Here is a 97,664-nt window from a genome sequence, read left to right on the forward strand (position 1 = left end):
CCGCCGTGTACACCCCGGCGGGTCCGGCACCGATGATGGCGATGCGCAACGGGCGATCGGGCCTCGAGGACGAGGGGGTCAGGGTCATGCTCGTGCTCCTTCGGAGGTCGGGTTCAGGGTCAAGATCGGGGCAGGGGCGGCGGCCGCAGGCGCGCCGGTGGCGTAGGGGCTCAAGCGCACGACGTCGCCCACGACGATCACGGCGGGGTTCTCCACACCGACGGCGGCCGCCTGCGCGGCGATGGTCTCCACCGTGCCCACGGTGACCCGCTGGTCCGGCATCCAGCCGCGCTCGATGATCGCCACGGGCGTCGCACCGTCGAGGCCGCGCTCCGTCAGTCGGCGCGCGGTGTCCGCGAGCCGGCGCACACCCATCAGCAGGACGAGCGTGTGGTCGGCCCGGGTGGGCACTTCGGACAGCTCTTCGTGGCCGGTCACCAGCGTGAAGCCGGTGGCGACGCCGCGATGCGTGACCGGGATCCCCGCGGCGGCGGGCACCGAGACGGCGCTCGTGACACCGGGCACCACCTCGACGTCGACGCCGTGGGCGCGGCAGTGCGCTGCCTCCTCGCCGCCGCGGCCGAGCACGTACGGGTCGCCGCCCTTGAGCCGGACGACGAGGCGGCCGGCCCGGGCCTCCCGGACCAGGACGGCGTTGATCTCGTCCTGCGTGGCCAGGTGGTTCCCGGGGGCCTTGCCGACCTCGATCACGGGCACCGCCGGGTCCAGCTCGGCCAGGAGGGCGCGCGGGCCCAGCCGGTCGGCGACCACCACGTCGGCCTCCGCGAGCAGCTGTCGGCCGCGCACGGTGATGAGCCCGGAGTCGCCGGGGCCGCCGCCGACGAGGGCCACGCGGCCGGGCTCGGAGGACGCGCGCCGCCGGCGCAGCGGCAGCCGCCCCGTGGACAGGGCGAGGGTGATCGCGTCCTTCAGGGCGCGGGCGCGGCGAGGGTCTCCCCCGGCGTTGACGGCCACGGTCACGTCCCCGGCCCGGACGACGGCGGGCGTCCAGGCGGCGGAGGACTCGGCATCGGAGGCGTCGACGCACCAGACGCGGCGGGCCTCGGCGTCGGAGGCCACGGCCCCGTCCACGGCCCGGTCGCCGGTGGCGGTCTGGGCGAACCAGACCCCGTCGAGGTCGGACGGGCGGTAGGGGCGGCGATGCAGGGTGAGCAGGCCGGCCGCCGCGAGCCGCTCCACCTCCTCCCCCGGCTTCGGGGCCACCACGGTGACGAGCGCGCCGGCGTCGAGGAGGGAACCCACGCGGCGGCCGGCCACGCGCCCGCCGCCCACGATCAGGACGGGCCGGCCGAGCAGACGCAGGGAGGTGGGGTACAGATCGGACGCGGTCATCGCGTGCTCCCTTCCAGCAGCCCGCGGCGGCGCAGCATGCGCCGCTCGACGGGGCCGAATGCGGCCAGTTCGACGAGGACGCCGACGGCCAGGATGGTCAGGACGGCGCAGAGGACGACGGCGAGGTCGGACGCGGCACGTCCCTCGTGGAGCAGGGTCCCGAGTCCCACGCCCATGGGCCCGCCGACGGCGATGATCTCGGCGGCCATGAGGCCTCGCCACGCGAAGGCCCAGCCCTGGCGCAGGCCGGAGACGAAGGCGGGCAGGGCGGCCGGGAGGACCACCAGCAGGGCGGTCTCGAGACGCGAGGCGCCCAGCACCCGGGCCGCGCGACGCAGCTGCGGCGGCACCTGGTCCGTGCCGGTGGTGAGGCCGGCGACCACGGCGGGGACGGCGCCGGTGAGCATCACGAAGTACGCGGTGGCGTCGCTGAGGCCGAACCACAGCACCGCGAGCGGCACCCAGGCCACGTTGGGCAGCACCATCAGGGCCGTGAGCAGCGGGCCGAACGCCCGCCGCAGGACGCTGACCTGTCCGAGCAGCAGGCCCAGCCCGACGCCGACGACCACGGCGAGTGCGAAGCCGACGACGGCGCGGCCCACCGACGTCGCCACTGCCTGCTGGACGAGACCCTGGGCCCACAGCGTCCCGAAGGCCCCGAGGACGTCGCCGGGACCGGTGATCGGCTCGCCGCGCGCACCGGCCAGCCACGCGAAGGCCTGCCAGATCGCCACGAGCAGGACGACGGCGGCCACCGGGAGCAGGACCCGGCTCCAGTCCCACCCGGCCAGACCCGTCCGACGGGTCGAGTCGACGGCCTGGAGCGCGTCGAGGCCGCTGTCGAGCTCGCGCAGCTCGTCGTCGGTGGCGGCCCCCGGCGCGCGGCCGGGGGCGTCGAGGGTGGGGGTGTCAGTGCGCATGGCGACGGATCTCCTGACCGAGTCGGGCGGTGATGGCGGCCGTGAGGGCGGCCGCGGCGGGCGCGTCGTGGCGGGCGGCTGCGGGCACGTCCCATTCGGCGACGACGCGACCCGGACGTGAGGACAGCAGCAGCACCCGCTGGCCGAGGCGGACGGCCTCGGCCACGTTGTGGGTGACGAACACGACCGTCCGGCCGGTCTGCCGCCACACGCGCTCGAGCTCCCCATGCAGCAGGTCGCGGGTGATCGCGTCCAAGGCCGCGAACGGCTCGTCCATGAGCAGCAGGGGGCGGTCCTGGGCGAGGGCCCGGGCCAGGGCGACGCGCTGGCGCATGCCGCCGGAGAGCTGGTGGGGTCGCAGGTCGGCGGCGTCGTCCAGGTGGACGAGGCGCAGCAGCTCCCCGGCACGCTCCCGACGCTCCCCCGCGGCCACACCGGCGAAGCGGAGGGCGAGCTCGATGTTGCCGCGGGCGGTGAGCCACGGGAAGAGGGCGGCGTCCTGGAACATGAACGCGGCCCCCTCCCGGGGGGTCTTGACGACGCCCGCGGTGGGCGCCTCGAGCCGGGCGATGATGTTCAGCAGGGTGGACTTGCCGCATCCGGACGCGCCGAGCAGGCAGACGAACTCGCCCGGCTCGATCCGCACGGAGACGTCCTCCAGCACGGGCGTGGGCCCGCCGAAGCTCTTGCCCACGTCCTCCATCACCACCGTCATGACCGCTCCCGTCGCCCCGTCGTCATCCGTCTCAGGCCTCGTCGCGGCCGCGCACCATGCCGGCGGCGAGCGTGGCCCCGTCGTGGGGGTCGATCACGAGGAACGCCCCGGTGCGCCGATGCACGGCGTAGGGCTCCACGGGCAGCGGCGCGGCCAGGTGCAGGCGCACCTGTCCGATGTCGTTGAGCCCGAGGGTCTCGGCCGGGTCGAGCCGCAGGGTGTCGAGGTCGAGCCGGCCGGCCACCTCCTGGACGAGCGCCCGGACGACGGCGGTGCCGTGCTTGACGAGGACCTGCTGCCCGACGCGCAGCGGTGCGGCGGAGAGCCAGCACAGCGCGGCGGCCACCTCCGTGGTGGGGCGCGGGGCGGTGTCCGCGGCGGCGATCGTGTCCCCGCGGGCCACGTCCACCTCGTCGGCCAGGCGCAGGACCACCGACTGCGGGGAGGAGGCCTCCTCGAGGGACTCGCCGGCGGCGTCCACGCCCACCACGGTGGTGGTGCGCACCGGCTGCCCCGGGGTGAGGACGGCGACGGCGTCCCCGGGCCGGACGGTGCCCGCCACCACCTGCCCGGCGTAGCCGCGGTAGTCGCGGAAGACCTCGGGGTCGAGGCCGGGGGCCAGGGCGCCCTGGGGGCGCACCACGAGCTGCACCGGGAAGCGGAAGGAGGCCGCGGCGTCGTCCTCGGCGTCCGCCCCGGGCAGGGACTCGAGCAGCTCCATGAGCGTGGGGCCGGTGTACCAGTCCGTCCGCTCGGAGCGGGTGACCACGTTGTCGCCCTGCAGGGCGGACACCGGGACGCTCACCGCGTCGGAGAGGCCGAGCTCCCGGGCCACGCGCCGCACGTCCTCGGCGATCGCGGTGAAGACCTCCTCGGCGTAGTCCACGAGATCGATCTTGTTGACCGCGACGATCACGTGCGGCACCCGCAGCAGGGCCACCACGCTGAGGTGGCGTCGGGTCTGCTCCACCACGCCCTTGCGGGCGTCCACGAGCAGCACGACGGCGTCGGCCGTCGAGGCGCCCGTGACGGTGTTCCGGGTGTACTGCACGTGCCCGGGGCAGTCGGCCAGCACGAAGGTGCGCCGGTCCGTGGCGAAGTACCGGTACGCGACGTCGATCGTGATCCCCTGCTCCCGCTCGGCGCGCAGGCCGTCGGTCAGCAGCGCCAGGTCCAGCCCGCCCTCGGCGCCGCCGAAGCCCCGCTCGGCGGAAGTGCGGGCCACGGCCTCGAGCTGGTCGGCCAGGACGGCCTTGGAGTCGTGCAGGAGGCGGCCCACGAGGGTGGACTTGCCGTCGTCGACCGAGCCGGCCGTGGCCAGGCGGAACAGGGTCCCGGCGGGGGCGCGCCGGTCCAGCAGTGCGGTGCTCATCAGAAGTACCCGTCCTTCTTGCGATCTTCCATGGCCGCCTCGGAGATGCGGTCGTCGGCGCGGGTGGCCCCGCGTTCGGTCAGGGTGGAGGCGGCGACCTCGAGCACGACGTCCTCGACGGTGGCGGCCTCCGAGAGGACGGCGCCGGTGCAGGACATGTCGCCCACCGTGCGGTAGCGCACCGTCCGCGTGGTGACCTCCTCGTTCTCGGCCGGGCGGGAGTGCTCCCCCACGGCGCGCCACATTCCGTCGCGGCGGAAGACCTCCCGCTCGTGCGCGTAGTAGATGGAGGGCAGCTCGATGCCCTCGCGGGCGATGTACCGCCACACGTCCAGCTCGGTCCAGTTGCTGATGGGGAACGCGCGGACGTGCTGGCCGGGGGTGTGACGGCCGTTGTAGAGGTTCCACAGCTCGGGGCGCTGGTTGCGCGGGTCCCACTGGCCGAACGCGTCCCGCAGGCTGATGATCCGCTCCTTGGCCCGCGCCTTGTCCTCGTCACGGCGGCCTCCCCCGAAGACGGCGTCGAACCGGTTGGTCCGGATCGTGTCCAGCAGGGGGGTGGTCTGCAGGGTGTTGCGGGTGCCGTCGGCGCGCTCACGCAGCTCGCCGCGGTCGATGTACTCCTGCACGGAGCCCACCACGAGCCGCAGGCCGAGCCGCTCCACCGTGCGGTCGCGGAACTCGAGGACCTCGGGGAAGTTGTGGCCGGTGTCCACGTGGACCACCGGGAAGGGGATCCTGCCCGGCCAGAAGGCCTTCGCGGCCAGGTGGAGCATCACCACCGAGTCCTTGCCGCCCGAGAAGAGCATGGCGGGGCGCTCGAACTCGGCCACCACCTCGCGGACGATGTGGATCGCCTCGGCCTCCAGGGCGTCCTGGACGTCGGGCCCGGCGGGGCTCACGGTCCCCGGGTCGGGGGCATGGGTGAGGGTCATCGTGTCTCCTTGGTCTGTCTCGGGTGCGGCGCTCAGACGTGGATGCCGCACTCGGTCTTCGCGGTCCCGGCCCAGCGCCCGGCTCGGGGGTCCTCCCCGGGGGCGACGGGGCGGGTGCAGGGACGGCAGCCGATCGACGGGTAGCCGTTCTGCAGGAGCAGGTTCACGGGCACGTCGTGGTCCGTGGCGTAGCCGACCAGGTCGTCGAAGCTCCACGGGGCGACGGGGTTGACCTTGACCATGCCGTGGGCCTCGTCCCAGCCCACCAGCGGGGTGTTCGTGCGCGTCGGCGCCTCGTCCCGGCGGACGCCGGTGAACCACAGGTCGTATCCGGCCAGCGCCCGGTTGAGGGGCTCGACCTTGCGCATCGCGCAGCACAGCCCCGGGTCACGGGCGAACAGGTCCTTGCCGTGGCGCTCGTCCTGCTCGGCCACGGTCAGCTCCGGCAGCACGTCCACCACGGTGACGTCGAGGCGGCGGGCCACCTCGTCGCGCGTCGCGAGGGTCTCGGTGAAGTGATAGCCGGTCTCCAGGAAGAGGACGTCCACGCCGGGCATTCGCTGCGCCACCAGGTGCGGCAGGACGGCGTCGGCCATGGAGCAGGCGACGGCGGCCCGGCGGAGGTCCACATGGCGGGCGGCCCAGTCGACCACCGCCTCGGCGGGGGCGTCCCAGCCGAGCTCGGCGGCGCCGGACTCCGCGAGCGCCTGCAGGCGCTCGAGGTCCTCGGTCGGACGGGTGGGGGGAATGGTGCTCATCGGAGGGCCTCCTCGTCGACTCGGTGCGCCCACCGGGCGAAGGTCTCGCCCGGCTCGCGCTGCTCGTCGTACCGGCGGACGAGGCGCTCGACGTAGTCGACCAGCCCGTCCGCGCGGACCTTCAGGCCGCGGACGCTGCGTCCGAGGCCGGCCTCGGCGCGGTCCACGGAGGCCAGGCCGCCGCCCAGGTGGACCTGGAAGCCGGGCGTCTGGCCGCCGTCGTCGTCCGGGAGCAGCTGGCCCTTCAGGCCGATGTCCGCGGTCTGGATGCGGGCGCAGGAGTTGGGGCAGCCGTTCACATGCAGGCTCAGCCGCTCGGGGAGGCGGTCGGCGAGGTCGGCCAGGCGCTCCTCGAGCTGGGCGATCGCGGCGGTGGCGGTGTCCTTCGTGTCCACGATGGCGAGCTTGCAGAACTCCAGGCCCGTGCAGGCGATGGTGGAGCGGCGGAACACGGACGGCTCCGGGTCCAGTCCCAGCTCCTTCAAGCCGGCCACGACGGCGTCCACACGGTCCCGCTCCACGTCCAGCACCACGATCTTCTGGTGCGGGGTGGTCCGCAGCCGGGTGGAACCGTGGGCCTCGAGCAGGTCCGCGAGGGCGGTGAGGGTGGTGCCGCTGGAGCGGCCGACGACGGGGGCGGCACCGATGTAGAAGCGGCCGTCCTTCTGCTCGTGGACCCCCACGTGGTCGCCGGGGCGGGTGGGCGGGGCCGGGGCGGGTCCGTCGGGCAGGGCGTAGCCGAGGTACTCCTCCTCCAGCACGGTGCGGAACCTCTCCGGCCCCCAGTCCTCGAGCAGGTACTTCATGCGGGCCTTGTTGCGCAGGCGCCGGTAGCCGTAGTCACGGAAGATGCTCACGACGGCGTGCCACACCTCGGGGGCGCGCTCGGCCGAGACGAAGGCGCCGATCCGGTCGGCCAGGCGGGCCTTCGTGGACAGGCCGCCGCCGACCCACAGGTCGTAGCCGGGGCCCAGCTCGGGGTGCACCACGCCGATCAGGGAGACGTCGTTGATCTCGTGGACCACGTCCTGGGAGGGATGTCCGGTGATGGCGGTCTTGAACTTGCGGGGCAGGTTGGAGACCTCGAGGTCGCCGATCCAGCGGTCCGCGATCTCCCGGATCACGGGCGTGGGGTCGATGATCTCGTCCGCGGCGATCCCGGCCACCGGTGAGCCGAGGATCACGCGCGGCACGTCGCCGCAGGCCTCGGTGGTGGACAGGCCCACGGACTCCAGGCGCCGCCAGATCTCGGGGACGTCCTCGACACGGATCCAGTGCAGCTGGACGTTCTGCCGGTCGGTGATGTCCGCGGTGTCACGGCCGAAGTCGGTGGAGATCCCGCCGATCACGCGCAGCTGCTCGGTGGTGAGGTCGCCGCCGTCGATGCGCACGCGCAGCATGAAGTAGCGGTCCTCGAGTTCGTGGGGCTCCAGGGTGGCGGTCTTGCCGCCGTCGATCCCCTGCCGGCGCTGGGTGTACAGGCCCCACCAGCGGAAGCGGCCGTGCAGGTCGTCCGAGGGGATCGAGTCGAAGCCCTCCCGGGCGTAGACCTGCTCGATGCGCTCGCGGACGTTCAGGCCGTCGTCCTGCTGCTTGAACTCCTCGTTGTGGTTCAGGGGGGTGGTCCCGTCCACCTTCCACTGGCCGTGCGGCTTGGCGGAGGGACGGCGCGGAGTGCGCGCCGGCCTCGACGTCTCGTTCACCTGGGTCATGGCCGCCACGCTAGGAACCCGGCATGCCGGCCCCAAGATCGTCGACGCGGTTCGTCACGTTCCCGGGGCCGGGCCGCGGCGGGGACCCGGTCCGGCCCCGGTCGTGTGACGGACGGCTCAGCGGCCTCCGGCGGCTCCCCTCGGGGCCTCTACGAGGGCGGACCGCAGCCGGTCCAGGGCGATCCGCGCCACCAGCGGATGCGGCAGCAGGGGGTCGGTGACCGCGTCCGCGCCGGCCTCGCCGAGCCGGTCGTGGAAGTACCCGGGGGCCAGCAGGTGGGCGGCCACCACGGCGCGACGGCCGGCGGCGTGCACCCGGGCGACGGCGTCGGGCACACGGGGGGTCGCCGCCGCCCCGAACGCAGCGGTCACGGGCAGTCCCGTGGCCCGGGCCAGGGCCCCGGCCAGGGCGTGCACCTGGGCCTGGCCGTCCGCGGCGCGGGTGCCGGCCGCCGCCAGGATGACGTCCGATGTCGCGGCCTCACCGGCCGGCACCGCCCGGGCCACCCGCTCGGCCAGAACGGTCACCAGGCGCGGCTCGACGTCGTCCCCGGCCCCGGCCAGCGGTGCGGCGGCGATCGTGCCGGGTCGGGCGGCTGCGGCGTGGTGGATGTCGTGGTGGACGTGATGGCCCAGGGACAGCAGCAGCGGCACGATCACGGCCGGCTCCCCCGGGGGCAGGGCCGCCACGACCTCGTCGAGGGAGGGGCTCTGCACGTCCACGTAGGCCTCGTGGACCTGGGCGCCCGGCCCCTCGGCGGCCAGGAGGGCCGCCAGGTCGGCACGGAGGCCGTCGATCACGTCGCGGCCGGCCGCGTCGTGCGTGCCGTGGGCGCAGGCGATCACGTGCAGCACGGGCGCGCTCATGCCGAGCCCACCGCGTCGGCCCACACGTTCTGCGGCCCGCCGCTCACCGGCGGATCACCTTGTGCTGGGCGGCCTGGGCGACCGGCCGCATCACGATCTGATCCAGGTTCACGTGGTGGGGCAGCTCGACGGCGTGGACGCACACCTCGGCGACGTCCTCGGCGGTGAGCGGCTTCTCCACGCCCGCATACACGGCGTCCGCGGCGGACTGGTCGCCGCCCAGGCGGTTGCGGGAGAACTCCTCGGTGTGGACCATGCCCGGGAGCACCTCGATCACCCGCACGTTGTGCTCGGCCTCCTCCAGGCGCAGCGCGCCGGTGAGCCCGTGCTGGCCCATCTTCGCGGCGTTGTAGCCGGCGCCGCCCTCGTAGGCGGTGACGGCGGCGGTCGAGGTCAGGTTGAGCACGGTGCCCTCGCCGTGGGCGCGGAGCATGGGCAGGAACGCCTGGCACATCGTCAGGGTGCCGAGCACGTTGACGCGGTACATCCACTCCCAGTCGGCGCGGTCGCCCACGCCCACCGCGTCCGTGCCGAGCGCTCCGCCGGCGATGTTGACGAGGGTGTCGGCGCCGCCGTCGGCCTCGACGCGCGAGGCCAGCGCGGCGACGGCGGCCTCGTCCGTGACGTCCAGGGCGGCGGGGACGACGTCGCCGCTCACGCCCTCGGCCCGGGCGTCGGCAGCGAGGGTCTCGAGGCGCTCGGCCCGGCGGCCGACGGCGTACACGCGCCAGCCGCGGCGGGCGAGCTCGAGGGCCGTGGCGCGGCCGATGCCGCTCGTGGCCCCCGTCACGACGGCGGCGCGGGCGGGGTTCTTCGCAGGTTCATGGGTGTGGCTCACGCCTCCGACCGTAGCCGAGCCGTGCCGTTCGGAGCACCGCCCGGATCACCTCCGCCAGGTCGAGCGGCTGAAAGGGCGGGACGTCCCGGGCGTCGTCGCAGGCCCGGCCCGCCGCCCCGGTCATGGGAGGATGGCGGGCATGGCTGAGAACACGCAGGGCACAGACACGCCCATCGACGCATCGACCCCGTCCACCCCCGCCGCCGGCGCCGTGGCCGTGCCGGACAAGCCGGCCCTCGAGGGCCTCGAGGAGAAGCTGACCGCCCGCTGGGCCGACGAGCGCACGTACGCGTTCGACACGCAGACCACCCGCGAGCAGGTCTACTCGATCGACACTCCCCCGCCGACCGCCTCCGGCTCCCTGCATGTGGGCCACGTCTTCTCCTACACGCAGACCGACGTGCTCGCCCGGTACCAGCGCATGAACGGCAAGAACGTGTTCTACCCGATGGGCTGGGACGACAACGGCCTGCCCACCGAGCGCCGTGTGCAGAACTACTACGGCGTCCGCTGCGACCCCGCCAAGCCGTACGTGGAGGGCTACCGCCCGCCGGAGAAGCCGGCGAAGAACCAGCGCGACTGGGACGTGATCTCCCGCAAGAACTTCATCGAGCTCTGCGAGGAGCTCGCCGTCGAGGACGAGAAGGTCTTCGAGGACCTCTTCACCCGCCTCGGCCTGTCCGTCGACTGGGACATGACCTACCGGACCATCGACGACGTCTCCCGCGCCGTCTCCCAGCGCGCCTTCCTGGCCGGCATCGCCTCGGGCGACGCCTACCTGGCCGAGGCCCCCACCATGTGGGACGTGACCTTCCGCACCGCCGTGGCCCAGGCCGAGCTCGAGGACCGCGAGGTCCCCGGCGCCTACCACCGCTACGCCTTCACCGCTGCGGACGGCGAGCAGGTCTTCATCGAGACCACCCGCCCCGAGCTGCTGGCCTCCTGCTCCGGCCTGGTCGCCCACCCGGACGACGAGCGCTACCAGCACCTGTTCGGCACGACCGTCACCTCCCCGCTGTACGGCGTGGAGGTCGAGGTCTTCCCGCACCCGCTGGCCAAGCCGGACAAGGGCTCCGGCATCGCCATGGTCTGCACCTTCGGCGACCTCAACGACGTCACCTGGTGGCGCGAGCTGCAGCTGCCGACCCGCACCCTGATCGGCCGTGACGGCCGCTTCGCCGCCGACACCCCCGAGTGGATCACCACGGACGCCGGCCGACAGGCCTATGCGGACACCGTGGCCGGCAAGACCGTGTTCTCCGCCAAGCAGGGTGTGGTGGACGCCCTCACCGCGGCCGGCCTGCTGGACGGAGAGCCGAAGAAGATCATGCACGCCGTGAACTTCTACGAGAAGGGCGACAAGCCGCTCGAGGTCGTCACCTCCCGCCAGTGGTACATCCGCAACGGCGGCCGCGACGCCGACCGCCGCGCGGAGCTGATCGAGCGCGGCCGCGAGCTCTCCTGGCACCCGGAGCACATGCGCCACCGCTACGAGAACTGGGTCGAGGGCCTCAACGGTGACTGGCTCGTCTCCCGCCAGCGCTTCTTCGGGGTGCCGATCCCGGTCTGGTACCCGCTGGACGCGGAGGGTGAGCCCGACTATGAGAACCCGATCCTCCCGGCCGACGAGCAGCTCCCCGTGGACCCGGCCGCCGAGGCCGCCCCGGGCTACTCCGAGGACCAGCGCGACGTCCCCGGCGGCTTCACCGGCGACCCGGACGTCCTGGACACCTGGGCCACCTCCTCGCTGACCCCGCAGATCGTGGGCCGCTGGTCCCGTGACGAGGCGTTCTTCAACAACGTCTTCCCGTTCGATCTGCGCCCGCAGGGCCACGACATCATCCGCACCTGGCTGTTCTCCACCGTGGTGCGCGCCCACGCCCTCAACGGCTCCGTGCCGTGGACGGACACCGCGCTCTCCGGCTGGATCCTCGACCCGGACCGCAAGAAGATGTCCAAGTCCAAGGGCAACGTGGTGGTCCCGACCGACATCCTGGACCAGTTCGGCTCGGACGCCGTCCGCTACTGGGCCGCCTCGGCCCGCCTCGGCGCGGACACCGCCTACGAGGTGGCGCAGATGAAGATCGGCCGCCGCCTGGCCATCAAGCTGCTCAACGCCGCCAAGTTCGTGCTGAACCTGGGCGCCACGCAGGACGCCGTCATCCGCACGGCCGACGACGCCGCGGCCGTCACCAACCCGCTGGACGCCTCCCTGCTGACGCGCCTCGCGGCCACCGTGGAGCAGGCGACCCGCGCGTTCGAGGCCTACGACTACGCACGCGCCCTCAACGTGACCGAGCAGTTCTTCTGGGCCTTCACGGACGACTACGTGGAGCTCGTGAAGGACCGTGCCTACGGTGGCCACGGCGAGGCCGAGCAGGCCTCGGTGGTGACCACGCTGGCCACCACCCTGGACGCCCTGCTGCGTCTGCTGGCCCCGTTCCAGCCGTTCGCCACCGAGGAGGTGTGGAGCTGGTGGCGCGCCGGCTCCGTGCACACCGCCGCGTGGCCGGGCGCCGCGGACGAGGTGGCGTCCCTGTCCTTCGCCGCCTCCGCCGGCGACGCCGAGGTCCTGCCCACCGTGGCGCAGGTCCTGGGCGGCATCCGCAAGGCGAAGTCCGAGGCCAAGGTGAAGCAGCGCACCGAGGTGCGCTCCGCCGTGGTGACCGGACCGGCCGACTGGCTCGAGAAGCTGCGCGGCGGCCTGGCGGACCTCAAGGCGGCCGGCAACATCGCGGACCTGTCCCTCACGCAGGGCGAGGCCGGCGAGTCCGCGCCCCTGACCGTCTCCGACGTGCAGCTCGCACCGGTCGACGACGACTGACCCGCGCCGCGCGTTCCCGGACGGTGTCTCGGGAGCGCACGCGGCACGACGACGGCCCCGTCGCCCATCACGGGCGGCGGGGCCGTCGTCGCGCCCGTGCTGCAAACCCGAGTCTGCCGTCAGCGTGGGATGTTCGTGGCCCGGATCCGGTAGGGCACAGCACGCGTCGGACAGTCCGCCGCCGGATCGGAGTTCGTCGGGAGGCGGCCCTCCCGGGGGTGTCGTGGTGCACCTCCCGGTCGTGCTCCTGCCGCATGTCGCAGTGCGGTCACCGCGGCAGGGGTGGACACTGAGAGGATGAGACCGACACCCGATCCCGCCCCGGCCGGCCGCCGCGCCTGCGACTCCTCCGCCCGGCGGATGTCCGCCGCCCTCGCCGCCATGGGCGTGCTCCACTTCGTCCGACCTGAGCCCTTCGACGGGCTGATCCCGCCGTTCCTGCCCGGCTCGGCCCGCGCGTGGACCCACGGCTCCGGCGTGGCCGAGCTGGCCGTGGCGGGTCTGCTGGCCGTCCCGCGCACCCGGCGCGCGGGCGGACGCGCCGCGCAGGCGCTCTTCCTCGGCGTGTGGCCCGGCAATGCGTGGATGGCCTGGCGGTGGCGACGCCGGCCCTGGCCGGCGCAACTGGTCTCCCTCGGGCGGCTGCCCCTGCAGGTCCCCCTGATCCGCGCGGCCGGCAGAGTGGCGCGCAGCTGACCCCCGCCGCCCCGCACCCCGACGACGCCGGCCCCACACCTTCGCGCTGAAGGTGTGGGGCCGGTCTCGTGCGAGCCGGGGGCTCAGTCGAACTGCGGATCCGTGGTGCGGGCCCGCTTGATCTCGTAGAAGTACGGGAAGTCGGCCAGGGCGACGGCGCCGTCGAAGATGCGGCCCGCCTCCTCGCCGCGCGGGATGCGGGTCATCACGGGACCGAAGAAGGCCGTGCCGTTGAACGCCACGACGGGCGTGCCGACGTCGTTGCCCACGAGGTCCTCCGCCTCCTTCTGGCTGGCGCGCAGCTGCTCGTCGGCCACGTCGGTGCGGGCGGCGTCCAGGATGTCCGCGTCGTGGCCCAGCTCCTCGAGGGCCTCGGCCACCACGGCCTCGTAGTCCGTGCGGCCCTGCTCGTGGATGCGGGTGCCGACCGCGGTGTACCACGGGCCGAGCGCCTCGGCACCGTGCCGCTCGCGCACCTGCACGGCGGCGCGGGCCGGCAGCCAGGCCTTCTCGAGGCGGGCCAGGTAGTCGGGGTCCAGGTCGCGGCCCTCGTTCAGGACGGCGAGCGACATGATCTTGAAGACCACCCGCACGTCGCGCACCTTCTGGACCTCCAGGATCCACCGGGAGGTGATCCAGGCGAACGGGCACGTGGCGTCGAAGTAGAAGTCGACGGTGGGCTGCTGCGTGGTGTCGGTCATGCTGTGCTCCTTGCGGTCAGGGAGCCGTCTCGGCTCCGGTCGGTCCTGCTGGGCGACGGCGGTCAGGCGCTCCGGCCGCGTCGACGTCGTTCCACCTCGGCCGGGATGAGCGTGGGCTCGGCCTCGCCGCGCACCACGTCCCCGGAGATGACGACCGTGCCCACATCCGAACGGGAGGGCAGCTCGAACATCACGGGCTTGAGGACGTTCTCCATGATGGAGCGCAGGCCGCGGGCGCCGGTGCCGCGGGCCTCGGCCTGGGCGACGACGGCGTCCAGGGCGTCCTGCTCGAACTCGAGCTCCACGCCGTCCATGAGGAACATCTTCTGGTACTGCTTGAGCAGGGCGTTCCTCGGTTCGGTCAGCACCCGCACGAGCTGTTCGTGCGTGAGGTCCTCGACAGTGGTGATCACGGGCAGGCGGCCGATGAACTCGGGGATGAGGCCGAACTTCAGCAGGTCCTCCGGCCGCACGTCCGCGTAGGTGACGTCCCCCGCGCCCAGGTGGTTCAGGGGCGCGCCGAACCCGATGCCCTTGCGTCCGGCACGGGAACCGATGATCTCGTCCAGGCCCGCGAACGCGCCCGCCACGATGAACAGCACGTTGGACGTGTCGATCTGCAGGAACTCCTGGTGGGGGTGCTTGCGCCCGCCCTGCGGCGGCACCGACGCCACCGTGCCCTCGAGGATCTTCAGCAGGGCCTGCTGCACCCCCTCGCCGGAGACGTCCCGGGTGATGGAGGGGTTCTCGGACTTCCGCGAGATCTTGTCGATCTCGTCGATGTAGATGATGCCCTGCTCGGCCTTCTTCACGTCGTAGTCCGCGGCCTGGATGAGCTTGAGGAGGATGTTCTCCACGTCCTCGCCCACATAGCCGGCCTCGGTGAGGCTGGTGGCGTCCGCGACCGCGAACGGGACGTTGAGCCGCCGGGCGAGGGTCTGCGCGAGATACGTCTTGCCGGAGCCGGTGGGGCCGACCATGAGGATGTTCGACTTGCCGACCTCGACGTCCGCGAGGTCGTCCCGCTCGGTGAGGCGGTCGGCCAGGTCACCGCCCCGCGCCTGCGGCCCACGCACGCGCTTGTAGTGGTTGTACACGGCGACGGCGAGGGAACGCTTGGCCGCCTCCTGACCGATCACGAAGCTCTCGAGGTGGTCGAAGATCTCCTGCGGGGTGGGCAGGACGGTCTCGTCCGCCTCCGCCGCCTCGCCGAGCTCCTCCTCGATGATCTCGTTGCACAGCTCGATGCACTCGTCGCAGATGTAGACACCCGGGCCGGCGATGAGCTTGCGCACCTGCTTCTGGCTCTTCCCGCAGAACGAGCATTTCAGCAGGTCAGCGCTCTCTCCGATACGCGCCATGGTGGTACTCCTCGAAGGCCGGGCGGAGACGTCCGCCCCGCGCGGGCGTCGTCGCTGTCAGATTCCGTCCAGCATACGGCCGTGGACGGACACGTTAAGGGACCGGGTCCCCGGTCGGCGCCGAGGGGCCCGGCCGCGCGGCCGGACCCCTCGGCGGGCGTCGTCGGTCAGGCAGACGGGCGGGTGATCTTGCGGGAGGCGAGGACCTCGTCCACGAGGCCGTACTCGAGGGCCTGCTCGGCCGAGAGGAACTTGTCCCGGTCGATGTCCTGCGAGACCTCCTCGGGCGTGCGGTTGGTGAGGGAGGCCAGCGTCTCCTCCATCCACACGCGCATCCGGTTGATCTCCTGGGCGTGGATCTGCAGGTCCGTGGCGGTGCCGCGGTCGCCCTGCATCGCCGGCTGGTGGATCAGCACGCGCGCGTTGGGCAGCGCCAGACGCTTGCCGGGGGCGCCCGCGGCCAGCAGCACGGCCGCGGCGGAGGCGGCCTGGCCCAGGCACACGGTCTGCACCTCGGGGCGGATGAACTGCATGGTGTCGTAGATCGCCGTCATGGCCGTGAACGAGCCGCCCGGCGAGTTGATGTACAGGGTGATGTCACGTTCGGAGTCCATCGCCTCGAGCACGAGCAGCTGGGCCATCACGTCGTCGGCCGACGCGTCGTCCACCTGCGCGCCGAGGAAGACGATGCGGTCCTCGAAGAGCTTGGCGTAGGGGTCCTGACGCTTGAAGCCGTAGGGGGTGCGCTCCTCGAACTGCGGGAGGATGTAGCGCGCGTCCGGCGTGGGCAGGGAGGGCATCCCGGTGGGGAGCCCGGCGGGGAACTGGGTCATTCTTGGTCTCCTGGAGAGGGTCGGGACGGTCCGGGCCGGGCTCAGCCCCGGACGCCGCCGCCGCCGGTCACGGACGCGGCACGGTCGGCGATGTGGTCGATGAAGCCGTACTCGAGGGCCTCCTGCGCGGTGAACCACTTGTCACGCGCGTTGTCCTCGAGGATGGTCTCCACGGACTGGCCGGTCTGCTCGGCGGTCAGCTCCGCCATCACCTGCTTCATGTGCAGGATCAGCTGGGCCTGGATGCGGATGTCCGACTCGGTGCCGCCGATGCCGCCGGAGGGCTGGTGCATCAGCACGCGGGCGTGGGGGGTGGCGTAGCGCTTGCCCTTGGTGCCGGAGGCGAGCAGGAACTGGCCCATGGACGCGGCGAGGCCGGTGGCCACCGTCACGACGTCGTTGGGGATGTACTGCATCGTGTCGTAGATCGCCATGCCCGCGGTGACGGAGCCGCCCGGGGAGTTGATGTACAGGTAGATGTCCTTCTCCGGGTCCTCGGCCGAGAGCAGGAGCAGCTGGGAGCAGATCGCGTTGGCGTTGTCGTCACGGACGTCCTCGCCCAGCCAGACGATGCGCGACTTCAGCAGCTGGGTGTAGAGGAAATCCTCGCGCTGCGCCGGGTCCACCGAACGCATGCTGGGGGTGATGTCGGTCATCACTTCCGCCTTCCTGTCGAGATGTCCACGGGCCTCCCGAACGGCGGCCGCTCGCGCGGACGGACGGGTCCCTGATCGAGTCCGACACTAGCCGGGCGTCCGGGCCAGCGCGCGGGACGCCGTCGGCGTTTCGCTGTTGGCGCAGGTTGTCGCGGACCCCGCCCGGGGCCGCCCACCGGGGCCCCGGGACGACGACGGCGCCCCCACCGGCGTGGGCGGGGGCGCCGTCGTCGTGGCTCGGCGGGGGTGCGTCCCCACCGGCCGGGATCAGGCCTGCTCGGCCGCCTCGGCGTCGTCGGCCTGCTCGGCCGGGGCCTTCTTGGCCGTCGACTTCTTCTTGGCCGGGGCCTTCTCGGCGGGCTTCTCCTCCGCCTCGTCGGCGCCCTCGGCCTCGGCGCCCTCGGCCTCAGCGTCGAGGGCCTCCTGGCCGCCCGGGGTCACGAACGCCGTCAGGTCCACGGCCTTGCCGTCGGTGTCGGTGACCTCGGCGTACTCGAGGACCTTGGCCAGGGCCTTGCGGCGGCGGACCTCGCCCATGATCATCGGGATCTGCCCGCCCTGGTCGAGCATCATGGCGAACTGGTTCGGGTCCATGCCGTACTCGGAGGAGGTGGCGATGATGTACTCGATCAGCTCACCCTGGTCGACCGTGACCTCCTCGGCCTCGGCGACCTCGTCCAGGATGACCTCGTTGGCGAACGCCTCGCGGGTGTTCTGCTCGAGCTCGGCACGGTGCTCGGCGGTGTCGTGGTCGTCGCCCGCGGTGTGGCCGCCGGCGGAGAAGTGCTGCTCGACCTGCTCGGCGATGACGCCGTCCGGCACCGGGACCTCGACGAGCTTGGCCAGCTCCTCGAGGACCTTGTCGCGGGCCTCGACGCCCTGGCGGTTCACGGCCTCCTCGGCGGCCTGCTTCTTCAGGTCCTCCTTGAGCTCGGCGATGGTGTCGAACTCGGAGGCCAGCTGGGCGAACTCGTCGTCGGCCTCGGGCAGCTCGCGCTCCTTGACGGCCGTCAGCTCCAGCTTGACCACGGCGGTCTCGCCGTCGTGCTCGCCGCCGTTGAGCGTGGTCTCGAAGGTGGCGTCCTCGCCGGCGGACAGGCCGTCGAGGGCCTCGTCGATGCCCTCGAGCATGGTGCCGGCGCCCACCTGGTAGGACAGGCCCTCGGCCTGGTCGACCTGCTCGCCGTCGACCGTGGCGGTCAGGTTCATCGTGACGAAGTCGTCCTGGGCGGCCGGGCGGTCCACATCCTTGAGGGAACCGAAGCGCGAGCGCAGGGCGTCGAGGGCCTTCTGCTCGTCCTCCTCGGTGGCCTGGGCGGGCTCCACCGTCACCTTGAGGCCCTTGTAGTCGGGCAGCTCGATGGTCGGGCGCACGTCGAACTCTGCGGTGAAGGCCACCGGGCCCTCGGCGTTCTCCGCGTCCGGGGTGGCGGTCACGTCGACCTCGGGGCGGGAGATCGGGGTGAGCTCGGCCTCGGCGATGGCGGCGGAGAACCAGGTGTTCAGGCCCTCGTTGACGGCCTGGTCCACGACGATCTCGCGGCCGAAGCGCTGCTCGATCAGACGTGCCGGGATCTTGCCCTTGCGGAAGCCCGGGATCTGCACCTGGTTGGCGATGTCCTTGAACGCCTTGTCCAGGGCGGGCTTCACCTCCTCGAACGGCACCTCGACGGTCAGCTTGACGCGGGTCGGGCTGAGGTTCTCTGCGGTGGACTTGACCACGGATGACTCCTGTTGGTGGTGGTGGATGGTCTTGACGTCGAGTCGGGGTGACAGGATTTGAACCTGCGGCCTCACGCTCCCAAAGCGCGCGCTCTACCAAGCTGAGCTACACCCCGCCGTCGTCCCCGACGCCGGCGGGCTCACGCGGTGGAGGCTCGCCGGGCACCCGAGGGACTGCCCGAGGGCAGACTGTGGAATCCTAGCGCGCCGTCTCGCGCCCCGCGAAAAGCCGCGATCGCCGGCCCGTGAAGCCGTCCATCGTGGCGTTGACCCCGAGGACGTCCATCGTGCGGTCGAAGACGGGCGCCGGCAGGGCGCGCAGGGGCGCGATCAGACCGACGGCGCGCGGCAGCAGCAGGCGGGTGCGGCCGGCCTCGACGGCGTCCAGCACCTCCTGCGCCACGTGGCGCGGATCCAGCACGGGCAGCAGCCAGGGCACCCGGCTGCGCACGCCCGCGAACATCCCGGTGTCGATGTAGAAGGGGCAGACGGCGAGGGAGGTGACGCGGCTGCCGTCCTTGCGCAGCTCCGCGGCGAGGGACTCGGCGAAGCCGACCGCGGCGTGCTTGGTGGCGGAATAGTCCGTCTGGCGCGCGACGCCGACCAACCCCGCGGCCGAGGCCACCGTGACCACGGCCCCGCGGTCCCGGGCCCGCATTCCGGGCAGGACCGCCCGGGTCAGCCAGTACGGCGCGAGTGCGTTCACCTCGAAGGTGCGGCGGATGCCCTCCTCCGTGGCGTCCTCGAGGCGCACGCCCGTCACGACGCCCGCGTTGTTCACGGCGACGTCCACCTCTCCGGCGCGGGCGGCGGCGGCCTCGACGGCGGCCGCGTCCGTCACGTCCACGCGCTCGGCCTGGGCGTCCGCGCCCTGAGACCGGATCTCGGCGGCGACGGCCTCAGCCCCCTGCAGGTCGAGGTCCCAGACGACGACGCGGCCCGCGCCGCGGCGGGCGGCCCCCAGGGCGATCAGTCGACCGATGCCGGACGCGCCGCCCGTCACGAGGACGGTGGCGCCGCGCAGGGACAGGGGACGACGGCCGGCGAGGGCGGACGCGGCCCTGCGGAGGGCGGGACGGGAGCCGTGCATCATGCCTCTTCCCCCACGGCCGACGCGGGCCCGCCGTGATACGGTGTCAGCCGCTGGTCCGCGCCGAGCGCGGCCCCGCGGGGATGTAGCTCAATGGTAGAGCCCCAGTCTTCCAAACTGGCTACGCGGGTTCGATTCCCGTCATCCCCTCCGGACCTCATGAGCCGGGTCATCGTGTGCACACGATGGCCCGGCTCATGGCTTTCTCGGGTGCGTCGTCGTCCGCGCCGGTGCCTTGACCGCTGTGCCCGGTCGGGCCTGCTACAGGCCCCTCAGCTCTGACAGGTGAGGCACCGGTAGAGCTTCCGGGCCGCCATCTCCTCCACCACGATCGTCTCGCGCCCGCACACGAGGCAGGCCAGGCCCTGCCGCTGGTACACGTAGTTCGCGTGCTCGGGCCAGGCCGATTCGGCAGGGATCCCCGGCCGGTGCTCGGGCCGCGTGGTGACGATCCGCCCGAGCCGCACGCCCTCCCGCATGAGCGCGGCGTTGTCCGCCCAGAGGAATGCCAGGTCCGACGCGGAGACCTCCCGGGCCGGCCGCCACGGGTCGATGCCGGCGCGGAACAGCGCCTCGGCCCGGAAGATGTTGCCGATCCCGCTGACGGCCGCCTGGTCCATCAGCACGACGCCGATCGGCCGCCGTGTCCGCCGGGCGAGGTCGTAGAACGGCGCGGGATCGTCGTCGCTCAGCGGATCCGGGCCCAGGCCGGCGACGACGTCGGCAGCCTCGGCCGGAGTGAGCGCGCGGCACCGGCTCGCGCCGATCAGGTCGGCCCAGCCGTGCTCGGCGCGCAGTCGCAGCCGGACCGTGGCGGCCGGCGGCGGGGGCTGGACCCAGCCGTCGGCGTCGCGAGCGGGCTCGGCGGCCGGGGCGCCGTCGTCGTGGACCTCCCGCTCGCCGATCCGGCGGGGTGCGCCGATCGAGGACGCGGCCGCGAAGTCCTGATCCCCGCCGAAGGTCCACGCCCCGTACATGCCCAGGTGGACGTGGAGCACGTGGCCGCCGGAGACGTCGGCGAAGAAGTGCTTGCCGTGGGCCCGGGCGCGCTTCAGGACCTGGCCGTCGAGCAGGGCGGCCCCCTCGGCGAAGCGGCCCTGCGGACTCGTGGCGCGGATCCGGCGGCCGCCGAAGACGTCGGTGAACTGGCGCGCGAGACGGTGGACGGAGTGGCCCTCAGGCACTCACATCAGCACCTCTCCGGTGGTCTCGTAGTGCGCGATCTTCCCGATGCGGCGCACGTGGCGCTCGTCCTGGGAGAACGGTTCGGCCAGGAACGCCTCGATGAGCTCGGTGGCCTCCTCGAGCGAGTGCTGTCGACCGCCGACGGCCACGACGTTCGCGTCGTTGTGCGCGCGGGCCAGCCGCGCCGTGTCCAGGTTCCAGGCCAGGGCGGCTCGGACGCCGGCCACCTTGTTGGCGGCGATCTGCTCGCCGTTGCCGGAGCCGCCCAGCACGATGCCGAGCGAGTCCAGTCCCTGCTCGCGGTCGGCGACGACGGCGCGGGCGGCGTTGATGCAGAAGCCCGGGTAGTCGTCCTGCGCGTCGTACTCGGTGGGTCCGTGGTCCACCATCTCGTAGCCAGCGGCGGTGAGGTGCTCCACCAGGTGGGCGGACAGCTCCATGCCGGCGTGGTCGGTGGCGATGTGGACGCGCATGCGCAGACTCCTCCAGAAGGACGACGGTCGGGTGGGGTCAGTCTACTGACGGCCCCACCCGACCCCCTGCCCCGGGGCGGGCCGGCTCAGATCAGCGCGACCGATCGCTCGGGCTCGCGCACCGGCATGGGCTCGGGCTCCCCACTCGCCGAGGAGAGGAAGCCCTCCCCGGTGAAGTGGCCGTTGCGGGCGCGGAAGTCGTAGGCGTAGTCGGGCCAGATCAGCGTCAACTTGCCCGAGCGGGGGTCGACGTACCAGGAGTGGCAGCCGCCGTCCACGAGCCACACCGAGGTGGCGGCCCGCTCCTGGAGACGGTCCACGTACTCCTCCTGGGCGAGTGTCTCGGGGACCATCGTCCTAATTCCCTCGTGCTCCACCCGGTCCAGGGCCTCCAAGATGTACGCGATCTGCGACTCGATGATGTAGACGATCGAGTTGTGCCCCAGCGAGGTGTTCGGCCCGTTGATGGCGAACAGATTCGGGAATCCCGCCACGGCCGTGGAGTCGAACGCCGCCATGCCGCTGCTCCAGTGATCGGCCAGGGAACGGCCCTCACCGTCGTGGACGCGCTCGGCGAACGGCGGCTGGGCCGCCTCGAAGCCGGTGCAGAGGACGACGACGTCGACCTCGTACCCGTGACCGCTCACGCCGAACAGCCGGCTCCCCTCGACGCGGTCCAGCGCGCTGTCCTCCAGGGTGACGTTGTCCCGGGCCATGGCCGGGTAGTAGTCGTTGGAGACGAGCACACGCTTGCAGCCCGGCAGGTACCGCGGCGTGAGGCGCTCGCGGAGCTCGGGGTCAGAGACCGCGGCGGCCAGGTGCCCGAGGGCCTGGGCCCGGACCTGGTCCAGTGCGGCCGGCACACCGCGGCGCTGGGCATAGTTCGACTCGGCGAACCAGAAGATGTCGTCGCGCTCGCGCTGCATGGTGTGCGGGGCGCGCTCGAACATGCGGCGCACGGCCGCGGAGTACGGCTTGACCACGCGCGGGGTGACCCACGCGGGGGTGCGCTGGAAGACGACGAGCTCGGCCGCCGTCGCCGCCAGCTCGGGGATGACCTGGATCGCGGAGGCGCCGGTGCCGACGACGGCGACACGCTTGCCCTTCAGGTCCACCGTGTGGTCCCAGCGGGCGGAATGGATGACCTCGCCCTCGAAGGCGTCGAGACCCGGGACGTCCGGCAGGCGGGGGTCGGCGAGGTGCCCGGTGCCCATGATGAGCCAGCGTCCCGTGTAGGTCCCGCGCGGCGTCCGCACCGTCCACCGCTCCGTCTCGGGGTCCCAGTGCGCTTCGAGCATGTCCGCCCCGAGACGCAGGTGCGGGGTGAGGCCCTCGTCCTCGGAGAAGCGCACGAGGTAGTCCTGGATCTCCGGACCCGGTGTGTAGAAGCCCGACCACTGCGGGTTCGGCGCGAAGGAGAAGCTGTAGAGGTGGCTCGGGACGTCGCACGCGGCACCCGGGTAGGTGTTGTCCCTCCAGGTCCCGCCGACCTGCTGGGCGCGGTCCAGGATGAGGAAGTCCTCGCGGCCGTGACGCCGCAGCTGGGCGCCCATGCCGAGGCCGGCGAATCCGGAGCCGATGATGAGGATCTCGGCGGACTCGTCGCGCGGTGCGGGGCGCACGTCGGTGGTGGTGGTCATGGCGGTGGTCATGGCTGGCCCCTCTCTCAGGCGTGGGTCTCGGGGATGATCGCGCCGGCCGGGTGGCGGTCGGGCTCGCGCAGGTACAGGTCGACGATCTGCATGAGTTCGGCCGGGCGCTCGAGGAAGAAGGCGTGGCCGCTCGTCATGGTCGTCAGCCGCGCGTCGTCGATGATGCCGAGCAGCTCGTACTGGTGATGGGGCGGGACCATGATGTCCTCGGCACAGGAGACGATCAGTGTCCGCGCGGTGACGGCGGAGAGACGGTCGGCGACGTCCACGCGGGCGTTCAGGTCCATCTGCCGGGCGGTGAACTCGTCCGCGGTCAGGGAGGCGAGCGCCCCGTCGAGCATGGCCGGGGTCAGGGAGCGCAGGGCCAGCGGGGACAGGCCGCAGAAGGCCGTGTAACGGGCCAGGGCATCAGGGCTCGTGGCGTACAGGTGCCGCCAGACCTCGTTGCGCAGGCGCTGGTGGACATCCGTCGTCGCCCAGCCGGCCACGAGCACGAGGTTCTCCACACGGCGACCGAGGTCGGCGGCCAGCTGCCCGGCCACGACGGCGCCGAGTGAGTAGCCCAGCAGGTCGAACGCGGCGTCGGGGCCGAGGAGCTCGTCGACGACAGCCCGCACCTGGCCGACCAGCAGGTCGACGGTCAGGTCTGCGGCGGGGTCGGCCGTCGGCGCCCAGTCCACGGCGATGACGCGCGTCCGCGTGGCCATCATCGGGAACAGGTGGCCGAAGTGCGAGGCGGTCGTCCCGCCCGTGCCGTGGACCAGCACGAGAGGCCGGTCGAGCTCCCCGGGTGTCACCGAGTCGTGGCAGGTGACGGAGGCACCGTCCACGCTGACGGTGCGCGTGACGGTCGATGCGGTCAGTGGCATGAGGCTCCTCCTGGAAACCGATATGTGGACTATGGGGACGACACCCGCGATGTGACGCGCCCTACATTTCCCAGCATGGCGCGTTCATTTCTCGGAATGCAAGTAGAGCGGCAATCATTTAGTCCATCAGATGGAACTGGCTCCGACGCCGGAGCTGCGGCACGATCGACCGGTGACCCCTATGACCCCACCCACCGGCGTCCTGCCCCGTGCCGCCCTCGTGATGCGCCTGCTGCACGAGGCCGGACCCGCCGGCCTGCGGCTGAGCCAGCTCGTCCAGCGGACGGGTCTGCCCCAGCCCACCGCCCATCGACTGCTGGCCGACCTGGCGGAGCAGGGTGCCGTGACCCGGCGCGGGGCCGCCTATGCGCTCGGTGATCGGTGGGGCCCGGTCGGGTTCGAACCGGTGACGCCGCGGTGCCTGATCGAACGCGAGGCCAGCCGGGCCGTGGTCCAGGCCGCCGCGGACGAGCTGGGGGACACGGTCTACCTGGCGGCACGGGCTGCGGGCGGAGTGGCCTACCTCCTGCGATGCGACGGCGACTCCCCCGTGCGCGTCTTCACCGTGGAGGTCGGCGAGGTCAAGCGGCTTGCCGCCGGGTACGCCGGCATCGCGCTCCTGGCCGCCCTGCCGCCCGAGCGCCGGCGAGCGGAGGTGGACGCGGTCGTCGCCCGGCCTCCCCGCCGCTGGAACCTGACGGATGACGGGGCCCTGCACGACCTGCTGGACACCCTGCTGCGTCAGATGGACGAGCAGGGGTGGTGCGGCGGTGTGCCGGTCGTGCCCGGGGTGGCCGGAGTCGCCTGTGGCGTCCCGGCGCGGACGGGAGGCATCCCCCAGGTGTCCCTCACCGCCTCGGCGGCCGAGCAGCGGATGCCACCGGCACGCGTGCCCGAGGTGGCTGAGGTGCTGCGTGCGGCGGCGACCCGACTGGCCGAGATCGGGGGCTGAGCACGCCGGCCGGCCCGCCCTTCCGCGGCCGTCCACGACGCCCGGGCCAGGTGGCACACTGGGGAGCACCGTGCCATGGCCCCCATCACAGGCGCCCGGCCGTGCCGCATCCACCCGACCCCAGGAGGAGTCCGACCGTGACCACCGCCGCCGCCATGAACATCACCCGCGAAGAGGCCGCCGCGCGCGCGGCCGCCCTCACCGTGGACGCGTACGAGGTGAGCCTGGACCTCACCCGCGGAGCGGAGCACTTCCACACGGCCACCACCGTGACGTTCGCGGCCACGCAGGACGCGGTGGGCACCCACACGTGGATCGACTTCGTGGCGGAGCAGGCTCCCACGGTGACCCTCAACGGCGAGGCCCTGGACGTGGCGGACTTCGACGGCGCCCGACTGCGGATCGGCCCGCTGGCGGCGCAGAACACCCTCGTGGTCGACGGGCTCGGGGACTACAGCAACACCGGCGAGGGCCTGCACCGGTTCGTGGACCCCGTGGACCAGGAGGTCTACCTCTACACCCAGTTCGAGGTGCCGGACTCCCGCCGCATGTTCGCGGTGTTCGAGCAGCCCGACCTCAAGGCCGCGTTCCGCTTCACGGTGACCGCGCCGGCGCACTGGGCCGTGGTGTCCAACCAGCCGGAGGCCTCCCGCCGCACCCTCGGCGTCGTGGCGAACGAGGAGAACCCGCAGGGGGTGGACGCCGCGGTCTGGGAGTTCAAGCCCACCCCGCGCATCCCCTCCTACATCACCGCGCTCGTCGCCGGCCCGTACGCCTCCGTGCACTCGGAGCTGACCAGCGCCGACGGCCGCACGATCCCCCTCGGCGTCTACTGCCGCGCGTCGCTGGTGGAGCACCTGGATGCGGAGAACGTCTTCGAGCTCACCCGCCAGGGATTCGAGTTCTTCGAGGCCCAGTACGGCCACGCCTACCCGTTCGAGAAGTACGACCAGCTGTTCGTGCCCGAGTTCAACGCCGGCGCGATGGAGAACGCCGGTTGTGTGACCTTCCTCGAGTCGTACGTCTTCCGCGGGACCGTGCCGGAAGCGCTGATCGAGCGCCGCGCCATCACGATCCTCCACGAGCTCGCCCACATGTGGTTCGGCGACCTGGTCACCATGCGCTGGTGGAACGACCTGTGGCTCAACGAGTCGTTCGCCGAGTTCATGTCCACGCTCGCCGCCGCTGAGAACACGCAGTACACCGGCGCCTGGACCACCTTCTCCTCCATGGAGAAGAACTGGGCCTACCGCCAGGACCAGCTCTCCTCCACGCACCCCATCAAGGCCCGGATCCGCGACCTCGACGACGTGCTCGTCAACTTCGACGGCATCACCTACGCCAAGGGCGCCTCGGTGCTCCGCCAGCTCGTGGCCTGGGTGGGCCAGGAGAACTTCATGGTCGGCGTCCGCGCGTACATCGCCAAGCACGCGTGGCAGAACACGGAGCTGCCGGACCTCATGACCGAGCTCGAGGCCGCGTCCGGCCGCGACCTGTCCGAATGGACCCGCGTGTGGCTCGAGACCTCGGGCGTGAACACGCTGCGCACCGAGGTGGAGACGGATGAGGCCGGCACCATCACCGCGCTGCGTCTGCGCCAGAGCGCCCCGGACGGCTCACCGTCGGCGCCCGGCGACGACGTGCTCCGCCCCCACCGTCTGGCCGTGGGCTTCTACGACGTGGACGAGGCCACCGGCCGCCTGATCCGCACCGAGCGCTTCGAGCTCGACGTGGCCGGGGAGGTGACCGAGGTCGTCGAGGCCGCCGCCCGCCGTCGTCCCGCCGTGATCCTGCCCAACGACGACGACCTGGCCTACGCCAAGCTGCGCCTCGACGACGCCTCGTGGGAGGCCGCGTCCACCCGTCTGAAGGATGTGGACGGCTCCCTGGCGCGCACGCTGCTGTGGGGGGCGGCCTGGGACACCGTGCGCGACGGCGAGGCCTCCGCCGCCTGGTTCGTCGACCTCGTCCTCGCCAACGTCGGCCACGAGCGGGACTCCTCCGTGGTGCAGACGCTGCTGCGCCAGCTCGCGACGGCGATCGGCCTGTACCTGCCCGAGGACCAGGCCGAGGCCGTGCGGGTCGCGGCGGCCGACCGTCTGTGGGGCCTCGTCGCGGAGGCCGAGGACGGCTCGGACAACCAGCTGCAGTTCGTCAAGGCGTTCGCCCTGCACGCGCGCACCACGGCGCAGCTGGACCGCCTGTCCGCCCTCGTCGACGGCACCCGCACCGTGCCCGGGCTGGACCTCACCACGGACCTGCGCTGGGAGCTGCTCACCGCGCTGGTGGCGGCCGGCCGCGCCGGGGAGGCCGAGATCGCCGAGGCCGAGCGCGCCGACGCGACCGCCACGGGCGCGCTCGCCGCGATCCAGGCCCGGGCCGCCGTGCCGACGGCCGAGGCGAAGCGCGCGGTCTGGGACCGGGTGATGGCCGGCGAACTGTCCAACACGGAGCAGCGCCAGGCCCTGATCGGGTTCGCCCGGGTCCATGACGCCGCGCTGATCGCGCCCTTCGCGGACGCCTACTTCGAGGGCGTCGAGGCGATGTGGGACTCCCGTTCTCACGAGATGGCCGAGACCGCCGCGACGCTGGGCTACCCGACCGCCCAGGTCACCCCGGAGATCGCCGACCGCGCCACCGCCCTGTCCGAGCGGCTGGCCGACACCCGCGCGGGGCTGTCCCGCGTCCTCGCCGAGGGCCGGGACGAGACGATCCGCGCCCTGGCCGCGCGCGAGCACGCGACGGCGCACGTGCATCAGGTCCACGCCGGGGCCTGAACCGGGCGGGGGCTGGTGGGCATTCCACGGAAGATGCCCTCCAGCACCGCCCCCGCCGCCGTCGAGGCGCGGGCTGGCTAGGCTGGAACCCATGAAGCACACCTTCTCCCTGCGCACCGAGTGGACGGGCGACCGCGGCTCGGGCACCTCCGGCGTCCGCGACTACGACCGCTCCGTGGTGATCCAGGACGCCGCCGTCGGCGAGATCCAGGCCTCGGCCGCCCGCCCCTTCCGCGGCGACGACTCGAAGTGGAACCCGGAGACCCTCCTGCTCGGCGCGCTCGCCGAGTGCCACGTGCTCTCGTACCTCCATGTCGCGGCGACCTCCGGGGTCGTGGTCACGGGGATGACGTGCGGGGTCGAGGGCGAGCTCGAGGTGGACGGCGACGGCGCCGGGCGGTTCATCGCGATCACGCTGCGGCCCGAGGTCACGCTGCAGGACGAGGCCGACCGGGAGCGGGCCGAGGCCCTCCACGCCGAGGCGCACCGGCTGTGCTTCATCGCGAACTCGCTCTCGGCCCCGGTCACCGTCGAGCCGGTCCGCCCCGAGGCCCTGCCCACCGGCACGCCGACGCTGCCGGACCACTCCGCGCGCCTGGGCGCCCCCCTGGCGGTGCTGCGGCCGCGCGTCGCCAAGGGCCCGTCCCGTGTGACGGGCCTGGCGGAGCGGCCCACCGAGGTCGAGCCGGTGATGCAGGAGGGCACGCCCGCCCCGGTGGAGCAGGTGCGCGCCCGCGACGCCGCGGCGGGCCCCGCCGGTGCGACCCCGGGGACCCCGGCCGCGCCCGGTCAGGCCACCAGCTTCTACGACGCCGTCGGCGGCCGCCCGACCTTCGACCGGCTGACCGCCGAGTTCTACGCCCGCGTGCGCGAAGACGAGATCCTCGCCCCGATGTATCCGCAGGACGACTTCGAGGGCGCCCAGCGCCGGCTGCTGATGTTCCTGGAGCAGTACTGGGGCGGACCGCGGACGTACTCCGAGGAGCGCGGCCACCCCCGCCTGCGCATGCGCCACGCCTCGTATCGGATCGACCCGGCCGCGCGCGACGCGTGGCTGCGCCACATGCGCGCCGCCGTGGACACGCTGGAGCTGTCACCGCTGCACGAGGCCGAACTCTGGGACTACCTGGAGCGGGCCGCCCACTCCCTGCAGAACTCGGCCTGACCGGCCCGCGGTCCGCGCCCCGACATGGGGCGCGGGCTCACACCGCCATGGCGGGGCGGCCCAGTACGAAGCCGCCGGGGGTGTCCAGGCGCGTCCACGGCCCCGCCGTGCTGAGCCGGGCGCGGCCGCCGGGCCGCAGGAAGCCCAGCGCGTGCGCGCCGAAGGCCATGCCGGCCGGGAACTGCAGAGCGTCGCCCCCGAGCAGGGGTCCCCACATCTGCGCCCGGATCTTGCGGACCAGCGCCTCCCCCGGGTTCTCGGGCAGGGCGTCCCGCACGGCGTCGGCGCCGCGCGTGGCCACTTCGGCCAGCTCCTCGTCGGCGACCTCGGCCACGGGCGTCCAGCCGCCGCGGGGCGGGGTCAGCGCGGTCCAGGTGACGTGCTCGCGGCCCGGCGGCACGGCGAACGCCAGGTCGACGGGGTCCTGACCACGCATCCGGGCGGTGCGCTCGGTGACGGAGCCCAGGGCGACGACGGCGTCCAGGTCCGCCACGCCGTCTGCGGTCGCCAGGGGCACGGTGCGCAGCCCCAGGACGACAGGCACCCCGTCTCCCAGCCCGGCCGGCTGCAGCACGGAGACCCACTGGGCGAGCATCGGGGTGCGAGAGCGCCCCGCCTCGGGCACGACGTGCAGGCGCATCCCCGTATCGGCGACGCGACGCGCGCGGGTGGCCAGCTGCTCGAGATCCCGCACAGCGCGGTCGTCGACGAAGCGGAGGACGGGGGCGGCGGAGTGCTCGGTCATGCAAGCATTGTCCCAGGTCCGCCGCGTCCCGGGCCGCCCCGCCGTCGCGGGGTCCATCCACGTCGAAGGAGCCGTTCGTGCCGCAACGCCATCCCCGTCCCCGCCCCAGTCGCGCACCGGGCCGTCCGGCCTCGGCCCCGAAGGACCCCACCGACGTGCTGCGCGGGATCCTGGAGCTGACGCCGGCCGCGCCGGACCCGGTGACGGGTCAGGTCCGCTTCACGGGCACGACTCCCCGGCAGACGCGCGGCCGGGTGTTCGGCGGCCAGGTGCTCGCCCAGTCGCTGGCGGCCGCCTCCCGCACGGTGCCGGGCGCCCGCCCCGCCCACTCGCTCCACGGCTACTTCATCCGCCCCGGGGACGCGCTCCAGCCCATCACGTTCACCGTCGAGACGCTGCGGGACGGCCGCTCCTTCTCCGTCCGCCGGGTGCTGGCCTCTCAGAACGAGAAGGCCATCCTCGCCCTGACGTGCTCCTTCCAGGAACCCGCCGGCAGCGCGCTGGACCACCAGGTGGCCATGCCCGAGGGCGTGCCCCGGCCCGAGGACCTGCCCACGACGGCGGACGTGCTGGGCGGCATCAACCACCCCGTGGCCCAGGAGTGGGCGTGGGCCCGGCCGTTCGACATCCGTCACGTCACCCCGGCCCTCTACGTGGACCCGGCCCCGGAGACCGAGAACCGCAACATGGTGTGGATGAAGACGTTCACGCCGCTGGCCGACGACCCCGCGCTGCACCGGGCGGCGCTCACCTACGCCTCGGACTACACGCTTCTCGAGCCGATCCTGCGGCAGCACGGCGTCGCCTGGATCCAGCCCGGCATGTCCGTGGCGTCCCTGGACCACGCGATGTGGTTCCACCGGCCCGCCCGCGTCGACCAGTGGCTGCTCTACGTCCAGGACTCCCCCAGCGCCCAGGGCGCGCGCGGCCTCGGCACGGGCGCCGTGTTCACCGAGGACGGGACGCTCGTGGCCACGGTCGCCCAGGAGGGCATGATCCGCCTGCCCGAGGGGGCCGCCGCCCGGCGGGCGCGGGCCCGGGGCGCGGCCCAGCGCATGGCCCTGCGGACGGTGCTGCGCCGCAGCTGGCGGCGCTGACCCGGCGGTTCCGCAGGGGGTGAGGCTGCCCATCGGGCCCTGCCACGGGTGAGGCGGCTCGCCGTCCGCGCCGCGGGCGCACCGTTCGTGGCGGTCGACGTGGACCCGGCCCCGGCACGACGACGGCCCGTCGCGATCACGTGATCGCGGCGGGCCGTCGTCGGCGCGGCGCCCGGGGGCGCGTCGGCTCAGTCGCGCGTGAGCTTGCGGTGCGTCATGCGGTGCGGGCGGGCGGCCTCGGGGCCGAGCCGATCGACCTTGTTGGCCTCGTAGGACTCGAAGTTGCCCTCGTACCAGTACCAGTTGGCCGGGTCCTCCGCGGTGCCCTCGTAGGCCAGCATGTGGGTGGCGACGCGGTCCAGGAACCAGCGGTCGTGGGAGACGACCACCGCGCAGCCCGGGAACTCGAGCAGCGCGTTCTCGAGGGAGGTCAGGGTCTCCACGTCGAGGTCGTTGGTGGGCTCATCGAGGAGCAGCAGGTTGCCGCCCTCCTTGAGGGTCAGGGCCAGGTTCAGGCGGTTGCGCTCACCGCCGGAGAGCACGCCGGCCTTCTTCTGCTGGTCCGGGCCCTTGAAGCCGAACGCGGACACGTAGGCGCGCGAGGGCATCTCGACGTTGCCGACCTTGATGTAGTCCAGGCCGTCCGAGACGACCTCCCACAGCGACTTCTCGGGGTCGATGTTGGAGCGGGACTGGTCCACGTACGAGATCTTCACGGTCTCGCCGATCTTCAGCTCGCCGCCGTCCAGGGGCTCGAGACCGACGATGGTCTTGAACAGGGTGGTCTTGCCGACGCCGTTCGGGCCGATCACGCCGACGATGCCGTTGCGGGGCAGGGAGAAGGACAGGCCGTCGATGAGGACGCGGTCCCCGAAGCCCTTCTTCAGGTCCTTGGCCTCGATCACGACGGTGCCCAGGCGCGGGCCCGGCGGGATCTGGATCTCCTCGAAGTCCAGCTTGCGGGTCTTCTCGGCCTCGGCCGCCATCTCCTCGTAGCGGGCCAGGCGGGCCTTGGACTTCGCCTGGCGGCCCTTCGTGTTGGAGCGGACCCAGTCGAGCTCATCGGCCAGGCGCTTGGCGAGCTTGGCGTCCTTCTTGCCCTGCACCTCGAGGCGGGCGCGCTTGGTCTCTAGGTAGGTGGAGTAGTTGCCCTCGTACGGGTAGAGGCGGCCGCGGTCGACCTCCGCGATCCACTCCGCGACGTGGTCGAGGAAGTACCGGTCGTGGGTGACGGCGATGACGGCGCCCGGGTAGGAGGCCAGGTGCTGCTCGAGCCACAGCACGGACTCGGCGTCCAGGTGGTTGGTGGGCTCGTCGAGCAGGAGGAGGTCCGGCTTCTCCAACAGCAGCTTGCACAGCGCGACGCGGCGCTTCTCGCCACCGGAGAGGTTTGTGACCGGCTCGTCCCCCGGGGGCGTGCGCAGGGCGTCCATCGCCTGCTCGAGCTGGGAGTCGATGTCCCACGCGTCCGCGGCGTCGATGGCGGACTGCAGCTCGCCCATCTCCTCCATGAGGGCGTCGAAGTCCGCGTCCGGGTTCGCCATCTCCTCGGAGATCTGGTTGTAGCGCTGGATCTTGCCGTAGATCTCGCCGACGCCCTCCTGGACGTTCTCGAGCACGGTCTTGGACTCGTCCAGCTTGGGCTCCTGCATCAGGATGCCCACCGAGTAGCCGGGAGAGAGCCGCGCCTCGCCGTTCGAGGGCTCGTCCAGCCCGGCCATGATCTTCAGGATCGTCGACTTGCCGGCGCCGTTGGGGCCGACCATGCCGATCTTCGCCCCGGGGTAGAACGACATGGTGACGTCGTCCAGGATCAGTTTGTCGCCCACCTTCTTGCGGGCCTTGACCATCGTGTAGATGAATTCCGCCATGCGGCCCAGGCTAGTCGGTGGCCGCGGGATTCCACTCATCGTGCCGATCCCGCGACCACCGAGCCCGCTCCCCCCTCCGTGCTCCGTGCCGCTTCGTGGTCAGGCGACGCCGGCCGCCGCCGGCTCGCGGTCGGGGGCTTCCGCGTCCGGCTCGCCCGGGCCGGGCGAGGCCGGGGCGTCGCCACCCTGGAACCCGTCCGGCAGCCCCACGTTGAACCCGTCGCCGACCGCGCCGGCCCGCCCACCCGACGCGTCGTCGCGCGGGGCCGACTCGGGGCGCGGCACGGCCGCGCGCTGGCTGCGCTGGAATGCCGCCGAGCCGAAGCCCAGGTCCAGCCCGACGGCGTCCGCCACCACGTCCACGGACGTGCCGGAGCGCTCGCCCGAGGACCAGTCGCGGACCCGGAGTCGACCGGTGACGATCACGGGGTTGCCCTTCTTCACGGACTGGGCGGTGTTCGAGCCGAGCTGGCCGAACGCCGAGATGCTGTACCAGTTGGTGTGGGCGTCCACCCACTCGGCGGCCTCGCGGTCGAAGCGCCGCTCGGTGGTGGCCAGGCGGAAGCCGGTCACGGCGGCCCCGGATGCGGTGTGGCGGGTGGCGGGGTCCGTGGCCACGAAGCCGCGCACGGTGATGAGGTCCTGCATGGTGTGCCTCCTGGGCTGGGCCCCGGTGGGCGCCGGGGCGGGTCGTCGGCGCATCGGCTGATCCGCCATGGCCAGACAACCCCGCCGCGGGGCACCCCGGCAGGATCGGGGGCCGGCCTGGGGACGCGCGGAGGTCCCCGGGCGACTGTGCAGGAGCCGACGGCGCCGAGGCCGGCGGCCGTTAGACTGACACGGCCCAGCCCCAGTAGCTCAGCTGGACAGAGCAGCGGCCTTCTAATCCGCCGGTCGGGGGTTCGAATCCCTCCTGGGGCACCCAGACCAGGGGCGGAGCCGTCCGAGCACGCCCGACGACCGCCCGAAGGAGACCGTCCTGGACCGTCTGCGCTCCTGGCTCCGCGCCCCGCGACCCGCCGTCCCCGAGGTCCGTGTGACCCGTCGCGAGGGCGTCCAGCTGGCCGCCCTGCTCGTCGCGGCCGCGGCCCTGTACGTGACGCACTCCTTCCTGCGGTACGCCACCTACGAGGCCAAGGGCTACGACCTGGGCATCTTCGACCAGGTGGTGCGGCAGTACGCGCTGTTCAACGCCCCCCTCAGCTCCGTCAAGGGCGTGGACTTCCACATCCTCGGCGATCACTTCCACCCGATCCTCGCGCTGCTGGCCCCCTTCTACTGGGTGTGGCCGGACCCCCGCATGCTCGGCGTGGTCATGGCGCTGGCCCTCGCCGCGTCCGCCGTGCCGGTGTACCTGTTCGCCCGTCGTCGCACGGGACACGGGGTGGCCCTGGCCGCCGTCGCCGCCCTGCTGCTCTCCTGGCCCTTCCAGGCGATGGTGAACTGGGACTTCCACGAGGTCACCCTCGGCGTGCCGATCCTCGCCTGGCTCGTGTGGGCCCTGGACGGGCAGCGGGCGTGGCTCGCCACCGGCCTGGCGGCGCTGCTGCTCACGGTCCGAGAGGACATGGGCGTGACCCTGCTGGCCGTGGCCCTGGTGATGGCGATCCGGCGCTTCTGGCCGCAGGCCGCGGTCACCGCCGTGCTGGGTGTGCTCGGCTACTGGTTCGCCACGTCCGTGGTGATCCCCCACTACTCCCCCACCGGGGCGTTCGGCTACTGGCAGTTCACCGCCCTGGGCCCGGACATGCGCAGTTCGGTCCTGTTCCTGCTGACCCAACCGTGGAACGCCGTCGCGGTGCTGTTCGACCACCCGCTGAAGGTGGCCCTCTGGCTCCTGCACTTCGTCCCGCTGCTGTTCCTGCCGGTCCTGAGCCCGCTCACGCTGATGGCCCTGCCGATCCTGCTCTCGCGGCTGTTCAACGACCGCCTCAACGTGTGGGCCCCCGTGTACCAGTACGACGCGATCCTCGCCCCGCTGCTGCTCATGGCCGCGCTCGAGGCGGCCCACCGGCTGGCCGGACGCCGGGACACGCTGCGCCGGCTGCCCGCCGTCCTCGTCTCCACGGCGCTGGCCGCCGGTCTGATCGGCACCGCGTTCTTCCCGCAGGTGTACCCGCTGCACCGCACGATCGTCGGCGACATGACGATGACGCAGCACGCCCGCGACCTCGACCACGCGGTCGCGCTGATCCCGGACGGGGTGTGCGTCGAGGCCGCCGACAACGCCGTGCCGCACCTGACGGCCCGCACCCACGTCGGGCTGCACGGGGACATCGGAGACGAACTGGCCACGTGGATGATCGTGGACACCTCGGTGCCCGAGCTCGGCGGCTGGGACCCCCTCACCCCGGAGCAGGCACTGGCCCGCGCCGAGCGGCTCGGCTTCGAGCGGGTCTGGTCCGCGGGCGACGTCGTCGTCCTGCACCACCCGGACCGCGCGGTCTCGCCCACCTGCACGACGTACCTCGAACACCGCTGAGCCGCGCCCCACGGCGTCGGCGGACCCGCCCCGCCGTCAGCGGTCCGCGGACCCGCCGAGCGGCTGCAGGCCGCGTCCGGCCGGGGGCAGGAGCAGTCGGTCAGGTGCACCGGTGAAGACGCCGGCGTGTGGGTCCTCCGCCACCCCCGGGGCGATCTCGGGGGCGCCCTGGTCGAGGGCGGTGCGGCGCACCGGGTCACGGGCGGGGTCCAGGACGTCCTTGACCACCGTGGTCATGAGCCACACGAGGGCGACGATGTGCGCCACGATCCCCGAGGCGTACCAGGCGGTGATCCACCAGGCGCCGCCGGCGAACGCCCCGTCCGAGGTGATGCGGGCCGACTCCATCCACACCCCGCCCCAGTGGTAGACCTCTACGGCCTGCCAGATCCAGAACGCGCGCCACCGCGGCGTCGCGAGGACCACGAGCGGGATCAGCCACATCACGAACTGCGGCGAGTACACCTTCCCCCACAGGATGAAGGACGCCACGATCAGGAAGCACAGCTGGGCCATGCGCGGACGGTGCCGCGCCGCGAGGGCGAGGTAGGCGATCCCCGCGCAGCACACCAGGAACAGGCCGTTCTGGAGCGTCGTGAACGTCTCCCCGGACCATCCTGTCCAGGCCAGCGCCAGCCAGGTCGAGGAGAAGGAGACCGCGCGGTCCCCCGAGAACGTGTAGAAGCGGGACCACTGGTCGAACGCCGTCAGCATGAACGGGAGGTTCACGGCGAGCCAGGCCGCCGCCCCGGCCACGGCCGCCTTCACGAACCCGGCCCAGCGGCCCGTGCGCAGCGCCAGCACGAAGATCGCGCCGAAGAAGAACAGTGGGTACAGCTTCGTGGCGGTGCCGAGTCCGATGAGCATGCCGGCGAGGGTCGGACGGCCCGCCGTCCACGCCCACAGGGCCAGGGCGGCCAGCATCACGGCCCACAGGTCCCAGTTGAGCATCGAGGTGAGGATGATCCCCGGGGCCAGGGCCACGAGGAGGGCGTCCCGGGAGCGACCGCGGGCGGTGTACGCGGTCGCGACGACCAGCACGATCCAGCACAGCACCACGCCGATCGCGTTCACGTCGAAGTAGGTCACGGTGCGCTCGTGCAGGTCGCCGGACGCGGGCACGAACCACATGGTCACACCCGCGACCACGGCCAGCAACGCCGGGTACTCCATCCACTGCTCGGGCGGCAGCGGCGTGTAGAAGGGGAAGTGGCCGTCGGAGAGGCCACGCGTGGGGAACAGCTGGGCGAAGTCCGAATAGCACATGTGCGCGTGCACGCCGGGGGCCGCCCAGCCGTTCACGCGGCACCACTGCTTGGTCAGCACGCCGACGGCGGCAGCCACCACGGTCAGGCCGACGAGCAGGCCGACCCAGCGGGCGCTCGGGCGGGTCGGGGCGGGACTGCGGGGGTGGGAGGTCACGGTCTCTCCTGGGGGATGCGGGTGGACGAGGAGGCGGAGTGCGAGGCGGTCGACGGCGGCCCGTCGGGCGGTGCGTCCGGCGGCACGCCCGCCTCCGGAGGCGTCGACGACGCCGCCTCGGCCCGCGGCTCGACCACCTCCAGGGGAGGACGCCGCCGCCCGGGGAACAGGGGCGCGGTGACGGGATCGCGGTGGATGATCCATCCGATCCCCGCGAGCATCAGGACGAGGGTGAACACGCGGACGGCCAGGACCGGCAGCCACTGTGCCACCGAGAGCTGGTCCACCACGCCGACGCCGGTGAGCAGCAGCACCGCGAGCGCGGTGACCCACCCGAGCCAGCGGGGATGGTCGGCGCCCCACGGCAGCGGGCGGAGGGCGCACGCCAGCAGCGGCAGGACCCAGAGCAGGTACCACGGCTGGATGATCGGGGCGGTGGCGACGGCCACCACGAGCACGGCCGCCGCGCTGAACACCGGGTCCAGGGGGCGGCGGCGCAGGGCCAGCCACGCCGTGAAGCCGAGGGCCGCCACCGTCATCACGGTGTAGAAGGCCGCGGCCACGTCGCGCGCCCCCAGGGGCGTCACGGCGTCGACGACCGCGCCGAGCAGCAGGCCGAGCAGGCCCACGGGAGCGTACGGGAACGCCGCGTCCCCGCTCGTGAGCATGGCCGGCACCCAGCCGAACCAGAGGCCGGAGCCGGCGCCGAGGATCGTGAGGACGGCCAGGGAGATCACCGCCGTCGTGAACCACGGGCCGAGCCGGTCCCGCCGGCGCAGGCGCGGATCGGCCGCGCGGAACCGGGCCCAGCCGGTGGGCAGGAGCAGGGCCACGAAGGGCAGCACCAAAGCTGTCAGGGGCTTGATCGCGACGGACAGGGCGATCAGCACGATCCCCCACAGCGCATGCACGCGGCGGCGGGGCGGGCGGACCATGAGCAGGATGCCCGCGAGCATCAGCCCCGACATCAGCGCGTCATTGTGCGCGCCGGCGATCATGTAGAGCAGGAACAACGGGTTCGCCACGGCCACCCACGTGGCCCACGGCCCGCACCGGCCCGCGACGGCGGCCAGCCGCGGCACCGCCCACAGGCACAGTGCCAGGCCCGCCAGGGCGAGGAGGCGGAACGCCGTGACGGACAGTTCGATGCTGCCGCCCGTGGCCCGCCACGTCGTCTCGGCGAACAGCAGGAACAGCGGCCCGTAGGGGGACGGGGACTCGGCCCAGATGGAGTCCGCCCCCTGCATGAACCAGCCGGGCAGGGCGGACACGCCCTGGGAGTACGGGTCGAGACCCGACGCGAGGAGCCGGCCCTGCTGGAGGTAGGAGAACACATCGCGGGAGAAGATCGGCAGCGCGAGCATCAGCGGGGCGGACCACCACCAGGCGGCGTGGGCCACCAGCCGGCCGTGCTCCTCCCAGCGGCCCCGCAGCGCGCGGCCCAGCTCGAGCCAGGATCGGACGAGGAGCAGCGAGCCGGCGGCCAGCAGCACGGTGCTGAGCAGCACGCCGGGAAGGTAGACCCGCAGCGGGTTGAGCAGGGTGGTGCCGGAGAACACCGAGTCGGGCGTCATCGGCAGCCACCCCACGCCCCAGGAGCCCACCGTGATGAGCACGGACGCCCACGTGCCCCGGCGGACGGCCGCCTCCGGCTCGGGCTGCGCCGCCACGCGGCTCGGACGGGGCCCTCGGGCGCCGGTCGTCGCGGGGGCGGCGGGCCTCACTCCCCCGGCTCCACGGGTCGAGGGGCGCCACGGAGCCGGGCCAGGCCGGCGCGCACGGCGGGGCGCACGTGCCAGTGGTCCTTCACGAACCGGCTGGTGCGGCGGTCCACGACGAGGATCCACAGCAGACACACGGCGGAGACGATCAGGGACACGGCCTTGACCTGGTCCGCGATGTCCAGGAACTGCCAGGTGAAGAGCTGGTCCGACGCGCCGAACGCCAGGAAGTAGCCGACCGTGAACACGACCCACTTGATCTGCCAGTTGTCCCGGATGCCGATCACGGCGAAGAACGGGAGCAGCCACAACAGGTACCAGGGCTGGATGATGGGCGAGAGGATCACCAGCGCGGTGAACGCCCAGGTCATGCGCGTCATCACGCGGTCCTGGCGGCCGAGGAACATCAGGGCCAGCACGATGAGCACCGAGAGCACGCGTCCGGCGGTCTTGTACACCCCCTCGACGGCCTGCACGTCCGCCCCCTGCCCGAGGAGCTCGCTCGCCCCCACCGTGATGAGGGACAGCATGCCGATCGGCCCCCACGGCACGGTGCCCGTGCCCGTGCCGACCATCACGGCCACCCAGCCGAAGCCGAAGCCGTTGAGCACGCCCACCAGGGCCATGAGGCCGAAGGAGATCCCGGCGGTGAGGGCCCAGAAGGCGAACCGGCGCGGCCATCGGGCCGTCGGGCCGGCCCACAGCAGGCCGATGAACGGGAGCAGCACGAGGGTGATGGGCTTGATGCCCAGGGACAGGGTGACCAGCACGACGCCGGCCACCCCCCACGCGACGGACTGCCCGGGTCGCTGGGGGCGGAGCGGATGTCCGGCGCGCAGCGCGCACCACGTGCCGGCCAGGGCGAGGCCGACCATGAGGGCGTCGTTGTGCCCGGACGCGACGAAGCTGATGGTGAAGAGCGGGTTGGCGGCGCTGATCCACTGCGCCCACGCACCGTTGACGCCCAGCCGGCGGGCGAGCAGCGGCACGAAGACCATGATCAGCGCGACGCCGGCCACCGCCACCAGGCGGAACAGGAAGATCGCCAGGTCCGGGTTCATGTCCCCCGAGATCGCGACGACGGCCTGCTCGATCCACAGGAAGATCGGACCGTACGGGGTCTCGGAGTCCGCCCAGGTCGCGTCCGCTCCGAGCTGGAACCAGTTGGACAGCGAGGAGATCGTGTCCACGTAGGGGTCCTGCCCCGCCACCATGAGACGGCCCTGCCCCACGTAGGCGAAGATGTCCCGGCTGAAGATCGGCAGTGCCACGACCTGGGGCAGGCACCACAGGACGGTGGCGAGGTTGACCGTGCGCAAAGCGCCGCGGCCGAAGGGGCGGATCGTCTGGCCCAGCCGCAGCCAGGCCCAGAACATCACCCAGCAGCCGAGGGTGAGGAGCACCGTGCCGGCCAGCACGCCGGTCTCCTGGGTGCGCCACGGGATCAGCCACTGCCAGCGGTTGATCGGGGAGGCCGAGGCCAGCCAGCCGACGGAGTACGAGCCCACCACCAGGAGGAGGGAGCCGAGGGTCCCCACCAGGATGGGCCACCAGTCCGCGCCGGCGACCTGGGGGTCCGCGCGGAGGCCGCCGACGCCGACGTACTCCGGCCGGTGGGCCGTGGACCCGGACGGACGCGGGGTCGACACGCTCATGCGACGGGTCCTTCCGTGCGGTCCTGCGTGGGCGCGCGAGGGCGCGGCTCGCTCGAATCTACCATCGTGACACGCGAGTAGCCTGGGGGCATGAGCGAGACGAGCACCCCCGCGCCGGAGAGCGCCCCCCTGGTCTGGATCGACTGCGAGATGACCGGCCTGCACCCCCAGGTCGACGAGCTCGTCGAGGTGGCGGTGCTCATCACGGACGCCGAGCTGAACATCCTGGACGAGGGCATCGACCTGGTGATCCGTCCCTCCGCGGCCGCCCTCGAGCAGATGGACCCGTTCGTCCGGGACATGCACACCACCTCGGGCCTCCTGCCGGAGCTCGCGGAGGGCCTCGAGCTCGACGACGCCGCCGCGCGCGTCCTCGAGTACATCGCCGCCCGCGTGCCCGCCGGCAAGGGCCTGCTGGCCGGCAACACGGTGGGCCAGGACAAGCTGTTCCTCGCCCGCTACATGCCCGCCGTCGTCGACCACCTGCACTACCGGATCGTGGACGTGTCCACCGTGAAGGAGCTGGCCCGGCGCTGGTACCCGCGCGCCTACTACCAGGCCCCCGCCAAGACCGGCGGCCACCGCGCCCTCGGGGACATCAAGGACTCCATCACCGAGCTGCGCTACTACCGGGCCGCCGTCATGGCCCCCGCCCCCGGCCCCACCACGGAGGAGGCCCGCGCCATCGCGGAGGTGGTGTCCGGGGCGCAGGCCTGAGCAGGCACTCCCGGCCCCACTGCCCCGATTCGGCGCTGCGCGGGATCTCGTGTACTGTGGACCCCGCTGCGCCGCGCGGATCCGTCCGTGTGAAGCAGACATGGTGGGCGTAGCTCAGTCGGCAGAGCGTCTGGTTGTGGTCCAGAAGGTCGCGGGTTCAATCCCCGTCGCTCACCCCACTCGAAGCCCCCGGAATCCTTACTGGTTCCGGGGGCTTCTTCGTGTGCTCCCCGAGCGGGCCGCGCTCCCCCTGCGCCCGCAGCTGCGGGATCGTGGTGCCAGCCGAGTCCCGCGTGGCCGCGGCGAGCGAGTCGGCCGCCGGACCGGTGAGGCCGGCGTCGTCCAGGGCCGCGGGCAGCGTGGCGGCGAGGGCGATGGACAGGGTGGCCCCGGCGAACGCGGTGCCCAGCGCTGAGCCGATCTGCCGGACCGTGCTCTGCGTCGCGGCGCCCTGACCCGAGATCTGCACGGGGATGTCCTGGAGCACCATGTCCGTCAGCTGCGCCGAGGCCAGGCCGAGCCCGAGGCCGTACACGACGAGGGGCACGGCGACGAGCCAACCCGAGGTGTCCGGGCCCAGGAGCAGGGCGAGCGCCACGACCCCGGCCACCTCCAGGCCCAGCCCGATCAGCACGGTGCCCGGGGCGCCGAACCGGGCCGCCAGGTGACGGGCCGCGGCGTCCGAGAGGAACGCGCCTGCGGCCATCGCGGCCAGGACCAGGCCCGCCCCCATCACGTCCAGGCCGAGCGGCGCACCTTCTCGCGGTGTCGCTCCAACCCTTCGAACAGCGCGAGGGCGAGCGCCGCGACCGCGAGCGCGACGGGGACGACGCCGCCGGGCATCAACCGCTCGACGGATCCCCGGTCCGCTGCCGGGCGTAGAGTCGGCCGGTGAGGGCGTCGACCCGACGCCGCACCCCCGCCGACGAGGAGGCCAGCCCATGTCCGTCGTGAAGATCAACGCCATCAGCGTCCCCGAGGGCGCCGGCCCGGAACTCGAGAAGCGGTTCGCCGCCCGCAAGCACGCGGTGGACCAGGAGCCGGGCTTCGAGGGCTTCCAGCTGCTCCGGCCCACCGCGGGCGAGGACCGCTACTTCGTGGTCACGACGTGGGCGTCGGAGGAGGACTTCCAGCGCTGGCGGGACGGGCGCATGCCCGCCGCTCACGCCGCCGAGCAGGGCGGCCGCCCGGCGCCGGTCGCCACGGGCGCCGACCTGCTCGAGTTCGAGGTCGTGGACCTGGGCTGACCCGGGCGCCGCAGCAGGCGCATCGCGTTCACGATGACCAGCAGCACGGACGCCTCGTGCACGAGCATGCCGACGGCCATCGTGACGCCGCCGGCGAAGACGCCGGCCAGCAGGGCCACGACGGTCACGAGGGAGATCGCGATGTTCTGCCGCATCACCCGCACCGTGCGCCGGGCCAGATCGAGCGCCTGCGGCAGCCGCTCGAGCCGGTCGCCCATCAGGGCGATGTCCGCGGTCTCGATGGCCACACCGGAGCCGGCCGCGCCCATGGCCACGCCGATGTCCGCCGTCGCCAGGGCCGGGGCGTCGTTGACGCCGTCACCGACCATCGCGACGACGCGGCCCTCGGCCTGCAGGGCCTCGATCGCCTCGAGCTTGTCCTGAGGCAGCAGGCCCGCCCGTACGTCGTCGACGCCCACCTGCCGGGCCACGGCCTGCGCGACGCCGGGCTGGTCGCCGGTCAGCATCACGACCTCGCGGACGCCGATCCCGTGCAGCGCCCGGATCATGCCCGCGGCCTCGGACCGGAGGGTGTCTGCGATGGCGAGGACGCCGAGCGGGATGCCGTCGACGACGACCGCCACCGGGGTCCGGCCCGCCTCCGCGAGCTCGGCCGCGACGGTCTCGACCCGGTCGGTCGCGGCCGGATCCACGCCGCGCTCGCGCAGCAGCGCCACGTTGCCCACGGCGACGACGCGGCCGTCCACCTCGCCGGTGAGCCCGCGGCCGAGGACGACGTCCACATCGGTGGCCAGCGGGCCGTCCAGCAGGCCGCGGTCCCGGCCCGCCGCGACGACCGGCGCGGCCAACGGGTGGTCCGAGGCCGCCTCGAGCCGTGCGGCCCAGCGCAGCACCTCGTCCTCGGCCCCGGGTTCGAACGCGACGACGTCTGTCAGCTCGGGGGTGCCCGAGGTGAGGGTGCCGGTCTTGTCGACGGCGACGGCGTCGACCTTCGCGGAGCGCTCGAGGAACTCCCCTCCCTTGATGAGCACGCCGTCCTTGGCGCCGCGGCCGATCCCCGCCACGATCGCGACCGGGATGGAGATCACGAGGGCGCCCGGGCAGCCGATGACCAGCAGGGTCAGGGCCAGGGGGACGTCCCGCGTGATCAGACCGGTCGCGAAGGCCAGCACCATGATCGCCGGGGTGTACCAGCGGGAGAAGCGGTCCATGAACCGCTGGGTCCGAGCGCGGGCCTCCTGCGCCGCCTCGACGCGGTGGATGATGCGCGCCAGCGTGGTGTCGGCGCCCACGCCCCGCGCCTCCACCTGCAGCAGGCCTGCCGTGGCCACGGTGCCCGCGTACACGGCGTCGCCGTCGGTCTTCTCCGCCGGGATGGACTCGCCCGTGATGGATGCCTCGTCCACGGCGCCGACCCCGGTGAGCACCACGCCGTCCACCGGCACCCGGGCGCCGGCCTTGACGAGGACGGTCGCGCCGGGGGCCACCTCGTGGGCGGGCACGGTGCGCTGCGTCCCGTCTGCGTCGACGACGACGGCGGTCTCGGGCGCCGTGGACACGAGGTCCGCGAGCGCCGAGCGAGTCTGAGACAGGGTCGCGTCCTCGAGGCCGTGGCCGAGGGCGAAGAGGAAGGTCACGGCGGCGGCCTCCCAGAAATTGCCGAGCAGGGACGCGCCGATCGCGGCGGTGGCGACGAGCAGGTCGATGCCGACGGTCTTCACCCGCAGGGCGGCGATCGCGTCGCGCGCGATCGGCAGGCCGGCCACGACGGCGGCGGCGAGCATCAGGCCCGCCGCCACGAGGTGTCCGGTCCCGTGGGCCAGCTGCTCGGGCGCCAGCACGAGTGAGACGGCGATCAGCAGGCCGGCCGCCACGGGACGCCGCCAGCGGCGGGACAACGTGAGCCGGGCACGGGTGCGGCCCGGACGTGTGACGGCGAGGGTGGGCATGGCGGGCTCCGTTCGTCGGGGGCGGGCGGGGTCAGAAGGCCGACAGCCGGGCGGTGTAGCCGACCTTGGCGACGGCCTCGACGAGGTCCTGGGCAGTGGTGGTCTGCGGGTCGTGGTCGACCTCGATGCGCTGGGTCTCGAAGTGGACCTGCGCGCCGGTCACGCCGGGCAGGGCGTCGAGGGCCTTCTCGATCTTCCGGACGCACGAGGGGCAGCTGAAGCCCTCGGCGCGGAGCAGGGTGCGCGTGGTGGGGGTCATGGTCACTCCAGTCGGTCGTCACCGGCGCGGCCGCCGGTGAGGCTGAGCGGACGGGGCGGGCGCCCGGTCCGATCCCCGTCCTCCGGGGATGTCACTGACGCTACGAAGGGGACGGCGGGTACGCCTTGACCGCGGTCAAGCCGCCGTGTGGGAGGCTGATGGCGTGCGTATCGACCTGCCCCTCATCCCCGTGGATGAACCAGAGCCGTGCGCGGCCCGGGTCCCGCTGTTCACCGGGCTGGATCTGGAGCAGCTGCGCCGGGTCTCCGCCCTGGCGCGGCCGCTCGTGCTCGAGGCCGGCGATGCCCTGCACCTGGCCGGTGACCGCACGGACCGCCTGTGCGTCGTGCACAGCGGCCGCCTGGCGCTGACGCTCGGCTCAGCGACCGGCCGGGAACGCGTGGTGCGGATGGTCGAGCCGGGGGACTCCGTGGGCGAGCACGAGTTCCTCACGGGCGAGCCGGCCCGGCATGGGGCGCGCGCCGTGGCCGCGACCCGCCTGTGCACCTTCTCCCACGCCGAGGTCGCCCGACTCCTGGCCGAGCATCCGGGCATCGGGGGACGCGTGATGCGGACGCTGGCCGTCCGCCTGGCCGAGGCTGAACAACGGCTGGCCCGGGAGCATCAGCCTGTCACCGCACGGATCGCCGGACATCTGCTCGGCCTGCCGGCCCTCCGGGACGAGGCCGACCTCGTCGTGGTGCTGGCCGCGCCGAAGAAGGACGTCGCCTCGCTGCTGGGCACCACCCCCGAGGCGTTCAGCCGCGGGCTGCGCCGCCTCGCCGACGACGGCCTGATCGCCATCGAGGGCCCGCGGGTGACGCTGCTGGACCCGGAGGCGCTGGAGGCCCTTGCCGCGGAATGACCGCCGTCGTCGTGGTGTCGCCGGCGGTAGGCTGGGGACTCCCCCGTCCCCCTACCCACGCAGGCCCGCAGCCCGGGCCGGGAAGCGCAGTGCCATGGCCTCCATCCGTCCCATCACCGTCTACGGCGAGCCCGTGCTGCACCGGCGCGCGGCCGAGGTGGAGGTGATCGACGACGAGATCCGCGAGCTGATCGAGGACATGTACGTCACGCAGGACGCCGCGCACGGCGTGGGCCTTGCCGCCCCGCAGGTCGGGGTCGGGCTGCGGATCTTCACGTGGACGTTCCCGGACTCCGGCGATGCGCCGAACGTGGGCCACGTGATCAACCCCGTGCTGACCCACCTGGACAAGGCCCCGCGGGAGGACCCGCACCCGGACGAGCACACCGAGGGCTGCCTCTCGGTGCCCGGGCTCGGCTTCCCCCTGCAGCGCCCGACCCGCGTGCGCCTGTCCGGCCAGCGCGTGGACGGTGAGATGTTCGAGTTCGAGGCCGAGGGCTGGTTCGCGCGCATCATGCAGCACGAGTACGACCACCTCAACGGCACCCTCTACGTGAACCGGCTCGAGGGCAAGTGGCAGCGGCGCTGGAAGCGCGCGCAGCGGGCCGAGCGTCTGAACGTGCCCGGTGTGACGTGGCTGCCCGGTACCGACGAGGACCCCTTCGGCCACGACGCCGACGACCACGCGGACCACGAGCACGGCCCCGACGGCGACCACGGGCCCAAGGAGGACTGAGCCTCGGCTCGACGTCCGACCCGGTCGGCACACGACGACGGCCCGTCCCCTCCGCGGGGACGGGCCGTCGGTCGTCGGCGGGTCAGGCCTGCGGGAAGGCGGGGACCTGCTGGCCCGCCATCTTCTCCACCACGCGGATCACCTGGTGCGAGTAGCCGTACTCGTTGTCGTACCAGACGTAGAGGATGGCGTTCTTGCCGTCGTTGTTCACGAGGGTCGCCAGGCCGTCCACGACGCCGGCGCGGTCCGAGCCGACGAAGTCGGTGGACACGACCTCCGGGGAGTCCACGTAGCCGACCTGGCCGCGCAGGGGGCCGGTGAGGGACTCCTGCTTCAGGCGGGCGTTGAGCTCCTCCACCGAGGTGGGCTTGGTCAGCTCCAGGTTCAGGATGGCCATGGACACGTCCGGGGTGGGGACGCGGATGGCGTTGCCGGAGAGCTTGCCCTTGAGCTCGGGCAGGGCCTTGGCCACGGCCTTGGCGGCGCCGGTCTCGGTGAGCACCATGTTCATGCCGGCGGCACGGCCACGACGGGCGCCCTTGTGGAAGTTGTCCACGAGGTTCTGGTCGTTGGTGTAGGCGTGCACGGTCTCCACGTGGCCGTGGTCGATGCCGTAGTCGTCCTGGATGACCTTGAGCACCGGGGTGATCCCGTTGGTGGTGCAGGAGGCCGCCGAGATGATGGTGTCCTCGGGCGTGATGTCGTCCGAGTTCACGCCGTACACGATGTTCTTCATCTCGCCCTTGCCCGGGGCGGTCAGCAGGACCTTCGCGGCGCCCTGGGCCTGCAGGTGCTGGGACAGGCCCTCGTCGTCGCGCCAGCGTCCGGTGTTGTCGACGACCAGCGCGTCCTTGATGCCGTAGCAGGTGTAGTCCACCGTGGTCGGGTCGTTCGAATAGATGACCTGGATCTCAGTGCCGTTGGCGGTGATCACGTCGCGGTCCTCGTCCACCACGATCGTCCCGTCGAACGGGCCGTGGATCGAGTCGCGGCGCAGCAGGGAGGCGCGCTTGATCAGGTCGTCCTCCGAGTTCTTGCGCACGACGACGGCACGCAGGCGCAGCTTGGAGCCACCGCCGGCGTGGTCGAGGAGGATGCGGGCCAGCAGGCGGCCGATGCGACCGAAGCCGTAGAGCACGACGTCCTGGGTCTCGCCCAGGCCCTCGCCGGCCTTGCCCTTGACCTCGGCGAGCTCGGCGTCCAGGAAGGCCTGGACGTCCTGCCCCGAGGCCTTCTGCTTGGCGGCCAGCTCGGCCAGGTCGATGGTGGCGGCGCCCAGGTCCATCGCAGCCATGGCCTCGACCAGGGGGTAGGTGGACTCGACGCTCAGCGGAGCCTGCTGCACGCGGCGGGCATAGCGGTGGGCCTTGATGATGTCGATCACGCCGCGGTTCACGAGGGAGCGCCCGTAGATCGAGGTGACCACGTTGTGCTCGCGGTACAGGGTGCCCAGCAGGGGGACCATCTTCTCCGCGAGCTTCTGCTGCGTGTTCCACTCGGGGGTCTGGGTCGAGGCGGTGTCTGCCACGGGAGTCCTTCCTTGAAACCTGGCGGGGCCGTCCTGGGCAGGCCCCATCCCCCGACCTCGTTGTCGGCGGACGCCTCCATTCTAAGTGAGGACACGTCCGGAGCGCCCCCGCGGCCTCGGCGGGGCGTAGACTGGTCGGTCGGGACGGATCGGCGGACGGCCGCGTGCCCCTGCGGGGGTGCGAGGAAAGTCCGGGCACCGCAGAGCAGGATGGTGGACAACATCCACCCGGGGCGACCCGCGGGCCAGTGCCACAGAGAGAAGACCGCCTCCGCGCCGTGTGCGCGGCGGTAAGGGTGAAAGGGTGGTGTAAGAGACCACCAGCGGCCCCGGTGACGGGGCCGGCTCGGTAAACCCCATCCGGTGCAAGGCCGAACAGGACGCGTCACGAGGGCTGCTCGCCCCAGCGTCCGGGTTGGCCGCTCGAGCCCGTCAGCGATGGCGGGCCCAGATGGATGGCCGTCACCTCGCGCGGGGCAACGCGCGCGAGGCACAGAACCCGGCTTACAGCCGGTCCGTCCCGCCTCACGGCCCCCGGCGGGGGTCAGAACCCCTCGTCGTCGAGGATCCGCTCGAACTCGAGCTCCACCACGTGCTCGCGCTCCCTCTTGTCCAGCAGGCGGTACCCGTACGACTCGCCGATCGAGACGACCTTCGCCAGGCTCGGGCGTCGCCGATCCCGCGGCCATTCGAGCGTCACCCGGTCCTGCCCCGTGAAGGTGCGCTCCCGCAGGCGCTGCTCCACGGCCGAGGCATGCGTGCGCTCCCGCCCGCTGGAGCGGACCCCGAGCCACACGGCGGCCGCGATCACGAGCAGGACGAACGGGTACACCACGCCGAACACGTTCATGGCGGTCATCGGGCGACTCCTGGTATGCGGGGCGGCTGTGCGGACCCCACCACTGTGCCAGGTCCGGACGACGACGTCGGCCCGGGGCGCCTGGCTAGGCTGGCCCGGTGCTGATCCTGCTGCCGCCCTCCGAGGGCAAGACCGCACCCCGCTCCGGGGCCCCGCTCGACCTCGACGCCCTCGCCCTGGCCGACGACGCCGCGGTGACGGGCGCCCGCGCGGACCTGCTCACGCGGCTCGCCGCGGTCTCGGCCGCCCCGGATGCCCTGACGACCCTCGGCGTCGGGGCGTCGCTCGCCGGCGAGGTCGAGGCGAACACGCGCCTGGCCGTCGCCCCCGCCGCGCCCGGTCACCGGGTGTTCACGGGCGTGCTCTTCGACGCGCTCGACCACGCCTCGCTGTCGGCGGCGGCGAAGCGCCGCGCCCGCTTGTCCGTGCTGGTCTTCTCCGCGCTGTTCGGCGCCACCGCGCTGGCGGACCGGATCCCCGCCTTCCGGCTGTCCGTCGGCGCGAAGCTGCCGGGGCTGCCCGGGCTGGCCGCGCACTGGCGCCCCGTCCTGACCCCCGCCCTCGACGCGCTCGCCGCACGGGACAGCGGGCCCGTCGTCGACTGCCGCTCCGGTGGCTACGCGGCCCAGTGGCGGGCACCGGCGGAGCGGACCCTCGCGGTCGACGTGTTCCAGCTGCGCGACGGCGAGCGGACCGTCGTCTCGCACTTCGCCAAGCACACCCGCGGCCTCGTGGCCCGCGCGCTCCTGGAGGCGGGGGCGCGGGAGACCTCGACGCTGGACCGCGTCGCGGACGTGGTCGCACGGGCCGGGGACGGCCCCGGCTGGGAGGTCGAGCTGGCCCGGCCGTCCGGCGGCAAGCCCGGCGCGCTGCGGGTGATCCTGCCCGAGGGATGATCCCGGACGAGGCGCGCCCTGCCCGGACGCAGCCTCAGTCCTCGACGGCCACCAGCTCCACCTCGAAGCCGTCCGCGGTCTCGAGGTAGGCGGCGTAGTGGTCCGCTCCCCCGGCGTGCGGGTGGCGGTCCTCGAAGAGCAGGCGAAACCCCCGGCCGCGCGCGGCGGCGGTGAGCTCGTCCACGCGGGAGCGCGACCCGGCCCGGAAGGCCAGGTGGTTCAGGCCCGGGCGGGTGCGCTCGTGGGCGCCCGCGGCGACGTCGGGCCCGGCCTCGAGCACGAGGTATTCCCCCGCGCCCTGGTACGTCCGGCCCTCGGCCCACCCCTCGCCCGGCACGTAGCCGAGCTCGCCGAACAGCCAGCCGAGGCTCGCCTCGGCCGCCGCGAGGTCGGCGACCCAGATCTCCACGTGGTGCAGCCGGCCCGTGGGCGCGGGCGCCGGGGTCGCACCCTCCGGCGAGGCGACGGCGTCGGGCCCGTCCGCCTCCACGGCCCGGACGTCCGCGTCCGCGTCGAGGCCGGACCCGGCCACCGCCGATGCGGGGGTCGTGGACGCCTCCGCGGCGGTCGACCCCGCGGCCGCGGGGGCCGCGACCGGCACCTCGGACGCGCCCGCGTCCCATTGGCCGCCCCGCGCGCCGGCGTCCATGGCCTCGTTGGAGAGGCGGTCGGCGTCCTTGTTCCGGTTGCGCGGGATCCATTCGTAGGTGACGCGCTCGGGGGGCAGCACGGACCGGGCCTCGGCCGCGAGGCGCCGCATGTCCTCGTGCTTGATCTTCCACCGCCCGGACATCTGCTCCACCACGAGCTTGGAGTCCATCAGCACGTGCACCCGCGCCTCGGGGTCGAGGTCCCGGGCCATCCGCAGCCCGGCCACGAGCCCGGAGTACTCGGCCACGTTGTTCGACGCCTTCCCCAGCGGGGCGGCGTCGGTCCGGAGGATCTCGCCCGTGGCCGGGTCGCGCACCAGGGCACCATAGCCGGCGACGCCGGGGTTGCCCCGCGACCCGCCGTCGGCCTCCACCTGCAGGACTCGTCCGCTCACCGTGCGCCTCCTCGTGTCCGTGGTCGCGCCGTCCGACGCGGCCCCCCACTCTACTGATCGCGCCGGGGGCGGGGCCCGGGGTCAGTCCCGGATGAGGATGGCGCCGGACTCGGGGCAGCGGGCGACGGCGGCCGGCGGGAGGGCCCGGATGCGCGCGACCTCCGCGGGCGACAGCTCCGTGCCCGCGGCCGCGGACCGGTTCCCGACGAGCCGGGCCGCGCCGATGCCGCCGTTGCGCTCCCGCGCCTGCTCGTACAGGGCCAGCAACGACGCGGGAAACTCCGCGGCCAACGCCGCCCGGCGCTGGATGAGGTCCCGGCCACGCTGGGTCACGGCCTGCCCCTCGCGGCGCACCTCCGCCGCGCGGGCCTCGACCTCGGCCCGTGCCTGCTCCAGAGCGGCGTGGCCCTTCGCGAGCCGGGACTCGGCGGCGTCGGCGGTCTCCATGGCCTCGAGCGCCGCGGCCTCGTGGTCATCGAGCAGTGCGGTGAGCGTGTCGTCCTCGTGCTGCATGGCCTGCAGCTCCTTGGACCCGCCCTGGCCCGCTTCGAGCCGCTCCCGGGTCCGGTCCCGACGGGCGCGGGTGGCGGCGGCCTTCTCGGTGGCCTCGGCTCCCGCCCGGTCGGCGGTGCGGGCGGCATCCTCGAGGCCGGGCAACGCCTCCTCGAGTTCCAGCGCGCGGGCGCGCAGCCGGGCGTGCTCCGGGTCCGCCTTGAGCCGACGGACGGCGGCGCGGGCCTGGTCCAGGGCCGTGTCGAGCTCCTGCAGCTCCAGCAGCCGGGCCTGGACGGCCGGCGGTGCGGTGACCTCACTCATGCGTGACTCCCCTCGTCGGCCCGCTCTCCCCCGACCAGGAAGTCCCAGGGGTCGCTGCGGTGATCTGAGAACAGGGTGGTGACGCCCAGTCCCCGCTCCGCCAGGGCGGCCTCCAGGGCGCGGGCGCCGTGCTCGAGCCATAGGGACTCGCTCGCCCAGTGCGAGACGTCCACGAGCGCGGGACGTCCCTCCCCCGGCGCGGCCGTCTCCCGGGCCTCCGAGGCCGGGTGGTGGCGCAGATCGGCGGTCACGTAGACGTCCGCGCCGGACGCGCGGACCGCGTCGAAGAGGCTGTCTCCGGCACCGCCGCACACGGCGACGCGGCGGATGCGCTGGGCGGGGTCGCCCGCCACGCGCACGCCACCGGCCGTGGCGGGCAGCGCCGCGTGCACGGCCCGGGCGAAGGCGGCCAGGTCGGTCTCCTCAGGCAGGTCGCCCACCCGGCCGATGCCTTCGGCCCCGGTGCCGGCGGCGGAGGTCGTCAGGGGCGAGAGCGCTCCGATGACGCCGACGGCACGGGCCAGCACGTCCGAGACGCCGCCCACGACGGCGTCGGCGTTGGTGTGCGCGGCCAGCAGGGCGACGCGGTGCTCGATCAGGGTGTGCAGCAGGCGGCCCTTCGCGGCGGCGGCATGCCCGACGGCGGCCACGGACGAGGTCCCGCGCAGCAGGAGCGGGTGGTGGGTGACCACGAGGTCGGCCCCGCGGGCGACGGCCTCGTCGGCCACGGCCTGCACCGGGTCCAGCGCCCACAGGACGGTCCGCACCGGGGCCTCCGGGCGCCCGGCCACCGGCCCGACGGCGTCCCACGGCTCCGCCAGCTCCCGCGGCCACAGCCCCTGGACGACCTCGAGGACCTGCCCGAGCGTCGGCGGGGCCAGGGCGTGCTCCGGCGAGGCGGGGACGGTGGGACGGGACACGGTCATACCGGCCATGATGGCCCACCCGGCCCGGGCACGCACGACCCGGCTGCCCTGGGTGAGGGCACGGCGCGGCGACGTCGGGAATGAAAAGCGCGGGCCGCGTTGCTGTGCCTGCCATGACCGACTCCCCCCGTACCGAGCCCCTCGGCGCCTCCGACGCGCCCGCCGACGTCCGCGAGCTGACGCTCGCCGGCGGCTGCTTCTGGTGCCTCGACGCCGTCTACCGTCGCGTGCGGGGCGTGCTCGCCGTCGAGTCCGGCTACACCGGAGGCGACGACCCCGCCCCGAGCTACGAGTCCGTGTGCACCGGGACCACCGGCCACGCCGAAGCGGTCCGCGTGCGCTTCGACGCCGCCGTCGTGCCGCCCGAGGTGATCATGGACCTGTTCTTCACCAGCCACGACCCCACGTCGTTGAACCGCCAGGGGGCCGACGTCGGCACCCAGTACCGATCGGCCGTCTTCGCCCATGACGAGGCCGAGACCCGGTTCTTCGCGGACGAGATCGCCCGGGCGCAGGCGAACTATGACAGCCCCATCGTCACACGCGTCGAGCCGGCGTCCGCGTGGCACCCGGCCGAGGACATTCACCAGGACTTCTATGCGCGGCGCCGTTCCAACGGATACTGCCGTGTGGTCATCGATCCGAAGCTCGCGAAGGTGCGCCGGAACTACTCCGCGTGGCTCGTGGACGCCTGAGCGGCGCCGCGGCTCGATAGCCTGACGCAGGAACACCCACTAGATCGCCCGCGCCCCGAGGCGCACCACCACCCCCCGGAGGTACCACCATGGCCCGCATCCTTGACGACATCACCCAGGCGGTCGGCGGCACGCCCCTGGTCCGGCTGAACCGCCTCGCGAAGGACCTGCCCGGCGACGTCGCCGTGAAGGTCGAGTTCTACAACCCGGCCAACTCGGTGAAGGACCGCATCGGCACCGCCATCGTCGACGCCGCGGAGGCGGCCGGCGAGCTGACCCCCGGCGGCACCATCGTGGAGGGCACCTCGGGCAACACCGGCATCGCCCTGGCCATGGTCGGCGCGGCGCGCGGCTACCGCGTGATCCTGACCATGCCCGAGACCATGTCCACCGAACGCCGCGTGATGCTCAAGGCGTTCGGCGCCGAGATCGTGCTGACCCCCGGTGCAGACGGCATGCGCGGGGCCCTCGAGCGCGCCCAGGAGATCGTCCGCAGCACCCCGAACTCCATCTGGGCCCAGCAGTTCGCGAACCAGGCCAACATCCAGGCCCACTACACGGGCACCGGCCCGGAGATCTGGGACGCGTCCGAGGGTGCCGTGGACGTGTTCATCGCCGGCGTCGGCACCGGCGGCACCATCACGGGCGCGGGCCGGTACCTGCGCGAGCAGAAGCCGGACGTGAAGCTCATCGCCGTCGAGCCGGCCGACTCCCCCATCCTCTCCGGCGGCCAGGCCGGCCCGCACAAGATCCAGGGCATCGGCGCGAACTTCGTGCCGGAGATCCTGGACACCGACCTCTACGACGAGGTCTACCCGGCCACCTTCGAGGAGTCCATCGAGACCGCCCGTCGGCTCGGGACCGAGGAGGGCATCCTGGGCGGCATCTCCACCGGCGCGATCATCTCGGCCGCCCTCAAGGAGGCCGCCAAGCCCGAGTCCGAGGGCAAGCTGATCGTCGCCATCGTGTGTGACTTCGGCGAGCGCTACATCTCCACCGCCCTCTTCGAGGACATCCGCGGCTGACCGCCGCCCGCTCACCGACCGCACCGACCCGAAGGGGCCGCCCGTGGGACTGTTCTCCCGCATCAAGGAAGACATCGCGACCGTCCGCAGCCATGACCCAGCGGCGCGCGGTGACCTCGAGGTGGCCCTCGTCTACTCGGGTCTGCACGCAGTGTGGGCGCACCGCGTCGCGCACCGGATGTGGCGGCATGACCGGCTGAAGATGCCCGCCCGCGTGCTCTCGCAGGTCACGCGGGCGGCCACGGGCATCGAGATCCACCCCGGCGCGTCGATCGGTCGTCGGTTCTTCATCGACCACGGCATGGGCGTCGTGATCGGCGAGACCGCGGAGATCGGCGACGACGTGATGCTGTACCACGGGGTCACCCTCGGCGGCCGCTCCCTGGCCAAGGTGAAGCGGCACCCCACGCTGCGCGACGGCGTCGTGGTGGGGGCCGGCGCCAAGATCCTCGGACCCGTCGAGATCGGGGAGGGAACGGCGGTGGGCGCCAACGCCGTCGTCGTGAAAGACACCCCCGCCGACGCGATCGCCACCGGCGTGCCGGCCACCGTCCGACCGCGCAAGGGCCCGTCCGAGGGCAAGCCGCTCGTGGACCCCGCGGAGTACGTGGACCCGGCCCTCTGGATCTGAGGGCCGGGTCCACGCCGGGTCAGTCCTGCGTGGGGTCGCCCTCGGTCGGCTGCGGCATGACGACGGGCACGCCCTCGCCGTCCACCTCGGTGCGGTCGCCGGACCACAGCGTGTGGAAGGAACCTTCGCGATCGACGCGCAGGTAGGTGTGGGCGCCGAAGTAGTCGCGCTGGCCCTGCACGAGGGCGGCCGGCAGGCGGTCGGCCCGCAGGCCGTCGTAGTACGCCAGGGCCGAGGAGAACACCGGCACCGGCACGCCCGCGGCGACGGCGGTGCCGACGACGCGGCGCCAGGCCGGCAGGGCCTCGGCGATCGCCTGGGCGAACTCGGGGGCGAAGAGCAGGTTGAGCGGCTGGCCGGGGGCGCGGGTGCCCGGCGCCGGGTGGCGGGAGGTGTCGCGGCCGCCGAAGGCCTGCATGATCACGTCGAGCAGGTCGGCGCGGATGATGCAGCCGTCCCGCCACAGCGAGGCGATGGTGCCCAGGTCCAGCGACCAGCCGTACTCCTCGGCGGCGGCGGCGAGCATGTCCATGCCCTGCGCGTAGGCCACGAGCTTGGAGGCGAACAGCGCCTGGCGCACGTCCTCCACGAACGTGTCCGTGTCCTGCGGGGCGCGCTGCGCCTCCTCGTCGACGCCGGCCGCGAGGGTCTCACGGGCGACCTGGCGCACCGCGCGCTGAGAGGACAGCGAGCGGGCGAAGACGGACTCGGCGATCGCGGCCACCGGGGAGCCGACGTCGAGACCCGAGATCGCGGTCCAGCGGCCGGTGCCCTTCTGCCCGGCCTCGTCCACGATCACGTCCACGAGCGGGCGGCCCGTGGCCGCGTCCACCTGGGCGAGCACCTCGGCCGTGATCTCGATGAGGTAGGAGGCCAGGTCGGTCTGGTTCCACGCCGTGAACACCTCGGCCTGCTCGGCGGGCTCGAGGCCGCCCACGCGGCGCAGCAGGTCGTAGGCCTCGCCGATGACCTGCATGTCCGCGTACTCGATGCCGTTGTGGACCATCTTCACGTAGTGGCCGGCGCCGTCCGTGCCGACCCAGGCGCAGCACGGCTCCCCCTCGAACTGCGCGGAGATCTTCTCGAGCATCGGGCCGAGGGCCTCGTAGGACTTCTCCGGACCGCCGGGCATGATCGCCGGACCGTGCAGGGCACCCTCCTCGCCGCCGGAGACACCGACGCCCACGAAGTGCAGGCCCTTCTCGGCGAGGGCCGCCTCGCGGCGGCGGGTGTCCTCGTAATGGGAGTTGCCGGCGTCGATGACGATGTCGCCCTCGTCCAGCAGGGGGACGAGCTGGTCGATGACGGCGTCCACGGGGGCGCCCGCCTTGACCATGATGAGCACCCGGCGCGGCACGGCGAGGGACTGCACGAGCTCGGCGAGCGTCTCCGTCGCCACGAACGCACCCTCGTCACCGTGCTCGGCCACGAGCTGGTCCGTGCGGGCCCGGCTGCGGTTGTGCAGGGCCACCGTGTAGCCGTGGCGGGCGAAGTTGCGGGCGAGGTTCGCGCCCATCACCGCCAGGCCCGTGACGCCGATGTCGGCGGCGCCGACGGGGACGGTGGTGGTCTGCTCGGTCATCGCGGGTGGCCTCCTGTGGCTCGGACGGTGGGACGGGCCGTGCCGGACACGGACCCGCCCCCCAGCCTACGTCGACCGCGGTCAGTCCCCCACGGCGTCGCGGCCGCGGCGCACGATCAGCGGGTCCGGGGTGCCGACGACCTCGTGGTCCTTGCCCTCGTACTCGAACTGGGACAGGAAGTAGCGCATCGCGTTGAGGCGGGCCCGCTTCTTGTCGTTGGAGCGGATGGAGATCCACGGGGCGTGGTCCGTGTCCGTGTGGAGGAACATGGCCTCCTTGGCCTCCGTGTACGCCTCCCAACGGTCCAGGGACTCGAGGTCCATGGGCGAGAGCTTCCACTGGCGGACCGGGTCGATCTGGCGGATCGCGAAGCGCGTGCGCTGCTCGGTCTGTGTCACGGAGAACCAGAACTTGGTGAGGTGGATGCCGTCGTCCACGAGCATCTTCTCGAACAGCGGCACCTGGTTCATGAAGCGGCGGTACTGCTCGTCCGTGGCGAAGCCCATCACGCGCTCGACGCCGGCGCGATTGTACCACGATCGGTCGAACAGCACGATCTCGCCCGCCGTGGGGAAGTGCTGGATGTAGCGCTGGAAGTACCACTGGCCGAGCTCGCGGTCCGAGGGCTTGTTGAGGGCCACGACGCGGGCGGTGCGGGGGTTCAGGTGCTCGGTGAAGCGCTTGATGGTGCCGCCCTTGCCGGCGGCGTCGCGGCCCTCGAAGACGATGATGTGGCGCTGGCCGGTGTCCTCGCCCCAGTACTGCAGCTTGAGCAGTTCGATCTGCAGGCGGTACTTCTCCAGCTCGTACTCCTCGCGCGTCATGCGCGTCTCGTACGGGTAGTCCTCCCTCCACGTCTCCACGGCACGGCCCTGCGGATCGATCAGGTCGGGATCGTTGGTGTGGCCGTCCGAGACGGTGTAGCCGCCGTCGCGCAGCTTGTCGATGAACTCGCGGAGGTTCTCGCGGGGGGCGTCGGGCTGCAGCAGCTCCATGGACCGTCTCCTTCACTGGGTGCGTCACCGTGCCCGTCCGTCCCCCTCCTCGGTACGACGGCGGCGGGCCGCGGCCTGTGCTCTGTCCACCATTATGGGCGGGCGGCGGACGAGGAAGCCGGGCCCGGCAGCGCAGCCGGGTGAACAGCAGGTGAACCCTGGGAGGCGAACGGTCACGACCCCGGGCCGACGAACGCCGGCCGGCTCAGCCGCGCGGGCCGACGCCCAGGAGCTCGTCGATCGCCGCGACGGCGGCACGCGCCGCGTCGACGTCGGCGAACTGGGCGACGGCGTCGTCGTACCGGCGGTGCCCGGGAAGCTTGAGGCCGACGGAGGCGCCGTCCGTGGCGGGGAGGATCCAGATCCGGCCGCGCGGCTCGACGTCGCGCTGCTCGGCCACGTCGGCCTCCTCGAACTCGCGGTCGTAGCCGGCCCACTCGATACCGGGCCGCGGGGTGTCGGCACCGTCGAGGACGTCACGGCCGCCCATGCGGAGACAGGTGACGGACTGCAGGAGCGCGTCCAGGGTGCGGGCGGCGGCCTTGCCGGCCAGCTCGTCCTGGAAGAGGGCGAGGATGGACCATTGCCCGTCCTGGAGGAAGAGCATGGTCTGCTGCGCCTCGCCCCCGGTGATGACGGCGAGGTGACGGGCGGCGCCGTCGGGACGTGCGGGCAGCTTCCAGAAGCCGAGGGGGGTCGCGGACATGCGCTCCACCCTAGTGCGCCCCGGACGCCGACGACGCGCCGCTGCCCGGCCCCTGCCCCGCATCCCGGGTTGAGTTGTCGCGGGTGCGCGGGCCCGTCACCCGCGACAACTCAACCCGGGATGCGGGAGGGTGGGCCGATGGGCCTGCTCCGCGACCTCCTCACCCGCCGCTCCGCCCGCGACCGCTCCTCCGACCCGACGGCGACGCTCGGCCGACACCTCGACAACGCCGCGGCGATCGTGGCCGCCGCACGCCGGGCGGACGTTCCCCTCGCGGTGGCGGCGGCCCTGGCCGAGCTCGAGTCCGGCGGCCGGAACGTCTTCGGGCACGACGCCGGCGGTGTGCACAGCGCCCCGCGCGGGACGGACGTCCCCGTAACCCGGGAACGCTACGAGGAGCTCGTGGCCCGGGTGGCGCAGGGTGAGAAGTCCAACGGCGTGGGGCCCGCGCAGATCACGTGGCCGCCGTACTTCGCGCAGGCGGCGGAGCACGGCCTCCACCTGTGGGAGCCGGAGGACAACCTGGCCTTGGGGCTGGAGATCCTGCGCGGTCACCTGCGCGGCGACCTCTCCGCGGAGGGGATCGCCCGGGCGGGGACGCTCTACAACGCCGGGACGCTGTCAGACGGGGTCACCGCCTACGGCCGGCGCCTCGCCGCGGCGACCCGCGCATGGGCCGAACGCCTGGGCGAATCCGCCCCGCCGCCGGTCAGGCCAGGTTGACCAACAGCACGTACGCCAGCGTGCCGGCGGCGATCGAGACCAGGGTCCGCCGCCCGGCCAGCAGATGCACGACGACTGTCACCGCCGCCGCGATCAGCGCGTGGGCCACCCGCGTCCCGTCCACGGGCTCTCCAGGGGCCAGCGCCGCGGCGTCGAGCAGCATCACGAGGGCCAGGATGGTCAGCACGCCGGCAGGCATCCACACCGCCAGCCGCGCGGCGAGCACGGACTCCCGCAGCGGCTGCAGCAGTGCGAACGGCACCGCGCGCAGGCAGAAGGTCACGAGGCCCGCGACGACGGCCGCGGCCACCAGGTACGCGGCGCCGGTCATCGGGGGTCCTCCTCGACGCCGGGCTCGGCATCCGTGACGGCCCGCTCCCCCGCCGCGGCGACGACGGGCACCGGCCCGGTGACGGGCACGGGCTCAGGCAGCGGCAGGGCGGTCCCGCGCGCGGCGAGCACGTGGAACGCGATCAGCACCGCGGCGTAGAGGGCGAAGGCGACGACGAGCACCTGCGCGGGCGCGAGCAGCAGAGCCACCCCGACGGCGACCGCGGCCGCCAGCACGAGGGGCAGCTGGGCCCGCGTGCGGGCGGCGTCCATGGCGAGCACGATGAAGAGGGCGACGAGCGCGAACTCGAGGCCCTCGACCGGCACGGGCAGCAGCCACGCGACGGCCACCCCGGCGAGGCCCCCGAGCACCCAATACGCATGCAGCGCGATCTGCATGGCCAGCAGCCGGGGCGCCGTCCAACCGCGGGGCTGGGCGGCGGCGATGGCGTAGGCCTCGTCGATCAGGGCGCCCATCGAGTAGATCCGCGCGAGGCGCCCCCGGACCACGCGCAGCGGGAAGCTGAACGCATAGAACACGTGGCGGAAGTTCACAAGGAACACCGTCACGGCGATCGTGAGCAGCGGCGTGCCCGCCACCACCAGCGAGACGAGCAGCAGCTCGACGGACCCGGCGAACACGACCACGGAGAACAGGGGTGCGACCCACGCGGGCAGCCCGGCCTGGACCACGAGCATCCCGAAGGCCACGCCCAGGGGGAACAGGCCGAGGCCGGCGCCCAGCGTCACGGCGACGCCGGAGCGCACCTCGGCCCACCGCGAGGGCGGAGCGAAGGCGCGCGAGGACGCTGACGAGGAGCCCATGATGGTGAGCATGCTCTCATAGGCGCCTGACGGGCGGTCGGCATGACGGAGCCGCGGCGTCACGCCGTGTCATGGCCCCGCGATCGGTGCACCCGGAGGGACTCGAACCCCCGACCCTCTCGGTGTAAACGAGATGCTCTGACCAACTGAGCTACAGGTGCCGGTGTCCGTCCAGGCTACCGGTGAGCGAGCAGGTCGCGCGTCGCCGCCTCGTGCTCGCCCCGGGTGCGTGCCTGCCCCGGGGCGGCGACCACGCGCGCGACCTCGACCCCGTCCGCGTCGAGCAGCATGGAGACGCGGCGGGGCCGCCCGGTCTCCGCGTCGAAGACGTCGAGGGCACGGCAGGCCGCGCCGTGGGGCCAGAAATCGGAGAGCAGGGTGAGCGGCTCCGGCAGTGCCAGCTCCTCGCGGACGCGGCGCAGCACGGGGGCGGCGTCACACGAGACCACGCGGACAGCCACATCGTCGACCGCCACGTCCCCGGCGAGCGCCCCGAGCCAGCCGAGCTCGTCCGTGCACACCGGCGTGAACGCCCCGGGCAGGAAGACGAGCCACGTGCCCCGCGGCGCGGCCGCGTCCTGGGGCCCGCGCGTCGGCGGCCACGGCCACCTCTGGCCGTGGTCGTCGCGCAGCGCGGGGACGACGTCGGCGCCCCGCGTCCCGCCGGACGGGGGCTCAGCCACCGCGCTTCTGGACGAGCTTCTGAGCGGCCCAGTCCTCGGAGGCACCGGCCCCGGTGGTGGCGTGCAGGCCCGCGGTGGAGGCGGCCTCGGCGACGTCCGCCGGGCTGACGTGGCCGGGGCGCCCCTTGCGGGGGGTCATGATCCAGACGGGGCCGGCATCGAGGGAGCGCTGGGCGTCCACGAGGGCGTCCGCGAGATCGGTGACGTCGCCGTCGTCCGCGCGCCACCAGAAGAGGACCGCGTCCGCCGGCTCCTGATCCTCCTCGGTCAGCAGCTCCTCGCCGAGCGCGTCCTCGAGCGCGTCACGGAAGGTGACGTCGACGTCGTCGTCGTACCCCCACTCCTGCACCAGGTCGCCCCTCGAGAGGGCGAGCTCCGCCAGCAGGGCGCTGTCCGTCGAGGTCGGCGTCGACCCAGCCTGCATAGTGTCCGGTCCTCCTTGATGGTGGCGGGCACTGCGGCCCGCGCCGTCGAGCGGGTGATGATGACCACCATACGCCGTGGACGCCGCCGTTCCGGGGCCTCCGGCCGGGCGGACGCGGCGGCTCCGGTCTACTCTGGGGAGGAACAGACGCACTCTCCGGGCGACGCGCCCGGCTCGGCGTCGCGGGCCCGGACCGGATCGTCTGCCCGCAGCCCACCGCGGAGCACCCCTCCGCACGAGAACCAGGAGGCACCGTGAGCGCAGCCGAAGAGAGCTCGCAGATCCGCAGCGGTCTGACCGACCAGCTCCCGGACAAGGATCCCCAGGAGACGTCGGAGTGGATCGAGTCCCTCGACGGACTCATCGAGGAGCGCGGCACGGAGCGGGCGCAGTACATCATGCGCTCCCTCATGCAGCGCGCGAGCGCCCAGTCCGTCGCCCTGCCCTACGTGACCACCACGGACTACGTGAACACGATCCCGGCGGACCAGGAGCCGGAGTACCCGGGTGACGAGGAGCTCGAGCGCCGCTACCGCAACTACCTGCGGTGGAACGCCATGGCCCTCGTGCAGCGCGCCCAGCGCGACGCCGTCGGCGTCGGCGGCCACATCTCCTCCTACGCGGGCCAGGCGACCCTCTACGAGGTGGGCCTGAACCACTTCTTCCGCGGCCAGGACCACCCGGGCGGCGGCGACCACATCTTCTTCCAGGGCCACTCCTCGCCGGGCAACTACGCCCGCGCGTTCCTCGAGGGCCGCCTGACCGAGCAGGACCTCGACGGCTTCCGCCAGGAGAAGTCCCGCCAGGGCCACGCCCTGCCCTCCTACCCGCACCCGCGGATGATGCCGCACTTCTGGCAGTACCCCACCGTGTCCATGGGCCTGGGGCCGATGAACGCCATCTTCCAGGCGCAGACCAACCGGTACCTGCACAACAACGGCATCAAGGACACCTCCGACCAGCACGTGTGGGCCTTCCTCGGCGACGGCGAGATGGACGAGCCCGAGTCGCGCGGTCAGCTGCACGTCGCGGCCAACGACAAGCTCGACAACCTCACCTTCGTGATCAACTGCAACCTGCAGCGTCTCGACGGGCCGGTGCGCGGCAACGGCAAGATCGTCCAGGAGCTGGAGTCCTACTTCCGGGGCGCCGGCTGGAACGTCATCAAGGTCCTGTGGGGCCGCGAGTGGGATCCGCTGCTCGAGGTCGACGACGAGGGCGAGCTCGTGCGCATCATGAACGAGACGCTCGACGGCGACTACCAGACCTACAAGGCCGAGTCCGGCGGCTTCGTGCGCGACCACTTCTTCGGCCGGTCCTCCGTCACCAAGGAGATGGTGGCGGACATGACCGACGACGAGATCTGGGGCCTCAAGCGCGGCGGCCACGACTACAAGAAGGTCTACGCCGCCTACAAGGCCGCCATGGAGCACAAGGGCCAGCCCACCGTCATCCTGGCCCACACCATCAAGGGCTACGGCCTGGGCAAGTCCTTCGAGGGCCGCAACGCCACGCACCAGATGAAGAAGCTGACGGTGGACGACCTCAAGGTGTTCCGGGACCGCCACCGCATCCCGATCTCGGACGAGCAGATCGAGAAGGACCCGTACAACATCCCGTACTACCACCCGGGTGCCGACGCCCCGGAGATCAGGTACATGATGGAGCGGCGCAAGGAGCTGGGCGGCTTCGTGCCGGAGCGGCGCAGCGACTACCACGCGATCCCGCTGCCCCCGGAGTCCGCGTACAAGCAGGCCCGCAAGGGATCGGGCAAGCAGCAGGCCGCCACGACCATGGCGTTCGTGCGCCTGCTCAAGGACCTGATGCGGGACAAGAACATGGGACCGCGCTTCGTGCCGATCATCCCGGACGAGGCCCGCACCTTCGGCATGGACTCGTTCTTCCCGACCGCGAAGATCTACAACCCCAAGGGGCAGAACTACCTGTCCGTGGACCGGGACCTGTTCCTGTCCTACAAGGAGTCCCCGCAGGGGAAGATCTACCACGTCGGCATCAACGAGGACGGCGCCACCGCGGCGTTCAACGCGATCGGCACGGCGTACTCCACGCACGGCGAGCCGATGATCCCGGTGTACATCTTCTACTCGATGTTCGGCTTCCAGCGGACCGCGGACAACATCTGGGCCGCAGGCGACCAGCTCGCGCGCGGCTTCATGATCGGCGCCACCGCCGGGCGCACCACCCTCGCCGGCGAGGGCACGCAGCACATGGACGGTCACTCCCCCGTCCTGGCGTCCACGAACCCGGCCGTGAAGCACTACGACCCGGCGTACTCGTACGAGATCGCCCACATCGTGCGCCAGGGCCTGGAGGACATGTACGGCGACCACGACCGTGGGGACGACGTCCGCAACGTCATCTACTACCTCACGGTGTACAACGAGCCGATCACCCACATCGAGGAGCCCGAGGGCCTCGACGTGGAGGGCCTGCTCAAGGGCATCTACCGTCTCTCCGAGGGCCAGGGCGACGGCCCGAAGGTCCAGCTCCTGGGCTCCGGCGTCTCCGTGCCGTGGGCGCTCGACGCCCAGCGGATCCTCTCCGAGGAGTGGGGCGTGAACGCCTCCGTGTGGTCGGTGACCTCCTACAACGAGCTGTACCGCGACGCCGTCGCGGCGGAGAAGGACGCCCTGAAGGACCCGTCCGCCACCCCGCGCGTGCCCTACGTGACGCAGGCGCTGCAGGGGGCCGAGGGCCCGATCGTGGCCACCTCGGACTACTCCACCTCGTGGACGAACCAGATCCGCCCGTTCGTGCCGAACCGCTTCTCGGCGCTCGGCGCCGACGAGTTCGGCTTCGCGGACACCCGCGCCGCCGCCCGTCGGTACTTCCTCATCGACACCCACTCGATGGTGGTCCGCGCGCTGCAGCTCCTCGAGGAGGAGGGCGAGGTCGAGCGGGGCACGGCCGCGAAGGCGCACGAGAAGTACCGCCTGGACGACGTCAACGCCGGCACCACCGGCATCGCGGGCGGCGACGCCTGACCCGCACGACGCGGGGAGGCCGACGCCCTCCCGACCCGACGCCGGCCGCCCGCCTCCGCCACGGAGGCGGGCGGCCGGCGTCGTCGCTGTAGGAACCCCACAACACGCGCCTAGGATGGAGCGCATGCCCGAGCCCCGCCCCGCCGCCCCTCGCCCCGTGAGCACCGACGGGCTGGCCCGCCTCCGGAGCCACCTGGGGGCACTGAACACGGCGGTGCTGCAGCGGCTGGACGCCACCCTGCCCTGGTACCGCCGACTCACCCCGGACGAGCGCAGCGCCCTCGGGCTCGTGGCCCAGCGCGCCCTGCAGGGCTTCCTCACGTGGTTCGAGCGGCCCACCTCCACGGGCCACGTCCTGCAGGACGTCTTCGGGCCCGCGCCCACCGATCTCACCCGGGCGATCTCGCTGCATCGGGCCCTCCAGCTCATCCGGACGATGGTGGACGTCGTCGAGACGCGGGTGCCGGAGCTGCTGGCCGAGCGCGACCAGGCGCCCGTCCGCGAGCACATCCTCCACTACTCGCGCGAGGTCGCGTTCGCGCTCGCAGACGTGTACGCCCGGGCCGCGGAGATGCGCGGCGCGATGGACTCGCGGCTCGAGTCGGTCCTGCTGGACGCGGTGCTGCGCGGGCAGGACCCGGACGAGATCCGGCACCGGGCCACCGCATTGGGCTGGCGTGGGGACCACGACGTGATGGTCATGGCCGGTCTCGCCCCGGGGCAGGACAAGCCCGCGTTCATCCCGGACCTGCGGCGGGCCGCGGCGAGGCTCGACTGCGACCTGCTCGTGGGCGTGCAGTCCGAACGGCTCGTCCTCGTGGTCGGCTCGGTGCGGGATGCGCGGGCGGTGGGCGAGGCGCTCGCGCCCTGGTTCGCGCCGGGACCGGTGATCGTGGGACCCGTCGTGGACTCGCTGGTCTCGGCGCACGTCTCGGCGCGGCACACCCTCGCCGGGCTCAGCGCCGCGGCCGCCCACCCCCGGGCGAGCCGGCCCACCCCGGCGGAGGACCTGCTGCCCGAGCGGGCGCTGCTGGGCGACCCCACGGCCCGGGAGGCCCTCGTGGACGGGGTGTTCACGCCCCTGGCCGACGCCGGCACCTCCCTGCTGGAGACCGTGGACGCATACGGCGCGCTGGGCCACTCGCTCGAGGGCACGGCCCGCGAGCTGTTCGTCCACGCGAACACCGTGCGGTACCGCCTCAAGCGGGTGGCCGAGGTGACCGGCTGGGACCCGCTGGTCCCCCGCGACGCGTACGTCCTGCAGACCGCGATCACCCTGGGCCGGCTCGCGGGGGCGCGGCAGACGACCGGGGACGGGTCGGACTGAGCCGGGGCGGCGCACACCCCCGCTTGTAGAAACCCTCCAAACCGACTCGCCGTGCTTCGTGGCGCGATCTGCCCGGATCGGCGGCCGATCCTGACACGATGGAGGAATGCTTGCCATCGTGTGCCCCGGACAGGGGTCCCAGACGCCCGGCTTCCTCGCCCCCTGGCTCGAGCTGGACGGGACCCGCGACCTGCTCGCGTCCCTCTCCGACGCCGCGGGCGTGGACCTGATCCGCCACGGCACCGAGTCGGACGAGGAGACCATCAAGGACACCGCCGTCGCCCAGCCGCTGATCGTGGCGGCCGGCCTGGTGGCCGCCGCGGCCCTCGAAGCGGACGCCGCCGCACCGGAGTCGACCGTCGTGACGGGCCACTCCGTGGGCGAGATCACCGCGGCCGCCGTCACCGGCGTGCTGTCGCCCGCTGAGGCCCTCTCGCTGGTGCGCGTGCGCGCCACCGGCATGGCCCGGGCCGCCGCGGCCACGCCCACGGGCATGGCCGCCGTCGTGGGTGGGGACCAGGACGAGGTCCTCGCGGCCATCGACGCGGCGGGCCTGACGCCCGCCAATGTCAACGGCGCCGGCCAGATCGTCGCCGCCGGCACCGCGGAGGCCCTCGGCGCGCTCGCCGAGTCCGCCCCCGCCCGCGCCCGCGTGATCCCGCTCAAGGTGGCCGGCGCGTTCCACACGGAGCACATGCGCCCCGCCGTGGACGACCTCGCGGCCCACGTCGCCGACCTCTCCCCCTCGGACCCGCGCCTGCCCCTGCTGTCCAACCGGGACGGCGAGGCCGTCGAGTCCGGCACGGACGTGCTCGCCCGGATCGTGGACCAGGTCACCCGCCCGGTCCGCTGGGACCTGTGCATGGCGACCATGGCCACGCGGCAGGTCACGGGCGTCCTGGAGCTGCTGCCCGGTGGCACACTGACCGGACTGGCCAAGCGCGGTCTCAAGGGCACCGCGCAGCTCGCCGTGAAGACCCCCGAGGACCTGGACGCCGCGCGGGCTTTCCTGGCCGAGCACTCGGCCTGAACCCCGCGCACCGCCCGGCAGAGAGAGGCACCATGACCGTCACCCTGAAGCAGCACGAGCGCCCCGCGGCCAGCCGCATCGTGGCCGTGGGCGCCTACCGCTCGGCGAACCTGGTCCCCAACGAGGACCTCATCGGCCCCATCGACTCGTCGGACGAGTGGATCCGCCAGCGCACCGGCATCGTCACGCGCCAGCGCGCCACGGCGGAGGAGACCGTGCCCGTCATGGCCGTGGGCGCCGCCCGGGAGGCCCTCGAGCGGGCCGGCCTGCAGGGCTCGGACCTGGACGCCGTGATCGTCTCGACCGTCACCTTCCCGCACGCCACCCCCTCGGCCGCGGCCCTCGTGGCGCACGAGATCGGGGCTACCCCGGCGCCCGCCTACGACGTCTCCGCCGCGTGCGCCGGCTACTGCTACGGCGTGGCCCAGGCCGACGCGCTCGTGCGTTCCGGCACCGCGCGGCACGTGCTCGTGGTCGGCGTCGAGCGCCTCTCCGACGTCGTGGATCCCACGGACCGCTCCATCTCCTTCCTCCTGGGCGACGGCGCGGGCGCCGTGATCGTGTCGGCCTCGGACGAGCCGGGCATCTCCCCCTCGGTGTGGGGCTCGGACGGGGAGCGCTGGTCCACGATCTCCATGACGCACTCGCAGCTGGAGCTCCGCGATGCCGTGGAGCACGCCCGCACCACGGGCGACGCCTCGGCGATCACCGGCGCGGAGGGGATGCTCTGGCCCACGCTGCGCCAGGACGGGCCCTCCGTCTTCCGCTGGGCCGTGTGGTCGATGGCGAAGGTGGCCCGCGAGGCCCTCGACGCCGCGGGCGTGGAGCCCGAAGACCTCGCCGCGTTCATCCCGCACCAGGCCAACATGCGGATCATCGACGAGTTCGCCAAGCAGCTGAAGCTGCCGGAGTCCGTCGTCGTGGCCCGGGACATCGCGGACGCCGGCAACACGTCGGCCGCGTCCATCCCGCTGGCCATGCACCGTCTGCTGGAGGAGAACCCCGAGCTCACCGGCGGCCTGGCCCTGCAGATCGGCTTCGGCGCCGGGCTGGTCTACGGCGCCCAGGTGGTCCGCCTCCCCTGAGGCGGCGCCGTCTGATTCACTGATCACGTACACCCCACACCCCTACCGAAGGAGACGCCCCATGGCTTCCAAGGAAGAGATCCTCGCCGGCCTCGCCGAGATCGTGAACGAGGAGACCGGCCTCGACACCGCCGAGGTGCAGCCGGAGAAGTCCTTCACGGACGATCTGGACATCGACTCGATCTCGATGATGACCATCGTGGTCAACGCCGAGGACAAGTTCGGCGTGAAGATCCCGGACGAGGAGGTCAAGAACCTCAAGACCGTCCAGGACGCCGTCGACTTCATCGACGGCGCCCAGGCCTGATCGGCCCACGACGGCGGCGGGCCCGGCCCGCCCCGTCCCCTCGGTGAGCGCCGGGGGCGCGTGAGCGCCCCCGGCCCCCGACACCCTCGACTTCCGGCACCCCGGCGAGCGCCGCGCGTCGTGCCGACGACACCCCTCCGCCCGATCCCCACTCGAGACCCAGAGGCAGCAGACCCATGACCCGCACCGCAGTGATCACCGGCCTCGGCGCCACCACGCCCATCGGCGGCGACGTGCCCACCTTCTGGTCCCACGCCCTGCAGGGCGTCTCCGGTGCGCGCACCATGGAGCACGACTGGGTGGAGAAGTACGAGCTGCCCGTCACCTTCGCGGCCGAGCTGACCGTGCCCACCTCCGAGGTCCTCTCCAAGGTGGAGCAGAAGCGCCAGGACCCGGCCACCCAGATGGCGACCGTCGCCGCGCGCGAGGCCTGGAAGGACGCCGGCCTCGAGGGCGCGGAGGTCGACGGCGACCGGCTCGCCGTGGCCTTCGGCACCGGCATCGGCGGCGTGTGGACCCTCCTGGACGGCTGGGACACCCTGCGCGAGCGCGGCCCGCGCCGCGTGCTGCCCATGACCGTCCCGATGCTCATGCCCAACGGCGCCGCCGGCGCGCTCTCCCTCGAGTTCGGCGCCCGCGCCGGCGCCCGCACGGTGGTGTCCGCGTGCGCCGCCGGCACCGAGGCGCTCGAGACCGCGCTGCTGCTCATCCGCTCCGGCCAGGCCGACGTCGTGATCTGCGGCGCCGCCGAGGCCGCCGTGCACCCGCTGCCGATGGCCGCGTTCGCCGCGATGCAGGCGCTGTCCAAGCGCAACGACGACCCGCAGGCCGCGTCCCGCCCCTACGACGTGGACCGCGACGGCTTCGTCCTCGGCGAGGGCGCCGGCGTCATGGTGATCGAGTCGGAGGAGCACGCGAAGGCCCGCGGCGCACGCGTCTACGCCGAGCTGGCCGGCACGGGCGTCAGCTCCGACTCCCACCACATCACCGCGCCCGAGCCCGAGGGCCTGGGCGCGACCCGTGCGATGCGCGCCGCTCTGAGGTCGGCCGACATCACCCCCGAGGACGTGTGCCACGTGAACGCCCACGCGACGTCCACGCCCAAGGGCGACGCCCCGGAATACCTGGCCATGCGGGCCGTGTTCGGCGACCACCTGGACCAGGTGCAGGTCTCGGCCACGAAGTCCCAGACCGGCCACCTGCTGGGCGCCTCGGGGGCGATCGAGTCGATCCTGTCCGTGCTCGCCGTGCACCACGGCCAGGCGCCCGTGACCATCAACCTGGACCACCAGGACCCGGAGATCCCGCTGAACGTGGTCACCGGCTCCCCCGCTCGCCTGCCCGAGGGGCCGCGCGTGGCCGTGAAGAACTCGTTCGGGTTCGGCGGCCACAACGCGGTGGCCGTGTTCCGCAGCGTCTGAGCCGGAGCGCCGCCCGCGCCAGCCGGGCGAAGGCTCAGACGGCGCGGTGCAGCCAGCGCACGTTGGCGTGGGCGGCGGCCAGCCGGAACGGCTCGAGCTCATCGTCCCAGGCCTCGCCGAGCGCGAGGGAGAGTTCGTGCATCAGCACGCTGGGGTCGCCCGCGCCGGCCTCGTAGGCGTACCGGATGCGGTCCTCGGAGACCATGATGTTGCCGGAGACGTCCGTGGTGGCGTGGAAGATGCCGAGGTCCGGGGTGTGGGACCAGCGCGAGCCGTCGACCCCGGCGGACGGCTCCTCCGTGATCTCGAAGCGCAGGTGCGGCCAGCCACGCAGAGCGGAGGCCAGACGCGCGCCGGTGCCGGCGGGCGCCGTCCAGTGCACCTCGGCGCGGTGCTGGCCGGGCGCGACCGGCTGACCCTCCCACTCCACCGAGGTCGCGGGGCCGAGCACGGAGCTCAGCGCCCACTCCACGTGGGGGCAGAGGGCGGTGGGGGCGGAGAGGATGTGGACCACGCCGCGGGTATGGGTGCTGGTCATGGATGCCTCCGAGGGTGCGATGCGGTGCGTCTTCCCCTACGACCACGTCGCGGCTCCGGTGGATCCTGGGGCCATTGTGCACCAGGGATGCTGGGCCGGCAACGAGGCGGCGCGGCGCCCTGCGTGTCGCGGTGGCGCAGTGGAGGGGCCGGGGGCGCTCCGGGGAGGCGTCAGGCGCGTGGGTGGGCCTGCCGGTAGCCCTCGCGGAGGCGATCGATCGAGACGTGTGTGTAGACCTGCGTGGTGCGCAGGGACGCATGGCCCAGCAGCTCCTGCACGCTGCGCAGGTCGGCGCCGCCGTCGAGGAGGTGGGTCGCGGCCGTGTGGCGCAGCGCGTGGGGCCCGCGGGCCGCGGTGTCCCCCAGGCCCTCGAGCGCCCGGTCGACGACGGTGCGCGCCTGGCGCACCCCCAGCCGGCCGCCGCGTGCGCCGAGGAAGAGGGCGGGGCCGGAGTCCGGCCGGGCCAGGCGGGGGCGACCGAGCCGCTGCCACGCCTGGAGGGCGCGGCCCGCGGGTGCGCCGTAGGGGACGGTGCGCTGCCGGTCTCCCTTGCCGGTCAGCCGGACGACGCCGCGGCCGGCCTCGAGGTCGTCCACGTCCAGGGCGGAGAGTTCGGCCACCCGGGCGCCCGTGGCGTAGAGCAGCTCGAGCAGGGCGGCGTCCCGCAGGGCCAGCGCGTGGGCGGCGGGGTCGTCGCCCGCGGCGGCGGCGTCCACACGCTCCTGGGAAGCCGCGAGGAGCCGGGTCGCCTGCTGCTCCTGGAGCACGTGGGGCAGCGTCCCCTCGGGTCGGGGCGAGCGCAGCCGCAGGGCGGGGTCGTCCGAGCGCAGGCCCTCGCGGCGCAGCCAGGCCGTGAAGGTGCGGACGGCGGCCACCCGGCGGGCCAGGGTCGCGCGGGCGAGGCCGGCCCCGCTCATGGCCGCCAGCCAGCCGCGCAGGTCCTCGATGTCCAGCTCGGCGAGGACGTCCGGTGCGCTGGACGCGTGGCGGGCAGGGGCGTCGTCGTCCACGGCGGGCGCCGCCGCGGTGCCGGCGACGTGGTCGATGAGGGCGCGCAGATCGGCGAGGTACGCGCGCACGGTCTGGGGGCTGCGGTTCCGCTCGTGGCGCAGGTGCTCCTCGAACGCCTCGAGCCAGGCCGTGTCCCGGGGCGAGGGGGCGCGCGGGACCGGGACGGGACGGACGGAGGACGACGGGGTCATCCCCCCACTCTGCCATCCGCCCCAGGGCGGCGCCGCCCGGGAGCACGCGGCCGGAGGTCATCCCCGCCGCCACCGGTCCTCGACCCGTTCGGCCAGGCCCGCCCGCTGCAGCCGGGACAGGCACGCCAGGACGGTGGGCAGCGCGAGCCCGGCGCTGACGGTGATCCGGTCGACGGGCACCGCCTGGCGCAGGGGCAGCGCCTCGTGGACGAGGGCCTCCTCCATCGTGAGCCCGTCGGTGGGCCGCGCGGCGGGCTCGGGAGCTGCCCGGGTAGAGGTCCTCCCGCCCGCGCCGCCGCTCCGGGCGGGCCCCTGACCGAGCAGGGCGAGGGCCTCCTGCTCGGTGGTCACGAGACGGGCGGGGCTCTCCTGCAGCAGACGGTGGCAACCGGCGGAGCTGGGCGAGGTCACGGGGCCGGGGACCACGCCCACCTCGCGGCCGAGGCCGAACGCGTGGCCCGCCGTGTTCTGCGCTCCCGACCGCCAGCGCGCCTCGACCACCAGCACGGCCCCCGCGAGCGCGGCGATGACCCGGTTGCGCTGCAGGAACCGGTACCGCGTGGGACTCGCACCGGGCGGCATCTCGGACACGAGCAGCCCGGCGGCCATCACCGCGCGAAGCAGGTCCTCGTGGCCGGCCGGGTAGAACCGGTCGAGGCCGCCGGCCAGCACCGCCACCGTGGGCGGGACGCCGTCGCGATCCGCCGCGTCTTCCGGTGCGGCGGGCGCCTGCAGCGCGGCCCGGTGGGCGGCGCCGTCGATGCCGTACGCACCGCCGGAGATCACGCACGCGCCCTGCTGGACGGCGTGGGCGGCGCAGCGGGCGGTCACGGTCCGTCCGTACGCGGTCGCCTCCCGGCTGCCGACGACGGCGAGCATCCGGTCCGCGGGAGGCAGCGTTCCGGAGCCGCGGAACCACAGGCCCAGGGGCGCCTCCTCGCCCAGGTCCGCCAGGGCGGCGGGCCAGGCGTCGTCCTCGGGGATCAGCAGGCCTCCCCCGAGCCGGTGCAGAGTCACGAGGTCACGCTCCGGCTCCAGCCGGGCGGCCCGGGGCGCCCAGCGGGCCAGCCCCGCGGCCCAGCGCCGGGGCAGCGTGTCGGGCGCGCCGGCGAGATCGGCGAGCAGATCGCGCTCGGCGGGCTGGATCGTCTCCCGGCCCGTGAGCAGGGCGAGCGCCCGCTCCGGCCCCAGCGCCGTGACGGTCTGCACCGCGAGCGCGTCCCCGGGCTCGACCAGCCGGGTCAGGGCGGCGCGGGCGAGCCGGGCGGCGTCCGGCCGGCGCGGCCCGGCGACGTGGTCTGCCGCCGGGGTGACGTAGGTGGTCATGCGTCCTCCTCGTTCTGGTGGCGCAGCGTGAGTGCCACGTCGGTGTCCTCGGGTGCGGGCCGTTCGGCGCCGCGCAGGTCTGCCAGGGTCCAGGCGAGGCGCAGGACGCGGGCGTGGCCGCGCGCGCTCAGCAGGCCCTGGTCGACGGCGTCGTCCGCGGGCCGGCGGGCCGCCCGGGGCACGGCGTACGGGCCGTGCCGCAGCACCCCGGCGGGGACGTGCGCGTTGCGGCGCAGCCCGGACGGGGCGAGCCCGCGCTCGGCGGCGGTGGCCCAGCGCCGGGCCTGGCGGTCGGCGGCCGCGGCGACCCGGGCGGCCACCTGCGACGTGGTCTCGGACGCGGGCGCCCCCGTGAGCTGCCGCGCTTCGACGGGCCGCACGGTGACCTGCAGGTCGACGCGGTCCAGCAGCGGCCCGGAGAGCCGCTGGGCGTAGCGGCGGCGTTCGGGCACGCTGCACCGGCACTCGACGCCCGTGCCACCGCCCTTGCCGCACGGGCAGGGGTTGGCGGCCAGCACGAGCTGGAACCGGGCCGGGTAGACGACGGCGCCGAGGGCCCGGTGCAGCAGCACCTCCCCGGACTCGAGGGGCTGGCGCAGCGCCTCGAGGGTGCGCCGTTCGAACTCGGGGGCCTCGTCCAGGAACAGCACGCCGCCGTGGGCGAGGGAGGCCGCTCCCGGCCGGGCGAGGCCGCTGCCGCCGCCCACGAGGGCCGAGCGGGACGCCGAGTGGTGGGGTGCCTCGAACGGCGGGGTCCGGTCGATCTCGCCGTCGAACCCCTGGGCCGTCCCGCCCCTGCGCCGGACACGGGCGTCGCCGCCGCGGAGGGAGCGCAGGGCGGCGCACTCGAGCGCGGTGCGCCGGTCCAGGGGAGGCAGGATTCCGGGCAGGCGCTCGGCGAGCATGGTCTTGCCCGCCCCCGGGGCGCCCATGAGCAGCAGGTGGTGGGCGCCGGCGGCTGCGACCTCGAGCGCGAACCGGGCCTCGGCCTGTCCGGCGACCTCGGCGAGGTCGGGCACCGCACGGGCCGGCTCCGGTTCCGGGGCTGTCACCTGCCGTCGGGCCGGGCGGTGGGGCGGCTCTCCGTCCGGTTCCCCGCCGAAGGCGCGGATGACGTCGTGCAGATGGGCGAAGCCGCGGACCTCGGCGCCGGGGACCAGTCGGGCCTCGGCCTCCGCATCCTCGGCGACGACCACCTCGGAGCACCCCGCGTCGACGGCGGCCAACACCATCGCCACGGTCTCCGGCGAGCGGTGCAGGGCGCCGTCGAGGCCGAGCTCGGCCAGGAACACGGGCCCCTCGACGTTCCGCACCCGCCCGTCCGCGGCGTAGGCCGCCAGGACGATCGCCAGGTCGTGGCACGCACCCCGCTTGTGCACCCCCGCCGGCAGCAGGTTCACGGTCAGGTGCCGCCGGGTCAGGGGCAGTCCGGCGTTGCGCGCGGCGGAGCGGATGCGGTCCCGGCTCTCCTGCAGCGCCTGGTCCGGCAGGCCGAGGAGGGTGAACCCGGGCAGGGACTGGGCGATGTCCGCCTCGACGTGCACGACCTCCCCGCGCAGACCCGCCAGCGTGATGGAGCGGGTGCGTCCGATGCCGCTCACGGCCGCACGTCCTGCAGCAGGTCGAAGCGGATCCCTCCCGTGCGCGGCACCAGCACGGCGACGGCGTCGACGCGCCAGGGCGTCCCCCGGCGGTCCGCGGCGTGGGCCCGCACCCACGCCGCGGTGAGGCGGTGCAGCCGGGTGAGCTTGCGCCGGTCGATCGACTCGAACGGGTCGCCGAAGGCCAGGCCCGAGCGGGTCTTCACCTCGACGCCCACCCACCAGCCGGCGTGGTGGGCCACGATGTCCAGCTCTCCGGCCTCGCCCCGCCAGTTGCGGTCGGCGATCACGTAGCCGCGCTCGGCGAGCCAGCGCGCGGCGGCGTCCTCACCGAACCGGCCCAGCGCCGTGTGCGCGCGGCTGGCGCGCCTCTCTCCGGGCGGCTGCGCCCCGATCCGTTCCGCGGTCCCCGTCATCCCGACCACCTCCTGGGCACCAGGGTGGTCCCGAGCAGGGTCGCCGGGTCCGCGACGGCGAGGATTGTGCGGGGCCTGACGCCTGTGCAGGAGTGGACGTCGGCGTCCCGCCCTCGGGGCCGATCAGGCGTGGGTCAGCTCGGCAGCTGGCCGTCCGGCGGGACCGTCAGGTCCTCGGTGGGCAGCTCCTCGATGTTCACGTCCTTGAAGGTCAGCACCTTCACGCGCTTGATGAACCGCTGCGTGCGGTACACGTCCCACACCCAGGCGTCCTCGAGCAGGATCTCGAAGAACACGTCCCCGTCCGCCTGGCGGGGCGTCAGCCGCACGTCGTTGGCGAGGTAGAAGCGCCGCTCGGTCTCCACGACGTAGCGGAACAGGCCCACCACGTCCCGGTACTCGCGGTAGAGCAGCAGCTCGGCCTCGGCCTCGAAGTCCTCGACGTCGTCTGCGCTCATGACATGCCTCCTCAGTGTTCGCCGCGCACCCGCGACAGTCCGGGCACGCACGACCTCCATCCTCCCCCGTCCGGGGGTCGCACGTCGAACGGGCGGCCACGCCCGGCCCCGGGGACTCAGTCGAACAGGGTGGGCGGCCCCTCCGCGGGCGCGCCCGGCAGCCCGAGGTTCCAGCTGCGCCGGTGCTGCTCGCTCGCCCCGCGCTCGGCCAGGGCGGCCCGGTGCGCGGCCGAGCCGTACCCCTTGTTCCCGGCCCACCCGTACCCGCGGTGCTCGGTGTCGAGGGCGATCATGACGTCGTCGCGGGCCACCTTCGCGGCGATCGACGCGGCCGCCACCGTCGCGCACCGATCCTCGGCCCGCACCAGCATCGTGGGCACGGGCGGCAGCGGACGCGGCGCGGGCGCGGGGCCGGCGTCAGGGTCGGAGCGGCTCAGCCAGTCGTCCCGGCCATCGAGCACGAGGGCGACCGGCTCCTGCCCCACCGCGGCGCACAGCGCCGCCCACGCCCGGCGCCCGGCGAGACCGAGGGCCGCCGAGATCCCGAGCGCGTCGATCTCCGCGGGGCCGGCCTCCCCGAGCGCCACCCCGGCCGCCCAGTCCTCGATCTGCGGGACCAGGGCGCGCCGGCGTCGGTCCGTGAGCGCCTTGGAGTCGCGCACCGGAGGGATCTGCCCCGCGGCGGGCAGCCACGCGGCGCACACCCCGACGACGACGGGCCCGGCCAGCGCGCCCCGGCCCACCTCGTCCATGCCCGCCACCAGCACCCGGTCCACTCCCCGCGCGGCGAGGACCGGCGCGGCCAGCCCCGCCTCGACGTCCAGGCCGGCGCGCACCGTCGGCCGGCCACCGCCCCGGCTCGCGGTCACGTGCGGGCCTCCGGCGCGGGCGCGTCCGGCACGGCGGCGAACGCGTCGGGGTCGGTGCCGGCGCCGCCGACCCGGTCCAGCGGCCAGACCACGAACCGGGCGCGGCCCACCACGTCGTCGAGGGCCACGAACCCGCCCCCGGGCCCGGCGCGGTGCGCGCGGGAGTCCGCCGACGCCGAACGATGGTCGCCGAGCACCCACAGCCGCCCCTCGGGGACGGTCACCTCGAACGCCTCCTGCGCGGGCGTCTCCCCCGGCGCGAGGTACGGCTCCTCGACGGGCACCCCGTTCACGCGCAGCGTCTCCTCGCCGGGCGTCCAGGAGACGGTGTCCCCCGGCAGTCCGACGGCCCGCTTGATCACGTGGCCGCCCCCGGGCAGCCAGCCCTTCGTGTCCTCGAAGACCACCACGTCACCGCGGCGCACCGGGAACGGATCCGGGGTGAGCAGCGTGGCGACCACGCGGTCGCCGGCCTGCAGCCCGGGCTCCATGGACGAGGACGGGATGGCGTACATGCGCGCCAGGAACGCCCACGCCAGCACGCAGGCGAGCACGGTCACGGCGGCCGCGATCAGCGCGGTGCGGCGCCCGGTCACGGCGTGTCCCCGGAGGGGACGTCCACGGTCCCGCGGCGGGCCAGCGGCCACACGACCTCCGCGACCCGGCCCTCGACCCGCTCGAGCGGGATCAGCCCGCCGCCGGGGGCGCCCAGCAGTGCGCGGGAATCCCGGGAGGCGGCGCGGTGGTCGCCCAGGACGACCATGCGCCCGTCGGGCACCTCGAAGGACCAGGTCCCCGCCGCGGCCGGCTCGTCCGCGGTCACGGGCCTGCCGAGATACGGCTCATCCAGCGGCTCGCCGTTGCGCAGCAGCCGACCGTCCGGGGCACAGCATTCGAGGCGGTCCCCCGGCAGGGCCAGCACGCGCTTGACGAACACGTCCTCGGCCGCGCCGACACCCCACCACCGGGCGACGTCCTCGAGGCCGCGCTCGAGCGATCCGGCCGAACGGTACGGCGCCAGGCTGCCGGCGCCGTCGAACACCACCACGTCGCCGTGGTGCAGGCCCTGCCCGCCCGCCGCGGCGGCGTCCACCCGCACGCGGTCGCCGGGCTGCAGGGTCGGCTCCATCGACCCGGAGGGGATGAGGTAGACGGGGCCGGTGAGGGCCCGCAGCACCGCGGCCACCACGACGGCGGCCACCACGGTCAGGCCGAGCCACGCCCACCAGCGGCTCGCGCCGGAGGCGGGGGCCGCCGTCGTGCTCGAGGAGGAGCTGGCCCCGGACGCGACGGAGCCCCGTGACCGGCGGGGGTCACGGGGCTCCGAGGTGCGCATGGGTCGATCACCGGTCGGCGGGGCCGACCGGGATGATCACTTGGCGTCGACGCGCTTCTCGCGGATGCGGGCGGCCTTGCCGTGGCGGTCGCGCATGTAGTACAGCTTCGCGCGGCGCACGTCGCCCTTGGTGACGACCTCGATCTTGTCGATGACCGGGGAGTGCACCGGGAACACGCGCTCCACGCCGACACCGAAGGACACCTTGCGGACGCGGAAGGTCTCGCGCACGCCGTAGCCCTGACGGCCCATGACGTAGCCCTGGAACACCTGGACGCGGGCAGTCTTGCCCTCGATGATGTTCACGTGCACCTTGACGGTGTCGCCGGGGGCGAACTCCGGGATGTCGTCGCGCAGCGTCTTCTTGTCGAACGAGTCGAGAATGTGCATGTCGTCTCTCCTGGCGGATGCCACAGGTCAACCGCGTGGTATGCGGGCGCACGGCCCGTCCACGTCCGCATGACGAGGGGGCCGGGTCCCGAGCCGAGGGCCGGGCTCCGCACGTGAGGTGCGGTCCCGGGGTCCGATCCGTTGACGCGCGCCCCCTGTGGCAGGTCGGGCGTCCGGCGGACACGAGGATCCATTATGCCACAGCCGCCGACGTCGCGACGCCCCCGACCCGTCGGGCGCGGCGGATCAGGCCTCGGAGCCGTACGCCGCCCACAGGTCCGGTCGCCGCTCGCGCGTGCGCTCCTCCTGTTGGGCCCGACGCCAGGCCGCGACCTTGCCGTGGTCGCCCGAGAGCAGCACGGGCGGCACCGCACGGCCCCGCCAGTCCGCGGGCTTGGTGTAGACCGGGTACTCCAGCAGGCCGTCCTCGTGGGACTCCTCGACGAGCGAGGCCGGGTTGCCCACAACGCCCGGCACGAGGCGGCCGACGGCCTCGATCATCGCCAGCGCCGCGACCTCGCCGCCGTTGAGCACGTAGTCGCCCAGCGAGACCAGCCGCACCTCGAAGAGCTCCTCGGCCCAGCCGAACACGCGCTCATCGATGCCCTCGTAGCGGCCGCACGCGATCGCCACGTGCTCCCGGCCCGCCAGCTCGCGGGCGAACCGCTGGGTGAAGCGCTCCCCCGAGGGCGTCGGCACGAGCAGCACGGGGCGGTCCCCCGGCTCTGCCGACGACGACTCGGCGGGGGCCGGTGACACGGGCCCCTGGGCCGCCACGTGCTCGAGCGCGAGCGCCCACGGCTCCGGTTTCATCACCATGCCGGCGCCGCCGCCGTAGGGCGTGTCGTCCACGGTGCGGTGCCGGTCGAAGGTGAAGTCGCGCAGGTCGTGGACGTGCACGTCCACGAGGCCCTCGCGGCGGGCACGGCCCAGCAGCGAGACGTCGAGCACCGCGAGGTACTCGGGGAAGATCGTGACGACGTCGAAGCGCACCGCTCAGCCCTCCGCATCCGCATCGGCGGGGCGTGCCACGGCGGGCCCGTCTGCGGCGTCCTCGTCGACGCCGGTGGCGAGCTCGAGCAGCCCCGGCGGCGGGGTCAGCACGAGCACGCCGGCCTCGGGGTCGATCTCCGGGACGATCTCCTCGACGAAGGGCACCAGGGCCTCCTCCTCGACGCCGTCCAACGCGACGTGCAGCAGATCCTGGACCGCCCCGGTGGTCAGGGCCGTGACGACGCCGACGCGCTCGCCGTCGACCCGCACCTCGAGGTCCACGAGGTCCTCCTCGTACCACTCGTCGGACTCCTCGGGCGCGGCGGGAACGGCGAACAGCTGGGCGCCGCGCAGGGTCTCGGCGACGTTGCGGTCCGGCGACTCCGCGAAGCCGACCACGAGGATCTGCTTGTTCCACCGGGCCCGGGTGACGGTGAGCTCCGCCGGCAGGCCCGGGGCGCCGTCGCGCACCACGAGTCGCTCGCCGGGGGCGAAGCGGGCGTCCGGGTCGTCGGTGAAGACCTGCACGGTCACCTCGCCGCGGATGCCGTGCGGCTTGCCGATGCGGGCGACGCGGACGAGGTCGTCCTGGGCTGCGGGACTCATGGGCTCTCCTGGGTGGGACGGTCGGTGGCGGGAGGGGGCGGGGCCGCAGACGACGACGGCCCGCCGGCCCGGTGAGGGGCGGGCGGGCCGTGCGTCACGGGCCGTCAGGAGCGGCGGTCGGTCTCCACCACGTCCACGCGGACGGGGTGGCCGGCCAGGCCGTCCAGCACGGTGCGCAGCGCGGTGGCGGTGCGACCCTGGCGGCCGATCACGCGACCCAGGTCCTCGGGGGCCACGCGGACCTCCAGCATGTCGCCGCGCCGCTGGGAGCGGGCGTCCACGCGGACCGCCTCGGGCGTGTCCACGATGCCGCGCACCAGGTGCTCGAGGGCCTCGGTCAGCATGGTCACTCGGACTTCTCGGCGTCCTCGGCCGGAGCCTCAGCGGCCTCCTCGGCCGGCGCCTCAGCGGCCTCCTCGGCCGGGGCCTCCTCCTGCTTCGGCTCCTCCGGCAGGATGACCGAGCCCTTCTCGGGGGCCACGAAGGCCTCCTTCTCGGACTTGGACTTCAGGGTGCCCTCGGCGCCCGACTCGCCCTTGAACTTCTGCCAGTCACCGGTGACCTTCAGCAGCGCGGCGACCTGCTCGGTCGGCTGGGCGCCGACGGAGAGCCAGTACTGGGCGCGCTCCGAGTCGATCTCGATGAACGAGGGCTCCTCGGTGGGGTGGTACTTGCCGATCTCCTCGATGGCACGGCCATCGCGGCGGGTGCGCGAGTCCATGACGACGACGCGGTAGAACGGGGCGCGGATCTTGCCGAACCGCTTCAGACGAATCTTGACAGCCACGAGTGTGGTTCTCCTTCAGTGGATCTGGGGGGCCGGGGCACGACGCCGCGTGGGGGCAACGGGCGTCGACGACCTGGCACACGGAACGGAGCGCAGCGGAGGATAGAGGGTCGTCCGGGCTCACGCTCAGTACCGTGCCATTCTGCCAGATCGGGCGGGCCGGTGCACACCCGGCGCGCCGCGACCGAGCAGCGGGCGGCTCAGCGGTCCTTGAGGTACTTCTCGAAGCCCGCCGGCAGGTTGAGGGTGGACGGGTCGAAGCCCTCCATGCCCGCGCCGTCGCGGCCGAACACCGCCCCGGCCTGCGCCTGGGCGGCGCGGGCGCGCCGCTCCTCGATCGCCTTGCGCTCGGCCGCGGCCTTGGCCGGGTTGCCGGACTTCACGCGATCGCGCTTCGCGTTCTTGCCCTTGCCCTTCGTCTTGCGGGAGGCGCCGCCCGACATGCCGGGCATGCCGGGGATGCCACCGCCGGCGGCCATGCGCTTCATCATCTTCTGCGCCTCGGCGAAGCGCTCGAGCAGGCCGTTGACCTCGGACACGCTCACGCCCGAGCCGCGGGCGATGCGGGCGCGGCGCGAGCCGTTGATGATCTTGGGGGCCACGCGCTCGTGCGGGGTCATCGAGTGGATGATCGCCTCGACGCGGCCGATCGACGACTCGTCGAACTGCTCGAGCTGCTGCCGCATGCCCTGGGCGCCCGGCATCATCATGAGCATCTTCTTCAGCGAACCCATCTTCTTGAGCTGCTGCATCTGGGCGAGGAAGTCGTCGAGGGTGAAGTCCTCCTGGTCCGCGAACTTGCGGGCCATCTTCTCGGCCTCGGTGCGGTCCCAGTTCTGCTCGGCCTGCTCGATCAGGGAGAGCACGTCGCCCATGTCGAGGATGCGCGATGCCATGCGGTCCGGGTGGAAGACCTCGAAGTCCTTCAGGCCCTCGCCCGTGGAGGCGAACATGATCGGCTTGCCGGTCACGTGACGGACGGACAGCGCGGCGCCGCCGCGCGCGTCGCCGTCGAGCTTGGTGAGCACGACGCCGGTGAAGCCGACGCCCTCGTTGAACGCCTGGGCCGTGGCCACGGCGTCCTGGCCGATCATCGCGTCGATGACGAAGAGCACCTCGTCCGGGTCCACGGCGGCGCGGATGTCTGCGGCCTGCTGCATGAGCTCGGCGTCCACGCCGAGGCGGCCGGCGGTGTCGATGATGACCACGTCGTGGTACTTCGTGTTGGCCTCGGCGACGCCGTCGCGGGCCACCTGCACCGGGTCGCCGGTGGCGGCCTCGAACTCGGAGGAGACGCCGGGGTGCGGCGCGTAGACCGGGACGCCGGCGCGCTCGCCGCCGACCTGCAGCTGCTTCACGGCGTTCGGGCGCTGGAGGTCGCAGGCCACGAGCAGCGGGGTGTGGCCCTGGGACTTGAGCAGGTGGGCGAGCTTGCCGGCGAGGGTCGTCTTGCCGGCGCCCTGCAGGCCCACGAGCATGATGACGGTGGTGCCCGTCTTGGCGTGCTGGATGCGCCGGGTCTCGCCGCCGAGGATGCCCACGAGCTCCTCGTTGACGATCTTCACGACCTGCTGGCCCGGGTTCAGGGCCTGGGCCACCTCGGCTCCGAGGGCGCGCTCCTTGATCTGCGCGATGAACTGGCGGACCACGGGCACGGCGACGTCGGCGTCCAGGAGGGCGCGGCGGATCTCGCGTGCGGTGGCGTCGATGTCCGCCTCGCTCAGCCGCCCCTTGCCCTTGAGGCTGCGGAAGGTGGCTGTGAGGCGGTCGGACAGGGAGTTGAACACGGCGGGTGTGATCCTTCGAAGCGGGGTCGACTGATCCGGACGCGGTCGGTCGCGGGCGCCGCGGCATCCACCGCGGCGCCCGCCAAGCCTAGCAACCGACCGGCCTCACCCGTCCGCGGCGGCTCACCGCGCCTCGGCGGGGACGGGCACCCCGCCGAAGCCGACGTCGTAGGCCGACTCGTCGTGCAGGGTCAGATCGACGCCCCGCTCCTCGTCCTCCTTGCTCACCCGCAGGCCCATGGTCCCGCGCAGGACCAGGGCGATGGCAGTGGTCACCACGGCGGTGAAGACCACGGCGACGAGCACGGCCACCGTCTGGGCCACCAGGAGACCGGCGTCTCCGCCGTAGAACAGGCCCGCCCTGCCCTCGCCCGGCAGGGCGAAGAAGCCGATCAGCACGGTGCCCAGGATGCCGGAGGTGAGGTGCACGCCGACGACGTCGAGCGAATCGTCGAAGCCGAGGCGGTACTTGAGGTTGACCGCGAGCGCGCTGGCCGCACCGGAGACCAGGCCGATCACCACGGCCCCCAGGGGGCTCACATAGGCGCACGCGGGCGTGATGGCGACCAGGCCCGAGACGATCCCGGACGCGGTGCCGATCGAGGTCGGCCGGCCGCGGCGCAGCCACTCCACGAACACCCAGCCGAGCATGCCGGCGGCGCCGGCGGCGAGGGTGTCCACCCAGATCAGTCCGAGCTCGTCGACGCCGCCCGCCGCGCCCCCGTTGAACCCGAACCAACCGAACCACAGCAGGGCCGCGCCGAGCATGGTGAACGGGACGTTGTGCGGCCGGTGGCCGGGGTCCACGCCGAAGCCGTGGCGCTTGCCCAGCAGCAGCGCGAGCACGAGGGCGGCCACGCCGGCGCTGATGTGCACCACGAGGCCACCGGCGAAGTCGAGGGCCTCCCCCAGGCGGGCGCCGATGGCGCCGTCCGCGGAGAGGAGCCCACCGCCCCACACCATGTAGGCCAGCGGCGCGTAGACGACGGTGGTCCAGACGGGCACGAAGACGCACCACGTGACGAACTTGAAGCGGTCGGCCACCGCGCCGGAGATGAGGGCGACCGCGATGATCGCGAAGGTGGCGCCGTAGGCCGCGGCGACGAGCCCGCCCTCGGCCATCGTGCCGGTCAACCCGAGGTCACCGGCGGGGTTCCCCACCACCCCGGCCCACCCGTCGCCGCCGGTCATCCCGTGGACCCACAGGACCCAGACGACTCCGACGAGGCCCATCGAGACGAAGGACATCATGATCATGTTGAGCGAGGACTTCGCGCGGGTCATGCCGCCGTAGAAGATGGCCAGTCCGGGTGTCATGAGCAGGACCATCGCCGCGCTCGTCACCATCCACACTGTCCCTGCGTCCAGGACGTTCGACTCCTCCATGGGGGTCTCCTTCGGTCCGGGCCGCGAGCCGGGGGCGAACGCCCGTCCCGCGGCGTCGCTGCCCGGCCCCGATCGGGGCCGATGGAGGGACGATACCGGGGGAGTGGGCCACGCCACACGTCGATGACGTCTTCGTGACAGAACAGGGCCCCTCCCGACGTCGTCGGGAGGGGCCCTGGACCGGGGTGCGGGACGTCAGTCGGCCAGCAGCGCGTCCACGAAGCCCTCGGCGGTGAACGGCGCGAGGTCGTCGGGGCCCTCGCCGAGGCCGATCAGCTTGACGGGCACGCCGAGCTGGCGTTGGATGGCGATCACGATGCCGCCCTTGGCGGTGCCGTCCAGCTTGGTCAGCACGATGCCGGTGACGTCCACGACCTCGGCGAACACCTTCGCCTGGGTCAGGCCGTTCTGGCCCGTGGTGGCGTCGAGGACGAGCAGGACCTCGTCCACCTCGGCCTGCTTCTCGATGACGCGCTTGATCTTGCCGAGCTCGTCCATGAGGTTGGCCTTGTTCTGCAGGCGGCCCGCGGTGTCCACGAGCACGACGTCGACGCCCTCGGCGATGCCGCGCTCCACGGCCTCGAAGGCGACGGACGCCGGGTCGGCGCCCTCCTTCTCGGAGCGGACGGTCTCGACGCCCACGCGGGCACCCCACGTGGCGAGCTGCTCGGCGGCGGCGGCGCGGAAGGTGTCCGCGGCGCCGAGCACGACGGTGCGGTCCTCCGCCACGAGCACGCGGGCGAGCTTGCCCACGGTGGTGGTCTTGCCGACGCCGTTGACGCCCACCACCATGGTCACGGCGGGGCGGTCGCCCTTGCGGGTCGCGGCGAGACGGCGGTCCATCGAGGGGTCCACCATCGCCACGAGCTCCTCGCGCAGCAGGGTGCGCACCTGCTCGGGGTCCCGCGTGCCCTCGACCGTGACGCGGGCCTTGAGGCGGTCGACGAGCTCCAGGGTGGGCTCGGTGCCGAGGTCCGCCATCAGCAGCGTCTCCTCGATCTCGTCCCACACGTCGTCGTCGATGCGGTCCTGGGACAGCAGCGCCAGCAGGCCCTTGCCGAAGACGTTGTTGGACTTGAGCAGGCGGGCCCGCAGGCGGGCCAGGCGCGAGCCGGCGGCCTCGGGCCGCTCGTACTCGGGCTTCGCCGGGGCGGTCTCCACCTCCTCGACGACGGCGGGCTCCGGCTCGGCGACGACGGCCGGCGCCTCGTCGACCTCGGGGCGTTCCAGGACGGCGGTGGAGCCCGACGGGGCCGCGTGCCGCGGACTCGGGCGCGGGTCGTCCGCGTCCCGCACTCCCTGGTACGAGCCCTTCGGCGGGGCGGGGCGCCGGTCCAGCAGGCCGACGAGCACGCCGCCCAGCAGCAGGGCGGCCACGACTGAGACTATGAGCACGATTTCCACGGGCCCAGTCTGTCACACGGGCCGTCGCCCGCCCCGGGCCGCACGGTTCACGACAGGCGGGAGAGGGTGCCGTCCTGCTGCACCGCGACTCGGGCGTGCCCGTCCTCGCTCCGGACCGTGAGGATGACGGAACCGTCGGGGGCCCTCTCACTGTCCACCCGCACGGCGTCGCCCGCGGCGGCGGGGACGAGCACACTCACGATCGCGGAGTCGGCTCCGGTCGAACGGAACGCGACCTGCGTCGCCTCCTCCCGTTCCTGCTCTGCGGGGTAGTGCCATCCGTGGTGGGCGTGGCCGCCCTTGGCGTCGGTCTCGCCCCGTCGCAGGTGCACACCGCCACGCGACACCGGCTCACCGTCCAGGCGCACCTGCACCAGGGTCGTCGATTCGCCGGAGCCTGCGTCCACCGCCCGGACGGTGTCCTCGGAGACCCTCTCTGCCGAGAACTCCGCCGGAAGATTCCACAGCGTCTCGACCACATGGTCCGTCCGGCCGTCGAGGATGCGAGTGCGATCCACGATGACGGCGGCGTCCGGGTCGGTGAGCACGAGGACAGAACGGGCCCGCTCCCCGCCGACGTCCAGATTCTGGCGCGCCGTCGCACCGTCGGCAGAGCCATCCGACGACACCCACACATCACCCCGCTCGGCGGGACCCGCGCCCGGGTACTCGTCGAGCGTCGGAATGTGGATCACGTTGTGCGCAGTCGGCCCCAGACCCCACGGTCGCCAGCTGTCCTCGACGATGCCGGGATGTCCCCCGTCTTCGACGATCTGGCGACCGCGAGCCGTGTACAGGAACTGCATCAGATCACCGCGGTGGGACTTCGTCTCCCGCCCCGTGCCCGTGCGCAGCATCCAGGCGGCGGCGTCCGCGAAGCCGTCGCCGGGAGTTCCCCAGGATGACCGGCCGAATACGGGGCCGGAGTCAAAAGCACGGACACGGTCGGCGGACGCGACGCCCTCCGCCCCGTCGGTGGCCGCGTAGCGCAGCTCATCGCTCATGCCGTCGAATGGCTTGACAGGGAACTCTGCACTGTCCCCGTATTGCCAATATGAGCCCGTCGAATCAACCATATGAGGAAGGGCTTGACCCATTTTTTCCACCCCATCCTCGAAAGCGCCGGATTCGACCCCGCAGCCGGCTGCCGTCTCATCAATGGCTTGGAAGAGCACATAGTTGAATTGCGCGTAATGCGGTGCCGCTTCGTTACTGAGGCCCTGGTCGTCCACCTGGAAGGGGATATCTCCTTCGGCGCGCTCCATGGCGTGCTCCATCCAGTCCGGTCGGCCCAGAACGCACCCGGCGCCCAGAAGAGCCAGATTCTCCATCGACCCGTGATTGTGCCGCTTCGAGTAGCGCGCCATGTTCTGCGCTGCGTGCTGGCCGATCAGGTCATCCAGCCAGGCATACTCCTCCGGCAGACTGCCGTCCTTGGCAAGTTCAGCAGAACGTGCTGCGCGGTCGGCGACCACTTCACGGAAGCAGAGGAGGACCCCCATGCGATGATGGTTGGCCTCCGCATCATCATGGTCGCCGCCCCATCCGCCCTCGTGGTCAGCCCGCCAATCGCGTATGACCCGCTCAGCGACACCGAGGGCCTCCTCGTCGCCTTCCCGGCCGGCTTCGATGCTGGGCCCGATCCACTTGAGGGAAGACAGCCACAGACGCCAGCCTTCGTCCTGGTAAGGATCTACATCCCAGTCGATGTCACCCGATCCGTCACCCACCGCGACGGGATCGAACTGGCGCCACCCGTAGACGTCCCGCGCATTGGTCTCCACCGTGTTGAATCTCTGGAGCTGCCCATAGGCTCGACACGGATAGAGGCTTGCGCGCTCGACGGCGGTCATGGGGTGGCCAGCTGCCTGGGGAGGATCCCCGGACTCGCCGCCGGGCGCCGCGGCAGGTTGAGGTGCACAGCCCGCCAACCCGACAGCAGCGGCCAGCAGGCCGGCGCAGACGCGGAACATCCGGCGACGACGGCCGGAGGAAGAACGGTGGTCCATCTCACCAGGATCCCACGAGGCGTGGCGGACGTCGCCCCGGGCCGCACTCCCGGTGCCGTGCGAGGATGGCGGTCATGCCGTCGTCGTCCGCCCGCTCCTCGCGGGTCCCCCTGCCCCGTGAGATCAAGGTCCTCGTCGCCGCTGCGTTCATCATCGCGATCGGCTTCGGCATCATCGCCCCGCTGCTGCCGCAGTACGCGGCGACGTTCGGCGCGTCCGCCGTCGGAGTGGCCGCCGTGGTGTCCGTGTTCGGGCTGACCCGTCTCCTGTTCGCCCCGGTCTCCGGCAAGCTGACGAACCGGCTCGGCGAGACGCCCGTGTACATGACGGGCGTGCTGATCGTGGCCGCGTCCATGTTCCTGGTGGCCTTCGCGCAGACCTTCCCTCAGCTGCTCCTCTTCCGGGCGCTCGGCGGCGTCGGCTCCACCCTCTTCACCGTGTCCGCCATGGCGTTCCTGGCCCGCAAGTCCCCGCCCACGATGCGCGGCCGGATCTCGGGCGCCTACGCGTCCGCGTTCCTGATCGGCAACATCGTGGGTCCGATCGTGGGTGCCGCCCTGTCCGTGTTCGGGTACCGGGCCCCGTTCCTCATCTACGGCAGCTCCCTGGTGGTGGCGGCGGCCCTCGTCTTCTTCCTGCTCAAGGACACCCGGCTCGCGGACCGCGCCATCCGGGACGCGCGCCCGGCCATGCCGGTCCGGGAGGCCCTGGCCAACCCGTCCTACCGGGCCGCGCTGGTCTCCTTCTTCGCCAATGGCTGGGCGACGTTCGGGGTGCGGAACTCGGTGATGCCCCTGTTCGCGGCGAGCGCGTTCGCCGGCGCCGCGCTGCTGGGCTGGCAAGTGGACGGCGCGCTCATGGCGGGCCTGGCCCTGTCCGTGTTCGCGCTCGGCAACGTCACGGCCGTGACGTTCAGCTCGCGGCTGTCCGACCGGCATGGACGCCGTCCACTGATCCTGGCGGGCCTGCTCGTCATGGCCGTCACCACCGGGGTGATCGGCTGGATGAGCTCGCCGCTGTCCTTCTTGCTCGCGTGCCTGCTGGCCGGTGCCGGCACGGGCACCCTCAACGCCCCGCAGCAGGCGGCCATCGCCGACGTCGTGGGCCAGGGACGGCGCTCCGGCGCTGTGATGTCCACCGCCCAGATGTCCGCCGACCTGGGCGCCATCTCCGGCCCGCTGCTGGCCGGGCTCGTGGTGGACACCGCCGGCTACGGATGGGCGTTCGCGCTCACCGGCGGCGTCATCCTGCTCGGCGCGCTCGCGTGGTGGCGTGCTCCGGAGACCAATCTGCCGATCGTGCCCGGCGGGCCCCGCACCGGGTCCCTGCCGCTGGTCCGCCCGGAGGACGCCCGGGTGACCCCGCGCGAGGACGGGTGAGGCCGGGACTACATCCAGGCGCGACTGCGCCACAAGTCCGCCGTGCGGAGACGCCAGACGAACTTCGTGAACTCGCGGGGTGCCACTCCGGCTGGTACAACTAGGGATCCACGCGCGGCCAGCGCGTTCAAACTGTCAGCCACGGCCGGATGTACAAGTGAGGCCGCCCAATCTAGGTGGTCATCAGCCCGCAACGCCTCCACTAGATCCCGGACTATCCCTGCCCCGTGCTCTATGGGCGTTGCAGCGCCGGATTGTCTTGTACCAGGAACCGGGGGCAACTCCCCCATCCGATCCGCGTAGTGGTCACCGGAGTACGAAGGATCGGGCCCACCCGCCTCGAACCGCCACCCTGAGCGGTCCAAAGGCACGCGCATAACCTCTGGCCAAATCCGTTGCAGTGCGCCAAAGAAGGACCGTTCGCTCACCTTTTCGGGCATCGTCAGAACATCCGATACTGCAGCGACCTCATGGTCGCCAAACGGGTAGGCAATCATCCCGTCCCTGCTGTAATGGATTGTGTGCGGTTGCAGGTACGGGCCCGAGCGGAAGGATCGCGCGAACAGATACTGCTTCTCGAGTTCCGATGCCGCCGGTTGGGTCTGGATCCAATCCTCCAACCATTCAGCGAAGGGCCGGCGAACATCATCGCTGACCAGTGTCGACAAGGCTCCGTCCAGACGTCGACGCGTAGCGTCGCGCGAATTCGTCATAGTTCGAGCCATCCCACCCTTGAAAAGTGGCCATTGGCCGAGTGCGATCGCATGACCTGGGCCCGGCAAGTCCGCGCCTACATAGCGTATGGTGTGAGGCTCGGAAAGAGGCATCCCGCCAGCTTGCCGAAGTGTGTCGACAATGCGGGCGTCCTCGTTCGTGCCAGTGAGTAGTCGGGGAGGACGAATTTCGTGCGGGACTCCAGCCATCGTTGCCAAATGGCTGGCCAGACGGACGTCCGGATCGGTCGGAACGCCAAAAGTGACCGTCGAGATCGGAACGTCGAACGCACGGAACATGCCCAACATCAGACGGCTGTCTTTGCCCCCACTGAGTCGAAGGGTCAGTGGTCGACCGTCCATGTCTTCAATCGCGCGCTCCGTTGCGCGTCGAAGCGCACCGCTTAGCGCGTCGGCACCCTCGTCAACAGTGTGCTCTCTCGGGAGATCCGATTCCAGCCCTGATGGCATTTCAGTCACGGTTACTCGGCCGCCATGAACACTCAAGGCATGGCCGACCGGGACCGTGGCGACTGCATGAAATGGCGATTGGCCCGTCAGCGAGTAGCCCACAGTGAGATATTCGTAAACATACCTCTCCGAGAGACGGACACTTTCGAGGCTGCCGTTTGCTAGTCCCAGGGCGACGAGCAGGGGGCGATTAGACACGAAGACGTGTTCATCATCCTCGCCCCAGTGAATGCCTTCGAACCCTGGGACAGTGCTCCACGCCGTGATGTGGTCCATCCAACGTTCGCAGTACACCACGGAGTAGCGCCCAAAGACAGGGAAGCGGTAAATGAGCCGACCGCCAAGCCGTTGGATGCTAGCTGTTGTGGGTCATGAGGTTCTTGCCACGGGGTACGGGCTGAGATGAGACGAGCGGGCCCCTGCCGCAGGATGGAAGTTCCTCAACAACCCACCTGCCAGAAGAGACCCGCTCATGACTCACGCTAACGCACCCCTGACCCCGACCGGCCGGCTGCGCATGGTCCAACGCCACCTGCACGACGGGATCCCGCAGTCCCACGTGGCCGCGGAGTTCCGCGTCAGTCGGCCCACGGTGGCCACCTGGGTCGCCCGCTACCGTGCCGAAGGCGAGGCAGGACTGCAAGACCGCTCGAGCCGGCCCCATCGCTCACCTGCCCGGCTCGACCCCGCGATCGTGGCCGAGCTGGAGGCCCTGCGCCGGGCCGAGAAGTGGTCCGCCCGGCGCATCCATCACCACCTCGTCTCCGAAGGCCACCAGCTGTGCTTGCGCACCGTGGGGAGGTGGATGCACCGGCTGGGCATCTCCCGGTTGCGAGACCTCGCGCCCACGGGTGAGGACCTGCGCCAACGACCGCAGAAGATCACCGCCCGCGGCCCGGGGCACATGGTGCACCTGGACGTGAAGAAAATCGGGCGCATCCCCGAGGGGGGAGGCTGGCGTGCTCACGGCCGGGACTCCGAGAACGCGCGAGCGGCCAAACGCGGGCCTGGCCGGCGGGTCGGGTACACCTACCTGCACTCGGCGATCGACGGGTACACCCGGCTGGCCTACACCGAAGCGTTGGAGGATGAGCGCGCGGTGACCACGATCGGGTTCTTCTGCCGGGCGAGGGCGTTCTTCGCCGCCCACGGCATCACCGTGGACCGGGTGATCACGGACAACGGGAACAACTACCGGGCCGTGGACTTCACCCGGAAGGTGGTCTCGCTCGGGGGCCGGCACCACCGGATCCGCCCCTACACCCCGCGTCACAACGGGAAGGTCGAGCGGTACAACCGGCTGATGGTGGACGAGGTCCTCTACGCCCGCCCGTACTCCTCAGAGACGGCCCGGCGTGAGGCCCTGCAGGTGTGGGTGAACCACTACAACTACCATCGGCCTCATACCTCCTGCGCAGAGGCTCCTCCGGCCTCACTGGCCCCAGCGCGAGTCAACAACGTCATGCCCTCCTACAGCTAGCCATTAGAGAGTTACCGACCTGCTGACCGGCGACGGCCAGCGAGACATCGCCCCGGCCTGCGGCAAACTTGGGCTGCCCGATGCGCCGAAAGGACAAGACCGTTGCTGTGCCATTTGACGACGCTGGCGTGATGATCGGTTCAGGGTCTTCATCCTGGCCCAGGAAGGATCTATATGAGGCCGCAACCCGTTGAGCGACCGTAGATTGTCGGGCCGAGGCGTCGGTAGGGTCGAGCGTGCCGCGAGAAGCTTTCGGCACCACTACGAGAAATTGATTCACGACATGTCCACTCTTTCTACGCGCAGAGCGCTGATGAGTCCGACTCTAAAATACAGCTTAGGCGTCATCGAAGGCCGGCAGGCGCTCACCGACGCCGAGCAGCTCGGCGATCGCCGAGACCGTGCGCTCGGCCGCGCGGCCGTCGCCGTAGGGGTTCACGGCCTGCGACATCGCGGTGTACGCGGCCTCGTCCGTCAGCAGGCGGGTGACCTCGGTGACCACGACCTCCTCGTCCGTGCCGATCAGACGCACGGTGCCGGCGGTCACGGCCTCGGGACGCTCGGTGTTCTCGCGCATCACGAGGACGGGCTTGCCCAGGGACGGGGCCTCCTCCTGGACGCCGCCGGAGTCAGTGAGGACCACGGTGGCCACGGACAGCAGGTGGGTGAACTCGCCGTAGGCCAGGGGCTCGGTCACGAGCACGTTCTCGCGGCCCTCGATCTCGGGAAGGATCGCCTCGCGCACCACCGGGTTGCGGTGCGCCGGCAGCACGAAGGTGACCTCCGGGTGGTCCGCGGCCAGGCGGGCCAGGGCGCGCCCGACCCCGCGCATCGCGTCGCCCTGGTTCTCGCGCCGGTGGGTCGTCACCAGGACGACGCGACGGCCGGACGCCTCCAGCTCGGCCAGACGCTCGTCCTCGAACGGCACCTGGTGGCCGACGGCCTCCAGCAGTGCGTCGATCACGGTGTTGCCCGTGACGTAGACGTCCTCCGCGGCCACGGCCTCACGCAGCAGGTTGTCCCGGCTCACGGTGGTCGGGGGCAGGTGCAGCGCCGAGATCTGGCTGGTGATCTTGCGGTTGGCCTCCTCCGGGAACGGGGAGAGGATGTCGAAGCTGCGCAGGCCCGCCTCGGCGTGGACCACGGGGATGCCGCGGTTGAAGGCGGCGACGGCGCCCGCCGTCGAGGTCGTGGTGTCGCCCTGGACCACGACGGCGTCCGGCCGCTCCTGCTCCAGGACGGCGTCGAGCCCGTCCAGGGTGCGGGCGAACACGCCGTTGAGGGTCTGCCGGGGCTGGATGATGTTCAGGTCGTGGTCCGGGACGATGCCGAACAGCTCGTTGACCTGGTCCAGCATCTCGCGGTGCTGCCCCGTGACGGTCACCACGCACTCGAACCGCTCGTCGGCCTGCAGCGCCTTGACGATGGGGGCCACCTTGATCGCCTCCGGGCGGGTTCCGTAGATGGGCATGACCTTGGGCACAGTTGCTCCTCTTGACTGGACGACCGACCGCGGCCGCGGCCCGATCAGGCTCGACGCGGGCGCGAGCTGTCGCCAGTCTACTGACGGCGCCGCGGCACCGCCGGTTGCTAGAGTGGCGACTCGCGGCGGGCCGCCCCGGCCCGCCTTCCCGCCTGCATGAAGAGAGGCCGCGACGGCATGGCAGACACCGGCGATCCCCGCGCCCCGAGCGGCACCGCGGTCCTCACCGTGGACGGAGCCACCCTGCGCCGAGTGGGCGCCCGCCCGGGCCTGGCGCGCTACCTGGCCTCCCTCTGGGAGTACCGCTCGTTCATCCTGTTCGACTCCCGCTCCCGGATCGCCGGGGCGAACTCCGTCAACGCGCTCGGCCGCGTCTGGATGGTCCTCAACCCGATCCTCGACGGCGCGGCGTACTTCCTCGTGTTCGGGCTGCTGCTGGGCACCGGCCGTGGCGTGCCGAACTTCCTCGGCTACCTGATCATCGGCGTGTTCCTGTTCCGCTACACCTCGAGCGCGATCACGGCGGGGTCGCGTTCGATCTCGACCAACCTCTCCATCGTCCGCGCCTTCCGCTTCCCGCGGGCCACCCTGCCGATCGCGACGAACATCCGAGAGCTGATGCTCTTCGGCCCGACACTGGTGGTGATGCTGGTGCTGGTCCTGGCCATCCCGCCGATGGAGCAGATCACGTGGCGCTGGCTGCTGCTGATCCCGCTGTTGGCGCTGCAGACGCTGTTCAACGTCGGCGCCTCCCTCCTGCTGGCCCGCTACGTGGCCCGCTGGTCCGACCTGTCCAACCTCATCGCGTTCGGCACCCGGATCTGGCTCTACGTGTCCGCCGTGTTCTTCAGCGCCGACCGCTTCGCGGACTTCCCGCCGATGATGACCGCCATGCATCTGAACCCGCTGTTCTGCGTCCTGGACATCGCGCGACAGTCCCTGCTGTACGCCTCCGACGCGGACCCGATGCGGTGGATCGTCCTCGCGGCGTGGACGGCGGCCCTGCTCGTGGTGGGGACCGTGGTGTTCTGGCGCGCCGAGGAGACCTACGGGGAGGAACGATGAGCGCGGAGCCGCTGACCCCCTCCGTCGTCGTCGACGAGGCGTCCATGACCTACCGCGTCCTCTCGGCCGAAGCGGTCCAGCCCCACCGGGGCCTGCGGGGTCGAGTCCGCGCCGCCCGCGGCGTGCGCACCACGGAGGTCCAGGCGCTGCAGCCGCTGTCGTTCGTGGTGGGGCGCGGCGAGTCCGTGGGCGTGATCGGCACGAACGGGTCCGGCAAGTCCACCCTGATGAAGCTCATCACCGGCCAGATGCGCCCGACCACCGGCCACATCTACGCGACCTCCACGCCCGTGATGCTGGGCGTCAACGCCGCGCTCGTGCGCCAGGTCTCCGGTGAGGACAACATCCGTCTGGGCTGCCTGGCGATGGGGATGTCCCGCGCGGAGGCGGAGGCCAAGCGGGACGCCGTCGTCGCCCTGTCCGGCCTCGACGACCACGCGCTCCAGCTGCCGCTCAAGGCGTACTCCTCGGGCATGGCCGCGCGCCTGCAGTTCGCGATCGCCACCTCGGTGGACCCGGACATCCTCGTGATCGACGAGGCGCTCAACACGGGCGACGCCCAGTTCCGGGAGCGCACGCGCCAGCGGCTCGATGAGCTGCGCGAGCAGGCCGGCTGCGTGTTCCTGGTCAGCCACTCCCTCAGCACCATCCAGGAGATGTGCCAGCGCGTGATCTGGATCGAGCGGGGCGTCCTGACGATGGACGGCAGCCCTCGCGCCGTGACGCGCGGCTACAACCTCTACGCCCGGGCCATGGCCCAGGGGCGGACCGAGGAGGCCCAGGAAATCCTCGAGCGCAAGCAGTCAGAGCTCGTGCGGGAGCGCATCGCGTGGAGCGGCGGCGAGCGGCCCACCGGGATCACCGCGCTGTGAACGTGGCCGGGGCGCGGCTGCGTCGCTGGGCGGGCCGGGCCCGCATCGTGGGCGAGCGCGCGGCCGCCACGGCCGGCGACGCCGGCGCCTCGGCCCTCCGCGCGGCGCGCGGCGCCCGGGGCCTGGCCACCCTCCCGGAGCGCACCTGGCGTGCGGCGGACGTGCACGTGCCGGACGCGTCGGCCGCGCTCCCGCTCCCGGCGGCGGCGGTGCTGCGCCGCGCCCTGACGGGTGCGCGCGTCCCCTCCCTCGACGCGTTCTCCCCCCTCGGGCCCCGGCCGGCCGCCGCGCCGGCCGTCCTGCTCCTGCCGGTGGACGAGCCGGCCGCGCGCGGCTGGTCCGTCGAGGCGGCCGCCGAGCTGGCCGCCCGGCGCTGTGCGGACCTGGAGATGCCCGCCGGCGCGCCCGGCCTGCACACGGTGCTGATGTCTGACCCGGCCTCCCGCCGGGCCCTGACCGCCGCCCTGCGCACCGCCGGCGGCCGCCTCCCCGGGGTGCTCGTCGTCGCGTGCCCGGACCCGGCGACGGCGGCCGGCCGGGCGCGGGTCCTGGCCGCACTGGGGCTCGTCGACGCGGTCCTCGCCCCGGAGGGAACCCGGCTGGACCCCCCGCTCGCCCGCGCGGCCGCACGCGCGGGCCGCGCCGTGATCGGACCGGACCGGGCAGCTGAGACGTGGGAGCGCCTGGCCGCCGCCGGCCGGGCGGCGCGACTGGACGCGCTCACGCCCGCCGAGGCCGCCGGCCCACCCGCCGCACCGGCCCCCCGGGTGCGGGTGACCGCAGAGCCGCGGCGCGTCGTCGTCGCGGGCCACGACCTGAAGTTCGCGGGCGCGCTGATGGACCGGCTGCGCGCCGACGGGCACGAGGTGCGCGTGGACGCCTGGCGCGGCCACGCCCGCCACGACGTCGAGCGCAGCCGCGCCCTGGCCGCGTGGGCGGACGTGGTGCACTGCGAATGGAGCCTCGGCAATCTCGCCTGGTACTCCCGGCACCTGGACTCCCCGCACCGCACCACGCGGTTGACCAGCAGGCTCCACCTGCAGGAGGCGGGCACGGCGTTCCCGTCCCGGGTGCGGCAGGACGCCCTGGACGAGTGGGTGTTCGTGGCCGAGCACGTGCGCGCCCAGGTGCTGCGGGACACCCGTTTCCCGGCGTCGCGGACCTCGGTGGTGCCGAACGCGGTGGCCGTGCCGCCCACGCTCCCGGACGGCGACGACGACCGGCGCTTCGTGCTCGGGCTGGTCGGCGTGCTGCCCGAGCGGAAGGGGCTGCACCGCGCCCTCGACCTGCTGGCGGCGCTCCGCCGGGTCGAGCCCCGCTACACGCTCCGGATCCGTGGCCACCACCCGGAGGAGGTCGGCTGGATGGCGCAGCGCCCCGCCGCGGCGGCCTACTACCGGGCGCAGCTGCGCCGCATCGAGACCGACCCGGTGCTCGCCGGAGCCGTGACCTGGGACCCCCACGGGCCGGACATGCCCGCGTGGTACGCCCGGGTGGGCGTCGCGCTCTCCGTCTCGGACTTCGAGTCGTTCCACTTCACGCTGCCCGACGGCGCCGCGCACGGCTGTCTGCCGGCCGCGCTCGCGTGGGCGGGCGCCGACCTGCTCTACCCCGCCGCGTGGCTGAGCCCGGACGTGGCCACCATGGCCGAGGCCCTTCGCCGGGCGACGGCCGACGCGCGGGCCTGGCGGTCCGCCGTGGCCCAGGCCCGGGTTCACGTGGGTCACCACTACGACACCGCCCCTGTGACGAGACGTTTGACGGACGCGGTGATCTGTCCTTGACTACGCTGCCTCTTTAGTGGGGCGTGATGCCCAGCCGGTCGTAGAGCGACCGATAGCGGCGCGCGTTGGCCTCCCAGGTGCGCGTCTGCAGGGCCCAGTCCCGGCCGGCCGCGCCGAGGCGCGCCCGCTCGGCCGGGTCCTCCGCGAGCCGGTCGAGGGCGGTGGCCAGCGCGGCGGGATCCTCCGCGGGGACGAGCAGACCGGTCCGCCCGTCCTCGACGAGCTCGGCCAGGGCCGGCAGGTCCGAGGCGACGACGGGCCGGCCGGTGGCCGAGGCCTCGACGGTCTTCATCGGCGTCACCGCGCGGGTGACAGGCAGGTCCCGGCGCGGGACCGTGAACACGTCCAGGGCGGCGTGGTGCAGGCGCGCATCCTCGCGGTCGACCCGCCCGGGGAAGGCGCATAGCTCAGCGATGCCGAGCTCCGTGGCCAGGGCCTGCAGCCCGGGCCGGGCGACGCCGTCGCCGGCGATGTGCACGCGCAGCCCGGGACGGTGCGGGGCCAGCCGTGCGGCGGCGCGCAGCAGGGTGTCCAGGCCCTCGTAGTCCACGAGGCTCGAGACGGTGCCCACCACGAAGGCGTCGGTCGGCAGGTCCCAGCCCAGCCGGGCGCGTGCCTCGTCCCGGTCCGCCGGCTCGGCAACGAAGGCCGGGCCCACGGCGTTGGGGCAGAGCACGACGGCTTCCTCGGCCACCCCGGCCGCGACCAGGCGGTCGCGCATGCCCGCCCCGAGCGTCACGACCCCGTCGGCGCGGCGGGCGGCCTCGGCCTCCCGCTCCTGGAAGAGCCGGTACCGTTCCGAGGCCAGGGCCTGGGGCCCGCGCACCGCCGCCCACGTGTCCGCGAGCTGCCCGCGGACCTCGTAGACCCACGGGATCCCGAAGGCCCGCGCCACGGCCTCGACCGCGAGCGCGTTCACGAAGTGCGTGGTCGTGTGCAGCAGGGCGGGACGGTGTCGTCGCACGTGCGCGGCCAGCAGCTCGGCGTGCTGCTGGATGCGGGCGGCCTGGCCCTGGGCGAGCCGGGCCGGCAGCAGCCGGGCGTAGCCGATCCCGTCCACGACGTCCCGCTGTGCCGCCCAGGGCACGCCGATCTGCACGGGGTAGCCCGGCCGCGTCACGGCGGCGGCATCGAAGCCCTCGTCCCGCAGGGAGGTGAGGATCGCGTGGCTGCGCTGGGCGTACCCCGACCCGGTGTGGGGCAGGGAGTTGGTCAGCACGTGCAGCACCCGCCCCGGGACCGGGCGGTAGCCGGGCTCGGTCGGCACGGTCGGGGCGACGCCGCGGAACGCGTCCCGCTCCCCCGCCATGCGGCGGGCGAGATGACGGTTGCGGGGATGCCGCGCGGCGAGCGCGGCCGCGCCGCCCAGGTCGCCGCGGTGCGCCGCCAGGCGTGCGGCGGCGGCCGTCCACGCCGCGCCGCGATGCTCCTCCGGCACGCTGCCGAGCAGCGTCTCGGCGACGTCGGGCCGGCCCATGCCGAGGGCCGCGTCGGCCCGGTGGACCAGCCCGCGGCCGCCGCCCGCCCCCGGACGGGACGCGCGGACGGGCCGGCCGGCCTCGTCCACGCCGAGGGCGGCCAGGGCCGCCGCGCGCTCGCCCCGCATCTCGTGGCCGAGCGCGGGCACGACGCCGTTCCGGCCCAGGCGGGTGAGGACGCCAGCCGCCCCGCCCGCCACCGCGGGCGGCAGCCGACGGGAGACCTGCAGGGCCAGCAGCACCGGGTCGTCCGTCACGTGCTCGCGGACGGTCTGGGCGGTCAGGGCCAGGGACCGCAGCAGCGGGCGGCGGGACGACGCGGGGCGCTCGCGTGCGGTCATCGGTGCGGGCTCCTGTCGGCGGGGCGGGCGGGGCGCGGGCCGAGTCTGGTCAGAGGGACGGGCCGGTGCGCCACTGGCCGCGCGTGTCGATCACGCGCTTGTCGGCCACGCGGTCGCCGAGGTCGGCGAAGGCGGAGTGGTCCACCAGCAGCACCACGATGTCGGCGGCGTCCAGGGCCTCGTCGGCCGCGACCAGGCGGACGTTGTCCTTGCCCTGCAGCGCGGCCGGCAGCTCCGTGACGTGCGGCTCGACCACGAGCACGTCGGACCCGGAGAACTGGCCCGCCAGCTCGGCCGCGATGTTCAGGGCCGGGGATTCACGCAGGTCGTCGATGTTCGGCTTGAAGGCCAGGCCGAGGGCGGCGACGACCGGAGCGCGGCCGGTCTCCTGCTGGACGTCGAAGGCCGCGGCCTTGACCTGGTCGAGGACCCACTGGGGCTTGCCGTCGTTGATCTCCCGGGCCGCGCGGATCAGCCGGGCGGTCTGCGGGGCGGCGTCCACGATGAACCACGGGTCCACGGCGATGCAGTGGCCGCCCACGCCGGGGCCCGGCTGCAGGATGTTCACGCGGGGGTGGTGGTTGGCGAGCTCGATGAGCTCCCACACGTCGATGCCCTGCTCGGCGCAGATCACGGACAGCTCGTTGGCGAAGGCGATGTTGACGTCGCGGAAGGAGTTCTCCACGAGCTTGGCCATCTCCGCGGTGCGGGTGTCCGTCAGCAGGATCTCGCCCTCGCAGAACGTGCGGTAGAGGTCGCGGGCCCGCTCGGCCGCGCGCCGGGTCGAGCCGCCGACGATCCGGTCGTTGGTCACGAGCTCGACCATCACGCGGCCCGGGAGCACCCGCTCGGGGCAGTGGGCGAAGTCCAGCTCGGACTCGCGCAGCTCAGGACGCTCGGCGAAGATCACCTCGGCCATGTGCTCGGTGGCGCCGGGGGGCGAGGTGGACTCGAGGATGACGAGCTCGTCGCCGGTCAGCTGCGGGGCCAGGCCGCGGGCGGCGGCCTCGATGTAGCCCAGGTCCGGGGAGTGTCCGTCCTTGAACGGGGTGGGCACGGCGACGATGTAAGCGTCCGCGGCCGGGGTCGTCTTCGAGGCGCTGAGCAGGCCCTTCTCGACGCCGCGCGCGACGAACCCGGCCAGGTCCGGCTCCACGAAGGGCACCGTGCCCGCGTTCACGGCGTCCACCGTGCGGTCCGAGACGTCCACGCCGAGCACCTTCACGCCGTTCTCGGCGAGGATGGCGGCGGTGGGCAGTCCGATGTAGCCCAGGCCGATGACGGCAACGGTCTCGATCTTCTTCACGGGGTCTCCTCGATGGGGAATGGTTCACGACGGCGGCCCCAGGCACCGGCGGGCGGGGGGCGGACGCGTCCCACCCTACCGCCGACGCCCGGCCTGCTTCAGTCCAGCCCCAGCGCCTCGCGCCACAGGCCGGCCACGACGCGCTCATCGTACGAGCGCACCCGGT

The 97,664-nt window shown here is 73.1% G+C and carries 89 protein-coding genes, 5 tRNA genes, 1 other RNA gene and 1 pseudogene; 32 read left to right on the forward strand and 64 right to left on the reverse strand.

Annotated elements, in window-relative coordinates; all coding sequences use genetic code 11:
• Positions 1-84: 84 nt before the first annotated feature.
• The 9 genes from cobA to NR073_RS07180 all read right to left on the reverse strand — a co-directional run bounded on the left by cobA (position 85) and on the right by NR073_RS07180 (position 9,470).
• A complete protein-coding gene (gene cobA / locus NR073_RS07140) occupies positions 85-1,353 on the reverse strand; it encodes a uroporphyrinogen-III C-methyltransferase (protein ID WP_060974124.1) in 1,269 nt (422 codons plus the stop codon).
• A complete protein-coding gene (locus tag NR073_RS07145) occupies positions 1,350-2,273 on the reverse strand; it encodes an ABC transporter permease (RefSeq protein WP_060974123.1) in 924 nt (307 codons plus the stop codon). Before NR073_RS07145 ends, cobA begins: the two co-directional genes overlap by 4 nt.
• Positions 2,263-2,988, reverse strand: a complete 726-nt coding sequence (locus NR073_RS07150; protein WP_010078844.1) for an ABC transporter ATP-binding protein — start codon at positions 2,986-2,988, stop codon at positions 2,263-2,265. Before NR073_RS07150 ends, NR073_RS07145 begins: the two co-directional genes overlap by 11 nt.
• A gap of 31 nt (positions 2,989-3,019) precedes the next feature.
• Positions 3,020-4,360 (reverse strand): sulfate adenylyltransferase subunit 1, encoded by a 1,341-nt coding sequence (locus tag NR073_RS07155; RefSeq protein WP_256748702.1) that lies wholly within the window; start codon positions 4,358-4,360, stop codon positions 3,020-3,022.
• Positions 4,360-5,295 (reverse strand): sulfate adenylyltransferase subunit CysD, encoded by a 936-nt coding sequence (gene cysD / locus NR073_RS07160; protein WP_061867768.1) that lies wholly within the window; start codon positions 5,293-5,295, stop codon positions 4,360-4,362. The genes NR073_RS07155 and cysD overlap by 1 nt, the downstream gene beginning before the upstream one ends.
• A 32-nt stretch (positions 5,296-5,327) precedes the next feature.
• The gene (locus NR073_RS07165) at positions 5,328-6,053 is read right to left on the reverse strand and encodes a phosphoadenylyl-sulfate reductase (RefSeq protein ID WP_044659092.1); all 726 of its coding nucleotides are present in this window, start codon (positions 6,051-6,053) and stop codon (positions 5,328-5,330) included.
• Positions 6,050-7,765, reverse strand: a complete 1,716-nt coding sequence (locus NR073_RS07170; RefSeq protein WP_122055017.1) for a nitrite/sulfite reductase — start codon at positions 7,763-7,765, stop codon at positions 6,050-6,052. The genes NR073_RS07165 and NR073_RS07170 overlap by 4 nt, the downstream gene beginning before the upstream one ends.
• A 117-nt stretch (positions 7,766-7,882) precedes the next feature.
• On the reverse strand, positions 7,883-8,632 hold the full coding sequence (locus tag NR073_RS07175) for a sirohydrochlorin chelatase (RefSeq protein WP_036316890.1): 750 nt from the start codon (positions 8,630-8,632) through the stop codon (positions 7,883-7,885).
• A 43-nt stretch (positions 8,633-8,675) separates the two neighbouring features.
• On the reverse strand, positions 8,676-9,470 hold the full coding sequence (locus NR073_RS07180; protein ID WP_044659094.1) for an SDR family oxidoreductase: 795 nt from the start codon (positions 9,468-9,470) through the stop codon (positions 8,676-8,678).
• Positions 9,471-9,609: 139 nt separating this feature from the next.
• Between NR073_RS07180 and valS the strand changes: the two genes are divergently transcribed.
• The gene (gene valS, locus NR073_RS07185; protein ID WP_049146115.1) at positions 9,610-12,294 is read left to right on the forward strand and encodes a valine--tRNA ligase; all 2,685 of its coding nucleotides are present in this window, start codon (positions 9,610-9,612) and stop codon (positions 12,292-12,294) included.
• A gap of 360 nt (positions 12,295-12,654) precedes the next feature.
• On the forward strand, positions 12,655-12,990 hold the full coding sequence (locus NR073_RS07190) for a membrane protein (protein ID WP_036316984.1): 336 nt from the start codon (positions 12,655-12,657) through the stop codon (positions 12,988-12,990).
• Between the two features lie 83 nt (positions 12,991-13,073).
• On the opposite strand, the gene NR073_RS07195 is transcribed toward NR073_RS07190, so the two are convergent.
• The 7 genes from NR073_RS07195 to NR073_RS07225 all read right to left on the reverse strand — a co-directional run bounded on the left by NR073_RS07195 (position 13,074) and on the right by NR073_RS07225 (position 19,356).
• Positions 13,074-13,691 (reverse strand): DsbA family protein, encoded by a 618-nt coding sequence (locus NR073_RS07195; protein ID WP_036316880.1) that lies wholly within the window; start codon positions 13,689-13,691, stop codon positions 13,074-13,076.
• 62 nt (positions 13,692-13,753) lie between these two features.
• Positions 13,754-15,052 (reverse strand): ATP-dependent Clp protease ATP-binding subunit ClpX, encoded by a 1,299-nt coding sequence (gene clpX, locus NR073_RS07200; RefSeq protein ID WP_036316877.1) that lies wholly within the window; start codon positions 15,050-15,052, stop codon positions 13,754-13,756.
• Between the two features lie 167 nt (positions 15,053-15,219).
• Positions 15,220-15,885 (reverse strand): ATP-dependent Clp protease proteolytic subunit, encoded by a 666-nt coding sequence (locus NR073_RS07205; protein WP_041104792.1) that lies wholly within the window; start codon positions 15,883-15,885, stop codon positions 15,220-15,222.
• Positions 15,886-15,926: 41 nt separating this feature from the next.
• Positions 15,927-16,541 (reverse strand): ClpP family protease, encoded by a 615-nt coding sequence (locus tag NR073_RS07210; protein WP_169577765.1) that lies wholly within the window; start codon positions 16,539-16,541, stop codon positions 15,927-15,929.
• A 267-nt stretch (positions 16,542-16,808) separates the two neighbouring features.
• The gene (gene tig, locus NR073_RS07215) at positions 16,809-18,263 is read right to left on the reverse strand and encodes a trigger factor (RefSeq protein WP_041104794.1); all 1,455 of its coding nucleotides are present in this window, start codon (positions 18,261-18,263) and stop codon (positions 16,809-16,811) included.
• A 42-nt stretch (positions 18,264-18,305) separates the two neighbouring features.
• Positions 18,306-18,379 (reverse strand) — tRNA-Pro (locus tag NR073_RS07220).
• A gap of 83 nt (positions 18,380-18,462) precedes the next feature.
• Complete coding sequence (locus tag NR073_RS07225) at positions 18,463-19,356, reverse strand: SDR family oxidoreductase (protein ID WP_041104796.1); 894 nt, start codon at positions 19,354-19,356, stop codon at positions 18,463-18,465.
• A 76-nt stretch (positions 19,357-19,432) separates the two neighbouring features.
• Between NR073_RS07225 and NR073_RS07230 the strand changes: the two genes are divergently transcribed.
• Positions 19,433-19,503 (forward strand) — tRNA-Gly (locus NR073_RS07230).
• Between the two features lie 122 nt (positions 19,504-19,625).
• On the opposite strand, the gene NR073_RS07235 is transcribed toward NR073_RS07230, so the two are convergent.
• The 4 genes from NR073_RS07235 to NR073_RS07250 all read right to left on the reverse strand — a co-directional run bounded on the left by NR073_RS07235 (position 19,626) and on the right by NR073_RS07250 (position 23,532).
• Entirely contained in the window at positions 19,626-20,537 is a 912-nt protein-coding gene (locus tag NR073_RS07235; RefSeq protein WP_041104798.1) for an Fpg/Nei family DNA glycosylase, read from the reverse strand.
• Complete coding sequence (locus tag NR073_RS07240) at positions 20,538-21,011, reverse strand: ribose-5-phosphate isomerase (protein WP_044659097.1); 474 nt, start codon at positions 21,009-21,011, stop codon at positions 20,538-20,540.
• An 86-nt stretch (positions 21,012-21,097) separates the two neighbouring features.
• Entirely contained in the window at positions 21,098-22,663 is a 1,566-nt protein-coding gene (locus NR073_RS07245; protein WP_049146108.1) for an NAD(P)/FAD-dependent oxidoreductase, read from the reverse strand.
• 14 nt (positions 22,664-22,677) lie between these two features.
• Positions 22,678-23,532 (reverse strand): alpha/beta fold hydrolase, encoded by an 855-nt coding sequence (locus NR073_RS07250; protein ID WP_049146105.1) that lies wholly within the window; start codon positions 23,530-23,532, stop codon positions 22,678-22,680.
• A gap of 181 nt (positions 23,533-23,713) precedes the next feature.
• On the opposite strand from NR073_RS07250, the gene NR073_RS07255 reads away from it, so the two are divergent.
• From NR073_RS07255 to NR073_RS07270, 4 genes and pseudogenes are all read left to right on the forward strand, one after another.
• Positions 23,714-24,484, forward strand: coding sequence for an IclR family transcriptional regulator (locus NR073_RS07255; RefSeq protein ID WP_041104802.1), 771 nt, complete (start codon positions 23,714-23,716; stop codon positions 24,482-24,484).
• Positions 24,485-24,639: 155 nt separating this feature from the next.
• A complete protein-coding gene (gene pepN, locus NR073_RS07260) occupies positions 24,640-27,261 on the forward strand; it encodes an aminopeptidase N (protein WP_051995310.1) in 2,622 nt (873 codons plus the stop codon).
• A 91-nt stretch (positions 27,262-27,352) separates the two neighbouring features.
• Positions 27,353-27,784: pseudogene (locus tag NR073_RS07265) on the forward strand (OsmC family protein); the annotation flags it as partial.
• A 168-nt stretch (positions 27,785-27,952) separates the two neighbouring features.
• Entirely contained in the window at positions 27,953-28,426 is a 474-nt protein-coding gene (locus tag NR073_RS07270; RefSeq protein WP_158184944.1) for a globin, read from the forward strand.
• A 37-nt stretch (positions 28,427-28,463) separates the two neighbouring features.
• Here the strand turns inward: NR073_RS07270 and NR073_RS07275 are convergent, their stop codons facing one another.
• A complete protein-coding gene (locus NR073_RS07275; RefSeq protein ID WP_256748703.1) occupies positions 28,464-29,171 on the reverse strand; it encodes a hypothetical protein in 708 nt (235 codons plus the stop codon).
• A 77-nt stretch (positions 29,172-29,248) separates the two neighbouring features.
• Here NR073_RS07275 and NR073_RS07280 point away from each other — a divergent pair, with 77 nt between their 5' ends.
• Entirely contained in the window at positions 29,249-30,268 is a 1,020-nt protein-coding gene (locus tag NR073_RS07280) for an acyl-CoA thioesterase II (RefSeq protein ID WP_216886217.1), read from the forward strand.
• Between the two features lie 188 nt (positions 30,269-30,456).
• Here NR073_RS07280 and ettA read toward each other — a convergent pair whose 3' ends face one another.
• Both ettA and NR073_RS07290 read right to left on the reverse strand, forming a co-directional pair.
• Positions 30,457-32,139 carry an energy-dependent translational throttle protein EttA gene (ettA, locus tag NR073_RS07285; protein WP_060974242.1) on the reverse strand — a complete coding sequence of 561 codons (1,683 nt, stop codon included), beginning with the start codon at positions 32,137-32,139 and terminating at the stop codon, positions 30,457-30,459.
• A gap of 99 nt (positions 32,140-32,238) precedes the next feature.
• Positions 32,239-32,787, reverse strand: coding sequence for a single-stranded DNA-binding protein (locus NR073_RS07290; RefSeq protein ID WP_122054255.1), 549 nt, complete (start codon positions 32,785-32,787; stop codon positions 32,239-32,241).
• A gap of 199 nt (positions 32,788-32,986) precedes the next feature.
• On the opposite strand from NR073_RS07290, the gene NR073_RS07295 reads away from it, so the two are divergent.
• Positions 32,987-33,060: transfer RNA gene (locus NR073_RS07295), tRNA-Arg, on the forward strand.
• A gap of 115 nt (positions 33,061-33,175) precedes the next feature.
• Positions 33,176-34,621: a DUF2079 domain-containing protein gene (locus tag NR073_RS07300; RefSeq protein ID WP_060974243.1), complete on the forward strand. Its 1,446-nt coding sequence runs from the start codon at positions 33,176-33,178 to the stop codon at positions 34,619-34,621.
• Positions 34,622-34,657: 36 nt separating this feature from the next.
• Here the strand turns inward: NR073_RS07300 and NR073_RS07305 are convergent, their stop codons facing one another.
• From NR073_RS07305 to mptB (NR073_RS07315), 3 genes are read right to left on the reverse strand one after another with little or no spacing between them, the layout of a single operon-like run.
• Positions 34,658-36,043, reverse strand: coding sequence for a glycosyltransferase family 87 protein (locus tag NR073_RS07305; protein ID WP_101965509.1), 1,386 nt, complete (start codon positions 36,041-36,043; stop codon positions 34,658-34,660).
• Positions 36,040-37,713 (reverse strand): polyprenol phosphomannose-dependent alpha 1,6 mannosyltransferase MptB, encoded by a 1,674-nt coding sequence (gene mptB / locus NR073_RS07310; RefSeq protein ID WP_256748704.1) that lies wholly within the window; start codon positions 37,711-37,713, stop codon positions 36,040-36,042. The genes NR073_RS07305 and mptB (NR073_RS07310) overlap by 4 nt, the downstream gene beginning before the upstream one ends.
• A gap of 50 nt (positions 37,714-37,763) precedes the next feature.
• Entirely contained in the window at positions 37,764-39,419 is a 1,656-nt protein-coding gene (gene mptB / locus NR073_RS07315; RefSeq protein WP_036316838.1) for a polyprenol phosphomannose-dependent alpha 1,6 mannosyltransferase MptB, read from the reverse strand.
• 90 nt (positions 39,420-39,509) lie between these two features.
• Between mptB (NR073_RS07315) and orn the strand changes: the two genes are divergently transcribed.
• Together orn and NR073_RS07325 are read left to right on the forward strand one after the other, a co-directional pair.
• On the forward strand, positions 39,510-40,136 hold the full coding sequence (gene orn, locus NR073_RS07320) for an oligoribonuclease (protein ID WP_002857127.1): 627 nt from the start codon (positions 39,510-39,512) through the stop codon (positions 40,134-40,136).
• 103 nt (positions 40,137-40,239) lie between these two features.
• A tRNA-His gene (locus NR073_RS07325) sits at positions 40,240-40,315 on the forward strand.
• Here NR073_RS07325 and NR073_RS07330 read toward each other — a convergent pair.
• Positions 40,294-40,869 (reverse strand): hypothetical protein, encoded by a 576-nt coding sequence (locus NR073_RS07330; protein WP_369814512.1) that lies wholly within the window; start codon positions 40,867-40,869, stop codon positions 40,294-40,296. The genes NR073_RS07325 and NR073_RS07330 overlap by 22 nt on opposite strands.
• 208 nt (positions 40,870-41,077) lie before the next feature.
• Here NR073_RS07330 and NR073_RS07335 point away from each other — a divergent pair, with 208 nt between their 5' ends.
• Positions 41,078-41,383: an antibiotic biosynthesis monooxygenase gene (locus NR073_RS07335; RefSeq protein ID WP_010078879.1), complete on the forward strand. Its 306-nt coding sequence runs from the start codon at positions 41,078-41,080 to the stop codon at positions 41,381-41,383.
• On the opposite strand, the gene NR073_RS07340 is transcribed toward NR073_RS07335, so the two are convergent.
• Positions 41,299-43,293, reverse strand: coding sequence for a cation-translocating P-type ATPase (locus NR073_RS07340; RefSeq protein ID WP_228070473.1), 1,995 nt, complete (start codon positions 43,291-43,293; stop codon positions 41,299-41,301). The genes NR073_RS07335 and NR073_RS07340 overlap by 85 nt on opposite strands.
• Before the next feature lie 31 nt (positions 43,294-43,324).
• Positions 43,325-43,552 (reverse strand): heavy-metal-associated domain-containing protein, encoded by a 228-nt coding sequence (locus NR073_RS07345; RefSeq protein WP_069941174.1) that lies wholly within the window; start codon positions 43,550-43,552, stop codon positions 43,325-43,327.
• Between the two features lie 163 nt (positions 43,553-43,715).
• Here NR073_RS07345 and NR073_RS07350 point away from each other — a divergent pair, with 163 nt between their 5' ends.
• Positions 43,716-44,417: a Crp/Fnr family transcriptional regulator gene (locus NR073_RS07350; RefSeq protein ID WP_227717897.1), complete on the forward strand. Its 702-nt coding sequence runs from the start codon at positions 43,716-43,718 to the stop codon at positions 44,415-44,417.
• 94 nt (positions 44,418-44,511) lie between these two features.
• Positions 44,512-45,153: a peptide deformylase gene (gene def / locus NR073_RS07355; protein WP_060974043.1), complete on the forward strand. Its 642-nt coding sequence runs from the start codon at positions 44,512-44,514 to the stop codon at positions 45,151-45,153.
• Between the two features lie 82 nt (positions 45,154-45,235).
• Here def and NR073_RS07360 read toward each other — a convergent pair whose 3' ends face one another.
• Complete coding sequence (locus NR073_RS07360; protein ID WP_230277806.1) at positions 45,236-46,681, reverse strand: glyceraldehyde-3-phosphate dehydrogenase; 1,446 nt, start codon at positions 46,679-46,681, stop codon at positions 45,236-45,238.
• 144 nt (positions 46,682-46,825) lie between these two features.
• On the opposite strand from NR073_RS07360, the gene rnpB reads away from it, so the two are divergent.
• Positions 46,826-47,204, forward strand: an RNA gene (gene rnpB / locus NR073_RS07365) — RNase P RNA component class A.
• 21 nt (positions 47,205-47,225) lie between these two features.
• On the opposite strand, the gene NR073_RS07370 is transcribed toward rnpB, so the two are convergent.
• Entirely contained in the window at positions 47,226-47,540 is a 315-nt protein-coding gene (locus tag NR073_RS07370; RefSeq protein ID WP_060974041.1) for a hypothetical protein, read from the reverse strand.
• 98 nt (positions 47,541-47,638) lie between these two features.
• Between NR073_RS07370 and NR073_RS07375 the strand changes: the two genes are divergently transcribed.
• Positions 47,639-48,436: a YaaA family protein gene (locus NR073_RS07375; RefSeq protein ID WP_060974040.1), complete on the forward strand. Its 798-nt coding sequence runs from the start codon at positions 47,639-47,641 to the stop codon at positions 48,434-48,436.
• Between the two features lie 34 nt (positions 48,437-48,470).
• Here the strand turns inward: NR073_RS07375 and NR073_RS07380 are convergent, their stop codons facing one another.
• The 3 genes from NR073_RS07380 to NR073_RS07390 form a co-directional block, all read right to left on the reverse strand.
• Entirely contained in the window at positions 48,471-49,481 is a 1,011-nt protein-coding gene (locus NR073_RS07380) for a reverse transcriptase-like protein (RefSeq protein ID WP_060974039.1), read from the reverse strand.
• An 81-nt stretch (positions 49,482-49,562) separates the two neighbouring features.
• Positions 49,563-50,297 (reverse strand): zinc ribbon domain-containing protein, encoded by a 735-nt coding sequence (locus NR073_RS07385; protein WP_122054245.1) that lies wholly within the window; start codon positions 50,295-50,297, stop codon positions 49,563-49,565.
• Complete coding sequence (locus tag NR073_RS07390; RefSeq protein ID WP_060974037.1) at positions 50,294-51,223, reverse strand: Nif3-like dinuclear metal center hexameric protein; 930 nt, start codon at positions 51,221-51,223, stop codon at positions 50,294-50,296. Before NR073_RS07390 ends, NR073_RS07385 begins: the two co-directional genes overlap by 4 nt.
• Positions 51,224-51,336: 113 nt before the next feature.
• Here NR073_RS07390 and msrA point away from each other — a divergent pair, with 113 nt between their 5' ends.
• The 3 genes from msrA (at position 51,337) to epsC (ending at position 53,574) form a co-directional block, all read left to right on the forward strand.
• A complete protein-coding gene (gene msrA, locus NR073_RS07395) occupies positions 51,337-51,918 on the forward strand; it encodes a peptide-methionine (S)-S-oxide reductase MsrA (protein ID WP_069941180.1) in 582 nt (193 codons plus the stop codon).
• 89 nt (positions 51,919-52,007) lie between these two features.
• Positions 52,008-52,943 (forward strand): cysteine synthase A, encoded by a 936-nt coding sequence (gene cysK / locus NR073_RS07400; protein WP_010078892.1) that lies wholly within the window; start codon positions 52,008-52,010, stop codon positions 52,941-52,943.
• 43 nt (positions 52,944-52,986) lie between these two features.
• Entirely contained in the window at positions 52,987-53,574 is a 588-nt protein-coding gene (epsC, locus tag NR073_RS07405) for a serine O-acetyltransferase EpsC (RefSeq protein WP_036340179.1), read from the forward strand.
• A gap of 19 nt (positions 53,575-53,593) precedes the next feature.
• On the opposite strand, the gene gndA is transcribed toward epsC, so the two are convergent.
• The 3 genes from gndA to NR073_RS07420 form a co-directional block, all read right to left on the reverse strand.
• Positions 53,594-55,156 carry an NADP-dependent phosphogluconate dehydrogenase gene (gene gndA, locus NR073_RS07410; protein ID WP_127435314.1) on the reverse strand — a complete coding sequence of 521 codons (1,563 nt, stop codon included), beginning with the start codon at positions 55,154-55,156 and terminating at the stop codon, positions 53,594-53,596.
• An 81-nt stretch (positions 55,157-55,237) separates the two neighbouring features.
• The gene (gene ppk2 / locus NR073_RS07415) at positions 55,238-56,152 is read right to left on the reverse strand and encodes a polyphosphate kinase 2 (RefSeq protein WP_010078895.1); all 915 of its coding nucleotides are present in this window, start codon (positions 56,150-56,152) and stop codon (positions 55,238-55,240) included.
• A 205-nt stretch (positions 56,153-56,357) separates the two neighbouring features.
• The gene (locus tag NR073_RS07420; RefSeq protein WP_036312781.1) at positions 56,358-56,858 is read right to left on the reverse strand and encodes a hypothetical protein; all 501 of its coding nucleotides are present in this window, start codon (positions 56,856-56,858) and stop codon (positions 56,358-56,360) included.
• Between the two features lie 138 nt (positions 56,859-56,996).
• Between NR073_RS07420 and NR073_RS07425 the strand changes: the two genes are divergently transcribed.
• The gene (locus tag NR073_RS07425) at positions 56,997-57,581 is read left to right on the forward strand and encodes a hypothetical protein (RefSeq protein ID WP_044659129.1); all 585 of its coding nucleotides are present in this window, start codon (positions 56,997-56,999) and stop codon (positions 57,579-57,581) included.
• Here NR073_RS07425 and NR073_RS07430 read toward each other — a convergent pair.
• The 5 genes from NR073_RS07430 to NR073_RS07450 all read right to left on the reverse strand — a co-directional run bounded on the left by NR073_RS07430 (position 57,568) and on the right by NR073_RS07450 (position 59,843).
• Positions 57,568-57,912, reverse strand: a complete 345-nt coding sequence (locus NR073_RS07430; RefSeq protein ID WP_060974034.1) for an AzlD domain-containing protein — start codon at positions 57,910-57,912, stop codon at positions 57,568-57,570. The two genes, NR073_RS07425 and NR073_RS07430, sit on opposite strands and share 14 nt — an antisense overlap.
• Positions 57,909-58,748: an AzlC family ABC transporter permease gene (locus tag NR073_RS07435; protein ID WP_127445798.1), complete on the reverse strand. Its 840-nt coding sequence runs from the start codon at positions 58,746-58,748 to the stop codon at positions 57,909-57,911. The genes NR073_RS07430 and NR073_RS07435 overlap by 4 nt, the downstream gene beginning before the upstream one ends.
• A gap of 75 nt (positions 58,749-58,823) precedes the next feature.
• Positions 58,824-58,897 (reverse strand) — tRNA-Val (locus NR073_RS07440).
• A gap of 15 nt (positions 58,898-58,912) precedes the next feature.
• Complete coding sequence (locus NR073_RS07445; RefSeq protein WP_041105380.1) at positions 58,913-59,419, reverse strand: redoxin domain-containing protein; 507 nt, start codon at positions 59,417-59,419, stop codon at positions 58,913-58,915.
• The gene (locus NR073_RS07450) at positions 59,412-59,843 is read right to left on the reverse strand and encodes a DUF3052 domain-containing protein (protein WP_041105382.1); all 432 of its coding nucleotides are present in this window, start codon (positions 59,841-59,843) and stop codon (positions 59,412-59,414) included. Before NR073_RS07450 ends, NR073_RS07445 begins: the two co-directional genes overlap by 8 nt.
• Positions 59,844-60,097: 254 nt before the next feature.
• On the opposite strand from NR073_RS07450, the gene aceE reads away from it, so the two are divergent.
• From aceE to fabF, 6 genes are all read left to right on the forward strand, one after another.
• The gene (gene aceE / locus NR073_RS07455; protein ID WP_159228119.1) at positions 60,098-62,848 is read left to right on the forward strand and encodes a pyruvate dehydrogenase (acetyl-transferring), homodimeric type; all 2,751 of its coding nucleotides are present in this window, start codon (positions 60,098-60,100) and stop codon (positions 62,846-62,848) included.
• A gap of 124 nt (positions 62,849-62,972) precedes the next feature.
• Complete coding sequence (locus NR073_RS07460; RefSeq protein ID WP_049145790.1) at positions 62,973-64,175, forward strand: CdaR family transcriptional regulator; 1,203 nt, start codon at positions 62,973-62,975, stop codon at positions 64,173-64,175.
• Between the two features lie 106 nt (positions 64,176-64,281).
• On the forward strand, positions 64,282-65,205 hold the full coding sequence (locus NR073_RS07465) for an ACP S-malonyltransferase (protein WP_230277807.1): 924 nt from the start codon (positions 64,282-64,284) through the stop codon (positions 65,203-65,205).
• Positions 65,206-65,237: 32 nt separating this feature from the next.
• Positions 65,238-66,290: a beta-ketoacyl-ACP synthase III gene (locus tag NR073_RS07470; RefSeq protein ID WP_256748705.1), complete on the forward strand. Its 1,053-nt coding sequence runs from the start codon at positions 65,238-65,240 to the stop codon at positions 66,288-66,290.
• A gap of 61 nt (positions 66,291-66,351) precedes the next feature.
• Entirely contained in the window at positions 66,352-66,597 is a 246-nt protein-coding gene (locus NR073_RS07475; RefSeq protein ID WP_010078906.1) for an acyl carrier protein, read from the forward strand.
• 176 nt (positions 66,598-66,773) lie between these two features.
• Positions 66,774-68,018: a beta-ketoacyl-ACP synthase II gene (fabF, locus tag NR073_RS07480; RefSeq protein ID WP_256748706.1), complete on the forward strand. Its 1,245-nt coding sequence runs from the start codon at positions 66,774-66,776 to the stop codon at positions 68,016-68,018.
• A gap of 34 nt (positions 68,019-68,052) precedes the next feature.
• Here the strand turns inward: fabF and NR073_RS07485 are convergent, their stop codons facing one another.
• From NR073_RS07485 to NR073_RS07570, 18 genes are all read right to left on the reverse strand, one after another.
• Positions 68,053-68,556: a DUF3145 domain-containing protein gene (locus tag NR073_RS07485; RefSeq protein WP_036340144.1), complete on the reverse strand. Its 504-nt coding sequence runs from the start codon at positions 68,554-68,556 to the stop codon at positions 68,053-68,055.
• Between the two features lie 170 nt (positions 68,557-68,726).
• On the reverse strand, positions 68,727-69,758 hold the full coding sequence (locus NR073_RS07490; RefSeq protein WP_256748707.1) for a tyrosine recombinase XerC: 1,032 nt from the start codon (positions 69,756-69,758) through the stop codon (positions 68,727-68,729).
• Between the two features lie 57 nt (positions 69,759-69,815).
• Positions 69,816-71,084, reverse strand: coding sequence for a DNA-processing protein DprA (locus NR073_RS07495; RefSeq protein WP_256748708.1), 1,269 nt, complete (start codon positions 71,082-71,084; stop codon positions 69,816-69,818).
• On the reverse strand, positions 71,081-72,685 hold the full coding sequence (locus tag NR073_RS07500) for a YifB family Mg chelatase-like AAA ATPase (RefSeq protein ID WP_256748709.1): 1,605 nt from the start codon (positions 72,683-72,685) through the stop codon (positions 71,081-71,083). Before NR073_RS07500 ends, NR073_RS07495 begins: the two co-directional genes overlap by 4 nt.
• Entirely contained in the window at positions 72,682-73,101 is a 420-nt protein-coding gene (locus tag NR073_RS07505) for a YraN family protein (RefSeq protein WP_012750829.1), read from the reverse strand. The genes NR073_RS07500 and NR073_RS07505 overlap by 4 nt, the downstream gene beginning before the upstream one ends.
• 134 nt (positions 73,102-73,235) lie before the next feature.
• The gene (locus NR073_RS07510) at positions 73,236-73,559 is read right to left on the reverse strand and encodes a DUF2469 domain-containing protein (RefSeq protein ID WP_002853817.1); all 324 of its coding nucleotides are present in this window, start codon (positions 73,557-73,559) and stop codon (positions 73,236-73,238) included.
• Between the two features lie 116 nt (positions 73,560-73,675).
• On the reverse strand, positions 73,676-74,428 hold the full coding sequence (locus tag NR073_RS07515; protein WP_256748710.1) for a ribonuclease HII: 753 nt from the start codon (positions 74,426-74,428) through the stop codon (positions 73,676-73,678).
• Complete coding sequence (lepB, locus tag NR073_RS07520; protein ID WP_256748711.1) at positions 74,425-75,024, reverse strand: signal peptidase I; 600 nt, start codon at positions 75,022-75,024, stop codon at positions 74,425-74,427. The genes NR073_RS07515 and lepB (NR073_RS07520) overlap by 4 nt, the downstream gene beginning before the upstream one ends.
• Complete coding sequence (lepB, locus tag NR073_RS07525) at positions 75,021-75,764, reverse strand: signal peptidase I (RefSeq protein WP_049145822.1); 744 nt, start codon at positions 75,762-75,764, stop codon at positions 75,021-75,023. The genes lepB (NR073_RS07520) and lepB (NR073_RS07525) overlap by 4 nt, the downstream gene beginning before the upstream one ends.
• A gap of 36 nt (positions 75,765-75,800) precedes the next feature.
• Entirely contained in the window at positions 75,801-76,154 is a 354-nt protein-coding gene (gene rplS, locus NR073_RS07530) for a 50S ribosomal protein L19 (RefSeq protein WP_036340124.1), read from the reverse strand.
• Positions 76,155-76,400: 246 nt separating this feature from the next.
• Positions 76,401-77,147 carry a tRNA (guanosine(37)-N1)-methyltransferase TrmD gene (gene trmD / locus NR073_RS07535; RefSeq protein WP_069941904.1) on the reverse strand — a complete coding sequence of 249 codons (747 nt, stop codon included), beginning with the start codon at positions 77,145-77,147 and terminating at the stop codon, positions 76,401-76,403.
• Positions 77,148-77,150: 3 nt separating this feature from the next.
• Positions 77,151-77,753: a ribosome maturation factor RimM gene (gene rimM / locus NR073_RS07540; protein WP_256748712.1), complete on the reverse strand. Its 603-nt coding sequence runs from the start codon at positions 77,751-77,753 to the stop codon at positions 77,151-77,153.
• Positions 77,754-77,857: 104 nt separating this feature from the next.
• On the reverse strand, positions 77,858-78,097 hold the full coding sequence (locus NR073_RS07545; RefSeq protein WP_029248213.1) for an RNA-binding protein: 240 nt from the start codon (positions 78,095-78,097) through the stop codon (positions 77,858-77,860).
• A gap of 2 nt (positions 78,098-78,099) precedes the next feature.
• Complete coding sequence (gene rpsP / locus NR073_RS07550; protein ID WP_123243964.1) at positions 78,100-78,540, reverse strand: 30S ribosomal protein S16; 441 nt, start codon at positions 78,538-78,540, stop codon at positions 78,100-78,102.
• A 200-nt stretch (positions 78,541-78,740) separates the two neighbouring features.
• Positions 78,741-80,327, reverse strand: coding sequence for a signal recognition particle protein (ffh, locus tag NR073_RS07555; RefSeq protein WP_256748713.1), 1,587 nt, complete (start codon positions 80,325-80,327; stop codon positions 78,741-78,743).
• Between the two features lie 123 nt (positions 80,328-80,450).
• On the reverse strand, positions 80,451-81,713 hold the full coding sequence (locus NR073_RS07560) for an ammonium transporter (protein ID WP_098093062.1): 1,263 nt from the start codon (positions 81,711-81,713) through the stop codon (positions 80,451-80,453).
• 195 nt (positions 81,714-81,908) lie between these two features.
• Positions 81,909-83,117 (reverse strand): signal recognition particle-docking protein FtsY, encoded by a 1,209-nt coding sequence (gene ftsY / locus NR073_RS07565; RefSeq protein WP_170720936.1) that lies wholly within the window; start codon positions 83,115-83,117, stop codon positions 81,909-81,911.
• Positions 83,118-83,164: 47 nt separating this feature from the next.
• Complete coding sequence (locus NR073_RS07570) at positions 83,165-84,970, reverse strand: alginate lyase family protein (protein ID WP_158604211.1); 1,806 nt, start codon at positions 84,968-84,970, stop codon at positions 83,165-83,167.
• Between the two features lie 230 nt (positions 84,971-85,200).
• Between NR073_RS07570 and NR073_RS07575 the strand changes: the two genes are divergently transcribed.
• Complete coding sequence (locus tag NR073_RS07575) at positions 85,201-86,505, forward strand: MFS transporter (RefSeq protein ID WP_123243960.1); 1,305 nt, start codon at positions 85,201-85,203, stop codon at positions 86,503-86,505.
• Positions 86,506-86,513: 8 nt separating this feature from the next.
• Here the strand turns inward: NR073_RS07575 and NR073_RS07580 are convergent, their stop codons facing one another.
• Positions 86,514-87,965: an asparagine synthase-related protein gene (locus NR073_RS07580; protein ID WP_123243959.1), complete on the reverse strand. Its 1,452-nt coding sequence runs from the start codon at positions 87,963-87,965 to the stop codon at positions 86,514-86,516.
• A gap of 196 nt (positions 87,966-88,161) precedes the next feature.
• On the opposite strand from NR073_RS07580, the gene NR073_RS07585 reads away from it, so the two are divergent.
• A complete protein-coding gene (locus NR073_RS07585) occupies positions 88,162-89,169 on the forward strand; it encodes an IS481 family transposase (RefSeq protein ID WP_256748714.1) in 1,008 nt (335 codons plus the stop codon).
• Between the two features lie 337 nt (positions 89,170-89,506).
• Here NR073_RS07585 and wecB read toward each other — a convergent pair whose 3' ends face one another.
• Complete coding sequence (gene wecB / locus NR073_RS07590; protein ID WP_123243958.1) at positions 89,507-90,652, reverse strand: non-hydrolyzing UDP-N-acetylglucosamine 2-epimerase; 1,146 nt, start codon at positions 90,650-90,652, stop codon at positions 89,507-89,509.
• Positions 90,653-90,829: 177 nt separating this feature from the next.
• On the opposite strand from wecB, the gene NR073_RS07595 reads away from it, so the two are divergent.
• Genes NR073_RS07595 through NR073_RS11185 form a run of 3 tightly spaced genes read left to right on the forward strand, consistent with a single transcriptional unit; the run spans position 90,830 to position 94,373 of the window.
• A complete protein-coding gene (locus NR073_RS07595) occupies positions 90,830-91,717 on the forward strand; it encodes an ABC transporter permease (protein WP_123243957.1) in 888 nt (295 codons plus the stop codon).
• Positions 91,714-92,589: an ABC transporter ATP-binding protein gene (locus tag NR073_RS07600; protein ID WP_073115600.1), complete on the forward strand. Its 876-nt coding sequence runs from the start codon at positions 91,714-91,716 to the stop codon at positions 92,587-92,589. The genes NR073_RS07595 and NR073_RS07600 overlap by 4 nt, the downstream gene beginning before the upstream one ends.
• The gene (locus NR073_RS11185) at positions 92,547-94,373 is read left to right on the forward strand and encodes a hypothetical protein (protein ID WP_372970636.1); all 1,827 of its coding nucleotides are present in this window, start codon (positions 92,547-92,549) and stop codon (positions 94,371-94,373) included. Before NR073_RS07600 ends, NR073_RS11185 begins: the two co-directional genes overlap by 43 nt.
• Before the next feature lie 13 nt (positions 94,374-94,386).
• Here NR073_RS11185 and NR073_RS07610 read toward each other — a convergent pair whose 3' ends face one another.
• Together NR073_RS07610 and wecC are read right to left on the reverse strand one after the other, a co-directional pair.
• Positions 94,387-96,192 carry a glycosyltransferase family 4 protein gene (locus NR073_RS07610; protein ID WP_073115606.1) on the reverse strand — a complete coding sequence of 602 codons (1,806 nt, stop codon included), beginning with the start codon at positions 96,190-96,192 and terminating at the stop codon, positions 94,387-94,389.
• A gap of 49 nt (positions 96,193-96,241) precedes the next feature.
• Positions 96,242-97,498, reverse strand: a complete 1,257-nt coding sequence (gene wecC, locus NR073_RS07615) for a UDP-N-acetyl-D-mannosamine dehydrogenase (RefSeq protein ID WP_073115608.1) — start codon at positions 97,496-97,498, stop codon at positions 96,242-96,244.
• Between the last annotated feature and the right edge of the window lie 166 nt (positions 97,499-97,664).

The sequence above is a fragment of the Micrococcus sp. Mcc28 genome (assembly GCF_024519775.1).
Lineage (GTDB): Bacteria > Actinomycetota > Actinomycetes > Actinomycetales > Micrococcaceae > Micrococcus > Micrococcus luteus.

Excerpts from the sequence above, each read along its gene's own strand:
- NR073_RS07420 (WP_036312781.1), bottom strand. The coding sequence starts at position 56,858 with ATGTCCGCGACCCCCCTCGGCTTCTGGAAGCTGCCCGCACGTCCCGAC.
- cobA (WP_060974124.1), bottom strand. The coding sequence starts at position 1,353 with ATGACCGCGTCCGATCTGTACCCCACCTCCCTGCGTCTGCTCGGCCGG.
- NR073_RS07335 (WP_010078879.1), top strand. The coding sequence starts at position 41,078 with ATGTCCGTCGTGAAGATCAACGCCATCAGCGTCCCCGAGGGCGCCGGC.
- NR073_RS07250 (WP_049146105.1), bottom strand. The coding sequence starts at position 23,532 with ATGCCACTGACCGCATCGACCGTCACGCGCACCGTCAGCGTGGACGGT.
- gndA (WP_127435314.1), bottom strand. The coding sequence starts at position 55,156 with ATGACCGAGCAGACCACCACCGTCCCCGTCGGCGCCGCCGACATCGGC.
- NR073_RS07510 (WP_002853817.1), bottom strand. The coding sequence starts at position 73,559 with ATGAGCGCAGACGACGTCGAGGACTTCGAGGCCGAGGCCGAGCTGCTG.
- NR073_RS07245 (WP_049146108.1), bottom strand. The coding sequence starts at position 22,663 with ATGACCACCGCCATGACCACCACCACCGACGTGCGCCCCGCACCGCGC.
- NR073_RS07490 (WP_256748707.1), bottom strand. The coding sequence starts at position 69,758 with ATGACCCCGTCGTCCTCCGTCCGTCCCGTCCCGGTCCCGCGCGCCCCC.
- NR073_RS07560 (WP_098093062.1), bottom strand. The coding sequence starts at position 81,713 with ATGGAGGAGTCGAACGTCCTGGACGCAGGGACAGTGTGGATGGTGACG.
- NR073_RS07370 (WP_060974041.1), bottom strand. The coding sequence starts at position 47,540 with ATGACCGCCATGAACGTGTTCGGCGTGGTGTACCCGTTCGTCCTGCTC.
- NR073_RS07485 (WP_036340144.1), bottom strand. The coding sequence starts at position 68,556 with ATGACCAGCACCCATACCCGCGGCGTGGTCCACATCCTCTCCGCCCCC.
- NR073_RS07290 (WP_122054255.1), bottom strand. The coding sequence starts at position 32,787 with ATGCAGGACCTCATCACCGTGCGCGGCTTCGTGGCCACGGACCCCGCC.
- rplS (WP_036340124.1), bottom strand. The coding sequence starts at position 76,154 with ATGCACATTCTCGACTCGTTCGACAAGAAGACGCTGCGCGACGACATC.
- NR073_RS07390 (WP_060974037.1), bottom strand. The coding sequence starts at position 51,223 with ATGACCGTGTCCCGTCCCACCGTCCCCGCCTCGCCGGAGCACGCCCTG.
- NR073_RS07165 (WP_044659092.1), bottom strand. The coding sequence starts at position 6,053 with ATGAGCACCATTCCCCCCACCCGTCCGACCGAGGACCTCGAGCGCCTG.
- NR073_RS07435 (WP_127445798.1), bottom strand. The coding sequence starts at position 58,748 with ATGCTCACCATCATGGGCTCCTCGTCAGCGTCCTCGCGCGCCTTCGCT.
- NR073_RS07330 (WP_369814512.1), bottom strand. The coding sequence starts at position 40,869 with ATGGGGGCGGGCCTGGTCCTGGCCGCGATGGCCGCAGGCGCGTTCCTC.
- lepB (WP_049145822.1), bottom strand. The coding sequence starts at position 75,764 with ATGCGCACCTCGGAGCCCCGTGACCCCCGCCGGTCACGGGGCTCCGTC.
- NR073_RS07430 (WP_060974034.1), bottom strand. The coding sequence starts at position 57,912 with ATGACCGGCGCCGCGTACCTGGTGGCCGCGGCCGTCGTCGCGGGCCTC.
- ppk2 (WP_010078895.1), bottom strand. The coding sequence starts at position 56,152 with ATGGAGCTGCTGCAGCCCGACGCCCCCCGCGAGAACCTCCGCGAGTTC.
- NR073_RS07240 (WP_044659097.1), bottom strand. The coding sequence starts at position 21,011 with ATGCGCGTCCACATCGCCACCGACCACGCCGGCATGGAGCTGTCCGCC.
- cysK (WP_010078892.1), top strand. The coding sequence starts at position 52,008 with ATGGCCCGCATCCTTGACGACATCACCCAGGCGGTCGGCGGCACGCCC.
- NR073_RS07465 (WP_230277807.1), top strand. The coding sequence starts at position 64,282 with ATGCTTGCCATCGTGTGCCCCGGACAGGGGTCCCAGACGCCCGGCTTC.
- NR073_RS07205 (WP_041104792.1), bottom strand. The coding sequence starts at position 15,885 with ATGACCCAGTTCCCCGCCGGGCTCCCCACCGGGATGCCCTCCCTGCCC.
- NR073_RS07580 (WP_123243959.1), bottom strand. The coding sequence starts at position 87,965 with ATGGACCACATCACGGCGTGGAGCACTGTCCCAGGGTTCGAAGGCATT.
- pepN (WP_051995310.1), top strand. The coding sequence starts at position 24,640 with ATGAACATCACCCGCGAAGAGGCCGCCGCGCGCGCGGCCGCCCTCACC.
- rimM (WP_256748712.1), bottom strand. The coding sequence starts at position 77,753 with ATGAGTCCCGCAGCCCAGGACGACCTCGTCCGCGTCGCCCGCATCGGC.
- NR073_RS07275 (WP_256748703.1), bottom strand. The coding sequence starts at position 29,171 with ATGACCGAGCACTCCGCCGCCCCCGTCCTCCGCTTCGTCGACGACCGC.
- NR073_RS07545 (WP_029248213.1), bottom strand. The coding sequence starts at position 78,097 with ATGCTGACCGAGGCCCTCGAGCACCTGGTGCGCGGCATCGTGGACACG.
- fabF (WP_256748706.1), top strand. The coding sequence starts at position 66,774 with ATGACCCGCACCGCAGTGATCACCGGCCTCGGCGCCACCACGCCCATC.
- clpX (WP_036316877.1), bottom strand. The coding sequence starts at position 15,052 with ATGGCGCGTATCGGAGAGAGCGCTGACCTGCTGAAATGCTCGTTCTGC.
- NR073_RS07340 (WP_228070473.1), bottom strand. The coding sequence starts at position 43,293 with ATGCCCACCCTCGCCGTCACACGTCCGGGCCGCACCCGTGCCCGGCTC.
- NR073_RS07255 (WP_041104802.1), top strand. The coding sequence starts at position 23,714 with ATGACCCCACCCACCGGCGTCCTGCCCCGTGCCGCCCTCGTGATGCGC.
- NR073_RS07175 (WP_036316890.1), bottom strand. The coding sequence starts at position 8,632 with ATGAGCGCGCCCGTGCTGCACGTGATCGCCTGCGCCCACGGCACGCAC.
- NR073_RS07505 (WP_012750829.1), bottom strand. The coding sequence starts at position 73,101 with ATGACGGGGACCGCGGAACGGATCGGGGCGCAGCCGCCCGGAGAGAGG.
- msrA (WP_069941180.1), top strand. The coding sequence starts at position 51,337 with ATGACCGACTCCCCCCGTACCGAGCCCCTCGGCGCCTCCGACGCGCCC.
- ettA (WP_060974242.1), bottom strand. The coding sequence starts at position 32,139 with ATGGCGGAATTCATCTACACGATGGTCAAGGCCCGCAAGAAGGTGGGC.
- valS (WP_049146115.1), top strand. The coding sequence starts at position 9,610 with ATGGCTGAGAACACGCAGGGCACAGACACGCCCATCGACGCATCGACC.
- cysD (WP_061867768.1), bottom strand. The coding sequence starts at position 5,295 with ATGACCCTCACCCATGCCCCCGACCCGGGGACCGTGAGCCCCGCCGGG.
- mptB (WP_036316838.1), bottom strand. The coding sequence starts at position 39,419 with ATGAGCGTGTCGACCCCGCGTCCGTCCGGGTCCACGGCCCACCGGCCG.
- NR073_RS07225 (WP_041104796.1), bottom strand. The coding sequence starts at position 19,356 with ATGATGCACGGCTCCCGTCCCGCCCTCCGCAGGGCCGCGTCCGCCCTC.
- NR073_RS07460 (WP_049145790.1), top strand. The coding sequence starts at position 62,973 with ATGCCCGAGCCCCGCCCCGCCGCCCCTCGCCCCGTGAGCACCGACGGG.
- NR073_RS07425 (WP_044659129.1), top strand. The coding sequence starts at position 56,997 with ATGGGCCTGCTCCGCGACCTCCTCACCCGCCGCTCCGCCCGCGACCGC.
- NR073_RS07495 (WP_256748708.1), bottom strand. The coding sequence starts at position 71,084 with ATGACCACCTACGTCACCCCGGCGGCAGACCACGTCGCCGGGCCGCGC.
- NR073_RS07450 (WP_041105382.1), bottom strand. The coding sequence starts at position 59,843 with ATGCAGGCTGGGTCGACGCCGACCTCGACGGACAGCGCCCTGCTGGCG.
- NR073_RS07210 (WP_169577765.1), bottom strand. The coding sequence starts at position 16,541 with ATGACCGACATCACCCCCAGCATGCGTTCGGTGGACCCGGCGCAGCGC.
- NR073_RS07575 (WP_123243960.1), top strand. The coding sequence starts at position 85,201 with ATGCCGTCGTCGTCCGCCCGCTCCTCGCGGGTCCCCCTGCCCCGTGAG.
- def (WP_060974043.1), top strand. The coding sequence starts at position 44,512 with ATGGCCTCCATCCGTCCCATCACCGTCTACGGCGAGCCCGTGCTGCAC.
- NR073_RS07570 (WP_158604211.1), bottom strand. The coding sequence starts at position 84,970 with ATGACCGCCGTCGAGCGCGCAAGCCTCTATCCGTGTCGAGCCTATGGG.
- NR073_RS07155 (WP_256748702.1), bottom strand. The coding sequence starts at position 4,360 with ATGAGCACCGCACTGCTGGACCGGCGCGCCCCCGCCGGGACCCTGTTC.
- NR073_RS07475 (WP_010078906.1), top strand. The coding sequence starts at position 66,352 with ATGGCTTCCAAGGAAGAGATCCTCGCCGGCCTCGCCGAGATCGTGAAC.
- NR073_RS07385 (WP_122054245.1), bottom strand. The coding sequence starts at position 50,297 with ATGAGTGAGGTCACCGCACCGCCGGCCGTCCAGGCCCGGCTGCTGGAG.
- NR073_RS07195 (WP_036316880.1), bottom strand. The coding sequence starts at position 13,691 with ATGACCGACACCACGCAGCAGCCCACCGTCGACTTCTACTTCGACGCC.
- NR073_RS07585 (WP_256748714.1), top strand. The coding sequence starts at position 88,162 with ATGACTCACGCTAACGCACCCCTGACCCCGACCGGCCGGCTGCGCATG.
- NR073_RS07610 (WP_073115606.1), bottom strand. The coding sequence starts at position 96,192 with ATGACCGCACGCGAGCGCCCCGCGTCGTCCCGCCGCCCGCTGCTGCGG.
- NR073_RS07470 (WP_256748705.1), top strand. The coding sequence starts at position 65,238 with ATGACCGTCACCCTGAAGCAGCACGAGCGCCCCGCGGCCAGCCGCATC.
- NR073_RS07190 (WP_036316984.1), top strand. The coding sequence starts at position 12,655 with ATGTCCGCCGCCCTCGCCGCCATGGGCGTGCTCCACTTCGTCCGACCT.
- NR073_RS07150 (WP_010078844.1), bottom strand. The coding sequence starts at position 2,988 with ATGACGGTGGTGATGGAGGACGTGGGCAAGAGCTTCGGCGGGCCCACG.
- NR073_RS07595 (WP_123243957.1), top strand. The coding sequence starts at position 90,830 with ATGGCAGACACCGGCGATCCCCGCGCCCCGAGCGGCACCGCGGTCCTC.
- NR073_RS07600 (WP_073115600.1), top strand. The coding sequence starts at position 91,714 with ATGAGCGCGGAGCCGCTGACCCCCTCCGTCGTCGTCGACGAGGCGTCC.
- orn (WP_002857127.1), top strand. The coding sequence starts at position 39,510 with ATGAGCGAGACGAGCACCCCCGCGCCGGAGAGCGCCCCCCTGGTCTGG.
- NR073_RS07270 (WP_158184944.1), top strand. The coding sequence starts at position 27,953 with ATGCAGGAGGGCACGCCCGCCCCGGTGGAGCAGGTGCGCGCCCGCGAC.
- NR073_RS07345 (WP_069941174.1), bottom strand. The coding sequence starts at position 43,552 with ATGACCCCCACCACGCGCACCCTGCTCCGCGCCGAGGGCTTCAGCTGC.
- NR073_RS07170 (WP_122055017.1), bottom strand. The coding sequence starts at position 7,765 with ATGACCCAGGTGAACGAGACGTCGAGGCCGGCGCGCACTCCGCGCCGT.
- NR073_RS07145 (WP_060974123.1), bottom strand. The coding sequence starts at position 2,273 with ATGCGCACTGACACCCCCACCCTCGACGCCCCCGGCCGCGCGCCGGGG.